This is a genomic window from Pseudoalteromonas sp. ATL1 (genome assembly GCF_058933015.1).
This window is the reverse complement of record NZ_JBZYXL010000001.1, coordinates 346,783-462,125: the sequence shown is the minus strand read 5'-3', so window position 1 is coordinate 462,125 and position 115,343 is coordinate 346,783. Positions and strand designations below refer to the sequence as shown.

Annotated in this window: 92 protein-coding genes, 4 tRNA genes and 3 rRNA genes (2 of these 99 only partly in view); 55 read left to right on the top strand and 44 right to left on the bottom strand. The window is 44.7% G+C overall.

Translation table 11 applies throughout. From position 1 onward, the window contains the following. Positions 1 to 732, top strand: the 3' portion of a protein-coding gene (locus AC5FX4_RS02110) for a heme biosynthesis HemY N-terminal domain-containing protein (RefSeq protein ID WP_493604880.1). It extends 378 nt beyond the left edge of the window; the window shows 732 of its 1,110 coding nt (coding positions 379–1,110); its start codon lies off the left edge, out of view; the stop codon is at positions 730 to 732. A 139-nt stretch (positions 733 to 871) separates the two neighbouring features. Beyond that, positions 872 to 1,867 carry an adenosine deaminase gene (add, locus tag AC5FX4_RS02105; RefSeq protein WP_493604879.1) on the top strand — a complete coding sequence of 332 codons (996 nt, stop codon included), beginning with the start codon at positions 872 to 874 and terminating at the stop codon, positions 1,865 to 1,867. Positions 1,868 to 1,924: 57 nt separating this feature from the next. Here the strand turns inward: add and fre are convergent, their stop codons facing one another. Next, entirely contained in the window at positions 1,925 to 2,638 is a 714-nt protein-coding gene (gene fre / locus AC5FX4_RS02100; RefSeq protein ID WP_493604878.1) for an NAD(P)H-flavin reductase, read from the bottom strand. Positions 2,639 to 2,714: 76 nt separating this feature from the next. Further along, positions 2,715 to 4,190, bottom strand: coding sequence for a 4-hydroxy-3-polyprenylbenzoate decarboxylase (gene ubiD, locus AC5FX4_RS02095; protein ID WP_493604877.1), 1,476 nt, complete (start codon positions 4,188 to 4,190; stop codon positions 2,715 to 2,717). Positions 4,191 to 4,407: 217 nt separating this feature from the next. Here ubiD and AC5FX4_RS02090 point away from each other — a divergent pair, with 217 nt between their 5' ends. After that, complete coding sequence (locus AC5FX4_RS02090; RefSeq protein WP_493604876.1) at positions 4,408 to 6,993, top strand: sensor domain-containing protein; 2,586 nt, start codon at positions 4,408 to 4,410, stop codon at positions 6,991 to 6,993. Here the strand turns inward: AC5FX4_RS02090 and AC5FX4_RS02085 are convergent. The 3 genes from AC5FX4_RS02085 to AC5FX4_RS02075 form a co-directional block, all read right to left on the bottom strand. Next, complete coding sequence (locus AC5FX4_RS02085; protein ID WP_493604875.1) at positions 6,961 to 7,794, bottom strand: tetratricopeptide repeat protein; 834 nt, start codon at positions 7,792 to 7,794, stop codon at positions 6,961 to 6,963. The genes AC5FX4_RS02090 and AC5FX4_RS02085 overlap by 33 nt on opposite strands. A gap of 80 nt (positions 7,795 to 7,874) precedes the next feature. Further along, the gene (locus AC5FX4_RS02080) at positions 7,875 to 9,206 is read right to left on the bottom strand and encodes a sensor histidine kinase (RefSeq protein WP_493604874.1); all 1,332 of its coding nucleotides are present in this window, start codon (positions 9,204 to 9,206) and stop codon (positions 7,875 to 7,877) included. Further along, positions 9,203 to 10,621 (bottom strand): sigma-54-dependent transcriptional regulator, encoded by a 1,419-nt coding sequence (locus tag AC5FX4_RS02075; protein WP_493604873.1) that lies wholly within the window; start codon positions 10,619 to 10,621, stop codon positions 9,203 to 9,205. The genes AC5FX4_RS02080 and AC5FX4_RS02075 overlap by 4 nt, the downstream gene beginning before the upstream one ends. A 237-nt stretch (positions 10,622 to 10,858) precedes the next feature. Here AC5FX4_RS02075 and AC5FX4_RS02070 point away from each other — a divergent pair, with 237 nt between their 5' ends. The 3 genes from AC5FX4_RS02070 to AC5FX4_RS02060 all read left to right on the top strand — a co-directional run bounded on the left by AC5FX4_RS02070 (position 10,859) and on the right by AC5FX4_RS02060 (position 15,289). Beyond that, entirely contained in the window at positions 10,859 to 12,115 is a 1,257-nt protein-coding gene (locus tag AC5FX4_RS02070; protein ID WP_493604872.1) for an efflux RND transporter periplasmic adaptor subunit, read from the top strand. Positions 12,116 to 12,186: 71 nt separating this feature from the next. Continuing rightward, positions 12,187 to 12,888 (top strand): ABC transporter ATP-binding protein, encoded by a 702-nt coding sequence (locus AC5FX4_RS02065; protein WP_493604871.1) that lies wholly within the window; start codon positions 12,187 to 12,189, stop codon positions 12,886 to 12,888. 1 nt (position 12,889) lies between these two features. Next, on the top strand, positions 12,890 to 15,289 hold the full coding sequence (locus AC5FX4_RS02060) for an ABC transporter permease (RefSeq protein ID WP_493604870.1): 2,400 nt from the start codon (positions 12,890 to 12,892) through the stop codon (positions 15,287 to 15,289). A 71-nt stretch (positions 15,290 to 15,360) separates the two neighbouring features. Here AC5FX4_RS02060 and AC5FX4_RS02055 read toward each other — a convergent pair whose 3' ends face one another. After that, complete coding sequence (locus AC5FX4_RS02055; RefSeq protein ID WP_493604869.1) at positions 15,361 to 16,749, bottom strand: M20/M25/M40 family metallo-hydrolase; 1,389 nt, start codon at positions 16,747 to 16,749, stop codon at positions 15,361 to 15,363. Between the two features lie 155 nt (positions 16,750 to 16,904). Here AC5FX4_RS02055 and dbpA point away from each other — a divergent pair, with 155 nt between their 5' ends. Next, the gene (gene dbpA, locus AC5FX4_RS02050) at positions 16,905 to 18,290 is read left to right on the top strand and encodes an ATP-dependent RNA helicase DbpA (RefSeq protein ID WP_493604868.1); all 1,386 of its coding nucleotides are present in this window, start codon (positions 16,905 to 16,907) and stop codon (positions 18,288 to 18,290) included. On the opposite strand, the gene AC5FX4_RS02045 is transcribed toward dbpA, so the two are convergent. Continuing rightward, complete coding sequence (locus AC5FX4_RS02045; protein WP_493604867.1) at positions 18,283 to 18,867, bottom strand: DNA-J related domain-containing protein; 585 nt, start codon at positions 18,865 to 18,867, stop codon at positions 18,283 to 18,285. The two genes, dbpA and AC5FX4_RS02045, sit on opposite strands and share 8 nt — an antisense overlap. Before the next feature lie 68 nt (positions 18,868 to 18,935). On the opposite strand from AC5FX4_RS02045, the gene AC5FX4_RS02040 reads away from it, so the two are divergent. Further along, positions 18,936 to 21,767 (top strand): ATP-binding protein, encoded by a 2,832-nt coding sequence (locus AC5FX4_RS02040; RefSeq protein ID WP_493604866.1) that lies wholly within the window; start codon positions 18,936 to 18,938, stop codon positions 21,765 to 21,767. On the opposite strand, the gene AC5FX4_RS02035 is transcribed toward AC5FX4_RS02040, so the two are convergent. From AC5FX4_RS02035 to trxA, 3 genes are all read right to left on the bottom strand, one after another. Beyond that, positions 21,744 to 23,000, bottom strand: a complete 1,257-nt coding sequence (locus AC5FX4_RS02035) for a methyl-accepting chemotaxis protein (RefSeq protein ID WP_493604865.1) — start codon at positions 22,998 to 23,000, stop codon at positions 21,744 to 21,746. The genes AC5FX4_RS02040 and AC5FX4_RS02035 overlap by 24 nt on opposite strands. Positions 23,001 to 23,122: 122 nt before the next feature. After that, entirely contained in the window at positions 23,123 to 24,382 is a 1,260-nt protein-coding gene (gene rho / locus AC5FX4_RS02030; RefSeq protein WP_493604864.1) for a transcription termination factor Rho, read from the bottom strand. Positions 24,383 to 24,592: 210 nt separating this feature from the next. Next, entirely contained in the window at positions 24,593 to 24,919 is a 327-nt protein-coding gene (trxA, locus tag AC5FX4_RS02025; RefSeq protein WP_493604863.1) for a thioredoxin TrxA, read from the bottom strand. Positions 24,920 to 25,010: 91 nt separating this feature from the next. Between trxA and rhlB the strand changes: the two genes are divergently transcribed. From rhlB to rrf, 5 genes are all read left to right on the top strand, one after another. Further along, entirely contained in the window at positions 25,011 to 26,282 is a 1,272-nt protein-coding gene (rhlB, locus tag AC5FX4_RS02020; RefSeq protein ID WP_493604862.1) for an ATP-dependent RNA helicase RhlB, read from the top strand. 45 nt (positions 26,283 to 26,327) lie between these two features. Then, positions 26,328 to 27,830 (top strand): guanosine-5'-triphosphate,3'-diphosphate diphosphatase, encoded by a 1,503-nt coding sequence (gene gppA / locus AC5FX4_RS02015; RefSeq protein ID WP_493604861.1) that lies wholly within the window; start codon positions 26,328 to 26,330, stop codon positions 27,828 to 27,830. 523 nt (positions 27,831 to 28,353) lie between these two features. Then, positions 28,354 to 29,892, top strand: a 16S ribosomal RNA gene (locus AC5FX4_RS02010). A 255-nt stretch (positions 29,893 to 30,147) separates the two neighbouring features. Beyond that, positions 30,148 to 33,030 (top strand): 23S ribosomal RNA (locus AC5FX4_RS02005). Between the two features lie 186 nt (positions 33,031 to 33,216). After that, positions 33,217 to 33,331, top strand: a 5S ribosomal RNA gene (gene rrf / locus AC5FX4_RS02000). The 16S, 23S and 5S rRNA genes sit together here, the layout of an rRNA operon. A 985-nt stretch (positions 33,332 to 34,316) precedes the next feature. On the opposite strand, the gene AC5FX4_RS01995 is transcribed toward rrf, so the two are convergent. From AC5FX4_RS01995 to AC5FX4_RS01985, 3 genes are all read right to left on the bottom strand, one after another. Continuing rightward, a complete protein-coding gene (locus AC5FX4_RS01995; protein ID WP_493604860.1) occupies positions 34,317 to 34,547 on the bottom strand; it encodes a hypothetical protein in 231 nt (76 codons plus the stop codon). A gap of 87 nt (positions 34,548 to 34,634) precedes the next feature. Next, entirely contained in the window at positions 34,635 to 35,396 is a 762-nt protein-coding gene (locus tag AC5FX4_RS01990; protein ID WP_493604859.1) for a substrate-binding periplasmic protein, read from the bottom strand. A gap of 176 nt (positions 35,397 to 35,572) precedes the next feature. Further along, positions 35,573 to 36,103 (bottom strand): RNA polymerase sigma factor, encoded by a 531-nt coding sequence (locus tag AC5FX4_RS01985; protein WP_493604858.1) that lies wholly within the window; start codon positions 36,101 to 36,103, stop codon positions 35,573 to 35,575. 359 nt (positions 36,104 to 36,462) lie between these two features. On the opposite strand from AC5FX4_RS01985, the gene AC5FX4_RS01980 reads away from it, so the two are divergent. The 8 genes from AC5FX4_RS01980 to AC5FX4_RS01945 are packed head-to-tail and all read left to right on the top strand — an operon-like array spanning position 36,463 to position 48,931. Continuing rightward, a complete protein-coding gene (locus AC5FX4_RS01980; protein WP_493604857.1) occupies positions 36,463 to 38,115 on the top strand; it encodes a (2,3-dihydroxybenzoyl)adenylate synthase in 1,653 nt (550 codons plus the stop codon). 18 nt (positions 38,116 to 38,133) lie between these two features. Beyond that, positions 38,134 to 39,033, top strand: a complete 900-nt coding sequence (locus tag AC5FX4_RS01975; RefSeq protein ID WP_493604856.1) for an isochorismatase — start codon at positions 38,134 to 38,136, stop codon at positions 39,031 to 39,033. Further along, a complete protein-coding gene (locus tag AC5FX4_RS01970) occupies positions 39,030 to 43,364 on the top strand; it encodes an amino acid adenylation domain-containing protein (protein WP_493604855.1) in 4,335 nt (1,444 codons plus the stop codon). Before AC5FX4_RS01975 ends, AC5FX4_RS01970 begins: the two co-directional genes overlap by 4 nt. After that, positions 43,361 to 44,182: a siderophore-interacting protein gene (locus AC5FX4_RS01965; protein ID WP_493604854.1), complete on the top strand. Its 822-nt coding sequence runs from the start codon at positions 43,361 to 43,363 to the stop codon at positions 44,180 to 44,182. Before AC5FX4_RS01970 ends, AC5FX4_RS01965 begins: the two co-directional genes overlap by 4 nt. Continuing rightward, positions 44,182 to 44,955 (top strand): 2,3-dihydro-2,3-dihydroxybenzoate dehydrogenase, encoded by a 774-nt coding sequence (gene dhbA, locus AC5FX4_RS01960; protein WP_493604853.1) that lies wholly within the window; start codon positions 44,182 to 44,184, stop codon positions 44,953 to 44,955. Before AC5FX4_RS01965 ends, dhbA begins: the two co-directional genes overlap by 1 nt. 15 nt (positions 44,956 to 44,970) lie before the next feature. Continuing rightward, positions 44,971 to 46,224 carry an aminotransferase class III-fold pyridoxal phosphate-dependent enzyme gene (locus AC5FX4_RS01955; RefSeq protein WP_493604852.1) on the top strand — a complete coding sequence of 418 codons (1,254 nt, stop codon included), beginning with the start codon at positions 44,971 to 44,973 and terminating at the stop codon, positions 46,222 to 46,224. Further along, entirely contained in the window at positions 46,224 to 47,756 is a 1,533-nt protein-coding gene (locus AC5FX4_RS01950; RefSeq protein WP_493604851.1) for an amidohydrolase family protein, read from the top strand. The genes AC5FX4_RS01955 and AC5FX4_RS01950 overlap by 1 nt, the downstream gene beginning before the upstream one ends. Continuing rightward, entirely contained in the window at positions 47,753 to 48,931 is a 1,179-nt protein-coding gene (locus AC5FX4_RS01945; protein ID WP_493604850.1) for an MFS transporter, read from the top strand. Before AC5FX4_RS01950 ends, AC5FX4_RS01945 begins: the two co-directional genes overlap by 4 nt. Here AC5FX4_RS01945 and AC5FX4_RS01940 read toward each other — a convergent pair. Next, positions 48,928 to 49,893 carry a helix-turn-helix domain-containing protein gene (locus tag AC5FX4_RS01940; protein WP_493604849.1) on the bottom strand — a complete coding sequence of 322 codons (966 nt, stop codon included), beginning with the start codon at positions 49,891 to 49,893 and terminating at the stop codon, positions 48,928 to 48,930. The two genes, AC5FX4_RS01945 and AC5FX4_RS01940, sit on opposite strands and share 4 nt — an antisense overlap. A 133-nt stretch (positions 49,894 to 50,026) precedes the next feature. Between AC5FX4_RS01940 and AC5FX4_RS01935 the strand changes: the two genes are divergently transcribed. Then, the gene (locus AC5FX4_RS01935; protein ID WP_493604848.1) at positions 50,027 to 52,162 is read left to right on the top strand and encodes a TonB-dependent receptor domain-containing protein; all 2,136 of its coding nucleotides are present in this window, start codon (positions 50,027 to 50,029) and stop codon (positions 52,160 to 52,162) included. A gap of 110 nt (positions 52,163 to 52,272) precedes the next feature. Here AC5FX4_RS01935 and AC5FX4_RS01930 read toward each other — a convergent pair whose 3' ends face one another. Continuing rightward, positions 52,273 to 53,493 carry an isochorismate synthase gene (locus AC5FX4_RS01930; RefSeq protein WP_493604847.1) on the bottom strand — a complete coding sequence of 407 codons (1,221 nt, stop codon included), beginning with the start codon at positions 53,491 to 53,493 and terminating at the stop codon, positions 52,273 to 52,275. A gap of 199 nt (positions 53,494 to 53,692) precedes the next feature. Between AC5FX4_RS01930 and AC5FX4_RS01925 the strand changes: the two genes are divergently transcribed. The 4 genes from AC5FX4_RS01925 (at position 53,693) to AC5FX4_RS01910 (ending at position 58,786) form a co-directional block, all read left to right on the top strand. Beyond that, positions 53,693 to 54,388 (top strand): DNA-3-methyladenine glycosylase I, encoded by a 696-nt coding sequence (locus tag AC5FX4_RS01925; protein ID WP_493604846.1) that lies wholly within the window; start codon positions 53,693 to 53,695, stop codon positions 54,386 to 54,388. Further along, entirely contained in the window at positions 54,388 to 55,836 is a 1,449-nt protein-coding gene (locus tag AC5FX4_RS01920; RefSeq protein WP_493604845.1) for a protein adenylyltransferase SelO, read from the top strand. Before AC5FX4_RS01925 ends, AC5FX4_RS01920 begins: the two co-directional genes overlap by 1 nt. Before the next feature lie 14 nt (positions 55,837 to 55,850). Next, the gene (locus tag AC5FX4_RS01915) at positions 55,851 to 57,629 is read left to right on the top strand and encodes an ABC transporter ATP-binding protein (protein ID WP_493604844.1); all 1,779 of its coding nucleotides are present in this window, start codon (positions 55,851 to 55,853) and stop codon (positions 57,627 to 57,629) included. Between the two features lie 107 nt (positions 57,630 to 57,736). Further along, the gene (locus tag AC5FX4_RS01910) at positions 57,737 to 58,786 is read left to right on the top strand and encodes an OmpA family protein (protein WP_493604843.1); all 1,050 of its coding nucleotides are present in this window, start codon (positions 57,737 to 57,739) and stop codon (positions 58,784 to 58,786) included. A 57-nt stretch (positions 58,787 to 58,843) separates the two neighbouring features. On the opposite strand, the gene AC5FX4_RS01905 is transcribed toward AC5FX4_RS01910, so the two are convergent. Genes AC5FX4_RS01905 through AC5FX4_RS01895 form a run of 3 tightly spaced genes read right to left on the bottom strand, consistent with a single transcriptional unit; the run spans position 58,844 to position 61,636 of the window. Then, complete coding sequence (locus tag AC5FX4_RS01905; RefSeq protein WP_493604842.1) at positions 58,844 to 59,533, bottom strand: 4'-phosphopantetheinyl transferase family protein; 690 nt, start codon at positions 59,531 to 59,533, stop codon at positions 58,844 to 58,846. Between the two features lie 49 nt (positions 59,534 to 59,582). Then, complete coding sequence (locus tag AC5FX4_RS01900) at positions 59,583 to 59,984, bottom strand: hypothetical protein (RefSeq protein ID WP_493604841.1); 402 nt, start codon at positions 59,982 to 59,984, stop codon at positions 59,583 to 59,585. After that, the gene (locus tag AC5FX4_RS01895) at positions 59,984 to 61,636 is read right to left on the bottom strand and encodes a S41 family peptidase (protein ID WP_493604840.1); all 1,653 of its coding nucleotides are present in this window, start codon (positions 61,634 to 61,636) and stop codon (positions 59,984 to 59,986) included. Before AC5FX4_RS01895 ends, AC5FX4_RS01900 begins: the two co-directional genes overlap by 1 nt. Before the next feature lie 231 nt (positions 61,637 to 61,867). On the opposite strand from AC5FX4_RS01895, the gene AC5FX4_RS01890 reads away from it, so the two are divergent. Next, positions 61,868 to 62,245 carry a hypothetical protein gene (locus tag AC5FX4_RS01890; protein WP_476294062.1) on the top strand — a complete coding sequence of 126 codons (378 nt, stop codon included), beginning with the start codon at positions 61,868 to 61,870 and terminating at the stop codon, positions 62,243 to 62,245. A gap of 236 nt (positions 62,246 to 62,481) precedes the next feature. Then, positions 62,482 to 63,645, top strand: coding sequence for a DUF3103 family protein (locus tag AC5FX4_RS01885; protein WP_493604839.1), 1,164 nt, complete (start codon positions 62,482 to 62,484; stop codon positions 63,643 to 63,645). Between the two features lie 112 nt (positions 63,646 to 63,757). On the opposite strand, the gene AC5FX4_RS01880 is transcribed toward AC5FX4_RS01885, so the two are convergent. Then, a complete protein-coding gene (locus tag AC5FX4_RS01880) occupies positions 63,758 to 65,419 on the bottom strand; it encodes an endonuclease (protein WP_493604838.1) in 1,662 nt (553 codons plus the stop codon). Positions 65,420 to 65,723: 304 nt separating this feature from the next. Here AC5FX4_RS01880 and AC5FX4_RS01875 point away from each other — a divergent pair, with 304 nt between their 5' ends. The 4 genes from AC5FX4_RS01875 (at position 65,724) to AC5FX4_RS01860 (ending at position 70,721) form a co-directional block, all read left to right on the top strand. Continuing rightward, a complete protein-coding gene (locus tag AC5FX4_RS01875) occupies positions 65,724 to 67,544 on the top strand; it encodes an assimilatory sulfite reductase (NADPH) flavoprotein subunit (RefSeq protein WP_493604837.1) in 1,821 nt (606 codons plus the stop codon). 39 nt (positions 67,545 to 67,583) lie between these two features. Next, on the top strand, positions 67,584 to 69,305 hold the full coding sequence (gene cysI, locus AC5FX4_RS01870; protein ID WP_493604836.1) for an assimilatory sulfite reductase (NADPH) hemoprotein subunit: 1,722 nt from the start codon (positions 67,584 to 67,586) through the stop codon (positions 69,303 to 69,305). A gap of 45 nt (positions 69,306 to 69,350) precedes the next feature. Further along, entirely contained in the window at positions 69,351 to 70,091 is a 741-nt protein-coding gene (gene cysH / locus AC5FX4_RS01865) for a phosphoadenosine phosphosulfate reductase (RefSeq protein ID WP_493604835.1), read from the top strand. A 102-nt stretch (positions 70,092 to 70,193) separates the two neighbouring features. After that, positions 70,194 to 70,721, top strand: coding sequence for a DUF4124 domain-containing protein (locus AC5FX4_RS01860; RefSeq protein WP_493604834.1), 528 nt, complete (start codon positions 70,194 to 70,196; stop codon positions 70,719 to 70,721). A gap of 42 nt (positions 70,722 to 70,763) precedes the next feature. Here the strand turns inward: AC5FX4_RS01860 and AC5FX4_RS01855 are convergent, their stop codons facing one another. Next, positions 70,764 to 72,329 (bottom strand): Ig-like domain-containing protein, encoded by a 1,566-nt coding sequence (locus AC5FX4_RS01855; RefSeq protein ID WP_493604833.1) that lies wholly within the window; start codon positions 72,327 to 72,329, stop codon positions 70,764 to 70,766. Positions 72,330 to 72,409: 80 nt separating this feature from the next. Continuing rightward, positions 72,410 to 73,507 (bottom strand): NAD(P)/FAD-dependent oxidoreductase, encoded by a 1,098-nt coding sequence (locus AC5FX4_RS01850; RefSeq protein WP_493604832.1) that lies wholly within the window; start codon positions 73,505 to 73,507, stop codon positions 72,410 to 72,412. 296 nt (positions 73,508 to 73,803) lie between these two features. Between AC5FX4_RS01850 and AC5FX4_RS01845 the strand changes: the two genes are divergently transcribed. Continuing rightward, positions 73,804 to 74,388 (top strand): substrate-binding periplasmic protein, encoded by a 585-nt coding sequence (locus AC5FX4_RS01845; RefSeq protein ID WP_493604831.1) that lies wholly within the window; start codon positions 73,804 to 73,806, stop codon positions 74,386 to 74,388. On the opposite strand, the gene AC5FX4_RS01840 is transcribed toward AC5FX4_RS01845, so the two are convergent. Together AC5FX4_RS01840 and AC5FX4_RS01835 are read right to left on the bottom strand one after the other, a co-directional pair. Further along, complete coding sequence (locus AC5FX4_RS01840; RefSeq protein WP_493604830.1) at positions 74,372 to 74,824, bottom strand: PaaI family thioesterase; 453 nt, start codon at positions 74,822 to 74,824, stop codon at positions 74,372 to 74,374. The two genes, AC5FX4_RS01845 and AC5FX4_RS01840, sit on opposite strands and share 17 nt — an antisense overlap. 167 nt (positions 74,825 to 74,991) lie before the next feature. Further along, the gene (locus AC5FX4_RS01835) at positions 74,992 to 75,357 is read right to left on the bottom strand and encodes an RNA-binding S4 domain-containing protein (RefSeq protein ID WP_493604829.1); all 366 of its coding nucleotides are present in this window, start codon (positions 75,355 to 75,357) and stop codon (positions 74,992 to 74,994) included. A gap of 111 nt (positions 75,358 to 75,468) precedes the next feature. On the opposite strand from AC5FX4_RS01835, the gene AC5FX4_RS01830 reads away from it, so the two are divergent. Next, positions 75,469 to 75,807, top strand: a complete 339-nt coding sequence (locus AC5FX4_RS01830) for a hypothetical protein (protein WP_493604828.1) — start codon at positions 75,469 to 75,471, stop codon at positions 75,805 to 75,807. A gap of 69 nt (positions 75,808 to 75,876) precedes the next feature. On the opposite strand, the gene AC5FX4_RS01825 is transcribed toward AC5FX4_RS01830, so the two are convergent. The 3 genes from AC5FX4_RS01825 to AC5FX4_RS01815 are packed head-to-tail and all read right to left on the bottom strand — an operon-like array spanning position 75,877 to position 77,336. Then, the gene (locus tag AC5FX4_RS01825; RefSeq protein WP_493604827.1) at positions 75,877 to 76,599 is read right to left on the bottom strand and encodes a hypothetical protein; all 723 of its coding nucleotides are present in this window, start codon (positions 76,597 to 76,599) and stop codon (positions 75,877 to 75,879) included. 60 nt (positions 76,600 to 76,659) lie between these two features. Then, positions 76,660 to 77,094, bottom strand: coding sequence for a hypothetical protein (locus tag AC5FX4_RS01820; RefSeq protein ID WP_493604826.1), 435 nt, complete (start codon positions 77,092 to 77,094; stop codon positions 76,660 to 76,662). Next, on the bottom strand, positions 77,049 to 77,336 hold the full coding sequence (locus AC5FX4_RS01815; protein ID WP_493604825.1) for a hypothetical protein: 288 nt from the start codon (positions 77,334 to 77,336) through the stop codon (positions 77,049 to 77,051). Before AC5FX4_RS01815 ends, AC5FX4_RS01820 begins: the two co-directional genes overlap by 46 nt. Before the next feature lie 211 nt (positions 77,337 to 77,547). Here AC5FX4_RS01815 and AC5FX4_RS01810 point away from each other — a divergent pair, with 211 nt between their 5' ends. From AC5FX4_RS01810 to AC5FX4_RS01795, 4 genes are all read left to right on the top strand, one after another. Continuing rightward, entirely contained in the window at positions 77,548 to 78,213 is a 666-nt protein-coding gene (locus AC5FX4_RS01810) for an SDR family oxidoreductase (protein WP_493604824.1), read from the top strand. A 113-nt stretch (positions 78,214 to 78,326) separates the two neighbouring features. Next, positions 78,327 to 78,692: a hypothetical protein gene (locus tag AC5FX4_RS01805; RefSeq protein WP_493604823.1), complete on the top strand. Its 366-nt coding sequence runs from the start codon at positions 78,327 to 78,329 to the stop codon at positions 78,690 to 78,692. After that, on the top strand, positions 78,693 to 81,038 hold the full coding sequence (locus AC5FX4_RS01800; protein WP_493604822.1) for a fatty acid cis/trans isomerase: 2,346 nt from the start codon (positions 78,693 to 78,695) through the stop codon (positions 81,036 to 81,038). A 102-nt stretch (positions 81,039 to 81,140) separates the two neighbouring features. Further along, positions 81,141 to 81,761: a dUTP diphosphatase gene (locus tag AC5FX4_RS01795; RefSeq protein WP_493604821.1), complete on the top strand. Its 621-nt coding sequence runs from the start codon at positions 81,141 to 81,143 to the stop codon at positions 81,759 to 81,761. A gap of 2 nt (positions 81,762 to 81,763) precedes the next feature. Here the strand turns inward: AC5FX4_RS01795 and yrfG are convergent, their stop codons facing one another. Next, complete coding sequence (yrfG, locus tag AC5FX4_RS01790) at positions 81,764 to 82,420, bottom strand: GMP/IMP nucleotidase (protein WP_493604820.1); 657 nt, start codon at positions 82,418 to 82,420, stop codon at positions 81,764 to 81,766. A gap of 61 nt (positions 82,421 to 82,481) precedes the next feature. Between yrfG and nudE the strand changes: the two genes are divergently transcribed. The 6 genes from nudE (at position 82,482) to AC5FX4_RS01760 (ending at position 84,494) form a co-directional block, all read left to right on the top strand. After that, the gene (gene nudE / locus AC5FX4_RS01785) at positions 82,482 to 83,045 is read left to right on the top strand and encodes an ADP compounds hydrolase NudE (protein ID WP_493604819.1); all 564 of its coding nucleotides are present in this window, start codon (positions 82,482 to 82,484) and stop codon (positions 83,043 to 83,045) included. A gap of 1 nt (position 83,046) precedes the next feature. Further along, positions 83,047 to 83,841, top strand: a complete 795-nt coding sequence (gene cysQ, locus AC5FX4_RS01780) for a 3'(2'),5'-bisphosphate nucleotidase CysQ (RefSeq protein ID WP_493604818.1) — start codon at positions 83,047 to 83,049, stop codon at positions 83,839 to 83,841. Positions 83,842 to 84,003: 162 nt separating this feature from the next. Continuing rightward, positions 84,004 to 84,080 (top strand) — tRNA-Met (locus AC5FX4_RS01775). A gap of 61 nt (positions 84,081 to 84,141) precedes the next feature. Continuing rightward, positions 84,142 to 84,218: transfer RNA gene (locus AC5FX4_RS01770), tRNA-Met, on the top strand. A gap of 61 nt (positions 84,219 to 84,279) precedes the next feature. Next, positions 84,280 to 84,356, top strand: a tRNA-Met gene (locus AC5FX4_RS01765). 61 nt (positions 84,357 to 84,417) lie between these two features. Continuing rightward, positions 84,418 to 84,494: transfer RNA gene (locus AC5FX4_RS01760), tRNA-Met, on the top strand. Positions 84,495 to 84,864: 370 nt separating this feature from the next. Here the strand turns inward: AC5FX4_RS01760 and AC5FX4_RS01755 are convergent. From AC5FX4_RS01755 to AC5FX4_RS01730, 6 genes are all read right to left on the bottom strand, one after another. After that, positions 84,865 to 87,987 (bottom strand): hypothetical protein, encoded by a 3,123-nt coding sequence (locus tag AC5FX4_RS01755; RefSeq protein WP_493604817.1) that lies wholly within the window; start codon positions 87,985 to 87,987, stop codon positions 84,865 to 84,867. Positions 87,988 to 88,199: 212 nt separating this feature from the next. Then, the gene (locus tag AC5FX4_RS01750) at positions 88,200 to 89,348 is read right to left on the bottom strand and encodes a dipeptidase (protein WP_493604816.1); all 1,149 of its coding nucleotides are present in this window, start codon (positions 89,346 to 89,348) and stop codon (positions 88,200 to 88,202) included. A gap of 74 nt (positions 89,349 to 89,422) precedes the next feature. Then, the gene (locus AC5FX4_RS01745; RefSeq protein ID WP_493604815.1) at positions 89,423 to 89,671 is read right to left on the bottom strand and encodes a YheU family protein; all 249 of its coding nucleotides are present in this window, start codon (positions 89,669 to 89,671) and stop codon (positions 89,423 to 89,425) included. A 3-nt stretch (positions 89,672 to 89,674) separates the two neighbouring features. Further along, positions 89,675 to 90,649, bottom strand: coding sequence for a hydrolase (locus AC5FX4_RS01740; RefSeq protein ID WP_493604814.1), 975 nt, complete (start codon positions 90,647 to 90,649; stop codon positions 89,675 to 89,677). A gap of 470 nt (positions 90,650 to 91,119) precedes the next feature. Beyond that, positions 91,120 to 91,557 carry a TIGR02444 family protein gene (locus AC5FX4_RS01735; RefSeq protein ID WP_493607755.1) on the bottom strand — a complete coding sequence of 146 codons (438 nt, stop codon included), beginning with the start codon at positions 91,555 to 91,557 and terminating at the stop codon, positions 91,120 to 91,122. Further along, a complete protein-coding gene (locus tag AC5FX4_RS01730) occupies positions 91,557 to 93,476 on the bottom strand; it encodes an ATP-binding cassette domain-containing protein (RefSeq protein WP_493604813.1) in 1,920 nt (639 codons plus the stop codon). Before AC5FX4_RS01730 ends, AC5FX4_RS01735 begins: the two co-directional genes overlap by 1 nt. Before the next feature lie 139 nt (positions 93,477 to 93,615). Here AC5FX4_RS01730 and AC5FX4_RS01725 point away from each other — a divergent pair, with 139 nt between their 5' ends. Continuing rightward, the gene (locus AC5FX4_RS01725; protein ID WP_493604812.1) at positions 93,616 to 93,816 is read left to right on the top strand and encodes a YheV family putative zinc ribbon protein; all 201 of its coding nucleotides are present in this window, start codon (positions 93,616 to 93,618) and stop codon (positions 93,814 to 93,816) included. A 28-nt stretch (positions 93,817 to 93,844) separates the two neighbouring features. Here the strand turns inward: AC5FX4_RS01725 and AC5FX4_RS01720 are convergent, their stop codons facing one another. Both AC5FX4_RS01720 and AC5FX4_RS01715 read right to left on the bottom strand, forming a co-directional pair. Continuing rightward, the gene (locus AC5FX4_RS01720; protein ID WP_493604811.1) at positions 93,845 to 94,057 is read right to left on the bottom strand and encodes a SlyX family protein; all 213 of its coding nucleotides are present in this window, start codon (positions 94,055 to 94,057) and stop codon (positions 93,845 to 93,847) included. Beyond that, a complete protein-coding gene (locus AC5FX4_RS01715) occupies positions 94,054 to 95,043 on the bottom strand; it encodes a WD40 repeat domain-containing protein (protein WP_493604810.1) in 990 nt (329 codons plus the stop codon). The genes AC5FX4_RS01720 and AC5FX4_RS01715 overlap by 4 nt, the downstream gene beginning before the upstream one ends. Positions 95,044 to 95,294: 251 nt before the next feature. Here AC5FX4_RS01715 and fkpA point away from each other — a divergent pair, with 251 nt between their 5' ends. After that, a complete protein-coding gene (gene fkpA / locus AC5FX4_RS01710) occupies positions 95,295 to 96,068 on the top strand; it encodes an FKBP-type peptidyl-prolyl cis-trans isomerase (protein ID WP_493604809.1) in 774 nt (257 codons plus the stop codon). Between the two features lie 64 nt (positions 96,069 to 96,132). On the opposite strand, the gene rsd is transcribed toward fkpA, so the two are convergent. Then, positions 96,133 to 96,603: a sigma D regulator gene (rsd, locus tag AC5FX4_RS01705; RefSeq protein WP_493604808.1), complete on the bottom strand. Its 471-nt coding sequence runs from the start codon at positions 96,601 to 96,603 to the stop codon at positions 96,133 to 96,135. Positions 96,604 to 97,052: 449 nt separating this feature from the next. Here rsd and hemE point away from each other — a divergent pair, with 449 nt between their 5' ends. Next, positions 97,053 to 98,117: a uroporphyrinogen decarboxylase gene (gene hemE, locus AC5FX4_RS01700; RefSeq protein ID WP_493604807.1), complete on the top strand. Its 1,065-nt coding sequence runs from the start codon at positions 97,053 to 97,055 to the stop codon at positions 98,115 to 98,117. Positions 98,118 to 98,188: 71 nt separating this feature from the next. On the opposite strand, the gene speE is transcribed toward hemE, so the two are convergent. Continuing rightward, positions 98,189 to 99,049 carry a polyamine aminopropyltransferase gene (gene speE / locus AC5FX4_RS01695; protein WP_493607754.1) on the bottom strand — a complete coding sequence of 287 codons (861 nt, stop codon included), beginning with the start codon at positions 99,047 to 99,049 and terminating at the stop codon, positions 98,189 to 98,191. 398 nt (positions 99,050 to 99,447) lie between these two features. On the opposite strand from speE, the gene speA reads away from it, so the two are divergent. The 4 genes from speA (at position 99,448) to AC5FX4_RS01675 (ending at position 104,457) form a co-directional block, all read left to right on the top strand. Continuing rightward, a complete protein-coding gene (gene speA, locus AC5FX4_RS01690) occupies positions 99,448 to 101,328 on the top strand; it encodes a biosynthetic arginine decarboxylase (protein ID WP_493604806.1) in 1,881 nt (626 codons plus the stop codon). 121 nt (positions 101,329 to 101,449) lie between these two features. Next, positions 101,450 to 102,325 carry a 1-acylglycerol-3-phosphate O-acyltransferase, YihG family gene (gene yihG, locus AC5FX4_RS01685; RefSeq protein WP_493604805.1) on the top strand — a complete coding sequence of 292 codons (876 nt, stop codon included), beginning with the start codon at positions 101,450 to 101,452 and terminating at the stop codon, positions 102,323 to 102,325. An 18-nt stretch (positions 102,326 to 102,343) separates the two neighbouring features. Further along, positions 102,344 to 103,264, top strand: coding sequence for a 1-acylglycerol-3-phosphate O-acyltransferase, YihG family (gene yihG, locus AC5FX4_RS01680; protein ID WP_493604804.1), 921 nt, complete (start codon positions 102,344 to 102,346; stop codon positions 103,262 to 103,264). Continuing rightward, positions 103,261 to 104,457 carry a mechanosensitive ion channel family protein gene (locus tag AC5FX4_RS01675; RefSeq protein ID WP_493604803.1) on the top strand — a complete coding sequence of 399 codons (1,197 nt, stop codon included), beginning with the start codon at positions 103,261 to 103,263 and terminating at the stop codon, positions 104,455 to 104,457. Before yihG (AC5FX4_RS01680) ends, AC5FX4_RS01675 begins: the two co-directional genes overlap by 4 nt. Here the strand turns inward: AC5FX4_RS01675 and chrA are convergent. Further along, on the bottom strand, positions 104,422 to 105,555 hold the full coding sequence (gene chrA, locus AC5FX4_RS01670) for a chromate efflux transporter (RefSeq protein WP_493604802.1): 1,134 nt from the start codon (positions 105,553 to 105,555) through the stop codon (positions 104,422 to 104,424). The genes AC5FX4_RS01675 and chrA overlap by 36 nt on opposite strands. A gap of 130 nt (positions 105,556 to 105,685) precedes the next feature. On the opposite strand from chrA, the gene AC5FX4_RS01665 reads away from it, so the two are divergent. Further along, complete coding sequence (locus tag AC5FX4_RS01665; RefSeq protein WP_493604801.1) at positions 105,686 to 106,483, top strand: substrate-binding periplasmic protein; 798 nt, start codon at positions 105,686 to 105,688, stop codon at positions 106,481 to 106,483. Positions 106,484 to 106,552: 69 nt separating this feature from the next. Then, on the top strand, positions 106,553 to 107,185 hold the full coding sequence (locus AC5FX4_RS01660; protein ID WP_493607753.1) for a YiaD family glycine zipper/OmpA-like lipoprotein: 633 nt from the start codon (positions 106,553 to 106,555) through the stop codon (positions 107,183 to 107,185). Between the two features lie 34 nt (positions 107,186 to 107,219). On the opposite strand, the gene AC5FX4_RS01655 is transcribed toward AC5FX4_RS01660, so the two are convergent. The 6 genes from AC5FX4_RS01655 to AC5FX4_RS01630 form a co-directional block, all read right to left on the bottom strand. Further along, a complete protein-coding gene (locus AC5FX4_RS01655; RefSeq protein WP_493604800.1) occupies positions 107,220 to 109,769 on the bottom strand; it encodes a serine hydrolase in 2,550 nt (849 codons plus the stop codon). A 212-nt stretch (positions 109,770 to 109,981) separates the two neighbouring features. Continuing rightward, a complete protein-coding gene (locus tag AC5FX4_RS01650) occupies positions 109,982 to 111,070 on the bottom strand; it encodes a TonB-dependent receptor plug domain-containing protein (RefSeq protein ID WP_493604799.1) in 1,089 nt (362 codons plus the stop codon). Continuing rightward, positions 111,070 to 112,257: a TonB-dependent receptor plug domain-containing protein gene (locus AC5FX4_RS01645; RefSeq protein WP_493604798.1), complete on the bottom strand. Its 1,188-nt coding sequence runs from the start codon at positions 112,255 to 112,257 to the stop codon at positions 111,070 to 111,072. The genes AC5FX4_RS01650 and AC5FX4_RS01645 overlap by 1 nt, the downstream gene beginning before the upstream one ends. Next, positions 112,254 to 113,126 (bottom strand): amidohydrolase family protein, encoded by an 873-nt coding sequence (locus AC5FX4_RS01640; protein WP_493604797.1) that lies wholly within the window; start codon positions 113,124 to 113,126, stop codon positions 112,254 to 112,256. The genes AC5FX4_RS01645 and AC5FX4_RS01640 overlap by 4 nt, the downstream gene beginning before the upstream one ends. After that, positions 113,107 to 113,451 (bottom strand): rhodanese-like domain-containing protein, encoded by a 345-nt coding sequence (locus AC5FX4_RS01635; RefSeq protein ID WP_493604796.1) that lies wholly within the window; start codon positions 113,449 to 113,451, stop codon positions 113,107 to 113,109. Before AC5FX4_RS01635 ends, AC5FX4_RS01640 begins: the two co-directional genes overlap by 20 nt. 4 nt (positions 113,452 to 113,455) lie before the next feature. Continuing rightward, complete coding sequence (locus tag AC5FX4_RS01630) at positions 113,456 to 113,644, bottom strand: YgaP family membrane protein (RefSeq protein WP_493604795.1); 189 nt, start codon at positions 113,642 to 113,644, stop codon at positions 113,456 to 113,458. 94 nt (positions 113,645 to 113,738) lie between these two features. On the opposite strand from AC5FX4_RS01630, the gene AC5FX4_RS01625 reads away from it, so the two are divergent. Next, positions 113,739 to 114,035: an ArsR/SmtB family transcription factor gene (locus AC5FX4_RS01625; RefSeq protein ID WP_493604794.1), complete on the top strand. Its 297-nt coding sequence runs from the start codon at positions 113,739 to 113,741 to the stop codon at positions 114,033 to 114,035. 12 nt (positions 114,036 to 114,047) lie between these two features. Beyond that, positions 114,048 to 115,343: the 5' portion of an efflux RND transporter permease subunit gene (locus AC5FX4_RS01620; protein ID WP_493604793.1), read on the top strand. The gene runs 2,004 nt beyond the window's last position; only the first 1,296 of its 3,300 coding nucleotides appear in the window; it begins with the start codon at positions 114,048 to 114,050; its stop codon lies beyond the right edge, outside the window.

Below are 115,343 nucleotides of genomic sequence, written 5' to 3'. Positions count from 1 at the left end.
GCCGCGTTGCTAGACAACGATCAAACGCAGGCTTTGACTCACTTACAAATGATGTCTGATGAGGCGCAAGGGCAAGTGCCCAAGTTATGGCTTAACGCCAATCAGTCAGAACAAGCATTGGCCTTGCTGGCACTGCCGATGGAGCAAAAGAAACCCAGTGCTGCGGCGATTAGCAGTTACTTAGAGGGCTTACTACAAGAACAAAAGCTTGATGAAGTGATGGAAACACTGAAAAGCAAATACAAACATATGGACTTAGCGCATGGGCAATGGCAGAGCTTTTTTAAACGTTTCTTCAGCGCCGCTGGCTCTAACGCCTCTAATTTCTTTTCAGCTTTACCAAAAGCGATACAAAGCCATGCGCAAACAGCCTACCTGAAGGCGATGGCCTCACAAGGTTTGATGGTCGATATTCATGATGTACTAGTGAAGTTTGCAAAAAAAGGACAGTACCACCAACTTGCGCAAGTATTAGCACATGCTAAAGGAAAAGATGTAAAGCTGATGCAGGTTATTCAAGCACAATTGAAAAAGCAACCTGAGCATAGCGAACTACTGGTTTGTTTAGCGTGTATGGCCAATGCCGAGGGCGACTTTGAGTTAGCTGCGAAAATATTTGCCAGTTTACCGGAGGCCGATTGGCAAAGCATTTGGATAGAGCCTGCTTTATATGCTTTTGAACAAACAGGCCAATATCAGCGGGCCTACCAGCTTGCTCGTCACTCTTGGTAAACACCTTATTAAGCCAGCACATTGCTGGCTTTTTTATACTTGCATAAATAGGGTACTGGGTTAAAAATGGACATGTGTTCTTGATCTTGTTTTAAAGGCGCGTATGATCCCAAAAATTTTATCTGCAGCCGAGTGACCTATGATCAATAAAACCCTCCCTTTGCTTGATTTACACCGCCACCTTGATGGAAACGTTCGAGCCAACACGATTTTAGAACTTGGCCAGCAGTTCAATTTACCGCTGCCAGCACAAGACTTAGAAGGCTTGAGGGAGCATGTGCAGGTGATCGACAGTGCGCCTGACTTGATGGCGTTCCTCTCTAAGCTTGATTGGGGGGTGAAAGTACTGGGTGATTATGATGCGTGTCGTCGTATTGCGATGGAAAATGTGGCCGACGCGATCGCACAGAACCTAGATTATACCGAGTTAAGATTTAGTCCGTATTATATGGCACAAAGCCATAACCTGCATCCACAAGGGGTAACGGAAGCAATCGTAGATGGCATAAAAACCGCAACGCAAGGTAAAGACATCAAAGTGAACTTAATTGGCATTATGTCGCGTACCTTTGGGGTGGAAAAATGCCAATATGAACTCGATGCTTTATTGGCGTGCAAAAATGATTTAGTTGCTGTTGATTTAGCGGGTGATGAAATTGGTTATCCGGGTGAATTATTCGTCGATCATTTTAAGCAAGTGCGTGATGCCTATTTGGGCGTGACCATTCACGCAGGTGAAGCGCGTGGTGCGCAGAGCATGTGGCAAGCCATAAACGAACTGGGTGCAACTCGAATTGGCCATGGTGTAAAAGCCATTGAAGATCCCAAATTGATGGACCATTTACGTGATAATCGTATAGGGATTGAGTCATGCCTAACTAGTAATATCTTAACCAGCACGGTTGCAAGCTTAGAAACGCACCCGCTTAAACAGTTTTTAGCCCATGGTATTTTAGCCACGTTGAATACCGATGATCCGGCGGTGCAGGGAATTGAGCTGGAATATGAATACCAAAAGGCCGCGCCGCAGGCTGGGTTGACGCAAGCTGACATTGAACAAGCACAGCGTAATGCCGTTGAAATCGCGTTTTTAAGCGACAGTGACAAGCAAGCCTTACTGGCCAAATATAGCTGATGTGAATTGCAATAAAAAACGCGCTAATCAGCGCGTTTTTTATTTATATTGATACATTTACTTTATAAATGCAAAGGCATCGGCGTACATGTGCTCGCGTTCAGCACCATGATTGATAAAGTCATCTCGCACGATACCTATCATGTCAAAGCGACCCGCCATGTAGATGCTATACGGCTCAAGTGACACGATGTCTTTCATAACTGCTTTGTGAACATAACCAGTATGGCCTTGCCATGTGTCAGATGGGTTTTCTACCACAGGGATAAATTGGAAATTTTTACGGCTATTTGCCCACGCTTCCATTTCTACTTTAGCATACAGTGCAGATTCGTCTTTAACACCCCAGTAAAACAAAACAGGCTGTGTACAACCGATTTCAGCAAGGTGATCGGCCATAGACTTCACGTATGAAAAACCAGTACCTCCGGCTAATAACAAGATAGGACGAGGGTCATCAGCACGTAGTTGTGAGATCCCAAGACCTACTTCAAGATTAACCTGAGCATTGTTTTGGTGCGCTTCACGTAAGTGCTCAAGCGCTTGCATGGCATAAGAATCGGCACCTGATGCGCCAATATGTAGCTCTAATTCATTTTTTAACGATGGGCGGCTGGCAATTGAAAAAGCGCGTTTGTCTTTTTCACCTAATACCAGTTGTAAGTAATGACCGGCCTCAAACTCCACATCTACTTCTGGCTTGAGCGTCACCTTATGAATAAATTCTGTAAGTGGCGTGATAGCAGCCACTTCAGCTTTAACTAATTGCATAATTTACCTTTCGCACGGCGATTAAATATGTATTTGTATAAAGTATGGGCACTCTATCACAGCACCCAGCGTTATCCTATTGCTGAGTGGGGATCCCTAAGCTATCCCAAATCTCATCAACGCGTTGTTTTGTTGCGTCATCCATAACGATGGGCTCTCCCCATTCTCTGTCTGTTTCACCTGGCCACTTGTTGGTGGCATCTAAGCCCATTTTTGAACCCAAACCCGATACCGGAGAGGCAAAATCCAAGTAGTCGATGGGGGTGTTATCGATGAGCGTGGTATCTCGTGTTGGGTCCATCCGTGTGGTGATGGCCCAGATCACATCATTCCAATCTCGCGCGTTGACGTCGTCGTCACACACAATCACAAATTTAGTGTACATAAATTGTCTTAGGAACGACCAAACCCCCATCATTACGCGCTTAGCGTGTCCCGGGTATTGTTTCTTCATAGTCACCACGGCCATGCGGTATGAGCAGCCTTCCGGCGGTAAATAAAAATCTACAATTTCAGGAAACTGTTTTTGCAGAATAGGTACAAAGACCTCGTTTAATGCCACGCCTAGAATTGCCGGTTCATCCGGTGGACGGCCGGTGTAGGTACTATGATAAATTGGGTTTTCACGATGGGTGATATGGGTGACTGTCATGACTGGAAAGTCATCCACTTCGTTATAGTAACCAGTGTGGTCACCGTATGGGCCTTCTGGGGCCATTTCGCCTGGCATGATATAACCTTCAAGCACAATTTCAGCACTTGCTGGCACTTGTAAGTCATTAGAAATAGACTTGACCACTTCGGTTTTTGCACCGCGCAATAAGCCTGCAAAGGCGTATTCGCTTAAGGTGTCAGGGACAGGCGTTACGGCACCTAAAATGGTGGCCGGATCCGCACCCAACGCCACAGAAACCGGGTAAGGTTCTCCGGGGTTTTCTTTACACCACTCCTGAAAATCAAGCGCGCCGCCACGATGTGATAACCAACGCATAATGATTTTATTTTTACCCAATAGTTGTTGGCGATAAATGCCCAGGTTTTGGCGTTTTTTGTAAGGGCCTTTGGTGATCGTTAATCCCCATGTAATAAGTGGTGCGGCATCACCCGGCCAACAGTGTTGAATGGGGAGTTTGGTTAAATCAACGTCATCGCCACTTTTTACAACCTGCTGGCAAGGGGCTTTTTTCACTTCCTTGGCGGGCATGTTGAGTACTTGTTTGTAGGCGGGCAGCTGACCAAGCGCTTCTTTTATGCCTTTTGGTGGCTCAGGTTCTTTCAAAAATGCGAGTAACTTACCGACTTCACGCAGTGCGTTAACGTCTGATTGGCCCATTCCCATCGCAACGCGTTTTGGGGTACCAAATAAATTGGCCAACACGGGAATATCAAAGCCAACCGGGTTTTCAAACAATAGCGCTGGACCGCCGGCCCGCAGTGTTCTGTCCGCAATCTCTGTCATTTCCAATTTAGTGGAAATAGGCTGACGGATACGAACTAATTCACCCTGCGCTTCCAAGCGGTCAATAAAATCTCGCAAATCTTTATATTTCATTTCGTTACTGAGCATGTGAGTTTGGCGTCAGTATATCAAGCTCATTTTAAAATGGGCAGTGATTCGAGCGCGGCGGGAAGCACCATTAAGTTAGTTATTTGATATTGTGCAATACTTAGTGATTTAGTCTGTTTTCAAAGAGGACGCTTTGCTCTATAGTCGTTGCTACGCCTTTAAATCAGTGGTGGTAGTGGGTTTGCAGATAATAAAAATAATAATGCTATGTATATCAATTATCAGCGGTACATCGTTTGCTTTTTCTAAAGACGATATTGCGTTTGCTGAACATAGCGCTGTGATGATGATCATCAATCCGCAATCTGGAGAAATCATCGCTGCGAACAAGGCTGCGGTGCAGTTTTATGGTTACTCCCATGATGCTTTGCATACTATGCGTATTCAAGATATTAATCAGCTCGATCCCGAACAGGTGGCACAAGAGCGCGCTTTAGCGATGGAAGAGGGGCGCAATTATTTTATTTTTAGGCATAAACTGGCCGACGATTCATTGCGCACAGTGAGCGTGTATTCAACTCCTTTTGTTGATGACGCGGGTGAAACACAGTTACTTTCTGTGATCCATGACATTAGCGCACAACGCACATTGCAAGATTCCCTGTGGTATTACCAAAATAACTTAGAAGAGCAAGTCGCGCTGCAAACCAAAGAAATACAAGCGGTGAATGACATTCGGCAGTTACTGTTGGTGTTGGTGATAGTCACTTTGTTGATTTTTAGTGTTGCCTTGAGTGTGTTATTGGTACGCTTGCGTAACGCAAAACGCCGTACGGAAGCCCAGGGCGCACGCTTAAACGCCATTTTTAATGGCATTGAAGACTTACTGATATTTACCGACGAACACGGCAAGATCCGCTCAGCTAACCAGGGTGTGTCAAAGACATTTGCGGATTTTGCTAAGTTGATGGGAGCACCCATCTCTGCTTTGTTGGGGGATGCGCCTTGCGTCACGCAGTCTAGTTGTCATCATGAGCATATAGCCATTGAGCGTATGGAAATGAGACGCACCTTCAGTGTGACTAAAAACCCTGTGCTTGATGCGAATAAACAACAGCTTGGCTATGTGTATGTGCTACAAGATGTGAGCGAACGTTTAGAGGTTGAAAAACAGCAACGTTTGGCCGCCAAGGTATTTGAAACAACCAGTGAAGGGGTGTTGGTATCAGATAGAGATAACTGCATTCAAATGGTCAATCGTGCATTTACTGAAATCACAGGTTTTAGCATTGATGAAGTGCTTGGTCAGTCGCCTTCCATGTTTAATTCCGGTCACCATAATAACGCATTTTTTGGCACGCTTTATCAGGCATTGAATGAGCGAGGTCACTGGGAAGGTGAAATATGGAATCGACGCAAAAATGGTGAGGTGTATCCGAGTTGGTTACAAGTATCGGCAGTTTTTGACTTGCAAGGTGAGATTGAAATGTATGTTGCCTTGTTCAATGACATTACGTCACGCAAACATCATGAACAACTGATGTGGCAGCAAGCTAACTTTGATACTTTGACCGGCCTAGCAAATCGTCACCACTATCACGAAAAATTTGATGTGGCCCTTGAGAGTGCAAAAGAGCAAGGCACCCGTTTGGCCATTTGTTTTATCGATTTAGACCGATTTAAAGCGGTGAATGATACCTTGGGTCACCATATTGGCGATTTGCTGCTTATTGAAGCCGCACAACGTATCCAAGATTGCACACGCAGTAGTGATACCGTCGCGAGATTGGGCGGCGATGAGTTTGCGATTTTGCTACATGATATTAAGCAGATCAGTGATGTTGAGAAAATTGCCAATAAGATTTTACACCAGTTAAGCAGCCAGTTTGTGCTAGAAGGGCATGAAGCATTTGTTTCTGGCAGCATGGGGATCACCTTTTACCCTGATGATGGCAATAGCCGAAAGGTGCTGCTGCGAAATGCGGATAGTGCTATGTACAAAGCCAAAGAGCATGGTCGTAACTGCTTTCAATTTTATACTTCAGCAATGCATGAAAATGCCAAAGCACGCAGTCAGCTAGAAGGCGCGCTGCACAAGGCCTTAATCAATAAAGAGCTATCACTTGCCTACCAGCCACTGCATGATAAAGCTGGACAGGTAGTGGGCGCGGAAGCCTTGCTGCGTTGGCACAGTGAATCTTTGGGGTTGGTGCCACCTTCTGAGTTTATTCCTGTCAGTGAGGAGCTTGGTCTCATTTTGGCGATGGGGGAATGGGTGTTGTATCAGGCTTGTTCACAGGCAAAAAGTTGGTGCGATAGGCTGGAAGCGCCGTTTTTCATCAGTGTGAATGTGTCTAGCACGCAGTTTAAACGCCAAGATATTTCGGCCTTGGTGGGGGCGGTGTTACGCGAAACAGGCCTTGCCAGCCAATGTTTAACCATAGAGATCACGGAAAATGTGCTCGCCGATAACTCCGATCATATTTTAAGGCAGTTACGCGCGCTCCGAGACATGGGGGTGGAATTGGCCATAGATGATTTTGGTACGGGTTATTCATCTTTGAGTTACTTAAAACGCTTCCCGCTGTCCAAGCTTAAGATAGACAAAGAGTTTATTAAAGACTTGCCTGAAGATGCGGAAGACAGGGCGATGGTGAGTGCGATTATTTCCATGGCGACTAATTTGCACCTGAGTGTTGTTGCCGAGGGTGTTGAAACACAAGCACAATTAGCCCTGCTCAAAGAACTAGATTGCGACTACACCCAAGGCTATTTACATAGCAAGCCAGTTAATGCCGATGCATTTGAGCAGTATTTAGTGGCTGCGCATGGGGCTGACTTCACATAGCTGAATGTGTATTTGGCACAATTGCTGTAGTGCAAGTTGTGCTTTGGGGTTTTGCTGTTGTGCTGATTGCTCTAACCAATGGATAGCTTGTGGTAAGTCTTGTTCGCCACCTTGGCCATTTTCCAACATGCCCGCTAAGTTATATTGACCCCAGCTATCGCCTTGTTGTGCCGCTAATAAAAACTGCGCCCGAGCGGCTGGCAAATCACCTTGTCTAAAAAGTGCAATAGCGTCGTTGTTGTGTGGGTTCAGTGCTACCTTGGCATGAATATTTGAATTGATGGCACTGGGTATAGCGCGTCTTTTGACGATTCCACCGAGTACATAAATATCATTTGGACGGTATACATCCACAATTGCTTGTTGCGCAAAGTGATCGGCGAGTTCGCTTCGTTGTAACTTTAAGGTTTGCGTTCTGAAATAGCTGTCTAACATCAGTGAATCGAGTTTGATAGCACGCTCGGCACCACGCAGTTTTCGGTAAGTAAAGCTGCCTTGTAGTAACTCAACGTGCTCTTCGCTTACGCTCAATACTTGTACTACACGGTATTGTGCTTGGTATTTTCGTTGTGCTTGAAAATGGCCCATGTTTAATATCCACACATCGTGCTGAAGTGGTGCATTGAGTATGGCTTGTTGTTGCTTGTGGGTTTGATATTGTTGCTGAGCAATGTACACCACGCATAGTAAGATGCTGGCAATGATAGTTTGGGTTTTAAACTTGATCAGCACTGTTTCTATGAAATGATGTATTAAAAACATGAAGCGCATCAGTGGTGACATATTATCGGCTTGTGGCATGTTCAAAACTCCTTGTATAGACAACTTAAGTTATAGTTATATTTGGTCCTTGACGGAGGGCCGATAGGTCGCATCATATCTCAGCCAAAAATGCAGCGAAAACAAGCGCCTGTCGCACGCTTTACATACACCAGATCACCACCATGGTTAATCATTATTTGTCGGCTTAAGCTTAGGCCGATACCCGAACCATGTTGTTTGGTGGTGAAAAAAGGAACGAATATCATATCAATAACATGATCGGGAATACTAGGTCCAGTGTTGGCTATTTCTATAAATACCTGCTGTGTCTCGTTTTGTCCCAAAGTGAGGGTGATCATGGGGGAGGTAAGCGCGTTGTCGTGGGGTAATGACTTGACCGCTTCAATGGCATTTTTCAGCAAGTTAATGAGCACCTGCTCAACCTGGCCCTTATCAATCAAGGCGCTCTGAGCGGTTTTGATATGCAACTCGAATTGAATTTGAGCAAGATTAAATTGACTTTGATGTAATGTAACCGTTTGTTTAAGCACGACGGCCAGATCGTTTAACTCTAAACTAGGCTGAGGCAACGCGCTGACTTGTCTAAAGCGATTTATAAACTCACCTAAATGCTTGGTACGAGAGGCAAGAGTATTGAGTGCCAAACGAAGATCATCTTTATCTTCTTCGTCGTTAAACGTGAGTGAATCGGGCAACAAGCTCGTGCAAGTGTTGGCAATCGAGGCCAGTGGTGTAATTGAATTAGCCACTTCATGTGTCAGTACTCGAGTAAGGCGTTTATAAGCTTGTTGTTCTTTGCTCAGTAATGCCTCGTGGATAGATTGTAGCGTTACAATACGCGTCAACTGCCCTTGGATCTGAGCGACACTCACTTGTATAGACAAGGTGTCTTGTTGTTCTCCTCGCTGCCATTGCGCGCAACTTCTCACATGTGTGTCGGTTGCAAGTATCAAGGCACCAATATGCTCAATGTCAGAGAGGTGACGTACAGGTGCCCCCAGTAATTTTGCAACGGCTGGATTAGATTCAATGACTTTACCTTGGGCATCACACACCAATACAGCCAGATCGATATGCACTAATAACGTTTGTAAAAACTGAGCTTGTTGCTGTGCGTTATAACGTGCGCTTTGCACTTGTGCTTTTACGCGTTCGATTTGTTGTCGCAATGGGTGTTCATGACTCAGGCCAAGTGTGCTATCACCGTTTGCTAATGCATTGATGACCGAGCTGAGTTGTTTTTGTTGTTGTTTGAATAAGTTAAATATGGCACGGATGATTGCGGCCAATATCAAGGACAGTAGTAACCAAAAAGCGCTAAAACTTGCTTGTATATACAAATAAAAAATCGTAAAAATACAGATGATTAAGCAACTTAGTAAGGCACTTAATTTAACCGCTGGCGCACTTATTTTTTGTGTAAATGTCATAGACCATACTTCTCTAAGCGACGATACATCGCACCACGTGTTAAACCCAACGCTTTAGCTGCATGGCTGACGTTGCCTTGGTAATGAGTGAGTGCTGCGCGCACCGCCCGTTGCTCTATGATTTCAAGGTCAAACGTATCGAAATCGCCGCTTACATGATTGCTAGATACTAGCGAAATTGTGTCATGGGCGTTGGAATTCTGCTTCCCCACAACCGTGCCAATATCCAAAATTGATCCATCACTTAAAATGACCGCTCGTTCAATGGCATGAGCGAGTTCTCTCACGTTACCAGGCCATGGATAGTGACACAGTGCTTGCATATCTTGGGGGCGAATAGTCAGTGTGCGTTTATATTTTTGGCAAAAATGCTTGAGGTAATAGTCCGTTAGCAAGGGAATATCTTCTACTCTGTCTCGCAGTGCGGGAAGGCGTATTTCCACCGTATTTATTCTAAACAACAAATCTTGGCGAAACCGCCCTTCGTTGACGGCGTCGTGTAAATTGTCGTTAGTGGCACAGATCAAACGAATATCGACATGGATTGGTTTTGTGCCGCCGACTGGGGTTATTTGGCGGTTTTGCAAAGCGGCCAACAGTGACGTCTGGTGGTTTAGCGGTAAGTTAGCTAGTTCATCTAAAAATAAACTGCCACCATTGGCCAGCTCAAAACGTCCCATTTTGTCCGCTTTGGCGTCGGTAAAAGCCCCTTTTTTATGACCAAATAGCTCGCTCTCAAACAAGGTGTTGGTCATTGCGCCCATGTCTAAACTGATCAGTGGGCAGTCCCTTCTTAAGCTAGCTTGGTGGATGGCGTGTGCAGCGAGTTCTTTGCCTGTGCCGCTTTCTCCAGTGATCAAGATATTGGCATCGGTTTGTGCTGCTTTTTGGATGGTTGCAAATACTGCCTGCATTGCCGGGCTTTGACCTAAAAAGTCGAATGATGGCCCTGTAGAGGATTGTTTGAGCGCTTGATTGAGACCTTGAGTTTGTCGAGTGAGTTGACTGACTTGCTGCTTGTCTTTGGCGTGTGCAAACGCAGCCGTGATCGCGCCGAGTAATTGGCCATTTTGCCAAGGTTTGGCAATGAAATCGGCTGCACCCGCTTTGATGGCTTCCACCGCTAATTGAATATCGCTATATGCCGTCATAAGTAACACAACGATGCTGGCGTCTTGCGCGAGGATTTTTTTAAGCCAGTAAAAGCCTTCTTGGCCGCTAATGGCATCAAGGCTAAAGTTCATATCAAGTAGGATCACATCGATGCTGTTAGCCTTGATAATCTCTTCAATATCAAAGGGGTTATCTGTGGTTTTGACCGTTTGGTAGTACTGCTTAAGCAGTAGTTTGGCGGCGATTAAAATATCTGGATTGTCATCAACGACTAAAATTGCACCCTGCTGTTTTGTGGCCACACTTTATCCCTTTTTTCTTTTAGCTTAACGCACTTTGTTGTTTGGCGTCTATTGCGTGAATGTCCATTAATGGGCACTTTGAGTGTTGAGAAGTGTTCTATTAGCGGACACCTCGGTTTACAGATGTTTTATAACTTATTGAAAGTGGGTGTTTTTTAAGTTTGGCACGAGAGTTGATATTCCTTTCCTATCAATCGTATTACAACGGTTAGCTAATCATGACTGGGAGTGGTGAATATGGATAAAAAAATAGCCAAATCAAATAAATTTAGGCAGTTAAAAACGGTGGCTATCGTCGCTGTTGCGCTGGGAGCAACCGCGTTGGCATATGGCTTTAGTCAAAGCCAATCTCAAGGTCGCACACAGAACTTAGATAAAACGAGTGTGACCATCAGTACGGTGCATCAAGGTACATTTGTGGACGCACTGCGACTGCGAGGACAAATTGTGCCCAAAACAACCATTTATCTTGATACCATCGCTGGTGGGCAAGTTGAGGAACGCTTGGTTGAGCAAGGGGAGTATGTGGAAAAAGGGCAACCTCTCGTACGCTTGAGTAATACTAGTTTGCAACTGGATGTAATGAGCCGTGAAGCACAAGTGACAGAACAACTTAACTTCTTGCGCAATACCCAAATGAACATGGAAACGAACCGCTTGAATCTGCGCCGAGATTTACTGGAAATAGAATTGCAGATCAAACATCTAGAACGTCGTTTCAAACAGTCTAGCGCACTGGTTGCTAAAAACATGATGGCACAAGATACGCTCACCGAAATCGAAAACGACTTAGCGTATTACAAAGCGAGAAAAGAACTGACTGTTGAGCGTCAGGCGCAAGAAGGTAGTATTCGCAAAGTACAAATTGCACAGCTGGAAGACAGCGCGGCAATGTTACAAAAAAACCTCCAGTTTGCGCGCAGTAATTTAGACAACCTACTCGTAAAAGCGCCGGTCTCAGGCTATTTAAGTGAGCTTGATGTGGAGATGGGCGAGTCGAAGGCTCGGGGAGCCAGATTAGGCCAGATTGATATTCCTGATGAATACAAATTAGTGGTGCGTTTAGATGAGTTTTATCTTAACCAAATACAGCTTGAGATGCCTGTGAAGCTAGAGCTGGCGGGTACATCCTACCATGCATCAGTCAGTAAGGTCGACAGTCGGGTATCACAGTCACAGTTTCGCATTGAGGTCGACTTACCGAATGAGGTGAGTGATATAAAGCGTGGTCAAAGTGTTGATATTGAGCTGATGTTGGGTGGTGATAAAGCGCAGGCTTTGCTTCTAGAGCGTGGTGCATTTTTTAGTAGCAGTGGTGGTAATTGGGTGTATGTGTTGAGCCAAGACGGACAAAGTGCGCTGCGTAAAGACATTACATTGGGTAAGAAAAACCAAAGCTATTTTGAGGTCGTTAATGGCTTACAAACAGGTGATCGCGTGATCACGTCAAGCTACGCCAGTTTTGATAAAGCACAGAGAGTGAGTTTCAACTAGTTAACCTCAGCTGAGGTTATTCAATACTGGTAATAGCCGATTTAAAAACAAGAATTAAAAGGAAGAACAAGATGATCAACTTAACCGATTTATGCCGCGTATTTCGTACCACAGATGTTGAAACCACAGCACTTAATCACATCAACTTGAAAGTCAATGAAGGTGAATTTCTCGCCATTATGGGACCATCTGGCTGCGGTAAGTCGACCTTATTGTCGATTTTGGGGATGTTGGACTCACCCACATCCGGTGGCTACGAATTTGCGGGTACCGATATTGCTGGTTATAGCGAAAAGCAGCTTGCTCAGCTAAGAAAGTCATCCATCGGGTTTGTATTCCAAAGCTTCAATTTAATTGACGAGTTAACTGTGTATGAAAATGTGGAGTTGCCCCTACAGTACCTCAATATTTCTAAATCTGAACGCAAGCTGCGAGTAGACAGCATGCTTAAGCGGGTTGCCATTGACCATAGAGCGGACCATCTCCCGCAGCAATTGTCAGGGGGTCAGCAACAACGGGTAGCCGTTGCGCGTGCTCTGGTGATCAGTCCAAAGCTGATCCTTGCGGATGAACCAACGGGTAACTTGGATTCAAAAAATGGCGATGAAGTGATGGCCATGCTCAGAGAGTTAAATCGCGAGGGCACAACGGTGATCATGGTGACGCACTCGGAAAAAGAAGGTGCTTATGCTGATCGTCTCGTGCGCTTACTAGATGGAAAAGTGCTGATCGATAAAGCGAATTTAGTTCAGCACATGAGCGGGGTAGCCTAGTATGTTTGGGAGTTATTTGGTCACCGCGTTGCGCGCCTTTAAAACGCAAAAGCAGCATTTTATTTTAAATTTACTGGGGCTCAGTGTTGGGCTGGCGGCAGCCGTGTTGGTAGCACTATTTGCAAAAAATGAATTGTCATACGATAGCCAGCATCCAGATGCTGAAAATATTTACCGTATTGCGCAAGATTACAGAAAAATAGGGCTTTCAGTTATTCCTATTTTTAATTATGCAAGGGGACTACAGGCGCTAGAGCTGAATCAAGTCGATGATATATTTGCTCTCACCATGATTTCGCATGACCCAAATTCTGAGATAGCCACTGATGTACAGCATCGTGGCCAAGGTTATAAATTAGAGGGGCTTTATGGTGCGTCGGCGAATATTCAAGATTTTATGTCAATCACGACACTGTACGGTGATTTAGCACAAGCGTTAAGTACGCCAGGAGGCATTGCACTGAATCAGTCTGAAGCGCAACGTATTTTCGGTAAATTGAGCGTGGTAGGCGAAACCTTAAACCATGCCAATGGTAACTATACTGTTTATGCCGTGTTTGCTGATTTACCCGATAATACGCATTTCGCTTTTAAAAGTTTGGCTTATCTAAAACAAGATTTGAATAACTTTGACATGCAGAATCACTATGTTTATCTCAAATTAGTGGATGGTGCGGATGTCAGTGTGATTGAGCAACATTTAACCGAGCGTAATTACACAGGTGAATTTAAAGGGTTGCTTCGAGTTGAGTTACATCCGCTACTCGACTTGCACTTAAATGCAAAATCTGCGTTTGAAATGAAGGCGGGTGGTACCAAGCAAGCGGTGAATATATGCATTGGCTTAAGCGTGTTATTAGTATTGGTCGCGGCATTTAACTTTATAAATATGTCGGTGGCGCAATCGAGCAAGCGTGCAAAAGAGGTGGGGGTGCGTAAGGCGCTAGGGGCGAGTAAACGCCAGTTAGTGACTCAATTCTTGTCTGAATCGGTGATGGTCTCTCTACTAGCGATGCTAATTGCCAGCTGTATTGTTGAATTGGCATTGCCCAGTTTTAATATGTTGGTTGACCGTGAACTAACGATCAATTACGCCTCGTCATATAGCGTGATACTCGTTGCCGTCGCGCTCATTGTCGGGTTGGTATCGGGTCTATATCCAGCTTTATTCATCTCCGCGTTTAGCGCTAAAAGAGTACTCAGTGGTGACTTACAGCGCGGTAGTACAGCTATTTTTGTACGTAAGAGCTTACTTACGCTGCAGGCTTCACTTTCTATCGCATTGATCATTGCATCAGTGACGTTACAGCAACAATTAGCGCATTTACAAAGCTTGCCACTGGGCTATGACAAAACCCATAAGTTGATGGTCTCGCAGCTTCCCATTGATTTGGTGCTGAGCAAACAACCGAGTGCTTTAGTGAATAAGTTGCAGGCAATTGACGGCGTAAGAGGCGTAACGGTGGTGGATACCAAGCTCACTTCATCCATTAACGCCTCGGTTAAGCCGACTTGGCCAAATGGTGAAACAAGCGAAGGGGTCGTGCCGTTCGTTGGCACAGGATTTGGTGTTGTTAAAGGACTCGGGTTACAGCTATTGGCCGGTCGTGATTTTAGTGAAACCTATGCGGCTGATTGGGTATCGCGTGAACAGGGTTTAGTGCACATGGGCGCCATCGTGACTGAATCGGTGGTACGCCAAGCTGGCTTTGAAAATAACGCACAGATCATCGGTAAGATTATTACTGATCAAGGCCGCGGAATGCGCATGAAGGTTGTAGGTGTTGTGGCAGATGTGAAAATAGGTAATATGAAAGAAGAGTATTCAAACATCTTTTTCCTTTGTGGTATGACATTCATGCCGACGGCTGAGGTGATATTGAAGATTGATCAGCAAAACTTGCCTTACATTAAATCACAGTTGGGCCGTATTCTAGCCGCGGACCATGGGGTATATGAGCCACAAATTGAGCTTTTAACTGAGAGTTTCAGTGCATTGCTCAAAGGTGATCAAAGGGTGTCTGATGTGGTGCTTTTATTCTCTAGTTTGGCCATATTTCTAACCATATTAGGTACATTTGGTTTGGCTTCTTTTTCTGCATTACGTAGACAAAAAGAAGTGGCTGTGCGTAAGGTGTTAGGGGCATCTCGTACCAGTTTGATAAACCTGCTGGCTAAGGAATTTTTATTGCTGGTGGCGCTTAGTGTGATTATTGCCTACCCATTAACCTATTGGTTTTTAGAACAATGGTTGGCTAACTTTAATGACCGAATTATTCAACCTTGGTGGATATACGCGGTTGCTGCTTTGGTTGTGGCCGGGATCACTTGGTTAACGGTAGCGATCTTGGCATATAAAACCGCCAGCACGCGTCCTTCGCTTATTTTACGCTATGAATAATATCTGCACTTCATAAAAACAGCGTATTGAGCAGCAATAGGGTCACCATGTAGTGACCCTATTTATCGTCGTTATTTGCCAGTCATGGTTGTTCTGGCATTCGCGGCCATCATTGCGAAGACTGCATACGCGGCGGTATTTTGCTTGAGTTTCTCAGGTGCAACCTTATCGAGCGTATCGTCGGCAGTATGGTGATAATCGAAATAATCTCTGCCATCTTGATGGAGCGCGAAAATTGGAGCACTGGTTGCGTTACGCAATGGGATAAGATCGGGTCCGCCATGTGCTTCATTCGCACCAATATAAGATATGTCTAAAGGTGCCAGCTCTTTTGCTATTGCTCGCACAACGGGCAATGCATCAGCACTCACGTGAGACTCAAAAGCATAAACAACATCGGCACCAAAGTCAGATTCTGCTGCGGCTACAATGCGATCTAGCTCTGTTGCGTGTTGTTTAAAATACGCCTTTGCGCCCCAAAGCCCTTGCTCTTCCGCGGCAAATAATACCACGCGAATACTGCGTTTAGGACGGGCAATGTCGCTAATATGTTTTACTGCAGCCATGGTAAGTGCTACACCTGCACCATCATCAAGTGCGCCAGTACCAAGATCCCAAGAATCCAAGTGGCCACCAATTAACACATACTGCTCTGGAAACTCAGAGCCTTTTATTTCCCCAATCACGTTGTAGCTTGTACCCTCGCCAAGATCTTCCGTTTGTACGTTGATGTTCACTGAAACGGTTTCTCCTAAGCGTATTAGGCGTGCAATTTGATCTGCATCTGGGTTTGCAATCGCAGTGTTAGGAATTTTGCTGATCCCCTCTTGGTAGCGGCTGTTACCCGTGTGCGCGAAACGGTGATGGCTGGTACTAACCGAGCGCATCATGTAGGCTACCGCTCCTTTTTTAGCTGCTTCTACAGCGCCCGTGCCACGCGCGCGTACTGCTGGACCATAACCGTTACCGTCTATGTGGCGATTCATACGATAATTAACGAAAGCAATTTTTCCTGTCAGGCTTTGTTCCGGAGCGGCAATAAGCTCATCTAACGTTTCAAACATCACGACCTCAGCGGTAATGCCAGATTTTGCAGTGCTCACACTGTTGCCTAGTGCAGTAATGTGTAGCGGTTGTTCGCTCGGCGTCATGATTTTGCCCGATTCATGATAGCGACGCCAATGGGGAAATGTTGCAGGCTCCGCCCACACTTTGTCAAAACCTAACTGTTTGAATTGTTGTTTTGCCCATTCGACCGCCTTTTTATCATTCGCGCTGCCAGGCAAACGTGGCCCAACTTGGGTGGTTAATGACTCCAGTATTTGCCAACTTAAATCACTATTGAGTGCAGTTTCTCTGACTTGTTGAACTTGCTGTAACTGTGTTTGGGTAAATTCTGGGGATTGCGCCATGCTTGATAAAGGCATGAGTGCGCATAACGCTATCAGTAGTTTTTTCATAATGTCCTTGGCTGTCGGAAATTAAAATTGAGCGATAGTGTTGCATTTATTTTTCAGTTGACCAAGTAAATGGGACAAAATCTATACGCTTTTACATACTCGGCGGACGCTAATTCTGCTAAAATGCCGATTAATTTAGTTCTTTGAGATGACACATGAGTACAACGGCTTTTAACTCCTTACCTTTAGCCCAGGAATTTTTAGAAACACTAAACGATTTAGGCTTTAAGAGCATGACACCGATACAGGCACAGAGTTTGCCCGTGGTGTTATCTGGCAAAGACGTGATCGCCCAAGCAAAAACCGGTTCGGGCAAAACCGTTGCTTTTAGCTTAGGGGTTTTATCTCGATTAAATGTTACGCGTTATCGCGTACAAGGTTTGGTGCTGTGTCCAACTCGAGAGTTGGCTGAACAAGTTGCCACTGAAATGCGCAAGCTGGCTCGCGGCATTCATAATATCAAAATTCTGACGCTGTGTGGTGGGGTGCCAATTGGCCCACAGATAGGGTCTCTTGAACATGGTGCGCACATCATTGTTGGCACGCCGGGTCGTATTGAAGATCACCTATTTAAAGGTACTTTGGATTTAACAGAAGTCTCTAGTTTGGTACTCGATGAAGCGGATCAAATGCTAGACATGGGCTTTGCTGATGCGCTAGATAACATTGTGTCGTACCTGCCGGCTCAAAGACAGACTCTGCTATTCAGTGCCACTTATCAAAAGCGCATTGAAGACATCGCAAAACGTGTTATGCGTGATCCCCAAATGGTGAAGGTTGAAGAGCAAACGCTCAACACCAGTATCAAGCAGTTATTTTTTAAACTAGACAATAACAAACTGCGTTTCAATACATTACGTTTGTTACTGCTACAGCATAAACCACAAAGCTGTGTGGTGTTTTGTAATACCAAAGTGGAGACGCAAAAAGTATGCGATGAACTTATCGCAGCTGGATTCAATACGGTTGCCTTGCACGGTGATCTGGAACAGCGTGAACGAGAGCAGACGCTGATCCGCTTTGCAAATAAGAGTGCGTCAATTCTAGTCGCGACTGATGTGGCCGCCCGAGGTCTTGATATCGACGATATGGATATGGTGATCAACTATCATCTTGCACATGATGCACAAACCCATGTTCACCGAGTAGGCCGAACTGGTCGTGGTGGTAAAAAGGGTCTAGCATGCTCAATTTATGGTGAAAGTGAAGCGTTCAAACTGGCTCAGATCGGCGATGTGTATGACCGTGACTTTACACCTTCACCAACACCTTCTTTAAGTCTGCTTGATAAGCCACCTTACAAGCCTGAAATGGTCACTCTGCAAATTGACGGTGGTAAAAAGCAAAAAGTGCGTCCTGGTGACATCGTTGGCGGTCTAACGGGAGAGCAAGGTATCGCTTTTGCACAAATTGGTAAAATTAATGTGCTTGATAACTGCGCTTATGTTGCTGTTGCCCGCGACGCGTCTAAACCCGCATTTAGAAAACTCAGTGAAGGCAAACTTAAAGGCCGTAAATTCAGAGTTCGCAGGGTTAACTAGTCATTTGTAAGTGCGCTTTGAGCAATTCATAGTCTTGTTTGAGTTGCACGAAGCGCACAGCACAGCCGCCTTGCTTATCAGGATGTTGCGCCAGAGCTTGGTGACGCCACTGTTTTTTCAATTGCTGAGCATGATATGGGTAACTTAACTGCCAACGTTGACAGATGTGTTTAATTTGCACTTCTGATATTGGCTTAACAGGTTTCGTTTTTGTGAATGCGTGCCAAAAGCTATCTAACAGTGCTTGTATTTCATCTTCGTTGGTATCGTAGTTTTGCCAATCTAAATAATAGTCACGCAATGGGCTATCAAGAGACAGCATGTTGTTGGCTGTATCTTGTAACTGAATATGCATGGATGACACGGTTAAAAACAGGCCATCTTCGAGTAAGTCACCTTGTAACTGAAACAGTGCATTCATTAACAAAAAGTTACGTTTAAACAAGTTTTTATTCGGGTTGCTATCAAGCTGTGGCAGCTGGCTTTGTCTTTCTAACTTGGTGGCAAGGCTGTGGATTTTATGCTGCTGATTATCAGATATGGCAATGAAAATGGCGTCTAGAAGCGGGTTGAGCATTGTTCCACCAGTTGAGTTAGTGTATCTTCAGCATAGCATTATTTTGTTTTACGTGGCGAGCTACAGGGATGAACAAGAGAATATTCTCTATTGTATTAATATACTTCTTAATTTACATAAATTTAGCACTTTGTGTATCTGCCAGCGAGCCAGCTTCTGACTTATCTGAACAAATATCGCAGTTGGACGACGGAGGAAGTTGGGAACATGTTTCTACAAAAGGGGAAAAGTTACTCGGACACCCTGAACTGACGGCAAAGTTACGTTTTGACTTACTCTCCGCTCTAGCTAACGCCGCTTCTCTTCGAGATGACTTTGTTTCGTCAGAACATTATCTGCAAATCATCAAACACGAAAATGTGGACAGTCCTTTGAGTGATGAATACTTTTTTGCGGCAAAGTTTCTGGCTACCACCACCTTTTATCAAGGCCGAAATGCCGCTGCAATCGGTCAATATTTAGATGTATTGCAGCTCGCTTCACAGCGTAATAAACCATTAGAGCAGGCAAACATACATAACAACTTAGGCCTTGTTTATATAACGACTAACGAGCTTGAAAGTGCGATTTATCACTACAGTGAGGCGCAGAATTTATTTCAAAAATATGGCCGGCAGCAGGATCAAGCCGATATCTTACTCAATATGTCCGGATTGTATATTAAACAATACCGCTATGATATTGCCGAGGAAATGCTCACTTCTGTGCTTAAAATGTTCGCCGACTTAAATGATGAAAATGGCACGGCTATCGCTCACGCATTTATGGGGGAACTATTAAGCAACAAAGGCGAAAATGACAAAGCAAGGCATCACCACCAAACAGCACTTGAATACTATCAATCTAAAAATGATACCGACAGATTAATGGCGCAATATGCCTATTTAGCCAACATTAGTATCGCGCAAGGTAACTTTGAACAAGCACAAAAAGAAGCGAATTTTGCATTTTATTATGCTGAAAAAATTTCCAATTTATCGGGGAAAATGCAGGCGTTACTCCCTTTAGCCAAGGCCTATTTTGTCAAAGGTGATTTAGTGCGCGCAAAACAAATGGTTGATGAATCGCTGTCACTTGCGCAAACACTGGGAGCTGGAGAAGTCGAGCCCGATGAACTGGCAACTTTGGCGTTGATACAAGCGGGGTTGGGCGACTATGAGGAGTCGATAAGAAATTTTAACCGTTTTAAAATCCAGCAATACGAATTCCTGAATGAGAATGTATTGGCGAAAATGGTTGATTACCAAAACCGTATTGAAGCGGCTGAACTAAACCGAGAGATCACTGAGTTAAAGCAAAAGCAGGCATTTCAAGCGTTGCAAATTGATAAAAGAGAGCAAGTGATTTGGCTGAGTGCCATGGTGGTGTTGTCGCTGTTTATTGCGGTAGTGAGCTTGTATTTCAAGCAGGCCGAAAAAAATGCCAAAGTGGAATTGAAGGTAAAAGTCGCGGAGCGCACAGCTGAATTACAACGTGTGGCAGATGAACTTAGAGAAGCAAGCCAAGTAAAGAACCAATTTTTAGCGAATATAAGCCATGAGATCCGCACGCCCCTAACGTCCATCATTGGCCAGGCTGAAGCCATGCTCAATGAACATGGTACTAATCGGGAATTAAAAGATTCATTAGGGGTTATCCAACGCCAAGGTAAACATTTAAAAGAACTGGTTAGTGACGTACTCGATTTAAGTCGCATTGAAGCACAGCGTTTTGATTTGGAATACAGTGACTTTACTTTGCAAACCTTATTAGACGATATCAATGGCATGTTTAATAACGCATGCATGAGTAAAGGGCTTAACTTCAACATACAAGGCGACTTCGCCCCCGCGTTCACGATTAATTTAGACTATATGCGTTTGAAACAAATACTGATTAATTTGCTGGGCAATGCGGTCAAATTTACCGAACGTGGTCGTGTGACTTTGCATATCGATAGTCAGCCTGCTGGGATTGTTTTTAAAGTCATAGACACTGGTATCGGCATGAACCAAGAGCAGCTCGGACGTGTTTTTGAAAGCTTCCAGCAAGGTGATAACAGCATTACGCGTCGATTTGGCGGTTCGGGTCTTGGGCTGTGTTTGTCTCAGCAATTGACGGAGATGATGGGCGGCAGCATTAGCGTCAATAGTGAACTTGACGTGGGCAGTGAGTTCACCGTTTTTGTGCCTTGCTCTCCAAGGCTTGTGGAAAACACGGTGCCGTTAGAAGCAGCCGCACCCGTTGCTTTGGCACATGGCAAAGTGCTCGTTGCTGAAGACCATGATGATAATAGAGCGTTATTTGAACGTATTTTAGGCCGGCTAGGACTAGAAGTCGTGGCTGTGAGTAATGGGGAAGAGGCCGTGGAAAGGTGCCTTGTGGAGTATCCGGATGTGGTACTCATGGATATTCAAATGCCCATTATGGATGGCGTTGAGGCGCTGAATCTACTTCGTCAGTCTGGCTTTGAGCAACCAGTCTATGCGTTGACTGCTAACGTCATGGAGCATGAGATCCAGTCATATTTAGATGCTGGGTTTTATGGGCATTTAGGCAAACCACTGGATACTAAGGTTCTACAAGAAATATTGCATCAGCATTTAGGGAGTGCGACGCAAGCAAAACATCATGCGATTGATATGAGCGATTTAGTAGCTAGCTTTGCATCGTCATTACCGAGTGAGCGTGATGAGCTTATTGACTTGTGGGAACGTAAAGATTGGTTACAAGTACAAAAAGTGTGTCACCGCCTGTCTGGGGCGGCGAGTACCTTTGAGTTTTCTTCATTGGCCAATACGTCACGGCAACTGGAAAGAATGCTCATTAAAAAACAATTTAAACAGGCTGAACACCTGTATCTTATTTTATGCGACGAGCTGAATTATATCAGCCTGTCAGAAGAGCTCGACGCTAGCTGAACCATCTTTACCCTTCTCATCATACTGTTCAAAGTCTGTCTGAATCGGCTTGGGATCTCGCTGCGAAACATCGAGTGGTGGTTGGTCTACTTTGAAAAGCGAAAGTTTTTCGTGAATAGTCAGGGCCAAGTTCAGTAAATCACTGCTGGATACCGCTTGGATTTTCGAACTAGATAGCGCATCAGAATTTAATTCAACCATAGACTCTATGCAATTTTGTGCCTCATCTGATACGAGTTTTTGTTGTTCGACTTGTCCTTGAATACTATGAGACATGTCATTGACTTCAATCATCGCTTTCTCAATTTGGTCCATTTCATTGGTCGATGCCTCTGACAAAGAAACTGTTTGCTCAGTTTTAGTCAGTGCATCCTGCATTAAATTATGTGTGCTATCTGTGCCCGCTTGGATTTTTGCAACCATATCGCGTACTTGTTGCGTTGATTGACTTGTTCTAGCAGCTAGGCTTCTCACTTCATCTGCAACAACTGCAAATCCTCGTCCTTGCTCTCCAGCTCTAGCTGCTTCTATTGCCGCGTTAAGGGCAAGTAAATTAGTTTGCTCAGCAATGGAATTGATCACTTCAATTACTGAACTTATCGCGTCACTGTCGGCTTTTAAACTTTCTATTTGGGTGCTAGTTTGCTCTATATTTTTAACAAGGCCTAATAAACTATCCTGACTGCGGTCGGTGTCCTGTCTTGTTTTCTTGACTGCATGCGTTGCATTTTCGACTGAGTGATATATTTTTTCTAAGTTTTCGTCTAATTCCTTAGAGACGTCCAACATGCGATTAATCGACGTGGCAAGGTCCTGTCCATGATTGTATTGAATTGAGGCTTTTTGCGTCATAGACGCATAGGTATCCCTGAGGTTATCGGCCATGGGGGATAGTCTGGCGGATGACGCGTGAATTTCGCCAATGATGTGCTCTATGGTGGCCAGGCTGGCGTTTAAAGCAAGGCAGGTTGCGGGGGGGCTTTTATCTAACTCATCAAAACGGAAGGTAAGATCTATGTTGTTTTCTTGTACTAATGCATGTAATAACTCATCAAGATAAGGTGCCTTAGCATCACGGCGTTGACAGTAAAGCGCGAGAGCAAGAATGACGATGTTGGAAGCGACCGCGATTACAGAGGTGACCAAGACGCTCAGCGAAAATGAAAAGGCGATTCCTAAAATAATAACCGTGTTAGCGACGCATGCGAGTAAAAAAGGTTGCCAGTGTTTCATTGTATAAAATGATACTTTTGTTGAAGATTAGACCTTCTATGTATAGTGTATAAATGACACATCGCCAAATTTGGGACAATAAAAAAGCCTGCAGAAGCAGGCTTTTTTCATCAATTAAATAATTACTTACGACGCATTAAGTCGAAAAATTCATCGTTAGTTTTACTCATTGAAAGCTTGTCAATGAGGAATTCCATCGCATCGATTTCTGACATTTCATGTACAATCTTGCGTAAAATCCACATCTTTTGAAGCTCATCCGGTTTAGTGAGTAACTCTTCGCGGCGAGTACCTGAACGGTTAAAGTCGATAGCAGGGAATACACGCTTTTCAGCAATCTTACGATTCAGGTGTAGCTCCATGTTACCCGTACCTTTAAACTCTTCGTAGATAACTTCATCCATTTTAGAGCCCGTGTCGATAAGTGCCGTGGCGATGATAGTTAAGCTACCACCTTCTTCTACATTACGTGCAGCACCAAAGAAACGTTTTGGTTTATGCAGTGCGTTGGCGTCAACACCACCCGTTAATACTTTGCCTGACGAAGGGATCACCGTGTTGTATGCACGTGCTAAACGGGTGATTGAGTCCAGTAGAATGACCACATCTTTTTTGTGTTCTACTAAGCGCTTGGCTTTTTCAATCACCATCTCAGCAACTTGTACGTGACGGTTTGCTGGCTCATCGAAGGTAGATGCAATGACTTCACCCTTAACTAGGCGTTGCATCTCGGTTACCTCTTCAGGACGTTCGTCGATAAGCAATACCATTAAAGTTGCATCAGGATTGTTGTAGGTAATTGACTGCGCAATGTTTTGCAATAACATCGTTTTACCCGCTTTTGGTGGTGCAACGATAAGTGCACGTTGTCCTCTACCAATCGGTGATGCTAAGTCTAATACTCGTGCAGTAATATCTTCCGTACTGCCGTTACCGCGCTCCATCACAAAGCGTTCGTTGGCGTGAATTGGCGTTAAGTTTTCGAATAAAATCTTTGTACGAGAGTTTTCAGGTTTATCGAAATTAACCTCGTTGACTTTCAATAACGCAAAATAGCGCTCGCCATCTTTAGGTGGACGAATAAGGCCACTGATGGTGTCGCCGGTGCGCATGCTGAAGCGTCGAATCTGGCTTGGTGAAACGTAAATATCGTCTGGGCCAGCTAAGTAAGAAGCTTCTGATGAGCGCAAAAAGCCGAAGCCATCTTGTAGAATTTCTAAAACACCGCCGCCGAAAATGTTTTCACCACTTTTAGAGTGGGCTTTCAAAATGGCAAAAATAATGTCTTGTTTTCTTAGACGAGCTACGTTTTCGAGTCCCATAGACTCGGCTAGTTTTACAAGTTCGTTGATTGACTTGTCTTTCAGTTCGCGTAAATGCATATTGGTGGGTTCTTTATTACAATTGTCATTCCCGTTTATACGAGAGAGGCTGATTTGATAAAACTAAAGGTTAGTGGTGATATAAGTTAGCAGGTAGGCCGCTGGCCGTCCAGTCTTTATACAAATTTTGTGTCAAAAATCTAAATTTACTGGAATATCGTGTTACACACACCCGCCAGTTTTGCCTGACGGATGTGCATAAAAACACAATTAGATGTTGTTTTCTAGGAACTCAACCAGTTGAGTTTTAGACAACGCACCTACTTTAGTTGCTGCAACTGCACCATCTTTGAATAGTAGTAATGTTGGAATACCACGAATACCAAACTTAGGTGGAGTACCTGCGTTTTGGTCGATGTTCAGCTTACCAATAGTTACACGACCAGCAAACTCGTCAGCAACTTCGTTAAGAATTGGGGCAATCATCTTACAAGGACCACACCACTCAGCCCAGAAATCTACGAGTACTGGCTGTTCAGATTTTAGTACGTCTGCTTCAAAGCTGTCGTCGGTAAGTTGAATAATTTTGTCGCTCATTGCGCTCTCCATTAGAATTAGGCTAATTATTTAATGCGTATTTAAACACTCTTGTTTCTTATTGCAAGTTTAAACGTTATGCTTTATCGCTATGACTAAGACACATTTGACCAATAAAAAATTTTCTGACTTTGCTTTAGCACCGGAAGTGGTCGCCGGTTTAACTGCGAATGGCTTTGAATATTGCACGCCAATCCAAGCAAAGTGTTTACCTTTTGTTGTTGATGGCCGCGACATTGCGGGCCAAGCACAAACGGGGACAGGTAAAACATTGGCTTTTTTAACAGCCACTTGCCACCGTTTGTTACAATCAGAGGGGGCGTCCAGAAAGCAACCAAGGGCACTGATCATGGCTCCTACAAGGGAGCTTGCGATTCAGATACATAAAGATGCAAAAATTATCGCGCCACACTGTGATCTCAAACTAGGTTTGTTATATGGTGGCGAAGAGTACGAAAAACAACGTGCGCAACTGGAAAATGGCGTAGATATTTTAATTGGCACGACCGGACGATTAATCGATTTCTATAAACAAGGCGCGTATAGCCTCAATGAAATTGAAGTCGTGGTACTCGATGAAGCGGATCGCATGTTCGATCTTGGCTTTATAAAAGACATTCGTTATTTATTCAATCGAATGCCAGATACTTCGGAACGTTTGAACTTATTGTTCTCGGCAACGTTGTCGTATCGAGTGCAAGAGTTGGCATTTGAACATATGACTAACCCGGAGCATGTGCAGATTGAACCGGATGTAAAAACGGGTAAACGTATTCAAGAAGAGTTATTTCACCCATCTCATGATGACAAAATACCGCTTCTACTGACGTTGATCGAAGAAGAATGGCCTGAAAAAGCCATTATTTTCGCAAACACTAAACAAAGTTGTGAAAATGTATACGCGTGGATGAAGGCGGATGGGCACCGAGTCGGATTACTGACTGGTGATGTAAATCAGAAAAAACGTCAAAGTATTCTAGCGCAGTTCACTAAAGGCGAGGTGGACTTTCTGGTTGCCACAGACGTTGCAGCTCGAGGCTTACATATTCCAGAAGTGAGCCATGTGTTTAATTTTGATTTGCCAGATGACTGCGAAGATTATGTTCACCGTATTGGTCGTACAGGTCGAGCGGGGGCTTCGGGTCATGCAATTAGCTTCGCTTGTGAGCAATATGCATATAATTTACATGAAATAGAATCATATATAGAGCATGCAATACCTTTGTCTCATTATGATAAGTCTGCATTGCTAGAAGACTTAACTAAGCCTAATATGCAAAGAAAAAGGAACTACTCGTCTGGACCACGCAACCGTAACAACGGACGTCGTCAAGGTAGTTACCAAAAACAACGTTCTAATTAATTGAAGAACGAGTACATTGGTAGTTGTTACTAGAGGTTTAATGTAGTGGGGCAAAAAATTCCACAAAGCGATGTGTTTGCTGTTATTGATCTGGGCTCTAACAGCTTCCACATGTTAATCGCAAGACATGTGGCGGGCGGTGTTCATACTATCGGTCGGGTAAAACGTAAGGTACGTTTAGCGGCTGGCTTAGATCAAAACAACGTTTTATCACAAGAAGCGATGCAAAGAGGCTGGGAATGCTTGGCATTGTTTGCAGAACGTTTACAAGATATTCCAAAGCAAAATATTAGCATTGTTGCCACAGCTACACTTCGCTTGGCTATAAATGCCGAAGAGTTTAAGGAGCGAGCAGAGCAGATCTTGCATCACAAAATTAATGTGATCAGTGGAGAGCTGGAAGCGAAAACGATTTATAAAGGGGTTGCCCATACCTCAGCCTGCCAAGGACGCCAACTTGTGATTGATATTGGTGGCGCCAGTACCGAGGTGGTTATCGGTAAAGGGTTTGACGCACTGCTTTATAAAAGCCTCAATATGGGCTGTGTTACTTTTCTGGAAACGTACTTTAGTGACGGACTATTGAGCAAAGCCAATTTTGCACATGCCGTGTCTGCCGCAAAAGTTATTATCAAGCCTATCCAAAAAGACTTTATTGATATGGGCTGGGAGCTAGCCATTGGCGCTTCAGGCACTGTGCAAGCAATTCAAGAGATCCTCTCAGCAGATGGTCAAAGCGATATGCTTACTCTTGCAAAGCTCAAAGAGATCCAAAGTCAAGCAATTGCATGTCATACCATCGCTGAACTTGCTCTACCTGGATTAAGTGAAGAGCGTCGATTAGTTTTTGTTTCGGGATTGGCTATCTTAATCGCGCTTTTTGAGTCGCTACATATTTCGCAAATGGGGTTGGCTGGTGGCGCACTAAGAGAAGGTGTGCTCTATAGCATGATCCCAGAGTTACATAACTCTGATATTTGTAAGCGAACACTGGATAGTTTTTCAGACAGATATCACGTAGATAAACTACAGGCGAGTTATGTGTCTGAACAAAGCTTATTATTAGTGAACCAGCTTAGTGATGTTTGGCAACTTGATATCGATGCAGCAAAGAAGATACTCAATGCGGTTTCTTATGTGCATGAAATAGGTTTGATCGTCGATTACAAACTGTACCACAAGCACAGTGCCTACATTTTAAGTCATACGGGTATGCCGGGGTATTCTAAGACTGAAAAACAGTTGATTGTTTTGCTTACAGCTTCTCATCGTTCTGATCTGAGTTTAAAGCAGTATGCTAGCTTAGGATCTAACAGTGTGATAGCGCAGCGTTTGACACGTATAATCCGTCTAGCGGTGATTTTATCAATGCGCCGCCAAGATGATGTTGCACCGCCGGTAACAATTGCATCGGATAAACACGATAAAGTGACATTGGGTTTTGAAGATGAGTGGCTAACTAATCATCCTTTAATGGAAAGTGAGATAGAGCAAGAAGCGCAATATCAACGCAAAATCGGCTGGGATATACAAATAGAGCGCTTTTAAGCGCTCTATTTGTATATAAAACTACCAAAAATAGCCGTTTCGCTCGAAAATCAGCCGAACAATCTATTTTTATCAATTTTCTTAAAAAAGCACTTGCGCTTTTAATTCGCCGCCCTATAATGCGACCCCACTGACACGGAGCGCTACGCTGAATAAGCAAGGCAACAACGAGTCAGCGTCAAGTAAAACTTAAACTTGAAACTCCTTAAAAAGAAACTTCAAATTAAGTGTTGACAAAAAATCGGGAATGCTTAGAATGCACATCCCTCGAGGCGCGAAAGTAACTCGAAACGTTCTTTAAAAATATGAAGCAATCATCTGTGTGGGCACTCGTACAGATTGAGTTCTAACAGCAAAATCTAGCCTAGCTAGAGGATGCAAACAAATTTAGAGTCTCAATTGAACTGAGTGACCAACGGAAACAAGTTTACTTGTTTCAGCACAGTCAATTCGATTTTTCTTTTATAAAGGGAAATCAAAATCAGAATTCAATGAGCACGAAACTTAGGTTTCAAAAAACTTTTAATTGAAGAGTTTGATCATGGCTCAGATTGAACGCTGGCGGCAGGCCTAACACATGCAAGTCGAGCGGTAACATTTCTAGCTTGCTAGAAGATGACGAGCGGCGGACGGGTGAGTAATGCTTGGGAACATGCCTTTAGGTGGGGGACAACAGTTGGAAACGACTGCTAATACCGCATGATGTCTACGGACCAAAGTGGGGGACCTTCGGGCCTCACGCCTAAAGATTGGCCCAAGTGGGATTAGCTAGTTGGTGAGGTAATGGCTCACCAAGGCGACGATCCCTAGCTGGTTTGAGAGGATGATCAGCCACACTGGGACTGAGACACGGCCCAGACTCCTACGGGAGGCAGCAGTGGGGAATATTGCACAATGGGCGCAAGCCTGATGCAGCCATGCCGCGTGTGTGAAGAAGGCCTTCGGGTTGTAAAGCACTTTCAGTAAGGAGGAAAGGTTGGATGTTAATAGCATTCAGCTGTGACGTTACTTACAGAAGAAGCACCGGCTAACTCCGTGCCAGCAGCCGCGGTAATACGGAGGGTGCGAGCGTTAATCGGAATTACTGGGCGTAAAGCGTACGCAGGCGGTTTGTTAAGCGAGATGTGAAAGCCCCGGGCTTAACCTGGGAACTGCATTTCGAACTGGCAAACTAGAGTGTGATAGAGGGTGGTAGAATTTCAGGTGTAGCGGTGAAATGCGTAGAGATCTGAAGGAATACCGATGGCGAAGGCAGCCACCTGGGTCAACACTGACGCTCATGTACGAAAGCGTGGGGAGCAAACAGGATTAGATACCCTGGTAGTCCACGCCGTAAACGATGTCTACTAGAAGCTGGACTCTTCGGAGGACTTTTTCAAAGCTAACGCATTAAGTAGACCGCCTGGGGAGTACGGCCGCAAGGTTAAAACTCAAATGAATTGACGGGGGCCCGCACAAGCGGTGGAGCATGTGGTTTAATTCGATGCAACGCGAAGAACCTTACCTACACTTGACATACAGAGAACTTTCTAGAGATAGATTGGTGCCTTCGGGAACTCTGATACAGGTGCTGCATGGCTGTCGTCAGCTCGTGTTGTGAGATGTTGGGTTAAGTCCCGCAACGAGCGCAACCCCTATCCTTAGTTGCCAGCGATTCGGTCGGGAACTCTAAGGAGACTGCCGGTGATAAACCGGAGGAAGGTGGGGACGACGTCAAGTCATCATGGCCCTTACGTGTAGGGCTACACACGTGCTACAATGGCGCATACAGAGTGCTGCGAGCTCGCGAGAGTCAGCGAATCACTTAAAGTGCGTCGTAGTCCGGATTGGAGTCTGCAACTCGACTCCATGAAGTCGGAATCGCTAGTAATCGCGGATCAGAATGCCGCGGTGAATACGTTCCCGGGCCTTGTACACACCGCCCGTCACACCATGGGAGTGGGTTGCTCCAGAAGTGGTTAGCCTAACCTTCGGGAGGGCGATCACCACGGAGTGATTCATGACTGGGGTGAAGTCGTAACAAGGTAGCCCTAGGGGAACCTGGGGCTGGATCACCTCCTTATACGATTTAGAACTTATTTGTTCGTAGTGTCCACACAGATGATTGTTGCTTGGTCTTATGACTGAGTGATATTGCTCTTTAAAAATTTGGAAAAGCTGATAATTAATTCTTGTAGATATTTATATCTATAAAGAGTTTTCAAAAGTAAAACATGCCGATAAATCTTAAGATTTATTAGCGTCTACTTTAGTATTCAATATTAACTTCTGGCGAAGTTAAACTGTCTTTGACGATACAAACCATTTTGGGTTGTATGGTTAAGTGACTAAGCGTACACGGTGGATGCCTTGGCAGTTGGAGGCGATGAAGGACGTACTAACTTGCGATAAGCCTAGTTGAGCCAGTAAGAGGCGCTTGAGACTAGGATTTCCGAATGGGGAAACCCGGCCCTTTGGGTCATCATGCAGTGAATACATAGCTGTATGAAGCGAACGCGGAGAACTGAAACATCTAAGTACCCGTAGGAAAAGAAATCAACCGAGATTCCGAAAGTAGCGGCGAGCGAAATCGGACTAGCCCTTAAGCTTTAGTGTAGTTAGTGGAACATTCTGGAAAGTATGACGACACAGGGTGATAGTCCCGTACACAAAAACTTATCTAAAGTGAAATCGAGTAGGTCGGAGCACGTGAAACTTTGACTGAATATGGGGGGACCATCCTCCAAGGCTAAATACTCCCAACTGACCGATAGTGAACCAGTACCGTGAGGGAAAGGCGAAAAGAACCCCTGTGAGGGGAGTGAAATAGAACCTGAAACCGTGTACGTACAAGCAGTAGGAGCACCTTCGTGGTGTGACTGCGTACCTTTTGTATAATGGGTCAGCGACTTATATTTTGTAGCGAGGTTAACCGAATAGGGTAGCCGTAGCGAAAGCGAGTCTTAACTGGGCGCTTAGTTGCAAGGTATAGACCCGAAACCCGGTGATCTAGCCATGGGCAGGTTGAAGGTTGAGTAACATCAACTGGAGGACCGAACCCACTAACGTTGAAAAGTTAGGGGATGACCTGTGGCTAGGAGTGAAAGGCTAATCAAACCGGGAGATAGCTGGTTCTCCCCGAAATCTATTTAGGTAGAGCCTCGGACGAATACTTACGGGGGTAGAGCACTGTTAAGGCTAGGGGGTCATCCCGACTTACCAACCCTTTGCAAACTCCGAATACCGTAAAGTAATATCCGGGAGACACACGGCGGGTGCTAACGTCCGTCGTGAAGAGGGAAACAACCCAGACCGCCAGCTAAGGTCCCAAAGTGTATGTTAAGTGGGAAACGATGTGGGAAGGCTAAAACAGCTAGGAGGTTGGCTTAGAAGCAGCCACCCTTTAAAGAAAGCGTAATAGCTCACTAGTCGAGTCGGCCTGCGCGGAAGATGTAACGGGGCTAAACATACCACCGAAGCTGCGGCTGCGAATTTATTCGCGGGGTAGGGGAGCGTTCTGTAAGCCGTTGAAGGTGTACCGGGAGGTATGCTGGAGGTATCAGAAGTGCGAATGCTGACATGAGTAACGACAATGCGGGTGAAAAACCCGCACGCCGGAAGACCAAGGGTTCCTATCCCATGTTAATCAGGGTAGGGTAAGTCGACCCCTAAGGCGAGGCTGAAGAGCGTAGTCGATGGGAAACGGGTTAATATTCCCGTACTTGGAATAATTGCGATGGGGGGACGGAGCAGGCTAAGTAAGCATGGCGTTGGTTGTCCATGTGAAAGTGCGTAGGCTGAGAACTTAGGAAAATCCGGGTTCTTAAGGCTGAGACACGAGACGAGCACCTACGGGTGTGAAGTTACTGATGCCCTACTTCCAGGAAAAGCCTCTAAGCTTCAGATTATTTCGAATCGTACCCCAAACCGACACAGGTGGTCAGGTAGAGAATACTAAGGCGCTTGAGAGAACTCGGGTGAAGGAACTAGGCAAAATTGTACCGTAACTTCGGGAGAAGGTACGCTGTTGTTGGTGATGGGATTTACTCCTTAAGCTGACGACAGCCGCAGTGACCAGGTGGCTGGGACTGTTTATTAAAAACACAGCACTGTGCAAAATCGTAAGATGACGTATACGGTGTGACACCTGCCCGGTGCCGGAAGGTTAATTGATGGGGTTAGACGTAAGTCGAAGCTCTTGATCGAAGCCCCGGTAAACGGCGGCCGTAACTATAACGGTCCTAAGGTAGCGAAATTCCTTGTCGGGTAAGTTCCGACCTGCACGAATGGTGTAACCATGGCCACGCTGTCTCCACCCGAGACTCAGTGAAATTGAAATCGCAGTGAAGATGCTGTGTACCCGCGGCTAGACGGAAAGACCCCGTGAACCTTTACTACAGCTTGGCACTGAACATTGAGCCTACATGTGTAGGATAGGTGGGAGGCTTTGAAGCGGTGACGCCAGTCATCGTGGAGCCGACCTTGAAATACCACCCTTGTATGTTTGATGTTCTAACTTAGGTCCCTTATCGGGATTGAGGACAGTGCCTGGTGGGTAGTTTGACTGGGGCGGTCTCCTCCCAAAGAGTAACGGAGGAGCACGAAGGTTGGCTAAGTACGGTCGGACATCGTACGGTTAGTGTAATGGTAGAAGCCAGCTTAACTGCGAGACAGACACGTCGAGCAGGTACGAAAGTAGGTCATAGTGATCCGGTGGTTCTGAATGGAAGGGCCATCGCTCAACGGATAAAAGGTACTCCGGGGATAACAGGCTGATACCGCCCAAGAGTTCATATCGACGGCGGTGTTTGGCACCTCGATGTCGGCTCATCACATCCTGGGGCTGAAGTCGGTCCCAAGGGTATGGCTGTTCGCCATTTAAAGTGGTACGCGAGCTGGGTTTAGAACGTCGTGAGACAGTTCGGTCCCTATCTGCCGTGGGCGTTTGAGAATTGAGAGGGGCTGCTCCTAGTACGAGAGGACCGGAGTGGACGAACCGCTGGTGTTCGGGTTGTGATGCCAATTGCATTGCCCGGTAGCTACGTTCGGGATCGATAACCGCTGAAAGCATCTAAGCGGGAAGCGAGCCTCGAGATGAGTTCTCACTTTAACTTTAAGTTAACTGAAGGGCCGTTGGAGACTACAACGTTGATAGGCTGGGTGTGGAAGCGTAGTGATACGTTAAGCTAACCAGTACTAATTACCCGTGAGGCTTAACCATACAACGCCAAAGTGGTTTAAGCGACAGAAGTTAGTATTAACTAAAGTAGATTTTTACGAATTATCAGAATTTTTCCAGATTTAAGCAAAGTGAAGGTCGCGACAGCAGTGTTGCTTGATATTCACCTTGCGCAAATGAAATGCTCAAGCAAAGCTTGAAGTCATTAACCATTTGCACTCCAGTTTTCCTGGTGACTATAGCGTTTTGGAACCACCTGACCCCATGCCGAACTCAGAAGTGAAACGAAACAGCGTCGATGATAGTGTGGCAGCTGCCATGTGAAAGTAGAACATCGCCAGGTCCTAATAAGAGAAACCCCGATACGAAAGTATCGGGGTTTTTTGCGTCTGGTACAAAATTGTCTCTTGGGTTCTTGCAGAAGAAACTCGCTGATAAAGAGACATGTTTGCGCAAGGTGAAGCCAGCAACCTTCACAGCAACAAAGCAACGCTCCCTCAGTTTGGTAGGTGAGTCCCTCAGCAGCAGCTAAACAGGCTCACTTCACCTTGCGCAAAAAGAGCGTTTCGCTTCGCTCAAGTCGCTAACCTTTTGCACTGTAGCGTCGATGATAGTGTGGCAGCTGCCATGTGAAAGTAGAACATCGCAAGGTCCTAATAAAAGAAAGCCCGATTCGAAAGAGTCGGGCTTTTTTGCGTTATGTGCAAAATTGTCTCTGGGTTCTTGCAGAAGAAACTCGCTGATAAAGAGACATGTTTGCGCAAGGTGAAGCCAGCAACCTTCACAGCAACAAAGCAACGCTCCCTCAGTTTGGTAGGCGAGTCCCTCAGCAGCAGCTAAACAGGCTCACTTCACCTTGCGCAAAAAGAGCGTTTCGCTTCGCTCAAGTCGCTAACCTTTTGCACTGTAGCGTCGATGATAGTGTGGCAGCTGCCATGTGAAAGTAGAACATCGCCAGGTCCTAATAAAAGAAAGCCCGATTCGAAAGAGTCGGGCTTTTTTGCGTTTGGTGCAAAAGTGCTAAATCGTCTCAGGGGAAGCTGAGATTATGTACTTTGATGAAGAGACGAATTAGCGCAAGGTGAAGTAATCAACCTTCGCTGTTGTTGAGGGGAGAGAGTACCTTAGCAGCAGTTAAACTTACTCATTTCACCTTGCGCAAAGGAAACGTCCTCACTGCGTTCGTTATCGTTAACCCTTTGCACCCTGCTTGCGCAAAAAGAGCGTTTCGCTTCGCTCAAGTCGCTAACCTTTTGCACTGTCGCTGCCATGTGGAGGTAGCCGCTACGGAGTAGAACATCCTACTTCGTAGCGAACCAAGGCCTCTATTAAGAGAAACTCCGAAACGAAAGTGTCGGTTTTTTTGCGTTATGTGCAAAATTGTCTCTGGGTTCTTGCAGAAGAAACTCGCTGATAAAGAGACATGTTTGCGCAAGGTGAAATGAGTCACCTTCACTGCCGCTAAGCAATGCTCCCTCAGTTTGGTAGGCGAGTCCCTCAGCAACAGCTAAACGGCTCACTTCTCCTTGCGCAAAAGGAAACGCCCTCACTACATTCATTGTCGTTAACCCTTTGCACGAAAGAGCGTTTCGCTTCGTTCAAGTCGCTAACCTTTTGCACTAGCGCACCTACAACGTTCACTGTCGTTAATCCTGCGTACTTTTAAATAAGCAGTTCTGTTCGTACTGCTCTCTATACGAATTATCTTGCCATAATGTTTCCATGCCTTTGTCAAAGGTGGCTACGTACTCTGGGTGGTGCTTATTGATTAGTAGGTATCCTTGTTGGATAAAAGCGGGTTTAGTCTGTGAGACTATCTGTGATCTTTGTAGCTCAGTTAGTTTCTTTGCATACACTGCTTTGGTTTGCTCAGTCAAAATAACGATATCAGCCCTTTTCTTGAGTAAGTAGGGTAAGTTTTTAGTCGTGTAAGTGGCATTTACGATGGATATTTCATACTTCTTGACGGCGTCCATAAGTGCATCAGGATATGTGAGTCCCTGATTTAGAACGAGCCTAAAAGGCTCTAAGTCTTTATATTCATTATATTCGAAGTTGAGTTCTTTAAGATGGTAGAAGCGACTCACTTCTTCCGTTAACGGGTAGGATGTATAGATATAGTGGCGTGCCCGAGCGGTACTTTTGTACCAATATGCACTACCTATGAAGTTTATTTTCATGCCTTCATGAAAGGCCCTATCCCAAGGCATAAACTCGAATTCTACCGTTAAGTTGGATACAGCAAAGGCATCACGGATAAGTTTTGCAACACAACCTTGATCAGGGCTTGTTTGGTCGATGTAAGGAGGCCATTGGCCTGTGCTAATACGAAGCGTTTTGCTGATAGCGCTTGAGAACGATGGCCAGCTTGCCAATAGAAAAGAAAAAAGCAGAGCGAGTTTCAGCACATGGTCTCTCAGAGGATGATTTAACTACATTAAATATAGCCATATTCCGTCTATTATGCACCGAGCATGTGGGTGCTCTTTTCAATTACCAGTGATTGTTATTTATTGTCATTATCACAATCAATCTATGCAGTTTAGCTTGTGTAGCGGCAAATTACTTCTTACATATTCAATGTCTAGTAAGCTACCACTGTTTGGCAAGTGGATACGACTTCTTGCAGAGTGAAGTTAACCAAGGTGGGTGAAATTGCACATATTTTGGCGATGTCTTTTTGTTTGTAACCACCACGTTTGTACAAACTTAGAATATTTTGGTGGCGCTTTGATAACGAGCTTACTGCTTGCATTATACGGCCATTAAGGCTCTGCTCAATCAGTGTTTCTTCAATGTTAATTTGAGTATCAACACACTGAGCAGGCTCTGCATTTTCAATACTGATCCAGCTTTCTTTTGCCTTTTTTCTGAGCATGTCGATGGCAATATTTTTTGCAGTTTGATAACAGTATGCACTTTGGTTTGAGACCGCATCTAAAGGCTCCGACATTTTCGACAAGCGAATAAATGTTTCCTGTAGCGCGTCTTCGGCCAAGTATTGGCAGTGTAAAATTGAAGTTAGGTAAACAATGAGTTTATTCCTTTGCATTTCAATTACGTCAGACCAACAGTGTTCGCCTCGTACTGGATTAGCACTTTGACCCACAGTCATTTTCTCTCCCTCCTTTGTTGAATAAATCGAAATGAAAATAATTATCAGTTAGATCCTAGTTCCATTCTTGGCTTTTTGTCAATACAAAAAAAGTTTTTGTTTATTACTTAATTGTAACGTTTGTGTCTTTTTTAGGTTTTTAGGGCGTTGATTGGTGAGATCGAAAAAATATGAAGATTTTCCTAAATTTTGCCCAAATAAACTCGTCATAGGGTAGTTGTGAGCAAATTGAATTGTTCCATATTTTTTAATTTATTGATTTTAAGTCTCTTTAGTCATTTCTTGGTGTTGGGAATAAAGTGCAGGGAAAGTGACGTTGAATAGAGCGCCTTTATAATTAATTTCATAAGGTTTTATTTATGTTAAATAGTTGTGTCGAGTGGCCCGCTGAAGACGTTGAGCGATATCGTGAGCTTGGATATTGGATTGATGAGGAATTGTGCCAAATTTTAGAGCGACAAGTGCAGAGTAATCCATCTGCTATTGCTGTTATCGATAGCGGTAATGAGAAGACATATCGCTGTTTAGATAAAGAAGCAACTCGGCTGGCAGGCTACTTAGCGAAACAAGGCTTAAGTGCAGGAGATACGGCGATTGTCCAATTGCCAAACTGTTATGAATTTTATGTGGTGTTTTTCGCGTTACAAAAACTAGCTGTATTACCCGTCAATGCCTTGATGAACCACAATCAGCTTGAACTCACGCATTATGCGCAAGCATTAAATCCAAAACTAATCATTGCCGATGCGAAGCACCCATTATTTATTGACGGTGCTTTCACTGAACAACTAAAAATGAGCGCACCGCAACTGGCACACGTACTTCTCCGTGGACAAACCAATTGGACTCGCAGTCTTACTGAAAAGCTCTACGCGTCAGCCAGTTTTGAGCACTTTGACTCTTTGCCATTTCGTAAACACCAAGCTGACAATGTGGCATTTTTCCAGCTCTCTGGTGGTAGTACAGGTACGCCGAAGCTGATCCCGCGTACGCACAACGATTATTACTATAGTGTTCGACAAAGCGTCGAGGTTTGCCAGTGGAATGAACAAACGCGTTATTTGTGTGCGCTACCAGCGGCACATAATTTTCCATTAAGCTCACCCGGTGCGCTAGGCGTATTTTTCGCGGGTGGAACGGTGATCTGCGCCCCTGATCCTTCTCCCAGTAGTTGCTTTTCGCTTATCCAAAAACATCAGATTAATTGGACTGCATTGGTTCCTCCAGCGGTTACCCTATGGCTCGATTCACAAGAGCGTGCACGCTATGACTTAAGTTCATTGGCTGTGATCCAAGTTGGTGGTGCAAAGCTCAGTGCCACGCTCGCAGCTCGACTTGAAAATGATTTACAAGTGACCTTACAGCAGGTGTTTGGCATGGCAGAAGGTCTAGTGAATTACACCCGACTAGATGACGACCAATGGACTCGACATAACACTCAGGGTCGACCTATGAGTGAGGCGGATCAGATCCGCATTGTCGATGAAAACAATCAACCTGTGCCTGAAGGTGCGGCGGGTTTGTTGACCACAAAAGGGCCTTATACATTTCGAGGTTATCTCAACGCTCAGTTGCATAATTTAACGGCTTTCACCGAACAAGGGTTCTACTGTAGTGGTGATGTGGTCAAACTCAGTCCTTGTGGAAATATCATCGTTGAAGGACGTGACAAAGATCAGATCAACAAGGGGGGTGAAAAGGTCGCTGCAGAAGAAGTTGAAAACCAACTACTTGCGCACCCGAGCGTGCACGATTGTGCCGTAGTAGCAATGCCAGACTCGCTACTTGGTGAGCGAATTTGTGCCTTTGTTGTTGCACGTGAACATGCTGAGCAGCCATTAACCAAGGTTACTTTAAATCGTTTCATTCGTGGTCGAGGTCTTGCCGATTACAAATATCCAGACCGATTTGAATTCATTGCTACTTTGCCAAAAACCAAAGTGGGCAAAGTAGACAAACGCGCATTGCGCGAACATATCGCAAACTTACTCGCTTCAGTGCAAAACGTTTAACAAGGAACAGGAAATACCATGGCGATCCCACGCATTAATTCATACACATTACCAACCAGCCGCCCTGAAAACCGCACAAAATGGCAGCTAGATGCCGATAAAGCGGTACTCCTTGTACATGATATGCAGTCGTATTTTGTCAATTTTTATGATGTTGATAGTGCGCCAATGAAACAGCTTGTACAACACGTAGAGCGTTTAATTGCGGCAGCAAAAGAGGCGGGTATTCCCGTTGTGTACACGGCACAGCCAGCCAATCAAGATCCCAAAGACAGAGCGCTGCTGACGGACTTTTGGGGCACAGGTTTGACCGAGCAAGACACCAGCATATTGCCGGCACTCGCACCGAGCGATGACGATAAGGTCTATACAAAATGGCGTTACAGTGCGTTTAAACGCAGTACGTTGTTAGAGGATATGCGTTCACAAGGGCGTGATCAGTTATTGATTTGCGGTATTTACGCGCACATCGGTATCTTATCAACTGCCTTGGATGCGTTTATGTATGATGTAAAAGCATTTGTCGTGGCTGATGCCATTGCTGACTTTAGCGACAGTGATCATCTTCAAGCCTTAGAGTATATTTCATCACGTTGTGGGCAAGTTCAGTTATTAGAGGAAGTGATATCAAGCCTAGCGCTGACAGTTCAGTCTATTGGAAAAGCACACGGCACGCTATCGGTTGCGGCGTTACAGCAAGCGGTAGCAAGCGTGCTGAACATCGATGTGGAAGAAGTCGATCCAGAAGAGAATCTCCTTTATCTCGGCTTAGATTCTATTCGTGTTATGACTTTGCTGGACCAATGGCGTGCGCAAGGTATGGATATTACCTTAGCGCAATTGGCTGAAGGGACCAGCATCAATGATTGGTATGAGATCATAAGTCAGTGCGTGCAGCCAGAGGCGTTATTGGCATGATTGAACAGCCTTTGAGTGCAGCGCAGTTGGGCATTTGGCTTGGACAGGAAAAGCTGCCACGCAGTACCCGTTACAACACTGCTGAGTATCTTGAACTTAATACAGTGATCGACGTAGAAGCATTTTTGCTCGCAGGTGCGCAAGTATTGCAAAACACCACGGCGGTCAATGTGTGTTTTACCTCGCAACAAGGTGAGCCAGTACAAACGCTGCTGAGTGAGTCGGAGCGCGTTGCTAAATTGGGCGAGTATGTTGATGTGTCTCGCCAAGCTGATCCTGATTCTGCGGCGCTGCAGTGTATCGCGCAATGGCAAGCGATGCCATACGATTTGGTGCGCGGAGACTTATATCGTCATGCGTTGGTTCGCCTAGCAACCAATCGCTACTTTTGGGTGTTAGGGGCGCACCATATCGCCTTAGATGGCTTTAGTTTCGCGCTTATCTCAAATCGTGTTTTGCAGGCTTATGAAGGTCATCATGTCACTTCTGATGAAGCACAATATCAGGCTGTGATTGACGAAGACGCTCATTACCGCACCAGTAAATGGTACCAACAAGATAGAACATATTGGCTGGCACAGTTACGTGGCTTTGGCGATGCTGTCACTTTGACCCCGCACACGCTCGATACCAATACAGATAAATGCAAGGTCTCGGCGCTGATCACAGCTGCGCAACTGGCGCAATTAGAGTTCCAAGCTCAGTCGCAAAATAGTAATTGGTCAGAACTGCTTTTCACCGCGGTGAGTTACCTTGTGTACCAGCGCAGTGGCGTTGAAAAAACGATTATCGGTATGCCAGTTGCTAATCGCATTGCTTCAAAAGCGGCTAATACGCCATGCATGCATATGAATATTGTGCCTGTGACGGTGCACTTTGCCGGCGTAGCGCACTTTGCGCAGTTATTACAGCAAGTGAGTCAGCAGCTACAACAAAGCAGGCGTCATTTTCGTTATCGCTATGAGAACCTTAAAGCTGAGGCCACTGCGCAGCAATTACCACAGCGTTTATTTGGCCCTGTGGTAAATATTTTGCCCTTTGAACGCTTTGCAATCTGCGAAGGAGAGACCGTTACCAGTCATCCGGTTTCGGCAGGGCCAGTTGAAGACATTGCATTTATATTCATCAAACAAATGGATGGTGGTATTCGCTTTGACATTGAAGGCAATCAAAGTGGCTACAGTCTGGTTGAACTGACGCAGCTACAACATGACTTTTTGGCATTGCTTAATTACCTTTGCGAGCAGCTCGCGTTTCCTTTACAAGCAACGGCCGCCGATTTGGCATTATACGCAACGCCTGCACCGACAAAGCAAACGGATGTTTTGCAAAGTTTATTTACGCAAGCTCAAAATACGCCCAATCGTATCGCTTTGCAGACGATAGGTGGCGATTCCCTCAGCTATCAGCAATTGGTACAACAAGTAACAAGGCTAGCAGAGAGCTTGAGTAGCATGACCGAGTGCACAGGTGGGTGTGTATTGCTGGCATTGCCACGTAGCCAGCACACGGTGGTGGCAATGTGGGCTGTACTGCTAGCTGGGCACCGGTTTGTGTTTATTGATATTGATGCACCAGCAAGTCGAAACCGCATCATCATCGAAGATGCTCAGCCGTTTGTGGCTTTGGTGGATGAAGACAGCGCTGATTTGGCGCTGTTCAACGACGTTGGTATTACGACCTTCAATGTTGCCACGGCGCAGCGTGAGCAAGTCAATGAAAGTCTTGTGGCCCCAATGTTGCCAGTGGCTGATGCGCAAGCGTATTTAATTTATACCTCGGGCTCGACTGGCAAACCTAAAGGTGTGCAGATCAGCCATGGTGCTTTAGCTGGGTTTGTGAACGGCGCTAAAGCGGCTTATAACATCACCGCAAGTGATCGTGTGTTGCAGTTTGCCCCTTTTCATTTTGATACCTGCATCGAAGAGGTGTTTGTCACGCAAACGGTAGGGGGCACCTTGGTGATGCGTAACGACGCGATGCTCGAATCTTTTGAGTGCTTTCTAGAGGAAGTCGAAAAACAACGCATCACGGTGTTAGATTTACCAACGGCTTATTGGCATGAACTATGTCACTACTTATGCGGGTCGAGCAGGGCACTACCGGCGACGGTGCATACCATTATTATTGGCGGTGAAGCGGTCAATAGGCAACGGGTCGAAGCTTGGCGTAACAAGTTTGCACAAACGGTGCGCGTGCTAAATACCTACGGGCCAACCGAAGGCACTGTGGTGGCAACGTACTCGGATCTGAGTATTAACAGTAACACGAGCTTGATTGGCCAGCCTTTGCCTGGTCGAGGCGTTGTTGTAATGCGTGACACTGGGCAGATCGCCAAATTTGGTGAGCGTGGAGAGCTGTGGTTGAGTGGCTGTGGATTAGCCAGTGGTTATTTGGGCTTGCTAGAGCAAAGCGCGAAAGCGTTTGTGCAGTTTTGGCACCCAGTTCGCCATAAATATGTTGATGCGTATCGTACAGGTGATGTGGTTAGGATGTTACCCGATGGCCAACTCGAATATTTAGGGCGCACTGACTCACAGTTAAAGATCAGCGGTTATCGTATCGAAATTGGCGAGATAGAAGCTGTGTTGCTAGGCCTTAATGGTGTACAAGAAGCTGCGGTGACGATTATCAAAGATACACAAGGTAAGCCCAAGGCACTCTCGGCGCACATCGTGAGCGAGCGAAACTGGACCTTAGCGTCACTACGCGGAGCGCTCGCAGAACACTTACCCAGTGCGATGTTACCAGCGCAGTTGCATATGCATGACGCATTACCAAAAACGCCGGCCAATAAAATTGATCGTAAACGATTAACTGCGCAACAAGCTGACTCATCCCTACCCTCAACACTCAGTGATTTTGAAGCGAAAATTGCTTCAGTCTGGCAAGAGGTACTCGGGATCAATGACTTTAGTCCAGAAGATAACTTTTTCGATATTGGTGGGCAATCGCTGCAATGCATACAGGTTGCAGGGCGTTTAACGCAGTTGCTTGAGCAGCCAATCAGTGTGGCGTTTTTGTTTGCCCATCCAATCTTGCAAGATTTAAGTGCAGCTTTACAGGCGGGTGAAGCACATGTGGCAAATACAGGGGCGATTGCTGAACAGCTTAAAAGTGAGTTAGCGCAGTTCAAGGTCCAACTTCAATCCGTTGTGCCAACCGCTTGTGCTAAGCCCAATGACAAAACGGTGTTGCTGACAGGAGCGACCGGATTTGTTGGCGCACAGTTGCTTAAATATTTACTACTGCAACCGCAATTGCAGGTGGTGTGTGCGGTGAGAGCTGATGATGTCGCCCATGGCAAAGTGAGATTGCAAAAGGCTTTTGATGCGCAAAATCTCGGTCAGCTTGATTTATCACGCATTGATATTTTACTCACTGATATCGCCAAGCCGAAGCTGGGCTTAGATGCACAAGCATACCAAGCGCTCGGACAACGTGTTTCACATATACTGCACAATGCGGCGCACACTTCTGTGCTGCGTGATTACAACAGTTTAAAAACTGCCAATGTGAATACTACGGCGCAATTGCTGATGTTTGCTAAACACTTTAGTGTGCCATTTAATCATGTTTCGACTATCGCGGTTGCACCAGCCAATGGTGCGCCACTGGTTGAGTCATTTGTTTCTCTACATGATGGCTTAAGCGATGGCTACCAACAATCCAAGTGGGTGGCAGAAGCCATGGTGGAACAAGCCATAAAGCAAGGCGTACAAGGACAAGTATACCGATTAGCGCGTGTAATTGGCGCGAAGCAAAGTGGCTATATTAATCGTAACGATTTGGTGTGGCGCATTTTGCGCACCGGCTTAAAGCACCATAGTTTGCCGCACTTAGATGTGTTGGAGCCTTGGACTCCAGTGGATGTGATTGCCAAATTTGTGGCAGCGCAAACGCTGTGTACAAGTGATCATGCGGTTTTTAATGTCACACCACAAAGTCTTGTGTCTTTATCACAACTGTATCTTTGGCTGCGCGAATATGGCTTTAACTTTAATACCGTTTCGTTGCCTCAATGGCTGGGCGTTGTCGAGCAGTCGAGCGATGAAGAAGATTTGGCGATTGCCAGTTTTTTTACTTCGCAAGGTCAAAAATCATCGCAATCTTCACATCAACCCATGGCGCTTGAAGCACAGAATGGCGGCTTTAAACGAGCGAGCCAGCAACATAGCGCGACACTACAGGCGTTTAGCAAAGCCGATTTAGCCAATTATCTTGGTTACGCATTTGCCAGTGGGCTACTTGATAAGGCACATCACTCTGCCGCTTATCAACAGATAAAACAGCAGGGTGCACCGACAAAAATTGCAGAGGAGTTGTTATGAGTCAGCGACAACCAGTCAAACCGAGCGGACCTCGCCGCGTATTTTGTGTAGCTAAGCGCTACATCACACCGCACCTTTTGCGTATTACCGTATCGGGTGAGCAGTTACTCGGATTCCCAGTAGGATATGGCGGCGCACATATCAAATTGTTCTTTGCCAATCGTGACACCGGCACGCTTGAGCTGCCAATGCGTGATGAAAGCGGCAAAATTCAATGGCCAGAAAATAGACCCGTCACCCGCGCTTATACCGTTCGAGCATTTCGCCCACACAGTAACGAACTTGATATCGATTTTGTGGTGCATGGTGATAGTAGCCCTGCATCGGGTTGGGCGGTGAATGCCAAGGTTGGGTCTGAACTGGGCGTGGCGGGGCCGGGTGGCCCAGATCCATTACTGGCTGATGCGGATTGGCATATTTTAGCGGGAGATCTAACCGCGGTGCCTGCGATCAGTGCACTGGTGGAAGGTTTTAGCACAGAGATAAAAGCGCAGGTGTTTATTGAACTGGACAGCCTTGAAGATAAACATCACATCGCTGCCCCTAAGGGCGTCGATATTCACTGGTTGGTACGTCAAGTCGGAAACCCCACACAACTGGCTAGTGAAATTGCAAAAGTGTCCATCCCCAATGATGTCGCTTCCGTAAGTGCCTTTATCGCGGGTGAAAATAGCGCTGTATTGGCTTGCAGAAAACAGTTAATTCAAGATTTTGGGCTGAGCAAAAAGCAGTTGTACGCCATCCCGTACTGGCGTCGAGGACAGGACGAAGAAACGTATCATGAGCGACGTCACGAGATCATGGATGAGGTGTACTAATGTCAGAAGCCAATGAATTTAATGGCCGAATTGCGTTTGTTACTGGTGCGCATCAAGGCATTGGTCAAGCGCTGGTGGCATTGTTACTCAGCAGGGGCGCCGTGGTAGTCGCTGCGGATATCGCTTTCGACACACAAACACTTACAGAAGTCTCAGCCAATTGCTTCCAAATAAAGCTCGATGTGACTGAGCAGGACAATGTGCGCAATGTGGTTAACGCCGTCGAAGCACAACTGGGCGGTATCGACTACTTGGCCAGTGTCGCTGGTATTTTGCATATGGGATCGCTACTCGAACAAAGTGAAACACACTGGCACGACACCTTTGCGGTGAACTGCCATGGCGCCTTTTATCTTTGCCAAGCGGTGGCCAAAAAGATGCAAACTAGACGACGTGGTGCCATCGTTGCGGTGGGCAGCAACGCGGCGCAAACGCCGAGAATGAACATGGGCAGTTATTGTGCTTCAAAGGCGGCATTAGAGGCGCTAATCAAAAACTTAGCGCTGGAACTGGCCGCTTACAACATTCGCTGCAATCTAGTTGCCCCAGGGTCGACCGACACCCAAATGCAGCAGCAATTATGGCGCGATGAGCATGGTGCAGCCAAAACCATTGCGGGCGATCTGGCACACTTTAAGGTGGGTATTCCCCTTAGTCGCATCGCCTCACCAACCGACATCGCCAACAGTATTTTATTTTTACTCAGTGAACAAGCCAAACACATCACCATGACCAGTTTGTTGGTTGATGGTGGTGCCACTCTGGGACACTAATTTTTCGAGGATATTATGAATAATCAGCCACTTTCTTTTACGCAATCACAGCAACTTCAGGCGCAAGGCGAGCAAGTTATCGCTGGTTTTACGCAGTCGATGATGAAAAAACCGGAGCAGTTTTCACCGGGGGCATTTCCCGTTTATTTAGCCAAAGGTGAAGGTGCCATGGTGACTGATGTGGATGGCAACCAATACATCGATTTTATCTGTGGTTTAGCGGCCAATACATTAGGTCATAATCACCCTGTAGTGGTGAATGCCATTACCGAGAATCTAAGCAAGGGGTTAATTCACTCGCTGCCCACACCGATTGAAGTGCAAACAGCGCAAACTCTTGTGGATGTGATCCCGGGTGCGCAAATGGCGCGTTTTTTCAAAACCGGTGCGGATGCGAACTCGGCAGCCGTTCGACTTGCACGCCATGTGACGGGTCGAGATGAGATCATGACAGTTGGCTACAATGGCTGGCACGATCAATACATGTTCGACACTCCGGGGGTGCCTGCGGTTATTGCACAGCTAACCCATCGCATGCCACTGTTTACGCCAGCAGACGAGCCAAAAATTATCGAGAAAATCGTTGAAAGAAAAGATGAATTGGCGGTGGTGTTGTTGTCGGTGCCTTACAACCGTGTGCTAGAAAAAGCATTCTTACAGCAATTGAGAGAAACTTGTACCGAGCACGGTGTTATCTTGGTATTTGATGAAGTGGTTACGGGCTTTAGATTAGCACCGGGCGGTGCACAAGAGTTCTTTGGTGTGACTGCCGATTTAGTTACGCTGTCAAAAGGCATTGCCGCGGGAATGCCTTTATCCGCGGTAGCAGGAAAAAGCGACTTAATGTCGAGAATTAACGAGCTACAAGTGTCTACTACTTTCGGTGGGGAAATGCTGTCTCTTGAAGTGTGTGATGCCGTTTTAAAAGAGTATCAACGTACTGAGTTTACCAAGTACATCGCCAAGCTAGGGGCGATTTTAAAGGCCGAAGTAAACCAGATCTCTGAGCAGTTGGGAACGCCACTGCGTGTGGTGGGTTACGATCCCATTCCAATGTTCTTGTTTGCGAAAAACCCAGAAGAACACGTTAAATTTGCGGTCCCATTTTTAGCTCAGATGGCCAAACGTGGCATCTTGATGCGCCGTGAGGTGAACTTCATCTGTGGTGTGCATACGCAGGAGCACATCAATGAAACCATTGCAGCGGTGAAAGCGTCATTGCTTGAAATGAAAGAAGCAGGTCTGTTTGATGCGCAGGATGACGCATAATGGCCTGTTCATGTTTATCGACGCAGCGTTTTGCTGCGCTCGCCAAAGCAATGAGCGAACAGCCATTTGGTAGCGGTCAGGTGAATGAACTGGATAGCCTCAAGGCGGTATGCAGAAAACCTCATAATGATGCTCAGCGTACGCTGATCGACAACGTGTTCATTTACACTGCGGATTTAAACAATACCGTGATCCCAAATGGTTGGGTATTAGTGCACGGCAAACAAATCGTTGCTCTGGGTGAAGACGGTGCGCAGCCGCACACGTTCGATAAAAAAATCGATGGTCAAGGCAAGTTGATGTTACCGGGGTTGATCAACCCTCATTGGCATGAGAGCTTTGTCGCCCCCAATACTGAATCGCCAGATGACAGCCATGTGGAGCCTACGGCTTATTCTAATGGTGGTAACATTCATGCCCTTGGTTCGATGTTTGGGTTTATTTCTACGGTGGGCGATAAGCTGAGCTTAGAGGAAGGATTGGCCATCGCAAGATGGAGCATGTGGACCCAGTTGCGCTCGGGCACCACCGCACTCGGTGATGTAGGCTCTGCAAACAAAGCCGATGCGATGGCATTGGCCGCGATTGATTTAGGCATGCGCCTGCGAGTGAGTCGCTGGGGCTCGGATGTGATGCTGGAGGCACATAAATCAACGCCAACTATTATTGCCGACACCGAAGTGCAAACCGCCGATTGGCTCTCTTTGATTGAAACATGGGACAACCATAGTTCGGGGCTGGTTGGTGCGATGCCATCGGTGATGGGCGCATTTGGCAGCTCCGATAAGCAGCTTGAAGCACTTGCCAGTATCGTACAGCAATACAAGGTGCCTTATGCAACCCATCTTGCGCCGTTGAAAAACGAGCGTCAAGAAGTGGAGCGGGTGTTTGGTTTATCGCCTATTGCGCGCTTTGATGCGATGGGGCTACTCACCGACAGATTATTAGCGGTGCATACTGCGTATGCCAGTGAAAATGAGTACCAGCGACTGATCGAAACCGGCGTGAATATCTGCCACTCTCCAGCGCATTACGGCATGTTGGGTGAAGCAACGGTGAGTGAAACTGGGCAAATTGGTCGCTTTTTAAAAGATGGCGTTTGGGTTTCCAGTAGTACGGATGGCGACATTTCGTTTATTGGTGGCATGTGTGAAGCAATGCGTGGTGCGCATCTTGGTCACAATGAGGCGCAAAATTGCAATACCGCTTGCCCGCCCACGCTGGCATTGAAAACGGCGACTCTGTATGGCGCTAAAGCGCTTGGTTGGGAGCAGCAAATTGGCTCAATCGAGGTTGGTAAGCAGGCCGACTTAGTACTGGTGAACAATGATGATTACCGTTATAAATTGTCAGGCCATCCGCTGCGCACCTTTATTGTCACAGGTTCCAGCAAGGATGTGGATACCGTGATGGTGGCAGGTGACCTTGTTGTGGAAGCGGGGCGCAGCACGCGTTTTGATGAAAATGAGTTATATCAGGATTATCAAAAGGCGGTGGCCAGCGCGCGTAAGCGCATTGGAGGTCCAAAATGAGTCAAACGCGCTTAGCGACTTGGTTCTTGTTACTAGCGAGCACTATGACGGTGCTTGCCAGTGCCACGCTTGCTCCCGCATTACCTGCCATGACAGCGGCATTTTCCCACATTGATAATGCCGCGTTTTGGACCAAAATGACCTTGGCTTTACCCGGCTTGGTCATCGCCTTGTGCGCACCTTTGGCGGGCAGTTTAGTTGACAAGTTGAATAGTCAAAAGTTGTTGGTCAGCGCTTTGGGCCTTTTCTTACTTAGTGGCGGACTGGGCTACTACTGGCAAGCTTCACTGTGGTTGATTTTATTCAGCCGTGCGCTCATGGGCGTGGCAGTGGCCTTTATTATGGTCAGCGGCACCACCATCGCAGCTCGATACTTTGAAGGGCCTCGGTTTTCAGGATTTATGGGCTTGCAAGCCGCATTTGGCGGATTTGGTGGGGTGCTATTTTTAACCCTAGCGGGCTTTTTAGCCGAGCAGCATTGGACTTGGGTGTTCGCGATTTACGCATTGGCGTTACTGGTGTTACCTGGCGTGTGGTTATGGGTCAAAGTGCCTGAATCAAAAGCGCCACAAGGTCATCAGGTTGCCATACCAGCACATTGGATGAACCGTACATTTGTAGTGTGTTGTACGCTAGCGCTGGTGGAAATCGTGGTGCTATATGGTTTAACCATACATTTGCCATTTCATTTAACTGAATTGGGTCATTCTGCCAGTACCATAGGTTTGGTGATCGCGGCCTTTTTATTGGCGATGGCGAGTGTGTCAGTGGGTTATGGTCGAGTACGTCAACGCTTGAGTATTAAACAAACGCACTTGGTTGGCTGGTTGATCACGGCCTGTGGTTTTGCGCTATTGGGGTGGGTGGCGTCACTGCTTGCTATCGTCGGTGCGAGTGTGGTGATTGGTGCAGGGCTTGGACTCATTCGGCCGAACTTGGTGGTTTGGTTATTTGAGTTTGTGCCACCAGCTATGCGCGGTAAGGCGATGGGGATTATGACGACCTGTTACTTTACTGGCCAGTTTATCAGCCCTGTGCTGTTTGAGCCTGCCATCGCCAGTTTGACGTTTAGCAATTTCTGTATCGCTTTGGCTTTGGTCATTCTAGTTGTGAGCTGCGTGGTGGGCGTGCTTTATACACGCTTGGCAAAACCCACTGAGCAACAACTAGGTTAAGTCACTTGGGTGTCATGTTGATGCGTTTTGACAAATTGCATCGGGGTGACACCAAACTGCTTTTTAAATGCGGCAATAAAATTTGCGGTGTGATTATAATTGGCCAGATAGGCCGCTTCACCAATTGATAACCCTTCGACTAATAAGGCATGGCGTGCTTTATTGAGTTTGTTTTGTTTCACGTATTGCTTGGGAGTGGTGTTAAACCAGCGTTTAAAGAAGCGTTGTAAACTGCTCATGCTCATCGCAAGCTCTTGTGATACTTGCTCGACACTCTTGTCATGATTCAATAAATCGATGATTCTGTTTTTTCGCAGTTCAATATCACTGTGTGGGGGCAGACGATAGAGCGCATGTGTGGTCTGATTGTTTGCAACGAGATAAGGAAAAAAGCAGCTTAACCACTGTGTTGCGCTGCCTTCACACTCTAATTGTTGACCAAGAGAGGGTTTACTCGGAGTATGCATGAGCTGTTGCGTAAGCTCTATTGCCCTATCAGACAGCGGAAGTTCAACCACTTTGGTGCAGGCAAAGAGTGCGTTAGTTTGTTGCTGCAGACGGGCTTTGACCCACGCTTTTGGCACACTCACAGTGAGTTTCTCCACTTCTTGGTTGCTGTGTAAGTAGCGTGTAAAAGGCTCTGGCTGTGCCACAATATTGGCAAAAGCGATAGGTTGGTCGATGACTTGAAAGCGGTAGTATTTATTGGCGACTCTAAACTTAAGTTTTCCCTTTAATAATACGGTGATGTTGACACTTTCTTGCAACTCGGCGCAGTTACTGGTTTGCTGTTGTTCAATACATTGGCTGATATGCAGCTGCATATGTTCACTTAAAGGCAAAAATGATAAGCGACCAATGGCTATCAGCTTGTTCCTATCACAAACGGCAGTCCGACAGTTTAAGCCACTGGCGAAGAGTAGCTGATTGTTGAGTTGCGCGCTGGAAATATTCCCTTCCATAGTAAGTGCCAATTAATTCTAATAATCATAATAGATTGACGATTTTGCATAACTAATATTTAGAAAGCAACAAAAGTAAAAGTGTACAATATTGCGAGTGATTCGTATTAACATTAAAAATTAAAGGATATTTATGTTGGTTTCTCGCACAAAGCAGTTAGGTTTTCGCCCTTCCACCCTTGCTTTAGCATTAGCGGGGGTTATATCAGCACCGGCTTTAGCAGATGCAGGTAACATAGAAAAAATTGAAGTTTGGTCTACCGCAGTAAAAACATCCGCTCTGTACTTAAAAGAGCAAGAAATTGCCGATAAACAAGCCGATCATATCTCAGACCTACTGCGTTCCATTCCTGGTATTGATGTCGGTGGTGCGCACACGTTAAACCAACGTATTACTATCCGTAGTATGGATGACAAAGATCTGAAGATTTCTATTGATGGTGCGGCGCAAAATACCTATATGTACCACCACATGGGCAATTTACAGATCCACGCAGATATTTTGAAGTCAGTAGATATTGAAACCGGTACTAACTCGGTGATCAACGGTGGCTTAGGTGGCGCTGTGCGCTTTGAAACCAAGCAAGCGCGTGAGTTACTAAGCGATGATGAGCGATTTGCCATGCGTGTTTCGGCTGGTGTCGCTGATAACGCGGGCCAGAACTACTCTGTAACGGGGTTTGGTTTGTTGACTGATGACTTAGATTTTCTAGCCTACTACAACCATGTAGAGCGTGATAACTATGACGTGGGTGGTGGTAAAATTCTCGATCAGGATGACAAAGTGGTTGTAGGCACGGATGGCGAAGTTAAAGGCTTAGAAGGCGAAGTGAGCGACGCGCTTGTTAAACTGGGATGGAATATTGATAACAACCAACGCATCGCATTGAGCTATGAAACGTATAAGGATGAAGGTGATTATAGCTACCGTCCAGATATGGGTTTAGCGACTGACATGGCGATCACTAATAGCTTGCAGATCCCACTGCTATGGCCAACAGAATTTACTCGGGACACAGTGACTTTAAGCTATGACTTAACTTGGGGTGATAGTTCTTCATTAAAAGCAAGCTTGTATTCAAACACCAGTGAGCTTTATCGAGATGAATCTGGCTGGTCGATGTCTCCAAGCCCAAGATTCAAAGCGTATGCAGGTCAGGTGACTGGTGAAGCGAAAAACAGCGGCTTGAATGTACTTGCAGAAACGCTGGTGAGTAACTTAATTGGCAATGAAGAACATACCTTTACTTACGGTATCGATTACGTAAAACACGATACGCAATATGACTTGGCCATCGCGGCAGGTGGCACAAAGCACTCAGAAGAAACAGCAAAAAATCTAGCCTTCTTTGTACAGGATAAAATCGACTTTGGGAATGGCTTTGCGTTGATCCCGGGTGTAAGACATGACAGCTACGATATTGATGCGGCGACGGTTGATAACGACTTCTCTGAATTTTCATTCTCTTTAGCGGCGCAATATCAGGTTAACGATAACCTGATGGTGAAGTTAAGTTCGACCGAGTTATTTAAAGGCCCTGAGATCAGTGAAGTGTTTGTTGGAGCCGGTTTAGGTGAAACTTTAAATTCAGGTATTGAAGCTGAAACTGGTTTAAATAATGAGTTGTCAGTGGCATTTGAAAATGCCTTATCAAGCGATAAAGTGCTGCGTTTAGGCGCGACTGTGTTTAACACTCAAATTGACGACTATATCTTCGATAGTGCTGCTTTACCGGGTGGTGGCCCTCGTGAAACATGGAAAGACAATGTTGGTGACATGACCGTCAAAGGTTTTGAAACGTACGTTGGATTTTCGGTTGATGCATTCTCTTTCCAAATCTCTTACTCTAAATCAGAGAGTGATTTGGATGCGTTTGCCCAGTACAGTTCGCTACAAGGTGCTCGTTTAGAGCGTGAACAGGGCGACACCCTTGCTGCTGATTTTACCTATCAACTGAGTGCATACAATCTAACTTTGAACTGGGATTTCATGGCGGTAGGTGACGTAGCCAAAGGAACAGATTTGTATGGTGCTGATTTAGATAACAGCAAAGATGGTTTTACCGTGCATAATATCAGCGCCCACTGGCAGCCTGAAGCGGTTGCGAACCTGCATGTTCGTGTCGGTATAGATAACTTATTTGATGAATTCTATTCTTCTCAGTCTTCTAAAAATGGTGTGTCATTCCACCCAGTGTTTGGGAAATTATTCCTAATGGATTACGAACCGGGAAGAAACATCAAAGCAAGCATCTCTTATCAGTTCTGATATGCCAATTTTCTTGCTGTAAAAGAATGCCCAGCATATCGCTGGGCATTTTATTATCTGCGCTAGAGCTAGGCGAATATTTATACCTAGCTCAGATCCATTATTGACTCTTAGGCACTTTCTAACAGCTCAGTTTGACTTAGCTGGTGGTAACGCTCGCTCGCGTTAAGCGCGTTTAACATAGTCGACATTTTCGCTTCTGTTTCTAGCCATTCTGAAGTGGGGTCGGATGCGGCAACAATGCCAGCGCCAGCAAACAGTTTGGCGTGATTGTCGTTCAGTTCGCCACAGCGGATCACCACAACCCATTCGCCATTACCCTGTTTGTCGCACCAGCCGACGATGCCAGAGAAAAAGTCGCGACTTTCTCCTTCTAACGTTTCAATCCACGGGTAGGCCGCTGCAGTGGGCTTGCCACAAAGCGCTGGAGTTGGGTGTAGTCGATTTGCGAGCGATAAAACGTGGGTATTGGGATTTTTTAATTGCCCTTCAATCTCTGTTGATAAGTGCCACATGGTAGCGGTGCTTAACAATGACGGGCTGATAGGAATTGAGAGTTTTTCACACCATGGCTGGAGCACTTGCGACATTTCGGCCAGCACGACTGCGTGTTCGTAACGATCTTTTTTGGAGGCCATCAATGCTTGTTTGCGTTTGAACTCAAGAGCCATGTCTGAGACACGTTTAGTTGAACCTGCCAATGGGTTACTCATAATCGATTGGCCCTGCTTGCGCAGTAGTAACTCTGGGCTGACACCCATTAAAGTGGTGCTTTGTTCAGTTGGAAAAGAAAAATGAAAGCCACTGCTGCTTTGTGTTAGCAGATTCGCCAGCACCACATCGGGTTGTAGTACATCGTCAAAATAGAGGTCGGACTGTTTTGCCAATACGATTTTTTCTAATAGACCGCTGGCAAAACAGCCTTTGGCTCTATTTATGGCGTGTTCGTAATGCTGTTGAGATTGGCGATGTGCAACGCGCTCTAAGTTTGGAGTGTTTGGGTGATGTAATGAGTTTTTGGCGCTTAACCATCTAGTAAAGGTTTCTTTATCATACTTCCTCACTTGATCAGCGATAATAAATTGCGCTTGTTGCGATTTGCAAAATGGTAATACTCCAAATGCAATTGCGTTGTCGTTTTCATTTTGCGAGAGCGCTTGCGTGACTCGTTGAGCGAGCGCTTCATGGTCTTCTATTCCTGCAGTGAAGCGGTGTTGTGGGTGGTGGGTGATATAACAGTGTGATCCTGCTGCAAACAGCGCATGTTTTGATGCATCAAATTCCCCAATAGATGTATCAATAGATTGTAAAGCGGTTAATTCACTCAACATAGTTAGTCCTCATTCTCCAGCGCCAAGGGCGCGACTTTAGGTACTTTGTTGACGAAATTGCGTGGTAAATATTTAGTAAGATTGGCAAGGTAAGTGCACTTTTTTTGCTAAAAATAACCATTTCCTTAACCTAAAAAGCTCACATCAAAAACGCAGATCAGTTACCCTTAGTCACCACGAAAAAATTGCTGGCAAAAGCATGAACGAATTCAAAAAAATCTATCAATGCGCAATCGAGCGCAAAGGTTCCGAGGCTGCATTACAGGCGCTATTGAGCCAGCCGAGCAGTACGGACGAATTATTATCTCTGAGTGACGACCAATGGTTGGAAGAGTTTACCCGTAAGATTTTTCAAAGTGGCTTTTACTGGTCTGTAATAGATGCGAAGTGGGCTGGGTTTAGAGAGGTATTTTGGAATTTTGAAGTTGAAAAGCTACTGATGATGTCGCCTGATATGCTCGAACAACGCGCCAGCGATGAACGTATTATTCGCAACTATAAAAAGGTCATGACCATTCCCGAAAACTGCCTCATGATCCACGAAACGGCGCAGCAACATGGCTCATTTTCCCAGTTTATTGCAAAGTGGCCAACCGATAATATTGTAGGGTTGTGGCTTTATTTAAAGCAGCATGGGGCTCGATTGGGTGGCAACACTGGCCCATATGCACTAAGAGTGTTAGGGAAAGATACGTTTTTATTATCAAAAGATGTCGAGACGTATTTGCGCGCGCATAAGATTATTGATGGCGGCTTACAATCCAAAAAGTCGTTGCTGGCGATTCAATCATTTTTCAATGACTTGGTGGAGCAAAGTGGCTGGTCATTGCAAGCATTGAGTCAACTTATTGCGTTCAGTGTGGGCGATAACCGACCCGTGGAGGAACTTGCATAATGGCTTTTTACGACCGCTATTCGCTAATGGGGACTTCTTTTTGTGTGCCTTCGACACCCCATCTTGCCAATCAAGGCAGTGATGAACCCCATTTGTTACTTTGGAATGAGCGGCTTGCGGCGCGTCTCAATATCCCGCTAGAAAAACAAGATGCAGGTCAATTACTCAGTGGTCAAACAGTACTTGAGGGGGCTTCACCGGTCGCACTGGCTTATTCAGGCCACCAGTTTGGTCACTTCAACCCGACTTTGGGTGATGGTCGTGCGCATTTGATTGGTAGCTTCGATGATGCATTTGGGAATAGTTTTGACCTGCAGTTAAAAGGGTCTGGCGCTACGGCTTTTTCGCGCGGTGGTGATGGTTTATGTGCGTTAGGGCCAGCGGTAAGAGAATTTGTGATGAGTCAAGCAATGCGGGCGCTGGGTGTTCCTACCACAGATTGCTTGGCGGTTGTGGCAACTGGGCAGCAAGTTTATCGCAATACTATGTTACCCGGTGCGATTGTGTGTCGTGTAGCGAGTAGCCATATTCGTGTTGGCTCGTTTCAATATTTGGCGCTGCATCAAGATACTGACGGCCTGAATAAACTGATGGAAATGGCCATTGCACGCTATTACCCACACATCACCGAACAAGGGGATGAGCGCGTACTCGCATTCTTAAAAGCCGTTTGTGAGCAACAAATAACCCTGATGATCCATTGGTTACGCGTTGGTTTTATCCATGGGGTGATGAATACGGATAACACGTTAGTTGGCGGTGAGACTATCGACTACGGACCTTGTGCTATGTTGGAATCATTTTCCTTTGAGCAGGTATTTAGTTCGATTGATAAGCAGGGGCGCTATGCCTTTGGCCAGCAGCCACAAATTGCCAGTTGGAATTGCGCGCGTTTAGCTGAAAGCTTAATCGGCTTAATGGACGCAGAAGAAAACCAAGCTGTAGCGCAGTTAAGTGATGTACTAACTGTGTTTTCACACAGCTTCAATAAACAGTATCAAGCGATGTGGGCGAGCAAGCTAGGGATATTAGCGTGGTGTGATGAAGACAATGCACTATTGTCTGAGTTGCTAAGCACGATGAAAGCAAACCAGCTTGATTACACCAATACATTTGCCGCACTTACTAACTCGTTACTCGAGCATCCCATGGCGTGTTTTTCAATCCCTGCAACGTTGAGTGCTTGGTATCAAAAGTGGTTGCAGCGTATTGCAGTATTTGAGCGTAATTTGGTACTGGCAACAATGCAAAGCGCTAACCCTACTCTTATTCCCCGTAATGGCCTTATGGAGCAGGTCATTGCCGACTATTATAAAGAAGGTAAGAGTGATTTGTTAACTCACTGGTTACCGTTATTAAATGACCCATATTGCTATCAAGAGCATGCGTCAGTTTACATCACTCCCAGTGATAACGAAGACAGTTATCAGACCTTTTGTGGCACCTAAGTATTGGATTTTTCATGAAACAATCACTGTCCTGGCAGGATATTAAAAATCAGGTTTTGGCACATAAAAAACCTTTAGTGATAGCGCACATCATCGCGTTTTTGGCAGCCTTAGTCAGTGTGCCTATTCCTTTAATGATGCCATTGCTGGTTGATGAAGTGTTACTCAATCAACCTGGCCCTGCAATTGCGTTTCTAAATGACTTTCTGCCCAGTGAATGGCAGCAAAGTGTGGGATACATCGTTGCTATTTTGTGTGCCGTGGTGTGTATGCGATTAGGTGCTTTGGTGTTGGGGGTGATCCAGTCGCGGCAATTTACCATCATAGGCAAGGATATTAGCCTCAATATTCGCGAACGCTTATTAACACATTTACCGCAAGTTCAGCTGAAAGAGTATGAAACACAAGGTGCGGGTGCTATCAGTTCGCGGTGTATTACCGATGTAGAAACGCTAGACGGGTTTATCAGTCAAACTTTATCGCGTTTTTTAATTGGACTGCTGACCATAGCTGGCACTGCGGTGGTGCTTTTGTGGATTGATCTGACCTTAGGGTTGGTGATTTTGTTACTTAATCCGGCCGTGATCTATTTCTCGCGACAGTTTGGTAAACGCGTGAAACATCTTAAAAAAGAAGAAAATGCCGCGTTTGAAGCGTTTCAATCATCGTTGGTGGAAACGCTGGACGCCATTTCACAGCTTAAAGCAGTACGCAGAGAAGCAACTTACTTTGAGCACGTGAAATCGACAGCAAAAGATTTAAAGCACTTTGCGGTGCAATCTCAGTGGAAAACCGATGCGGTAAACCGCTTGAGCTTTACAGTTTTTTTGCTTGGTTTTGAAGTGTTCAGGGCTGTTGCCATGTTTATGGTGGTGTTTTCAGATCTCACTGTCGGGCAAATTTTCGCGGTGTTTGGTTACCTGTGGTTCATGATGGGGCCTGTACAGGAATTACTCGGTATTCAATATGCGTATTATGGCGCTTCTGCGGCATTACAGCGTTTAAATCAGGTATTTGCATTTGCTACCGAAGTGCCGGCTCCTGAAAAAGTCAGTCATGTATTTAAACAATCTCAAATTGGTATTGAATTCAACCAAGTTGATTTCGCATATCAGCCTGAACAGCCCGTACTTAAAAAAGTGTCGATGCAGATCCCTGCGGGTAAAAAAGTGGCGGTTGTTGCCGTGTCAGGTGGTGGCAAATCAACCCTAGTTCAGCTGTTACTTGGACTTTATGAAAAACAATCGGGTACCATAAAAATTGCCGGTGAGGACGTTGAAAGTATTGGCTATCAATTGATTAGGGAAAATATCGCCACTGTATTGCAGCAACCTATTCTATTTAATAGTAATGTTCGCGATAATTTATCACTTGGCCATAACCATACTGACACACAGCTTTGGCATGCTTTGCGCGTCGCAGAATTGGATGAGACGGTACAACAAATAGACGGGCAGTTAGATGCTTTAGTTGGACGTAATGGTGTGCGTTTATCAGGTGGTCAAAAACAACGTTTAGCGATTGCAAGAATGGTGCTTGCAGATCCGAAAGTGGTGATTTTAGATGAAGCAACGTCAGCGTTAGATATTGAAACAGAATCAAAAATACACAATAATTTAAAGAATTTTTTACATGACAGAACAACATTGATAATCGCACACAGGTTGAGCGCGATTAAGCAGGCTGATTTAATTTATGTACTGGATGATGGGAAGATTTCTCAAGCGGGCGATCATCAGAGTTTGCTGCAAGAAGAAGGGTTGTATCAAACTTTATTTGGTCATCAACATTAAGCCGGTAGTGTCCTGTTAAGTAAAAATTAATTTATGTCCTACTATTATAGGGCTAAATTCATGAGCTATCTGTGCTCACATTGGAAATGAAAGGACGGGACGAAATAATGAAATTAAGATCGATAAGTTTAGCAATTGCAGCAGTGATGGCTGCAACATCAGCCAACGCCGATGATCACAACACCGGTGTTTATTTGGGTGTTTTCGGTGATTACTATGATGCCAACTGGAATAATATCCGCGACGCTGCAAGTGTAGATGTTGATGATTCCATGGGTTGGGGCGCGGAAATCGGCTATCGCTTTAGCGACAGCTGGAGTGCGCGCTTTGAATACGCAGACATGGACTTTGACCTATCAGGTGCTGGTACGGGCTCACGTGATGCAGACCGCTTTGGTATTGATGCGCTTTATCACTTTGATGACAGCCCTTTTTACGGCATTGTTGGTTTGAAGACGATTGATTTGTATGACAACCTAACGTTTGCAAATATCGGTGCGGGTTACAGACACTATTTTAACAATAACTTCTTTGTGAATGCGGAAGCGGCAATTTACCAAGGCTTAGACCGTGGTTATACCGACGCAGCTGCAAAAATTGGCCTGAACTACTCATTTGGCTCAAGCGCACCGATGAAAAAGGTGGAACCTGCGCCAGCACCAACGCCTGTTGAGCAGCCAGTGGCTAAAGACAGCGATAAAGATGGTGTGATGGATGGTGATGACCGTTGTGCCGACACACCAATGACTGATGCAGTAGATGCGTCTGGTTGTTCGAAATACGAAGAACGCCAAACATCCGTGACTTTATTGGTACGCTTCCCTCATGATGTTGCTATGGTGAAACAGCAGTATTTTGATGACATCAATGAAGTGGCGGCGTTCATGAAAGCACATAGCGATGCAACGGTCGTATTGGAAGGTCATGCTTCGTCTATTGGAGACGCAAAATACAACCAAATGTTGTCAGAAAAACGCGCTCAAGCAGTCGCAAAACAGCTGATCAAAGATGGTATTGATGCAAGCCGTATTTCGACCATTGGTTATGGTGAAGAGCGTTTGAAAAACACCGCTAAGACGAAAGAAGCGCATGCGCAAAACCGTCGTGTAGAAGCGAATATTACTTCAACAGAACGCGTGAAAGTAAAGCGTCAGTAATAGTTATGATTGAAGTTTAAAGGGTCTGCCGATGCAGGCCCTTTTTCGTTTTTATGATTAACGCTCGATCGTAAAGGCGCACTCAGTAAGCACATAGTGATCACTGATTTGGTAAAGCACCGTTACTTGGGTATTTATGGGCACCTCAGAACTCAGTGTTTCGGTGATTTTAAAGAACAGTTGATTGTCGTTAAAATCGATAAGCTGTGCGACATCAAAACCAAAAAATCGTTTAACGTTGGTATAAAGCGCCTTATAGATACTTTCTTTGGCTGAAAACATGACGGTGAGAGGGCAGCTTACTCGTTCACTCAGGGCTGTAAATTGCGCAATTTCTAACGGGTGTAAAATCTGTTTTTGCAACTCATCCTCTTGTTTGGCCGACATGTGTCGTTCAATATCAAGTCCAAGCCCTTTTAGCTGCTGTGAAGGCGCAACCATCGCTATGGCAATGTCTTGTGTATGACTGATACTACCAATGACCCCGTTTGGCCATTCAGGTGCTCTATCATCTCCACTATTAATTTGTGCGTTGAGGACTCCGAGTTGCTGCAATGCTTGGCGCGCGCATATTCTACCCGCTAAATATTCTGCTTTTCGTTTATCAACGGCCTTATTGAGTTTTTCAGGAAATAAAACGCCATGTACTGCAAAATCATTCGGTTGAAATACTGATTTGTCAAAAGTACAGCAAAAGTAAGGGAAGTCTAATTGTGGTGTAAGATCAAAGGACTGTTGATAATTCATATTCGGTGTTAAGCCTAGTTATCTGCTTAGTTATTATTCGTATTGCAGGCTAATCGCCACGGTCTAGTGCTTGTGCTGCGATGCAGTTTACATCGCTTAACGCCACATATGAATCGGTTTTTGCATAATACAGTACACAGTCTTTGCCACGAAGTTGCAGCTCAAAGCGCTTTACCGGTAAGTTATGTGCGCCCAGAATGGGCTTACCATAACTTGACTCACTGCTGCCATGCTCTAAAAGCAGAGTGCTGCGCAAAGTAAATACGTTATCAGCGATACGCGGGGCGACACCGCCTTTTAAAGCAATAATGGCTTGCTGTACTTTCGCTTTGTTGGTTGGGTTTTGATCAGCAAATAAGGCAGGAATAGGCAACACTGGCTGGCTGTGCTGACAGCCAACCAGTGTTGTGAACAATATCGCAACTGCAAAAGCAATAGGACGATAAGTCATTAGTTCTGCTCTTTAACTTGCAGCAACACCGATCCATTTCTGAGCGGATGGAAAGGCAAATCTAATGCTGGACCCTGAACATTCAAAGTAGCCCCTTTAGCCGCGACTCCTCGCTGACTTGCTACAGGCTCAGGACACTGACCTGTTTGAATGTGCGTTAACGCAGCTGCGTACATGGCTTCATTTTCTGAACCTAGCGGGTGAGAAAAATCATCAGCCACTTGGCAACCAGACACGCGAGTCGACAAACCAACTTCAGTATTGTTTTCACTGGCAGGGACTGGCACAAAGCCATCCGCGTAATCACCAAATTGTTTGGCATTTTCGCTTCTAAATTGCACGGTATAAAAAACCTCTCCACAATTTGGTGTTGGGTAGAAACCGTAAGGCTTGCCACAAGTTTGTGACCCAATCAGCACAACATTCACGTCAATGCCGCGCAAGCCGTTTATCACCAATTCACTTGCCGAACATGTATCGTCTGTAGCAAGTACATAAACCGTATTTAGGTTAACACTAGGTAGCGCTTCATCTAAGTAGACTTGTGCGTCCCAATCTATCGCTCTATAACCAAAACTAAGGTATTTGTTTTGTGCGCTGAGCTTATCGTTATAAGTGGTCGCGCTGAATACCTTGCCACTGCTATTAGGACCGGCTTGAGTAAGATTGGGACCTGCTAGCATATAGCCTAGTTGCGCCGCCATATCGACGAGACCACCGCCGTTGTAACGCAAATCTAAAATCAGATCATCGATGCCATTGTTGGCAAAGTTTTTAAAGGCGTCAATCAGCGGTCGCTGGCCAACCGAGATGAATTGGTTAAATTGTACATAACCAACTTTTCGGTCACCGATATTGGTGATATGAGCATTTTGTACTGGGGTTGATTCAATATCACCAGCGACCATGGTTACGTCTAGTTGCTCCGCGACACCCGTTTCAGCATTGACTCGACTGATGGTAAATACATGTGACTCACCAGGTTTTGGTGATAAACCAGCTCGGAGTTTGTTGATATCACTCTCGCTTGTTGCATTAAAGTCGACGCCATCAATTGTAACAACCGTGTCACCCCGCTCAAGACCTGCAATAGCTGCAGGTGAGTTATCTTGAGTAAAGGCGACCTTTAATATTCTTGGTGGTTTACTGCTTAAAGATTTCCAACGCACACCATAACCTGCCACTACACCAGATTGAGATTCTTTCTGGAAATCTTCATAACTTTCAGAGTAGTGAAATTGATCTTTATCTTTACCCGATGGCGTTTTTGCGGTGGTGCGTAAAATATCAAAGTAATCTAAGGTAGAGCCGAAATCACTCGGATTTGGGTCGGGTAATTCGTCGTACCAAAGGTAAGTTTCATGACTAAATGAACGCGCCCACATCTTTTCCAGTTGCTGTGAGCCAGCTTTATCTGGATAGGAAGTATTTAAATAAGGGTCGATGCCTGCACGTGGGTTCTGGCAGTAATTCGCAAATGTAGATGCCGGCTTAAATACACCGGCTTGCCATGTTGCATCGGGTGGAGACTGTGTTTGCCCGTTATCCAAATTAGTTGTTGTTCCACCGCCACTGCCACCACCACAACCTGTCAATTGTGTACAAGCAAGCGCTGATACAAAGCAGAATGATATGAAATTAGTCTTTTTCATGTTGATCATTTGTTTATTTAGTTAGTCTCAAATTAGCAAGACGTACTGACAAAGGCAATATATGGGTGGTATTTTTGTATCAAATACTGGTACTTGCTTTTTGTGATGCCCTAAAATAGGTTCACTGAAGTTATGGCGAGAGCCTAGGTTGCTATAGCCAGTTGCTACTTAGTTGGTTACACTTGCAGTTTAGTCATAACTTCAAAGTCAACCGTAGGTAACACAGTCAACATGTCAGAGATCCAGTTTTTAAACGTCGATTTAGAGTTAGAGTCAAAACATGACATCAGCGCTTTGGTAAATGATCTGAAAAAAAATGCGATTGTTTTGCACTATGATCAAGACGAATACCGTCAATTAGCGCGAGTCGAGGCGGATGTTGAAGTGACTAGCCCTGATAAGGCAATTAACCATTTATGTGAGTTAATCGAGTCATGTTCGAAACCCGCTTTGAAACAGTGGTTATCATGCACAAAACGAACATTCGATATTGGCTTTAATTCTGGCACTTCGCCAAAGTGTTACTCCCAGGCGTTACACGTGGATACCTTGTTAAGGATTTCTGCTATTGGCGCTGGCATTGAAATTACCCTTTACCCTGTTGAGTAATCACTCTATCTGACATGTTGCTGGGCTAGAAGTGTTTTTGCTAGCCTAGTGATCACCTCCAAGCCTTCACAGACAATACTTTAACCTACCCAAACTAAAATTAATTAGTTCTTCTTATGGGGTAATAAGTACCTATAAAATTATTTTTGTTAATTTTAAATTAACAGGTTGATAAATTTTTAAATAAGTTTTATCTTCATCTACTCAAACACACGGATTATTGTCAGGAGTAGAATATGAAAAGAATAACAAAGTTAACATTATCAGCCCTGCCTGCACTTATGATGGCGATGTCTGCATCGAGTAATGCGAAGCAAGATGTATCAATTCAAAGCACATTCCCTGCATTGGATATGTACAACCCAGCTGGCGATCAGATTGCACAAATCAAGAAGCAGCTCGCACTGCAAGTTGCACAACAGTTACCGAAGCTATCGGTACAACTACAAGCGCAAATGAGTGAATATCGTGTGCAAGTACCACTTAGCTCGCAGTTGGCTTCAGGGTTACTGGCTACACAGGTGAACAGTGCGACTGAATATACTCGCGAATTGAAAGGTTTATCGCAGTCAACAGAGTCAATTTATCAATTGCGATTAGCAGATAAAAAGATGCTTAAAGCATGGCAGCAAGGTGAGCCAGCACTTGTTGCTTTCGCACCAAAAGGTGACGATAAGAGTTGGACATATATCGAAGCATTTGATGCGCAGGGGAATGTTCATCTATTAGACGCGCATACCATGCCATCACAACCGGTACTAGTTGTTGAAGTTGACGGCAAAAAAAGCCTTCAAGAAGGTTTAGTTGTTATGAAGCGTGAGTTTGCTAAGCGCTTAGGTCAACCACAGATGCAAACGCAAGCTTCGACGGCAGAAGAACCTATTTCAACCAGTGTGCTAAATCGCATTCGTTTGAATAACGATCAGGAGCCTTGGATCTCGGGCGCTGCGGAAGTGTATGCGGTGGTAACTGGCGTAAGTCCAAGTCGTGATGAGCCAGTGCTTGATATTGTTGATATGCCTTACCTCGATCATGACAAAACGGACTACACGCCTAATCAGATCTTGATCCATTGGGAACGCTATCGTTGGCAGGCGGCGGATGTACTACTGATGGAGCAAGATGACAATACTAACTATAAAACGTTGGCGACGACATTTTTAGATATTGTGACGCAAGTGATGCGTACTATTCCAGATCCGAATGTACAAGGCTATGCGATTATTCCACAGTTGACCAATCAGTTGATAAAAGCGATGCCAGACTCTTGGTTTACCAATGATGATGACTATGTGGATGTATTCTATACCCTGTTTGAAGGACAAAATTACACAGGCTATATGGGGGCCAGTGGCAATGCGAAGATCACGTTATCTCCCTTAACAATCAACCCTCGTTAACTCCCCGTTGAGTCGGTTCGCGACCTGATGGATTAGGTCGCTTTTTTTATTCATTTAATAACCCTAGTTAGAAGCGAAAGGTTAAAGCCACCCAAAGGGTGGCTTTTTTTATTTACCAAATTTGCTGAACAAATTCTGGGTGGTCAACAAATGGGTTGCGGTTGCCTTGGAACTGATGTGCCGATTGGTTGCGAGCACGTTCTAAATCATCCACTGGATCCATTTGGTGCCAGCGGAGCAACATAGTGACAACCCAAGGTTCGAATACTTGATCCGAAGTACCATTCAAAACGGCATCACTATAGGTTGTATTACTTTGCCAAGTGCTGATCACATCCTGATAGCGCGTTGCCATGTAGAAGTATGCGCGGGCAAAATCACCTTTAAACTGATCAATAGGCTCAAACACTGTGCCTGTATAGTTCAAAGTACTTGAAGCCGCGCCCAATTTACTGCCATTGCTAGAGGTATAAGTTGCGCTGCTTACTTCACCAAAAGGATAGTTACTACGCTTAGAATTAACGAAACCGTCAGTGGCAAAAATGTGGTGCACGTCAGAGTTCATCGGTTCAACTTTACCGCCAAACCAGCTTTTCGGGAATGAGTGCTCACGATTGTAACAGCCACCTTCCGTGGTGTAAGAACCACACTGATCAGTCACTGCAACATAAGTGATAGAATCTGCGCCATTTGGCTTTTCAGAGTAGCGGTCTAGAACAGAGTTATCCTTTTCAAAGTAATTGTCGCGCTCGTACTGATCAATAAATTGCCAAATAGCGCTATAACCTTGTGCATTGTGGCTACTAATAATCGTGTGAAGCTGTGTTTTTAATGCGTAACCGGTAAGACCTGCAGTAGAAGCATAGTACTCACTTGGATCGGTGGGTGTGGTATTGCCTCCGTCATCTGTGCCACCGCCAATGGTAAAGCTATGTTGCTGCTGATTGGTAAAAGTGCTACCAGAGGCAATTTCACCTTGTGGTCCGGTTAGCGTGTATGCGCCGTTACCGAAGTTACAACATAGGCCATCCCCATAGCTATCAAAAATGGTAAAGGTATAGTCACCATCGTTGACGCAAAGCGCTTCGTTATGCGTGGTGTTGCTTGCATAGTTATTACCAGCAGCAATTTGTTGATTTGTGGCATTAGTGAGTGTCCAGCTCGTTTCACTGCCATATCCATCGGTGGTGAGAGAGAGGTTTAAGGTCGTTGCTTGGCATGAAGAAGGGGGCGTGGTCGGTGGGGTTGTGGGCGGCGTCGTAGTGGTTGTTGGTTGGAAGTTATCAATATAAACGATTTCACTGCCATCAAAACCACTTACATCATAAAAGCGTAGGCCAACATTGATACTGGTATCGGTGGTGGCTGTGTATGTATAACTTATTTGCTGCCACTGATTTAACGTAAATGGGTCGGAATAGCCTTGATAATCGTTAACGATTAACCTTGCTTTTACACCGCCTTCAGTATGATAAACCCAAGTGCTGAAGTTATAAGTTTGTCCGGCTTCCACTGCCACTTGCTGTAGTAAGTCAGTATTACTTTGCGTGTCAGTGTTGACGATAATTTGCGCTGCGCTCTGACCTGATTTAACAATTGAGCTTGTTGCACTAATGCTAATGCCGCTGTCAATTGTTGTCCATTGTGCAGGTAAGTTTTGTTGCCAATTCTCAAAATCACCATTGGCGACTTGTGCATTCGCACTTTGGCTCATAGCAATGGCTGCAAGAGCTAACGCAACGTTTTGTTTATATACGTTTTTCCCGTGTTTCATTATTTAATCTCATTTAATAATAATTGTATTTTTTGATTTATTTAAACAAAGGCCGAGCTTACTGAACCTTTGTTGCGGCAATGTTAATATTAGAGCGTTCATTTTTAAAGCAAATCTTTTAATCTGTTTTTGTTGGTGTTTTTGGTTATTCATAACCAAATGGAATATAAAAGCAGATCTTTGTCTTTCTTGTTGCGGCCCGTGCGCAGTATCCTGCATACATCGAAAAACTTGCTTTCGGCTTTGTAGGCAAGTGAAACACCAATTTATGCTAAAGATGTTTTAGGGTTACGGGGATTAATCAATGTTGTTAGGTCAACTCAGTGCTGCGGCTAGCCCGCTTACGCAAGAGCAAGTGCAAAAATTACAGGGGCTGGTGGCTGAGCTCAATCCAATTCAACAAGCTTGGGTAAGTGGCTATTTAGCTGCGAATGCAAATACAGCGGCTTTATCTGGTGCAATGGGCGTAACCCCAGGCGCTGTAGCTTCTGAGTCTGCACCCTTAACGATTTTATTCGGCTCGCAAACAGGTAATGCTAAATCTGTGGCGAGTAAGCTAAAAGAGCAAGCTGAGTCTCGTGGCATTACGACGAAACTCGTGAACATGGCTGATTATAAAACCTCAGCGTTGAAAAAAGAGAAATTCCTGACGATTGTTGTATCAACTTATGGTGAAGGTGAGCCGCCAGAAGATGCAGAAGCATTGCATGCATTTTTAGCCAGTAAGAAAGCACCTAAACTAGATGGCGTAAAAGTGGCTGTGATTGGTTTAGGTGATACCAGCTATGAGTTTTTCTGCCAAACAGCTAAAGATTTTGAAGCGCGCTTGAGTGCGCTTGGTGCTGAAGTCGTATTTGCACGTGCGGATCTGGATGTGGATTACGAAGAGCAAGCACAGCAATGGATAGGCGGCGCACTGGATGTGTTTGAACCCCAGTTGAAGGCACAGCAAAGTGAGGCGGGTAATAATGTCGTGAATATGCCGTTTGCGTCCGCAGGTGCGGTGGCTAGCCAGTACACAAAACAAAACCCATTTGCAGCTGAACTGAGCGTAGTGCAAAAAATTACTGGCCGTGACTCGACCAAAGATGTGCGCCATATTGAGATCTCGTTAGAAGGCTCGGATATTACTTACGCACCGGGTGACTCATTAGGTATGTACTTCTTAAACGACGATGCGTTGGTTGACCAAGTACTCGATGCACTAAACATTGATGCAGCAAGCTCAGTTGAGCTGTCAGGTGAAAAACTAGATGTACGCACAGCGTTGATTGAAAAGTTAGAGCTTACTCAGTCGTACCCTGGCTTTGTTGAAAAGTACGCGCAAGCGACCAATAACGCAGAACTACTAAAATTAGTAGAAGATAAAGCGGCATTACGAGAGTACATTGAAGCGCGTCAGATCTTCGACATTATCAAACAAAACCCGGCAGATATCGACGCACAAGCGTTGGTAGATTGCTGCCGCAAGCTGCAAGCACGTTTATATTCAATTGCATCAAGTCAGTCTGAAGTGGAAGAAGAAGTACACCTGACAGTTGGTTTGGTTGAATTTGACGCATTTGGCGAGCAGCATTTCGGTGGTTGCTCGGGTTACTTAGCTAATCGCGCGGAAGAAGGCGTTAAAGTGAAAGTGTTCAGTGAACACAATGATAATTTCCGTCTACCTGCTGATGATAATACCCCCGTGATCATGGTTGGACCGGGCACAGGTATTGCGCCGTTTAGAGCGTTTTTGCAAGAGCGTGATGCACGTGATGCACAAGGGGACAATTGGTTGTTCTTTGGTAATCCACACTTTACACAGGATTTCTTATATCAAACTGAGATCCAAGGGTATGTGAAGTCTGGTTTATTGAACAAAGTTGATTTGGCTTTTAGCCGTGATCAAGCAGAAAAAATCTATGTTCAAGACCGTTTGCTTGAAAAAGGCGAAGAGGTGTTTGCGTGGTTAGAAAAGGGTGCCCACTTCTACGTATGTGGGGATGCAAACCGCATGGCAAAAGATGTACATCAAGCCTTGTTGGATATTGTTAAAGCTCATGGCGGCAAAGACGATGAGCAAGCAGAGCAATATTTAAAAGAGCTGCGAGCTGCACATCGTTATCAAAAAGACGTGTACTGATCACGTCACGGACCGTCGAGAGAAATTTTAGGAAACACCATGAGCAATTCAGATAACAAACCAAATAGCAAGTTAGACCCAAACGCAAAATTTGCAGATAACGAGCGTTTAAAAACGCAAAGTGACTTTTTGCGCGGCACCATACAAGAAGATTTGGGCGATCAGTTAACGGGTGGTTTTACTGCAGATAACTTCCAGCTGATCCGTTTCCACGGCATGTATCAGCAAGATGACCGTGATATACGTCCTGAGCGTGCCAAGCAAAAGCTAGAACCGCTTCATAACGTGATGCTGCGCGCTCGTATGCCAGGCGGTATTATCAAACCTAGCCAGTGGCTAGCGATTGATAAATTTGCTGAAGAAAAATCGATGTATGGCAGCATTCGTTTAACCACGCGTCAAACATTCCAGTTTCACGGTGTGTTGAAGCCAAACATCAAAGATATGCACCAAATGCTTAACAGTGTGGGTATTGACTCGATTGCGACGGCAGGGGATGTAAACCGTAACGTACTATGTACCACTAACCCGGTTGAATCAGAGTTACACCAAGAAGCGTATGAGTGGGCGGCAAAGATTTCTGAGCACTTACTCCCGCATACCAAAGCGTATGCTGAAATTTGGCTAAATGGTGAAAAGACAGAAACAACCGAAGAGCCTATTTTAGGTTCAACTTACCTACCGCGTAAGTTCAAAACCACAGTGACCATTCCACCAAACAACGAAGTGGATGTACACGCCAATGATTTGAACTTTGTGGCAATCGCTGAAAACGGCAAGCTCGTAGGCTTTAACGTGTTGGTGGGGGGTGGTTTGGCCATGACCCATGGTGATGTGGCCACTTACCCGCGTAAAGCGGATGATTTTGGCTTTATTCCACTGGAACATACGCTAAAAATTGCGGAACACGTGGTGTCAGTACAGCGTGACTGGGGTAACCGTGTGAACCGTAAAAACGCGAAAACCAAATATACCTTAGATACATTTGGCAGTGATGCATTCAAAGCGGAAGTTGAAAAACGCGCTGGCGTAGAATTTGAACAAAGCCGCCCTTATGAATTCACGCATCGTGGCGATCGTTTCGGTTGGGTTGAAGGCATTGACGGCAAGCATCACCTCACTTTGTTCATCGAAAATGGCCGTATTTTAGACTTCCCGAATAAACCTTTGAAAACGGGCTGTCGCAAGATCGCCGAAATTCACCAAGGTGATTTCCGCATGACGGCAAACCAGAACTTGATCATTGCGGGTGTCCCTGCGGAGCAAAAGGCGCAAATTGAACAAATCGCCCGTGAACACGGCTTGATCAATGATGCACACAGCGAGCAACGTAAAAACTCTATGGCGTGTGTTGCATTACCAACTTGTCCTCTGGCGATGGCAGAAGCAGAGCGTTATTTGCCTGATTTAGTAACCAGCGTTGAAGGGTTACTTGCAAAACATGGTGTGAGTGAAGACAACATTATTCTACGTGTTGTTGGCTGCCCAAATGGTTGTGGTCGCGCGATGCTGGCTGAAGTTGGTTTAGTGGGTAAAGGCCTTGGTAAGTATAACGTTTACCTAGGTGGCAACCGAGAGGGTACCCGCGTTCCTAAGTTGTACTTAGAAAACGTAGGTGAAGATGTTTACCTACCAGCGCTAGATGAACTTATTGGCCAATGGGTGAGTGAGCGCCACGATAACGAATGCTTTGGTGACTTTGTGATCCGTCAAGGCATTGTGGCTGAAGTGAAAGTATCAAAAACCGACTTTCACGCGTAACGAATAGGCGATTTGGCAAGCTTAGCTTGCCAACTGGGAATGAGCATGAGTGAATATAAACAACTATTACAGTTAAGTGGTGAAGCGCAGCAATCACTGTTGGCAAAAGCCAACGAATTGCTGTTGCCAATGACGCCACAACAGCGTGTAGCATGGGCATTAGAAAATTTGCCCGATACGGCATTTTTGTCTTCCAGCTTTGGTATTCAAGCTGCTGTGATGTTACACCTCGTGACCTCAGAGCGTGCAGATATTCCAGTGGTGTTGACTGATACAGGCTACTTATTTCCAGAGACTTATCAGTTTGTTGATTATTTAACGGAACGCTTGAACCTCAACCTGCAAGTTTATCGTTCGCCTTTTAGCCCCGCATGGCAAGAAGCCAAATACGGCAAGCTCTGGGAGCAGGGCCAAGAGGGGATCAAGCACTACAACACATTAAACAAGGTAGAGCCGATGACACGCGCTTTAAAAGAGTTGGGTGCAGGCACTTGGTTTAGTGGTTTAAGACGCGACCAATCATCAACTCGCGCGGATAAGCAAATACTAGAAATTAGTCGCGGTACGGTGAAGGTTTACCCTATCATCGAATGGAACAACCGTGATGTGTATCAGTATCTAACCAAGCACGACTTGCCATATCATCCTTTGTGGGATGAGGGCTACGTGTCAATGGGTGATGTGCATACTACGCGCAAACTAGAACCTGGTATGACAGAAGAAGAAACTCGCTTCTTTGGATTAAATCGTGAATGTGGATTACACATTGACGGAGACGGTATTTAAACATTCTCCAGCCATGGAGGAGGCGCAAAAGCACAACTTCGGTTGTGCTTTTTTATTGCGACGGGTGTATGCTGTTGCTCTGGTTGAAGTAGGAGTAACCTTGTGAAGTATTTTAGTTATTTAATGATCATGGCCATGTTAGTGGGATTGGCATCGTTAACCGTGTTGAAGCGACCTGATGGTAAACCTTGGTTAGACATAGGTGATGTTGGCGAGCAGGTTCAGCGAAAGGCAACAGAGCAATACCGAGATGCGAAACAGGCCCTTAATAACACACTAGAAAAATCAACCAGCAGTGAAGCGACTTCCAATGCATCTTCAACGAGTGGCACAATTTATAAGTGGCAAGATAAAAACGGCAATTGGGTTTACTCCGATAAACCGAATAGCCAAGGAGAGAGCCAAACTCATACCCTAGATGCGAGCCGTATCACCGTCATGGCAGCAGAAGATACGTCCATTCTTAAAGAGCTGGCGGCGCGCAAAGCACAAATAGATTCACAACTTAAGAATCCATCCGCGTTGTCATCAACCGATGTAAAACAGTTAATGATGGATGCTAAAAACATTCAAAAGTTAATGGATGAGCGAACTCAAAAAATAGATCAAGCAATTGCAGGGAATAAGTAACACTCAGCTTCTGCAAAGCCGAGTGTTTTCAAACTTGAGAGGCTATTGTGCACTATCGAAGCGTTTATCGTATTGAAAGATAAGTCGCTCATACTGAGTAGTAAAAGCCCCGCCAACGGAATACAGCTTGCTACCATCATTTACTAACTGGAAATCACGCAGATAGTATGTAGTGCTATCCTGAACTTGCTGGGCATAAGGGTTAGCACTGAAGGACTGCCATTGAGCTGTATCAAGCGCATAACCAGACAGTTGTTTCGCGGTGAGTATGTAAAGTGTGTTATCTGAAATGGTCATATCGGCATAATTGCCAGATTCGCTCTGCGGGATCAGCTCTGAGGCTGCTGTAGCGTGTGTGTTGAGATCAAGCATCGTTAATCGCTGTTGTTCTGAAGTTGTGTCATCACTGAGCAAGTACGCGACCTGCCCATTAATCGCGCAACTGACCACGGGTTGTGTTGGCTCGGCTGAGTATGGCGTTTGTTGCCATTGCAAAGTGGCCGTGTCGAAAGTGAATAGCGAATTAACATCGTTGTTATGCGTAAAAGCATAAATGTGTTGCTCAGAACGACAAGTGGCAGTAATGGTTTGGCTTGATGGTGTGAAGCTTGGGCTATCCACGCTTTGCCATTGCTGACTCGCGAGGTCATAAATTTCCATTTGCGTGACAGGATCGGAGCCGCTACTACACGCTTGTGTGCCACCAAATAAGTAGATGTTCCCACCCACTTGTTGTGTTTGGTAATAAAAACGCGGCAACGTTGGCGTGGTGAGGCTTTGCCATTCTCCATTATTGATATCGAGAGTTGAAAAATAAGGTGCTTTGGCTGGCGCGCTATGACATATCATGGCAGAAGACCATGCATAGTTGTGGGCTAGAGTAAATAGTTGCCCATTGTGTGCTGTTGCTTGAATATGACTCCCTTCAAATCCAGGTAAATGAGCGAGCTGTTGCCACGGTTGTGCGTCCACAAAAATGCTAAATTCGGGGACTGTCACGTTGTATTCGCCATCGTGTAAGGTGATCACGATCCCATTAAACTGTCCCATATGTTCTGGCAATGTAGGTGTGCCAGATAATTGTCCTGTACTGGTATCAAAGTCCGCCCACGTTGGTTTATTTGTTATCTCAAAGCGATAGTCGTTTTCTGTATCCACATCAGAGATTGTAGGCTGAAAAGAATAGTGTTCACCGATGTTCGCTGATATCTCTGGCGTACTTGTAAACTGTGCTTTGTCGTTGACTGGTTGGATGTTAATGGTTACCGTGACAGATGCGCTTCGCTGTCCATCCTGCTGTAATGTGTAGCTAAACGAGTCGCTGCCATATTGGTCGCTATGAGGTGTAAAGGTCAGGGTGGGGTAATTACCCGAAACCGTGCCAAATACAGGAAGCAAGGCAAGGTCAAAGGTCGGAGTTTCATTTTCCTTTGGCAGTTTGATTGCACTGATATCGATGGTTGTGGCTGTATCTTCATTGGTATCTACAGTGAGTGTTGACTTGACAACAAAACTAGCCTGCTGCTGTGAATTATGATCATTAGAGGAACCGCCACAGCCGGCAAGTAGTAATGCTAACGAGCAGGAAAGTGCGTATGAGTAATGCATTTTATGTATCCTTACAAAATTTAAATGGGCACGCTATCTTATTGAAATACAGCTTAATGTAAAGTGAACTTAGACGACGACTAAAAAAGCTTTTCTGCGACACGATCGGCAATTGCAAGGCTTGCGGTCAATCCTGGAGATTCAATACCAAACAGATTGATAAGCCCCGGCAGTCCATGAGTTTGGCTGTCTTGGATCACAAAATCTTGTGCACCAGATAGCAGCAACTTGGGTCGGATACCGCTATAGCTGGCATGTAATTTCGATTCATCAATTGCTGGCCAGTAACGTGAAATTGCGTTTACAAAGTTTGCTTTGTTATGTTCACTGGGCGTGTAATCTAAGCTTTCAACAAATTCTGTATCGGGCCCAAACTTGAGTTGGCCCGCTAAATCAAGCGTTGCGTGTATACCGAGTCCATGTTGTTCAGGCATAGGGTAGATCAGATGCTTAAACGGGTGTTTTCCTTGATAATTGAAGTATTGACCCTTGCAATAATAAAGCTTAGGAACGTGTTCTGAGGCAAGCCCTGTTATTTTTTGCGCGCATGGCTGAGCGAATAGCCCTGCTGCGTTGATCAGGTGTTTACACTGGAGCGTGAATAGGTCTCCATCGCAGTCTAATGAGACGATAAAGTGACGGCCATCAAATTGCGCAGACAAAAACCGCGTATTACCCACATATTGCCCGCCGTTACTTTCTAACTGGTGAATATAAGACAGCATTAATTGGTGGCTATCTATGATCCCCGTTGAAGGGGACCATAGTGCTTCTTGCACTCTGATCTGAGGTGCTTTTTCCTCAAGTTCGCTGTGTTTCATAAAGTGCAGATCAGACACGCCATTCGCACCCGCTTGTTGATGGAGGGCGTGCAACTTTTCAATTTCTTGCTCGCCATTTGCGATCAATAACTTACCAATTTTACTAACGGGCACATTATATTTTTGGCAGTGTCGATAAAGGTGCGCTTTACCTTCAACACAGAGTTGTGCTTTGAGGCTGTTGGTCGGGTAATAGATCCCCGCATGGACCACTTCACTGTTTCGGCTGCTGGTGTGTTCGCCAAATTGAGCGTGTTGTTCAATGACTAACACATCGTTTTGGGCACTTAGTTTTGCGCCACAGGCTAAACCGATAACTCCTGCGCCAATCACTAAAGTATCTATTTGGTCCATCATTTAAGCTGCTTTGATTCTAATGAGTGCATGATAACAAAGTCATATTATCGCCTCTAGACTCTTTATACTTTGCACTGATACAGAGGTATTAATGTTGCAAATAGTTAAATTAATTCGACTACACTCATTGCATCAAGATCATTCTTTGTAGGTGCACAGTGAAATGGATAATCGCCTTTTTATGGCTGGTGACGCTGTATGCAAATGCCAGTATAGAGATCATGAAACTAACAGGGGGTCACAATCCATGACCCCCCTACATTAACGAAGATGGTAGTGGGCTAGTACCCGACATATTGGAAGCCGCATTCACATCGCAAGGTATCGAATTTGAAGTGAAAATTGCGCCATTTAGCAGAATGATGTTATTAGTCGAGAATCAAGAAATAGACTTAATTGTGGCGCTTTGGTGGACTGAGCAGCGTCATAAAACCATGCTATTTAGCAAGCCTTATTTCCACAATGAGTTAGCAATTGTTGGTCAGCGAGAGAGTAAAATGGTGTTTCGGGGCGCACAAAGCTTACGCTTTAGAAGTATTGCCATGATCAGAGGATATGCCTATCACGAGCTGTTACAAAATATTGAGCATTTGCGCGTGATTAATGTGCTGAGCCTACATGCCTGTTTAGAATTGGTCAGTAAAGGACGTGCAGACTTTGCCATTGCTGATGCATTGGCATTCAATTACGAAATGTCAATAACACCCACTTACTCAGAGTTAAAGCTCCATTACCCTATTTTGGTGAGTTGGCCATTGCATATTGGGGTGAGTCGCACACACCCCTATGCACAAGAGATCATTAGTCGCTTTAACCTCGGCTTAGACGCCATTCGAAGAAATGGCGTATACGATCAAATTCTCGCTAGGTACGTGAATTAGCACGCTCAACAACGGCCGCTGTCATGCGAGAAATGCAGCACAATTCCCCTTTGGCATTGGTGATCTGTATATCCCATACCGAGCTGCGTTTTCCTAGATGAAACGGTTTTGCGGTGGCAGTCAATATGCCATCTCTAGATGCCTTAAGATGGTTGGCATTGATCTCCTGACCCACACAATAGTAGCGTTCAAAGTCGACAACAAAGTTAGCGGCGTAGCTTGCCACGGTTTCGGCTAAGGCAACATTAGCACCACCATGTACCATCCCTAATGGGTTATGGTGATCGGGCGTTGCCGGCATGGTTGCGACCATGTAGTCGTCACCAATTTCAGTCACCTCAATACCCAGCTTTTTCATTAATGAGCCTTTGCCATGAATACCTTCATCTAGCGATTTACAAAATGCAAGATCAATAGGGCGGAACCAAATAGACATAATCTTCCTTTTATTCTGAACAGGTTAAAGGGGCATATTTTGCACCTAGCTAACGCTAGAAAGGTTGGCAACCTGTGTGAGTTGTGTTTGAAGGCCTTTCGAGCGCCATAAAAATACCAGTTTACAGGTGATATTCAAAGCGCCCAACACTAGGCGGATTAGACAGACTAGCCAAACGAAATTGGTTTACGTCCAGTATCTGCATCTTTTTTATTTTTACGACTTCTATTGCGTTTTTTGCGCTGAGTTGGTGCTTCTTGCACTGGTGTGGACACGGCGCGTGGAGTTGGTTCAACACCATCAGCTAGGGTGAGTTGGTAATGCTCGCCATCAAAATGTAGCGTGTCACCACTGTAAAGTTTTTTTCTTTTCACGGTGCATACTTCATTATTCACCGCAACGTAGCCTTCACCAATGAGCGCTTTTGCTTGCCCACCTGTTTCAGCTAAATCTAAAACTTTCAGTAAGTTACATAGTTCTATAGGCTCTTCTTCCAGCTCAATTTCAATATATTCTGGCTGTTCGTCAAACATCGTCTTATCTCCCAAATCTTTGCGTTAGTATACCGTGATGTTGCGATAAGCGACGAAACTTTTTAAGAGAATTTGGGGTCTTTAATGTGATTGAAGTATTTGGTGTGTATCTTGCAGCCGAATTTGAATGAGTTGATTGTTGCAATCTATGACGAGGAGCTAAGCAATATGGGTATTCGTTCAACATTAAAAAAAGAACTAATGAATTTAGATGCAATGGGCTTAATGACGGCAGACGATGTGAGGCATTATCTACAATCTCATTTGCAACGTGTGAAAAATAGCAGCGCGCAAAAGTTTAATCTTATCGCGCGATTTAACAGCCACCACAGTCAGATCCAATTGGGTTTACCGAGTCAGGAAAAAGCACTTGAATATGAGCGCCATCGATTGTTTAAAGACGTACTTTATCCCAAGTCAGCTGTCAAAAAATGGCTCGCCCAGCAATGATTGCGTGCGATGCCTGTCACTAACCAAAACAATAGTCATAATTATTATCTATCAATTAATTAGCAACGCTTAGCTATCGAGCGGTACTATCGCTATATCACATGTATTGACAGCATCGGGCAAAGCCTGAAATATCTCAGATAGCACATTGGTTTGTGTTAGGTGCATGACTGACTCAGTGAGCTTAGTAAGTAAATGCGCATGTTTGTTATGTATGTAGTGGTATACATAATGAACTTTGCTCACTGGTTTAAAGTAGATTTTTTGTATACCTGAGTTACATAGACTTCCTGTGGCGAATCTATCATTGGCGATGAGCGCGGGCGCATGCCCTTTTTGCAAGGCTTGAAATGCAGAAACATCATTCATAACCTTATTACAGTTTAGGTTATGTTGCCGACAGTACCGTTCGGCAAATAAAGCGCCTTGAATAATCAAAAAACCACTATTTTCAGAACATGCAGAGCGCTTAATGCAATACATAGCTAAGCTAAAACTTGATATGGGAATCGGGACTTTTAGCAAATTAGGGTACTGCTTTTCCATGCCATCGATTCGTCCTGCTTCGGCATCAAACACCCCGTTATTAACCTGTTTGAGTTCTCTGCGGCTAGGTAGGTAGACAACCTGAGGCGAGATGTTTAAGGGGGCGTAAATTGCTCGCATGACTTGTTCGACTTTTTCTTTTCCCAGTTCATATGCTACTCCTTCAGTGGCATTGATAACGTATTCGCTGGCATTTGCGATAGCACAACAAAGTAAGCTAATGAAGGCAAAGATAACTTTTAACATAAGAATGACCCTAATTCGTAGCAAGTAAATACCGGCAAAACCGTTTATTTAGCATGTCTGTCAATGCCCCGTGTTCATTGAAAAATCACTGGGAAGCTCGGTTACTGGCATGTCACATTCTTTGGCTGCGTCAACCAGATTTTTAAAAGCAAATTGTTTGAGTCGTTGCGTTGTTATTTTTTCAATAGCAGCAGAAAGTTGTGGGATCAAATCAGCATGTTTTTTATGAATGTAATGATAGGCGGTGAGTTCTTTAGTGAGCGCTTTTACATAAACATGCTCAATACCAGACGCACACAAGGTGCCCGCAGAGAATCGGTCATTGGCTATTAGTGCGGGCGCTTGATTTCGCTTTAATGCATGAAAAGCAGATACATCATTGGCAACAATATTGCACGTCAGTCCCTTGTTGCGACAAAACATATCGGCAAACAAGCTGCCTTGTAAAATTAAAAAACCGTCTTGTTGATCGAGGTTACAATCTTCTGGGTGCACACAGTAGCATATAGGCTAACAGCAGATAATGGGGGCGTTACTTTTACGATGTTTTTAAAGCCCTGCATGGCGACTTCCACTCTGCCTGCATCCGCATCAATTTCTCCATTTTCTAATAACTTTAGTTCTCTTTTGGTGGGAAGATAAACAATTGTTGGTTTAATGGACACACTTTGATAGATGGCATTTAAGGTATTGGCGGTTTTCTCCTTACCTATTTGGTAAGTTAAAGTTTCACTCACGTTAACTATATACTCTTCGGCTGATATTGGCGGGCAGAGCAATAGGCTAATCATGAAAACGAGTGGTTTTCGCATTGCAAATCGTAGCAGAGTAACTTGTTTATACTGAGCATAGCAGAGATGCTCTGTTCTGTTATAAATCCATGCTATGTTAGTCGTTTTCAGAAATCCTATACTTTCATTTTAAAAATCAATATTGAAGGAGTTGATCGTGAATAGACACGTTGTCATAACGGGCGCAAACAGAGGGATCGGGTTGGAGTTTTGCAAACAATACCAAGCACAAGGAGATCAAGTCACTGCAGTTGTGCGTAACTCTTCACCTGAGTTAGATGAGTTAGGTATTCGGGTTGTTTCTGGTGTAGATGTTGCAGAGCAACAACAGGTGAATATGTTAGCGGACAAGCTAGCGACAGGAAAAGTCGATATTTTGATCAACAATGCAGGTGTATTTAACAATGAAACATTGGCTAATATGGACTTTGATGCCATTGAGACGCAGCTACAAATTAATGCAATTGCTCCGCTTCGAGTGACCCATGCATTATTACCTTTGCTCCAAGCGAATAGTAAAGTAGCGATGATCACCAGTCGTATGGGATCGATTGAAGATAACGGTTCTGGTGGTTATATTGGCTATCGTATGTCGAAGGCAGCTTTAAACGCGGCGAGCGTGAGTTTGGCGCACGAACTTAAAGATAGGCAAATATCAGTGGGTTTGTTTCACCCAGGTTTTGTACAAACCCAAATGGTGAACTTTGCCGGTGATATCTCACCACAGCAAGCTGCAGAGCGCTTACGCGAAAGAATAGAAGCGCTAAACCTTGATAACACAGGTGGGTTTTGGCACTCCAACGGTGAAACATTGCCGTGGTAATGTGAGCTGGTCGAGCCTACGGGTTATGGTGGGCTCTTCGCTCAATAGGCGTATGAAAACTCAATGTGTGCTAGTATGTGAGCATTTATTGAATTTACTGCGTTGTATAAGTTATGGAATTATCTGAAAACACCCCGCTGAGTTTACCCCTTTTCTTTTTAGACGAACACATTGAGCAACGAGATATGGCACAGCCAGATCTTACAATGCAGGTTATTTTGAATGAGACGCTGATCGCACATTTGTGCCAAAACCCTAAGGCAGATGAAAGTATCAGTATTAATTTAGCGGACTACCAAATTACTGTAGAGCAAAGTCAACATGCGAGTGCCATAGAAGGTGAGCACCAAGCACAGCTCATTCTCAATCGAGGGCCCGTTCTCAGTGCGGTATTGAGTCTTGAGGACAATACTATGTTTATTTCTCCCCCTATGGAAATGATGCCGACGTTTGATTTAGGCGAAGAAGAGGAGATTTAAATGCAAAAGCGTGCTTTGTGGCTAATGTGTACGGCCTTGGTCTTGTCTGGGTGCATGGCATTAGGGTTTAGCCAATACGATGAGCATTACGGGCAGCAAAGTGTCCAAGTACGTGAAGTTGCTTTTGAACAATCTCACGGCAGTGATTACCTGAAGCTTGTCAAACCCATTATTGAGCAGCGTTGTGTTGTTTGCCATGGTTGTTACGATGCGCCGTGTCAATTGAAGCTTTCCTCACCTGAGGGGATTGATAGGGGGCTAAGCAAAGAGCGAGTATACGATGGCACACGTTTGCTTGCGCAAGCGCCTTCTCGTTTATTGTTTGACGCGACCTCCACCGCTCAGTGGCGTGACAAAGGTTTTACCCCGGTGCTTAATGAGCGTCAGCAGCATGAACAGGCAAACTTGGCTGGCAGCGTGCTTTACAATGCGTTGTTGTTGAAAATGAGTAAACCTTTTCCTGAGCAGGGTTTACTAGGCAATGAGTTCGACTTTTCACTCGATAGAGCACAGAGTTGCCCAAATATGGATGAATTTTCGCAGTATGCCAAAAGTCAGCCTCATGGCGGGATGCCGTATGGTCTGCCCGCTCTTGAGTCTAGCGAATTTAAACAAATTGAAAGTTGGCTTAAAGGCGGTGCCAAAATGGCGCAAACTCCCGAACCACTTACCAGTGAAAAACAGGCTGTGGATCGATGGGAGAAGTTCCTCAATCAAGATGCGCTTAAAGCGCAATTAGCGGCGCGGTATATTTATGAACACTGGTACTTAGCCAATATTTACTTTCCAGAGCAAAATAGCAGCGCTCGCCCAAGCTTTTTTAAACTCGTGCGTTCAAGCACACCGCCAGGTAGCCCTATCAAACTCATTGGCACACGACGTCCTTATGATGCCCCAAATGTAGCGCGTGTTTACTATCGCTTGATGCATGAGCGCAGTACTATCTTGTCAAAAACGCATATGCCGTTGGCATTGACCGAGCAGAAATTAACGCGTTTGGATAAACAATTTATTCAAGCAGATTATCAGATTGATAGCTTGCCAAGTTATGCGCCTAAGGAGGCGTCTAACCCATTTAAAACGTTTGCTGCGATCCCAGTGAAGTCTAAATATCAGTTTATGTTGGACGAGGCTCAGCTGATCATCAATGGCTTTATTAAAGGGCCAGTGTGTCGTGGGCAAATTGCACTTAACGTGATCAATGACCAATTTTGGGTGGCCTTTGTTGATCCGGATAAAAATAGCCTGCCAGCGGTCAGCGAGCTGTTGATGCGTCATGAAGAGGATTTAGCGCTCCCCGCTGCAGAGCAAAGTAATGTGTTGCCTTTAGCGAGCTGGGCAAAGTATGCCAATCGCCAGCATGAATACCTACAAGCTAAAACGAAACTCGCCAATGAGTTGCTCGCTGATGGTAAGCGATTGAATATGAATTTAATTTGGCAAGGCGAGGGATATAACGATAATGCTGCGTTAACCGTGTTCCGCCATTTTGATAGTGCAACTGTGGTGAAGGGGTTTGTTGGACAACCACCCAAGACCATGTGGTTACTGGATTATGCCTTATTTGAACGTATTCATTACTTGTTGGTGGCGGGCTTTGATGTGTATGGCAATATTGGTCATCAATTGGTGACTCGGTTATACATGGATTTTTTACGTCTGGAAGGTGAGCAGAACTTCATCAATATGTTACCGCAACAGGTTCGACAGCAGGTAAAAAATCATTGGTATCGTAAGTCGCATGTCAGCTTAAGCGAATTTATTAATCGTAAGAGTTTACTTGCAGCACCAACAGGTATTGAGTTCGTAACAGATGATCCTAAAACGGAACTGTATGAAAAAATGCAAGCGACGCTCAAGCCTGTGTTGAATAATCGCTACGATTATCAAGCTGTTGCAGGCGTTTTAGCGCGGCTTAATCATTTGCCCAGTGAAGCGATTAATGTGTTGCCACAAGTATCGTTTATTTTGCAAAGGCAATCGAATGGTGAACACCACGCCTTTACTTTGATACATCACAATGCGCACTACAATATTTCTAGTTTGCTTAATGAAGAAGGGCAGCGGGCTTATGATGAAGATACTGCAACTTTGGTACCTGGTTTCATTGGCGATTATCCAGAAGTGATCTGGTATTTAGCCAATGATAAAAACGCTAACGCATTTTCCGAAGGACTGAGCAAGGTGCGTAGTGAAGCTGATTATCAACAATTGACTGCACAATTTGCGATACGTCGCACGCATCCGCAATTTTGGCAGTATAGCGATTTACTGCATAACGTAGCGAAGCAATATCAAGGTATTGAATACGGTCTATTTGACTATAACCGTTTGGAGAATCGTTAGCGTTGGTCGCTAACAAGGACCACAAAACCGATTATGGACCTGTGAACACACCTTTGAGTGGGGTATGATACAGGTCTTTTCACACAATAAAGAGAGAGCGCAATGTCAGCCAATATCACTAAGCTAGTCGTGATGTTAGAAATGCAAAATGCCATGAACACTAAGGTGCATGAGCAGTGGTTTAACCAAGGTTTTGAATGGTATCGCGCAATTTGGGTTGAGTGTGCTGAGATGCTAGATCACTACGGTTGGAAGTGGTGGAAAAAACAAGTACCAGATACAGAGCAAGTCATTTTAGAGCTGGTGGATATTTTCCACTTTGGTCTATCGCTGCGTATCGATGGCACAACCAGCTATGAAGCGCTAGCTGAGCAGTTGGCAACAGAGCTTAGCCAGCCAGTAGCAGAAGCCGACTTCAAACAAACACTTGAAGTACTTGCTGCTAGCGCTGTTGCAGATAAACAATTTAATGCACAAGCGTTTGCGGGTTGTATGCAACAAATCGGTATGGATATCGATGATTTATATCGTGGTTATGTGGGTAAAAATACACTTAACTTCTTCCGTCAAGATAATGGTTATAAAGAAGGTAGCTACATCAAGGTATGGAATGGACAAGAAGATAATGAACACTTGGTTGAAGTGGTCAAAAGCCTAGATACAGAGCATCCAGACTTTGCAAAGAACGTATATGCGGGTTTGCAAGCGCGCTACCCAAGCTGAGCCTAACTGATAGGCAATAACGTTCTGTAATCAGTAATGGATAAGTAGTCTGTAATGGTATTTACAGGCTGCTTACTGTCTGGATTAGCGACAGCAAGTAGGTGGCCAATACCATATTCGCGGGCCGCACTAAGCACGCTTAAGCTGTCATCAACAAATAGCGTTCGCTGTTTATCAAACTTCAAGTCAGCCTGTACTTTGTGCCATAAGTCTTGGCTTTCCTTACTGACACCATATTCGTGGGTTGACACCAAACAATCAAAGTAATGCGCAAAATCAGCAAGTTCCACCTTTAGACTTAAACTATCAGGGTGCGCATTAGTGAGTACAATCAGCTCTTTACCTGCTGCTTTTAAGGCGTCTAAAAATTCAGGTACATCTTCACGCAGCGAGATCAGGTGCTGAATTTCTCTTTTGAGCGCCATAATCGGTAAGTCTAGCTGTGCTTGCCAGTAATCAAGGCAATACCACTGAATTTGTCCTTGCACGGCTTCATAGCGCTTAAGAATATCGGCTTTGGCTTCATCAAAAGAAATATTTTGTTTTTTGGCGTGCTCTTGCGGAATAACGTGCAGCCAAAAATGACTATCAAAGTGTAAATCGAGTAAGGTGCCGTCCATATCAAACAGAACGGTGTCAATTTCAGACCAATTTAGCATGGGCATTTGTCTTTAAAGGCTTTATGATAAGTTTAATAGCCATGATAACAAATAAAATCTTATGTCACAGAAAAAGCATCCAACACCACCGGAAATCATACACTGTGAAGTGGCAGCAAAAAGCCGATTATTCACCGTGGAGTCGTTGCAATTGGAATTTTCTAATGGCGAGCAGCGCCAATATGAACGCATTCGTGGTGGTGGCCGAGGTGCGGTCATGATTGTGCCTGTGACCGCTGAAAATGAGCTATTATTAGTCAGAGAATATTGTGCAGGAACGCATAATTATCAGCTGGGGTTTCCTAAAGGCTTAATTGACCCGGGGGAAACACCTATCGAAGCTGGTAATCGAGAGTTGAAAGAAGAAGTTGGTTTTGGTGCAGCGCATTTCTGCGACTTAAAGACGTTGTCGTTAGCGCCTAGTTATTTCAATGCAAAAATGCATATTTTGGTGGCAAAAGGGCTTTACCCAGAACAACTTGAAGGAGATGAACCGGAACCTTTAGTAACCGTAAAATGGCCGTTAGATGATTGGCAATCGTTACTAACACAAAGTGATTTTACGGAAGCACGCAGTGTTGCAGCACTTTTATTGTTGCAACAGCATTTAGCCCAGGAGGTTTAATATGCACACACTGCTAGAGCCTTGCATTTCACTTGCGCAACGAGCGGGTGATGTGATCATGGAAATTTATCAGAATGATGACATTGGTGAGCGGGAAAAATCAGACCACACGCCAGTTACAGCAGCTGATTTAGCAGCTAATGAAGTACTCGTCGCGGGCCTTAGAGAGATTGCGCCCGATATTCCCATTATGTCCGAAGAAACCCCGATACCTGAATTATCACAACGACAGCAATGGCAGCGTTATTGGTTGCTCGACCCTATGGATGGCACCGGTGAATTTATTCTACAAAGTGGTGACTTTGCGGTGAATATCGCCTTGGTCGAGAACAATCAGCCCGTGCTTGGGGTGATCTATTGGCCTGCAAAGAATATTACCTATTATGCAACGAGAGGCAATGGTGCTTTCAAGCGCACGGGTGAGGAGCAGCATCAGATCTACGTTGCACCCCCGCAAAGTTTAACGTTAGCCGTTAGCAGACGACAAAAAATAGAAGCAGTAAGCCAATATTTAAATAGCCACTTTGACACCATCGCATTGGGTTCTTGTTCATTGAAAGCCTGTATTGTTGCCGAGGGCAAGGCTGATTGTTTTATGCGAGTTGGCCCAACTGGCGAGTGGGATACGGGTGCCTCTCAAGTGATTGTGGAAGAAGCTGGTGGTTGTATCACGGATGCAGAATTTAATCCGCTTACGTACAATCAGCGAGAGATAACGGAAAACCCAGACTTTATTGTGATGGGCCACCCCGATTGGCAATGGCAGAAGTTGATCACGCCGCATCATCGTAGCTAAATATTGCGCTTTGGTTGATATTTGAACGCTTGAGTTTCTTTTTGCAAGCAAAAGCTTGCATTTATCATTTAATCCTATATCATGGCGACCTCTTCGAAGAACTGGCTTGAAAATCTTGTTTTTCAAAGAGTAAATTTCAGAGCTTAAGTCTCTGATTACAGGCGCGGGATGGAGCAGCCTGGTAGCTCGTCGGGCTCATAACCCGAAGGTCGTCGGTTCAAATCCGGCTCCCGCAACCAATTTTTAATTGGTGCCACTTCTTTTAGTTAGGTTAGAAGTAAAACACAACTTAATAACAGGCGCGGGATGGAGCAGCCTGGTAGCTCGTCGGGCTCATAACCCGAAGGTCGTCGGTTCAAATCCGGCTCCCGCAACCAATTTTTAATTGGTGCCACTTCTTTTAGTTAGGTTAGAAGTAAAACACAACTTAATAACAGGCGCGGGATGGAGCAGCCTGGTAGCTCGTCGGGCTCATAACCCGAAGGTCGTCGGTTCAAATCCGGCTCCCGCAACCAATTCTTAATTGGTGCCACTTCTTTTAGTTAGGTTAGAAGTAAAATACAACTTAATAACAGGCGCGGGATGGAGCAGCCTGGTAGCTCGTCGGGCTCATAACCCGAAGGTCGTCGGTTCAAATCCGGCTCCCGCAACCACTTCACTTTGGTTATTCATTCAATTACTTTGTATATAGCTTTCCATTAAAACTCAGCCTTTAAGCCTCCAATAATATAGTTCTAGTTGAAAATATCCTTTCGTTGCGTATCTGCGATACATGACGGTTGACTTATAACAACGCCTTTAAATGATAGAGTCAGTCAAAGGTATATAAAATCACAAATCAAATAATAATGAGCACGGAAATGTCGAAATGCAGCTAGGCTTGGAGCTCGCTAATGTTCATTCAAAGCTGGCAAAATAAAATGTGCTGTTTGCAGTTAAATCTTCATAAAACAGGCTTTAGGTTGACGATAAACCGTAAAAGTTTCAGATTTATCGTCTTGTAACCTCATGATACTCAGGAAACTATTGGCTTTCCGAGATAGGATTACCTAATAAATCAGTGTGGACAAAAATAATTCCTTTGGGTGGTTTATGGGAAATAGTATTGCTCCAGTTAGTACATAATACATTTGTGAAACAGGCCCTCACTCGATAGATCGTTGTTCCAACACTTTTACTATCGACTTTGTAATATTTGTTTATGAGATTTTCTGAAATATTGATCCATTCTGAAAGTTGTGCATGTTTCTGAACATCATATGAAGCATTTTGCAGAATATAGTGCTTGGCATTTTCAATCGCTGACCATTCAAGCTGTTTAGCACTTCGATTAAAAGATAAGCTGGGAGCCTGAGCTAAATCGTAAAGCTCTGATTGCTGTACATTACTCCAGGAAAAGCATTGGTTATAGGTTGTGCAACCTCTTACTTTAAATAAATAATTTCCCACGAGAGGTGAAAATTCTTTAAAAGGAATACTTGAGGCCTCGCGGGTATCAAACCACGTCCACTCTCTAGATGGGCTGTTACTGCAACTAGCTTTGCATTGTGAAATGAAAATTTCATACTTTTTAATATCATTATAAGTCAATCGGCACCAACTTAGTGACGAAGTTTCGCTGTCTACTGTCAATGTTGGAGTATAGCTGCACTCTGGTAGCTGGAAATCAATGATGTTAGATAGAGTGTAACCGCCGGAACAACTAGGCTTACCATTAAGCGTTTCACATGCTGTAATACTATATTGAAACTTTCCTGAGGTATGAGGGGAGTGGGAAAAAGAGATCTCATTTTGTGTTGCCATTGAAGGTTGATCCACTTCTGTCACATCATCCCAAAGTTGATCATCAACACTTAAACTCAGTTTATAAAAATCGGCTGCGTTAACTTTTTCCCAGCTCAAAATAATTTGATTACCCTGCTTACTTGCCAGTAATTTAGTTGGATTTGTATAATCAAACGGAACGGTATGGTTAATTTTTTCTGAATATTGATACTCATTTGTACACCATTCTCCCGAGCTTAATCGTATACACGTAGATACTCTGTACTCAAAATCACCACCTATGCGTGGAGCATGGTTAAAAGAGATTTTCCCTTCGGTATTATTAGCCGATTGTCCTACTGTAGTAACATGCTGCCAATCATTATCGTTTGCCTTCAAGTCAAGTTTATAATGGGTGGCACCAACCACTTTTTCCCAGTCTATTGTTATTTCTTTACGGCTGGGTGTGACGAGTATAGCACGAGGCGGGTAAATGTTATTTTGGTCGTAAGTCGTAACATATTGGGTGCTAGGTGAGAAGTCTGAACAATTGCCAGACTCACACGCAGCTACTCTATATGCATATAAACCAGCCGGGCGAATGACTGAAAAGTGTGTTGAGCTAAGGCTGAGTTCATTGGTGATGTTAATCCAATTTATGCCATTGGAGCTTTCCTCTACAACAAATTCATTCGAATCAGAATTGTCTTCCCACGCAACTTCAATACTATCTGCATACGAGCGTATCTTTGGTTGCATTGGAGTCATGGGTTTAGTGTAATTGCCTAGCCAAGAAGATGGAGAAGAGGGGGATGAACAGACAAATTGATTGCATGCAATAACCCTAAATCGTGTCCAACCACCAGAGTGTTGATGGCCAACAACGTTCGTTTTGGATTTGAAATTTAGATAGCTCGTATAGTTAATCCATTGTCCTTTAACTAACATCTCGACCGAGTAGTTTTGGGCGTCATCTATCTCTTCCCAGGAGATTGATAATCCACTTTGGGCGTTTAGAACAGTAGGTTGACTAGGGGGAGAAAGTATTTCATTGTACTCAATCCAGCTCGATGGGGTTGAAAAACGTGAGCACTTCTGAGGCGAACAGCTTGCAACCCTAAACTGTCTCTTGCCATGGTTTTGTGTTTTGAACTTGGCTTTGTTGAGATGAGTTAGGTCCCTATCTTCTATCAGAATATGGCGTGACTCGGTTGCATTGACCCATTCCCAATTATCTTCTCTGGTTTCTATTTCATAATGAGTAGCGTTATCAACTTTTTCCCATTCTAATATTACCTGTGTACCATTTTTAGTTGCGATTAAATTTTGAGGCTCTTTAAGGGCTAACACTTGAAGTGGCTCAGAGTAACGAGAATACTCGTTAGATGAACGGTTATATGCTTTTACTCTAACCCAAGCAGCTTTAGAAAGGTCATCTTCCAAATATAAATGGTGCTCTGAGGTCTGTTCTTTAGCATGCCAGTTAAGAGGAGGGTTTTGCTGTTCGCTATATTCTACAATATAGTGATCTGCGTATGGTACTTTGTGCCAAGAAAGCTTAGAGCGATAAGCATCGGCACGAAAAAGGCTAATTTCAGGTGCTTGTATAGCTCCAAATGACAATCGTTCACTTGGTATACTCATAGTGCTGCAAGATTGATGAGCAATGCACTCAGAGCTGCTAAAAGCTAAGCTAGCCGAGCTCATGTTTTCTTTGAGCTTGTATCTTGAAGTCCATTGATAGCTTCCCCATGGACCAGAGACTGTGAACGGAGATAGCTGTTCAATATAGTCGATGTCTTCCAGAAATTCGCCTTCTAAAAGAATATTTATCTTAGTATCCGTTAAACTATGTGCGGATGTTGAAAAGTGCGTTATTTCAAAGGTTCTATTGTCAATCGCCTGTAATCTTGGTGCAGGATTTGAGTACAGAGGGCCTGAGAAGTAAGCTGCTGCACTTCTTTGCGTATAATTATGGCCACCAGTGTACCCAGAACAACCACCTGTATTACATGCTTTAACCCTAAAAGTGAAATGCCCTGCGGACATATCGATAATTTGCGCGAAACCCGCTTCTTGTGGGCCATAGTAATTACCTGTAGGAATAAATCGGTTTACTTTGAGCCTCTCATGGGTAGAAGGATGATGTTCCAAAATATTAAACCAGCCACTGCCAGAAGGCATAAAAACTTCGACAACATAATTTGTTGCTTGTTCTGACGTTGGCCACCATATATTGACGGATTGAGTCGGATTGCTTTGATTTTTTTGTACATCAATCCATGCAGGAGCTTTAGGGACTAAACAATAAGCAAAGAATGATGTGCTTAATAAACAGCTAAAAAGGATGAGATGAAAAAAGACTCTAATTGGCCAAAACATAATTTTCCTTGTGTTTCGCTTAAATGGAAGAGTGGTTGACTCATCGTACGAAGTGAAAAAAGAGTATTATTTAGGAGAAGATTGTACCTTTTTTATGTTCTAGAGTGTATTGCTTCGTTTGCCTTCTTATTTGTTGTAGCCGAGAGGCACGCTAGCGTACTTCCAAGGCTACAACGTGTGACATCTTTAAACGACGTATTGTGCGGGTTATATTAATACTTAGCTGCGTATTCTTCCGCTTGACGCCATACGCGCAGAGTGTTGCCACTTAATATCTTTTTAATTTGAACTTCGCTATAACCTCTATCCAATAGGCCTTGGACTAGGTTTGGATAGCTTGATACATCTTTTAAGCCAATGGGCAGTGAATCGCCAACCCCATCATAGTCGGAACCAATGCCAACATGGTCAATGCCAATGAGTTTTACAACGTAGTCGATGTGATCAAGTACTTGCTCTAAAGTGGCAAATGGAAAAGGGTTTTGTGAGATATAAGTGTCTCGTTGCTCAGCTTCATCGCGTTTTTTATACCAATTTTGTGCGCTTGCGGTGACAAAGCTCGAACCAAAGTTAATTTGGATCACGCCACCATTTTTCTTCAGCGCTTTGAGCATGTCATCATCCATATTACGCTCAAAACCCGGTGTGTACTTGCGCAGAGAAGAGTGAGAAGCGATCACCGGCGCTTTAGACAGTTCCATCACTTGATAAAAAGCGGCGTCAGAGATATGTGATACATCGATCAACATACCAATCTTATTCATTTCAACAACCAGTTCTTTACCAAATGGGCTTAAACCTTTCCACTTGCGACGAATATCGTACGATGAGTCGGAAATATGGTTACTTTGCGAATGGGCAAGCGTGATATACCTGATGCCTCTATCAAAAAAGTGATGGAGATTTTTAATGTCTCCCTCGATAGGTGAGCCATTTTCCATCCCCATCGCAATAGAGATTTTGCCCTGTTTAAAATGGGTATAAATGTCTTTGCTTGAATAAGCCACGGCAAACTTTTCCGGCGCTCTAAAAGCCAGTGCTTCCATGCTATCGATTAATTTATTGGCGAGCTGATAGCTCTTGCCTTTGCCTTCAAATTCCAAATTAGCAGGAATATAAATTGACATAAACGGCGCGTTTAGGCCGCCTTTGACCGCTCTCGGGTAATCAAAATCGCCGCCTGTGGTGGATTGACTGACATCCTCCCACTTTGATTGAAGTCGATAGGGAACGTCGATATGGGTATCAATCAAAATACTTTTTTGAGCAATGCTTTGCGCGCGATCGGACGCTTGATAGTCTTGTGCTTGTACAGCGAGTGTTGTTAACGCAAGGGCGCAAAGAGAAATACGGAAAGTCATATGCCTGCCTAAATTAGGTTAATGTCATATGACTATAACTGAAAAATATCAATCGCTAAATGATCTGCGCCCAGTTACTCCTCTATATGATACTCATCACTTTGCATTGCTTGAAACTGTGCTTTTGAGACGATATTGACCGACTCATGTAGCTCAGAAAATACAATCAATGCTTCGCCAGATTTGAGCTGGGCTTTCACATGTTCAACCTTAGCTGCCGTGGAAAACTCTTGTTCACCGTAGTCAGTTCCCTCTCTGAGCACATAGTGCTCAATCAGGTTTTCCAGTGTGCTTGGGTCAAGTTGTTGATAAGGAATGATCATCCATTAGCCCTTTGTATGTAACGTGTTAAAGTAATGAGGAATGGCTTGTTCTAACCAAAACTGTGGCTTAAATGGATTATTGCCCGCAATAAAACCAACATGGCCGCCAGTTTGAGAGACCGCAAGCGTTACGCTACTACTGACCTGTTCAGGCCGAGGAACTGATTGCGCAGAAAGCATGGGGTCATCTTGCGCATGCACGATTAGCGTTGGTGTTTGGATCTTGTTGAGATAATTTTGTGCGCTGGCCTTGGCATAGTAATCTTCTGCGCCATCAAAACCGTGTAATGGTGCGGTGATCTCATTATCAAATTGCCATAAATCATCGGTGGCATTGAGTTGCTGCGCATTGATGTTCAGCACATCACCAATGGTATCTAACTTTCTTGAGAAGGAATGCTTCATTCTATCGAGCAAATATTTTTGATACAGCCCATAACAACTTTTACGGATCACTTGGCATGACGATGATAGGTGATGAGGTGCTGAGATCACGGCGGCGCCTTGCAAGTCACTATGACGACCTTGTTCACCTAAGTATTTTGCTAGCACATTGCCACCAAGAGAAAAGCCAACGGCATAAAGCGGCTTACCCACATAGCGTTGTTTTAAAGTGTGGATCAAAAAGCCAAGGTCGGCGGTTTCACCACTGTGATAAGCACGAGGTAGACGATTGGCGGCACGCGAGCAGTTTCTAAAATGCATTAACACGGCATTAAAGCCTTTTTGCGATAGGGCCTTGAGCATGCCCTTGGCGTAAAAGCTATTAATATTTCCTTCAAGGCCATGTAGTACGATCGCCAGTGGTGCATTGGGGTAAGTCTGTTGAGCCCACGCGAGTTCAAGAAAGTCGCCATCTGGGGTCGTCAGTTCTTCAAATTTAACAGCCACTTTTTGCCACGGCCTGAAAAAACGGGGCAATATGGTTTGTACATGTCGGTTGCGCATCCACCATGCGCTTTGAAATGAGTAGTCCATAACGTGTCTTACAATCAAACGGACAGGCAGTGTAACAAAGTTCATCAGCGCTGTTGAGCGCAAAATAAAAAGCACCCGACTAACTAGGTTAGTAAGGTGCTTTGTGCGTCGTGCTTAATTCTTTCGTCTGTGGGAACAGGTGTACCGATAGGGCTTATTCTGCCAAGCTCGGTATGGGCTTATTAGTATCAATTTGGTGCTTCAGCTTCGTTCACTTTTTTAACGAAGTAGTATACGTAGAACAGACACAGCGCAATCACTACTCCTAAGATCCCGAATGAGAGAAATAACACTGGGTCAGTAAAAAAATCTCTGAAGAATACGTTCATGGCGATGCCTCCTAACTTGTCGATGAAGTCATCTTAGCCCTAGGCGAGTAGGTGAGATATGATCAAGATCAAGTTTTAAATCGCGTACTTTTACAGCGCGATGGAAGATTGATCTCGATCATGCTTTTTAGCTAATTACCGCTACTTTAATGTGTTGATCTGCGTTTGCGTGAGATATAGAGCGAGGTTTTTGGTGGGTGTTTGTGGTGTAGATCCAAGCTGATTTACTAACCTAACAAGCTCTGCCTGCTGCAGTTTTTCGAGCTCAAGCTCACTGTGGAGCAATTGTTTTCTCAGTTGTGAATAATTGGGGTGTTTTTGGTAGTTTTGTTTTAAGGTGCTACGGATCTGGCGATGCGGTTTCAGTAACTGTACATCCAGTGATTGGCATAGCGAAGTGAGCTGTGCAAAATCATTGCTTGTGAGTTGTAAGTTGAGGTGATCCAAGTACATCAATAACAAGCATAAGTTGATATTTTTATCGTACTCGTTTTGTAAATCGAGCAAGGCACTTTGCATTGTGCCTTGCTGATAAACCTGACAAGCGTATTGCCAAAAAGCGCGTTCGCACAGTGGCATCACGCCTCTAAGCTCTCTTCAAACGCGGCTTGTTTTTCTTCCAGTTCTTCAAGCGCTATCAGTAATGACTCTTCCACGTCATTAAGGAGCGGTGTGACCTTAGCTTGCTCTGCGAGTAACTCTGTTAGCTTGCCTTTGTTATCGTCACTATACAGGCTGTTATCGGCCAGTTGCGCTTCGATAGTTGCTAATTGCTCGGCATATTTATCCAGCGATTTTTCGAGCTTTTCGATGTTCTTTTTCAATGGTTGAACTGATTTTCTAAACTCTGCTTCTAAGCGCTTTTGCTCTTTTCGATTGCTGCTTGAGTGTGCCTTGCTGTCACTTTCTGGCTTTTTCGCGGCTTCTTTATTGGCGTTCAATAACCACTGGTAGTAGGCATCGAGATCATAACCAAATTGGCTAACTTCACCATTGTCTACCAAGTAATATTCATCGGCGGTATTTTTCAGCATGTGGCGATCGTGCGATACGGTCACCATCGCACCTTCGAAACCTTGCAATGCCATGACCAACGCATGACGCATTTCTAAATCAAGGTGGTTCGTAGGCTCATCCAGTAACAGTAAGTTTGGTTTTTGGTAAACCAGCATGGCCAAGACTAAACGGGCTTTTTCGCCGCCAGAAAAAGGCGCGACAGGCTCTAATGCGCGGTCGCCATGAAAGGCAAAGCCACCGATAAAATCACGAAGTGATTGTTCGCTGGCTTTTGGATCTAAGCGCTGTAAGTGTGTCACTGCGCTGGCATTCAAATCGAGAGATTCTAGTTGATGCTGGGCAAAGTAACCGATTTTGAGGCCTTGATGCATAAACACTTCACCTGCTTGAGGCGCGAGTTCACCTGCTAACAGTTTGATCAAGGTGGACTTACCTGCACCATTTCGGCCCAGTAATGCAATTCGGCTACCCGGAACCAAGTTAAGCTTTATTTTATTTAAGATAGTGACATCACCATAACCTGCTTGCGCGCCATCCAGTGTCATCAAGGGGTTAGGTAAAGCGCTGGGCATAGCAAATTCAAAATCAAAGGGTGAATCGGCATGGGCTGGTGCGAGCTTTTCCATGCGTTCAAGCGCTTTAACACGACTTTGTGCTTGTTTGGCCTTGCTGGCCTTTGCTTTAAAACGCGTGATGAACTTTTCTAAGTGCGCAATTTGCTCTTGCTGTTTTTCGAAAAGCGCCTGGTGCTGTGACATGCGTTCCGCTTTTTGGCGCTCAAACTGCGAGTAATGACCCTTGTAAACATTGATTTTTTGCTGGTCGATGTGCCAGATCTGATCAACAACGGCGTCTAAAAATTCTCTATCGTGAGAGATAAGCACCAACGTGCCAGTATAGGCGCGTAAAAAGCGCTCTAGCCAGTAAACCGCATCTAAATCTAAGTGGTTAGTTGGCTCATCCAGTAATAGTAAGTCGGCATCACGGATCAAGGCTTGCGCAAGGTTGAGTCGCATACGCCAACCACCCGAAAAAGCACTGACTGGATTATCAATTTGTTCGTTACTAAAGCCTAAACCATGCAACAACTCGCCCGCTTTGGCTTCAATGCTATAGCCTTTGATGTGCTCAAGTTGTTGATGCACTTGCGCTTGTTTCGCGCCATCTTGTTCACGTTCAGCTTCTTGCAAAGCGACTCGACAAGCATAGTATTCGGGGTGACCTTGTAGTACGTAATCTAATGCGCTGTTTTCTAGCGCGGGCGTTTCTTGTTTTACCGAGGCGATTGACCAATCTTTTGGAAATAACAACTCACCAGAATCAAGTGTGAGTTCTCCTTTTAACAGAGCAAATAGTGACGACTTACCACACCCGTTGGCACCAACTAGGCCCGCTTTGTGTTCTGGGAATAATGTGGCACTGGCATGTTTTAACAGGCTTTTTCCGCCACGAAGGAGTTCAATATCAGACAGCTGGATCATAATGTATCTATGTTTACCTCAATTGTGCCTATCATAGCACGAACCCTGATGCTTACGTCATCCAAGTTAGTCATATCCTGCACTTCGACTTTGGGTTAAAATAGCAACATCCGTTGTGAGCCGAGTAGTAGGGGAAACCATGAGGCAGAAAAAACGTTTTATTGCTGGTGCATCTTGTCCCGAGTGTCACGAGTTAGATGTGATGATGCTCTACAAAGAACACGATGTCGAAAAAGTGGAATGTGTAAAATGCGGTCATGTGATGACCCAACCAAAAGAGGCGGTACAAGCCTCAACACGTCAGTTTGAGCAAGTCATTGGGGTGTTTAAGCCAGAGTAAGACTCTGGCTTTATTTTGGCTAAGACGTTTAATAGTGAGGAGGCGGTGGCTCTTGGTGCTGAGGCATTAGGCCTTCTTCTCGACTTTCTTTAATTTTTTCACCCAATAATTGGATCTGACGCTGCATTTTAGCGAGTCGCTGCTGATGCGTGCGTAATTCGTCGTTGAGTGTTTCTATGGTGTCGTCTTGAAAGGCCACTTTGGCTTCAAGCTCTGTTACACGCTCTTCTAATTCGGTCATTGGGACTCCACTTGATTAAAACGCTCTAATAAGCCGCTTGAACTTTCACTCATTAAAGCACTGTCTTGTTCTAAAAATGTGACATCGAACACGACAGCTGATTTAGGTCGGCTACCCTCGCGAGGCTGTACTTTCCATAGTCCTAGTTTTTCTCCATCCTTTACTCGCCAGAGTGTGAGCTCTCGGTTAGGAGAACCTGTGGCCAGTAAAGTACCAGCATCGTTAAAGCGTACTGCACTGAATATTTTCTGCCGCGCAATATACTGCAATTGTGAGACAAGATCACCTGACGCTAGTTGCCAAATACTGGCTTTTTTTAAGCTATCGGCGGTGAAAGCGTACTGGCCCGACGCATCGAGCGCCACTTTGGTTACGCGACTAGGGTGGTTGAAACGGTGGATAACTTGCCCTGTTCGGGTATCCCAGAAGTAGGCGGTGTAGTCATTTGCACCAGTGAGTGCAAAGTGTCCATTAGGCGACATCGCAATTGAATTAATTTTTTCTTGATGTCCAAGGAACTCTAAGCGCCGTCCGCTCTCTAAGTCCAGATGTACAACCACGTTATCGCTGCGACCGTACAATATGTATCGACCCTGATTGCTGATAGTGATGTCTCTGATGGTGCCTGTTTGAATTTGATAATAGCCTCGGTTTTCACCCGAGCCGATATCCCAAACAGCAAACGTATTATTTTCGGCAGTGACGGCGAAGCTATTGTCGTAAGCAATTGCCAAAGAGTGGACTAAATTGCCATCGGGCTTGGATTGCTGCCATTGATATTTTAATCCGTGGACTTGATTGTCCCAAAGATTGACACCATGTTCTACGGATGACACTAAACTGTAACGCCCGTCGTGTGAAATAGCGGCCGCAAACGCGCCGCGAGCAGCATGCTCGACAGTGAGGTCGGCTTTTTTATCTGACGGGGTACAGCTCATGAGCGTAATCACCGTGGCAATAAATAAGGCGCGTTGAAGTTTGGGCATAATGTCGGTTTTCCCTTAACGCAGTGCGTTGTACAAGGTAGACTATGAATATCTATCCAATTGTTGAATAGTATTCTTTGATAGTAGCGTATCGTTACTGCAAAGTCGCTTCAAGTCACAGAAAACGTTAAAAATATGCCGATAACGTCATACAATTTGGCATCTCAGGCGATGAATGATAATGTGGCTAAACAATTTTAACCATTAATAATATATTAACAGACAGTCGAAAGGCATGTCGGAGAGAGAGAATGAAACAGACGATTAAATTGTCTTTGGTAGCGGCTGCAGTACTTGCACTGACAGCTTGTAACCAAAAAGCAGAAGAGCAAAAACCTGTAGAACTAAAACTAGAAACTGAAGTACAACAGCAAGCTTACGGTATCGGTGCTTCTGTAGGTAACTTCCTACAAAAAGATTTAGAAGAAAAAAATGGCTTCGGTATTCAATTAGACCAAGCGCTTCTTATGCGTGGTTTTGAAGATGCATTAGCGGGCAACGCACAGCTAGACGAAGCTAAAATTCGTGAAGTGTTAACTGCATTAGATGCGAGCGTGCGCGAGAAGCAAGCTGAAAAAGTAAAACTAGAAGCAGAGAAGAACAAAGCTGAAGGTGAAAAATACCTAGCTGAAAACGCGAAAAAAGAAGGCGTGACTGTGACTGAGTCAGGTCTTCAATACGAAGTTATCTCAGAAGGTGAAGGCGAGAAGCCTGCGGATACTGACCGCGTAAAAGTACACTACAAAGGTACTTTATTAGATGGTACTGAATTTGACAGTTCATATGCGCGTAATCAACCAGCAAGCTTTGGTTTACGTCAAGTAATTAAAGGCTGGACTGAAGGTCTACAATTAATGCCAGTTGGTTCAAAGTACAAGTTTACTATCCCTGCTGAACTTGGTTACGGTGAGCGCAACCTAGGTAAGATCCCTGCAAATTCAACGCTTGTTTTTGAAGTAGAATTACTTGAAATCGAAAGCGATGAAGGCCACGGCGAAGACGGTCACAAGCACGCGTCAGAATAATCTTTCGCGATAATAAAAAAGGGCCTCAGGGCCCTTTTTTATTTTTATGTTCCGCAACATAGAGTTAATCAGTGTGATTGGCGTATAAGTTATCGATCAGTTCATCTTCAAGCTCAAAGCGTAGCTCTAATACTTCACCAAGGTTTGATAAGTCACTATCAAAATCTTTCAGTACTTGCTCTTGAGAATGCTCTGCATACTTATCGTTGAAATCAAGTGCAACATCAGTGGTGTCAGCAATACGTGGATATAGAGACTTGGCTAACTTAGCACTTTCTGGGCCTTTTTCTTCACATGCTTCAACTAAATTGTCGTAAATCTCGAAGTGTCCAGCTGATAGATAATCCATCAGTATTTGGCAAAATGACTGGATCTGCACTTGATCTGGTAAGGCATGGTCCTTTTTGTCATATGGAGAAAATCCCGCAATTTTACAAAATTGAAGTAGTAATTCTTGCCTCTCTGCTAACCATGCATCAATAACACTATGGCTGCCCCCCCATTTTTCTTGGGCTTGTTCTAACCTCGAAAGCATAGTGAATTCCTCTTGCGGATTGTTTTCTTCTATAAAAAGGAAATCTGCTGCAAAGGTCAACCTATTTTTATTTTTATTCTAAAAAAACAAAATAAATTACTGATAAATAAGGTGTATCTTTTTTGGGGTTTTAGAAAAAGAAAAACCACCATAAAGGTGGTTTGAATGCAGTTTAGCTATTTGATAACTATTTTTATTCTTATTATAAAGGTGTTTTGTTGTTATTTTTGTAACGCGGCATTTTTATAACAAGTTTTTACCCTTGTTGTAAATACTTTGCCACGATGTAATTTGAATATTTTTTATATAAAAAAGCTAACAACCTGAGTTACTGGGGAATTTAATCTAGATCATGAATGGGTAAATTTGCGCTTGGGTTTCGATAGAGCACAAAGCAAGATAGTGATACAATCTGCGCAATTTTTACAGTATTGGAATAGAGACACGCTATGAGCGAATTGAAAAACGATCGTTATTTACGTGCGTTGATGAAGCAACCAGTGGACGTAACGCCAGTATGGATGATGCGTCAAGCAGGCCGTTATTTGCCAGAGTATCGTGCAACTCGCGCACAAGCTGGCGACTTTATGAGTTTGTGTAAAAACGCTGAGTTAGCTTGTGAAGTCACCTTGCAGCCGTTACGCCGTTATCCGTTAGACGCGGCCATTTTGTTCAGCGATATTCTTACTATTCCAGATGCAATGGGTCTCGGTCTTTACTTCGAAACGGGTGAAGGTCCTAAGTTTGAGCGCCCGATCAGTTCACTACAAGATGTAAAAAATATTCCAAACATCGACCCAACGGATGAACTTGGCTATGTCATGAATGCTGTCAGTACCATTCGTCGTGAGTTAAAAGGTGAAGTGCCATTAATCGGTTTTTCTGGTTCTCCTTGGACATTGGCAACTTACATGGTCGAAGGCGGTAGCAGCAAAACCTTTGGCAAAATTAAGAAAATGGCATTTGCTGAGCCACAAACATTGCACTTATTGCTCGATAAAGTTGCGGACTCCGTGATTGATTACTTAAATGCACAAGTTAAAGCGGGCGCGCAATCATTGATGATTTTTGACTCATGGGGAGGGGTATTAAGCCCGCGTGATTACAAAGAGTTTTCGCTTCAGTACATGCACAAAATTGTTGACGGTTTAATTCGTGAACATGACGGTCGTAAAGTACCGGTAACGCTCTTTACTAAAAATGGTGGTCAATGGATTGAAGCGATTGCGGCAACTGGGTGTGATGCAATTGGATTGGATTGGACTATCGACATTGCTGACGCAAAACGCCGTGTAGGTGATAAAGTGGCGCTTCAAGGTAATATGGACCCTGCTATGTTGCATGGCACGCCTGAGCGTATCCGCGAAGAAGTACAGTCTATTCTAGCTGGCTTTGGCGAAGGCTCAGGCCATGTGTTCAACCTAGGCCATGGTATTACGCCTGATGTTGACCCTGAAAATGCCGGTGTATTCATCAATGCCGTGCATGAACTTAGTGCGCAGTATCATAAATAATCGGTCCGAATGACGCCATAAAAAAACCCAAGCTGAGCTTGGGTTTTTTTGTATAAAACGCGTGGATTTAATTATTTATTAAATGCACGTTTCATAAAGTTAGGTGTTGCCAATGCACCTTTGTGAATACCGGTATTGTAGTATTCAGTATCAAATGCCGCGTTATCCGCATCCGCTTCTCTAAAGCCCGCAAACTTTTCATCTTTACGTGCAAGCGTTGCTGACCATAAACCGCTTGGATAAATAGGTTGTGGGAATGGCAGAGTTTGTAAATCAACAAATCCAACCTCTAACATTGCTTCACGCATTTCTAAAAGCAGTGGCATGTGCGTCAGTGGTGATTCACTTTGCTGCACCATAATGCCGCCAGGACGTAGTGCGTTCAAACAGCTAGTGTAAAATGCATGATTGAATAAACCTTCACCTGGACCAACAGGGTCGGTGCCATCAACAATCACAACATCAATAGAGCTTGGTGCTGCTTCGCGCATGTACTTGATGCCATCGTCAAACATCACGGTTGCACGAGGATCATTATTTGATTCACATAACTCAGGGAAGTACTTCAAAGACATTTGTGTGACAACTTCGTCGATGTCGATCTGAGTGACACTTTCTACGCCTGGGTGTTTTAGGACTTCACGTAAAGTACCGCAGTCACCACCACCAATGATCACCACATTTTTTGGTGCAGGGTGTGAAAATAGCGCAGGGTGGCTCATCATTTCGTGATAGAAAAAGTTCTCACGTGTGCTCACCATTGTACAACCATCAATGATCATTAGATTTCCGAAATTGGTGGTTTCGTACATCTCAACATTTTGAAATGGTGATTGGATCTCATCTAATTTTTTGTTGATGCGCAGTGAAAATGCACTACCATCGCGGTCGCTCACCTCAGTAAACCAACGGTTTGCTTCTAAATTCGACATATCTGTTATTACACTCACAATATTGTAAACGCTAATTTTGCCAGCGCAGATGCGATAGCTCAATGAAAATTTGCGTGGCTTTTCATCATATGCGGCCACGAAACCCAAATGTAATAATAGAGCAAGTTCACAGTGAAGGTAAAACTAACCCCACCTTGATACATTGATATTTACCGAACGAGTTGCATAACAAAGCGCATTAGCGGGATGTTGCGACGGCTAGCATTTTGATTATTAAATTCATTTTTAATGTACTTGGGTGTGAACGCCGATTTCTTGTGCTCGTCAAACATGGTCAAATTCATACTGTTAGTTGGCACTCACACTTTAAAATAGTGTCGCTTATCCATTGCGACCGTATTAAAATAGAGGTTTTCGATGATATAAAAGAGAAAGCCATGACTTGGGGTTTAGACACTGCGCGCGCGATTTACAATGTCGCTCATTGGAGTGAAGGTTATTTTGATATTAATGCACAAGGTGAGCTGGTTGCTTACCCTGATGGTGATCACGACAAATCGCCAGTGTCTTTAACAGAGTTAACGGAACAATTTAAAGCACAGGGTTTGACCTTGCCCGTACTCGTGCGTTTCACCGATATTTTAAAGCACCGTGTTGATACCATGACCGATGCCTTTGCTCAAGCTTGCCAGCAGCGAAGTTATCAAGGGCCGTATAACTGTGTTTACCCGATTAAAGTTAATCAGCAACGCTCGGTTGTCACTAAGCTACTTGCACACCCAAGTGGTCAAGTGGGCCTAGAAGCGGGCTCTAAACCTGAGTTAATGGCTATTTTGGGTGTGGCCACGTCGCCGATCACTATCGTGTGTAATGGCTATAAAGACAGTGAGTTTTTACGGTTAGCCTGTATTGGCCAAGCTATGGGCCACAAAGTGAATATTGTGGTTGAGAAGCTTTCTGAGCTGACAACCTTGATCAAAGAAATTGATGATTTAAAGATTGAGCCTGCGATTGGTATTCGTATTCGTTTGAACTCGGTAGGTAAAGGTAAGTGGCAAAACACTGGCGGCGAAAAAGGCAAATTTGGTCTGACTGCAGGTCAAGTACTTGAAGCTGTTGAGATGCTCAGAGCTGCGAATAAGCTGCACTTAATGAACTTAGTGCATTTTCATATTGGTTCTCAAATTGCCAATATTCGCGATATTCATCGTGCACTCAAAGAATGTGCGCGTCATTTCGCTGAGTTATCACAGCTGGGTGTACCACTGAAAACCGTTGATGTGGGCGGCGGCCTTGGTGTGGATTATGAAGGGTCGGGCTCGCGCAGTGCGTGCTCAATGAACTACACCGTCGCTGAGTATGCGCGCAATGTGGTAAATGCATTTGCCGAAGTGTGCGAACAGCATGAATTGCAGCATCCTGCCATTATTACCGAATCGGGGCGAGCATTGACTGCGCACCATGCGGTCTTGATCACCGATGTAATTGACGTCGAAAAAGCGCCAAAACAAAGCGAGCCAACAGCGCCGTCTGAAGAAGCGCATGCTATTTTGCAAGAGTTATGGCAAACCTACAGCCGTATCACGCCTCGTTTAGCGCTTGAAATGTACCATGATGCGATGCACTTATTCAGTGAAGCGCATGCGCAGTACGTACATGGACTTGTGAGCATGACAGAATGGGCGCAAATTGAGCATTTGTATTTCACCATTTTGCATCAAGTGCGAGATTTACTGAATGAGAACGCCAGAGCGCACCGAGAAGTGCTAGATGACCTGAACGAAAAACTTGCCGATAAGTTATTTGTGAATTTTTCATTGTTTCAGTCGCTTCCAGATGTTTGGGGGATCCAGCAATTATTCCCGGTTATGCCGATTGAAGCGCTGGACCAACCGTTGACGCAACGCGCTATTTTGCAGGACATTACCTGTGACTCAGATGGTCAAATTCGTGACTATGTTGAAGGCTCTGGCATTGAATCAAGCTTACCCATTCCACCTTATACGCCGGGACAACAATATCATATTGCCATGTTCATGGTTGGCGCGTATCAGGAGATCTTAGGCGATTTGCACAATCTTTTTGGTGATACTGACTCAGTGCATGTGGAGCTAAATGAGCAAGGCTATACACTCACCAATGCGATTAAAGGCGATAGCGTGCAAGATGTGCTGAAGTTTGTGCACTATGATCATGCTCAACTGTCAAAAACATTCGAAGCGCGTGTTAATGAGTCGGTTCAAGATGATGCCTTAAAAGGCCAATATTTAGATGAACTGAACGCAGGTCTTGCAGGTTATACCTATTTTGAGGACTAGACAAAAATACCCAGCTAGGTTTTTTGTCAGATAAAAACAAGGTATTATCAACGGCCATATTAAAGGCTGAGGGAGCGTACACTCTTTTAGCCGATTGGCTTAGTTGTAAAGGAAGCATTGCATGTCATTTTTGCGTCGTATTTTGGGTTTGATATTGTACACCGTGAACACGCTCGTCTGGTTTGTTCCTATCTTTATCTTCGGTTTAATTAAACTCCTGCCCATACCGCCATTGCAAAAAGCATGTAGTTGGCTGGCAAAAGAATGCGCGAGTTTATGGGTTGGTTGCAATACCCTCAATCAAAATTTGCTCGCGCCTTTTGCATTGAATGTCCATGGCCTTGAAGCCGTGAAACGCAAAGACTGGTATCTCGTTATCGCCAATCATCAAAGCTGGGTTGATATTCTCGTGATGCAGCGTGTTTTGCATCGTCAAATTCCATTTCTAAACTTCTTTTTGAAAAAAGAGCTTTTGTATGTGCCTTTCTTGGGCTTGGCTTGGTGGGCGCTCGACTTTCCATTTATGACCCGCAGCAGTAAAAGTCAGCTCAAGAAAAACCCAAAGCTCAAAGGCAAGGATGTAGAAACAACAAAAAAAGCCTGTGAAAAATTCAAAACAATGCCAGTTAGTATTGTGAACTTTGTTGAAGGCACGCGTTATACTCAGGCTAAACACCAGCGCCAAAAAAGTCCTTTCAAGCACCTTTTAAAACCAAAAGCAGGTGGTATTGCGTTTGTAATGCAAGCGATGGGTGAGCAGATCAGTAAGGTAGTGAATGTGACTATTCATTACCCTGAAGGTATTCCTACCTTTATCGATTTCGTCAGTGGTAAGGTTAAAGCCGTTGATGTTCATATTGAAGTCATGCCTGTCAGTGATAATCTGATTGGGGACTATAGCAATGACAATGAGTTTCGAGTTCGTTTTCAAAATGAACTAAATCAACTTTGGAGTCAAAAAGACGCGCAGTTACAGCAGTTTAGTGGTTCTGAATAAGTTAGAGTGAGGTTGGCAATGCTCAGAAATGATGTACCTAAATGGGTTTTCGGATTGCTAGCAACTTGGGTTCTGCTACTCAATACCTTAATTTGCGGCGTGATGGTATTTTTGCTTGGTCTAGTAAAACTGTGTTTACCAGTGCGGGCTGTGTCGGTGTTATTACATCAAGCCTATGGCCTCTGGTGTAAGGGCAATAAACTTGGTTTGCAAATAGGCTGTGGTCAACTCAACATACAAGTACCGGATGACGTGCAATCAAATGGTTGGTACTTGTTGGTCTCAAATCACATCAGTTGGTTAGATATCGTCGTACTCAGCGCCATAGATGCGTTACCCGCCCCGAAGTTTTTCCTAAAAGATGAATTAAAATACGTGCCTTTTATTGGAACTGGGGCGTGGGCCATGGGAATGCCGTTTATGAAACGGGCCAGCAAGGCACAAATCGCTAAAAATCCAAAGCTTAAGGGTATGGATGTGGCGAGAACAAAACACAGTTGCCGCAATTTCAAAGATCATCCAACAACGGTGATTAATTTTGCTGAAGGGACGCGCTTCACACCCGTTAAGCACGCCAAGCAGCACAGCCAATTTCAGTATCTATTAAAGCCCAAGGCCGGTGGTACGGCATTTGCGTTAGAAGTTTTGGCAGATCAACTCGATGGTTTACTGAATACCACGATCATTTATGAATCAAAAGGTAGCCATATTTGTCGAAGCTTCATGCTTGGACAGCTTTGTAGTGTTAATGTCGATGTAGAATTAGTGAAGATCAGCACACTGCCACTGGGTAATTATCAGCAAGATAAAGCGTATCGCGTTTGTTTTCAAAATTATCTTAATTCTCTTTGGCAAACGAAAGACCGTCAAATTGATTTGTTCTACTCAAATAACCATGCGAGTACACAGAACATTAATAAGGAAATTGCCCCGTTATGACTTTGGTTCATATTACTGATTTGTTGGATGCTTGGTTTGCCAAGGTACCTCAGGGAAACATGCTCAGTGCATTAACTGCCAACAGCATTGGTATTATTGCGCTGATATTTTTGTATCTATTTACCCGTCGCTTGGTTCTACCCAGCATTCAAAGAGTGCTCACCAAGGTATCTCCAACACGCATTGGTCATTTAGCGCCTGAATTAAACAAGCTCACTGGGCGCTTAGCCGCAATGCTGTGCTGTGTCGCATTTTTGGCATTTTATGAACGGGTACTTGTTGCGCCAACGTGGTTAATGGGAGTGTTTTTGTCACTCGGGCAAATCATTTTAGTGATCATTGCCGGCTTTTTGTTTAGTGGTTTTGTTAACCTAGCACATGCCATATACAACCAATTGCGCTTCGCCAAAGATGTGCCAATTCAAGGCATAGTGCAAGTAACCAAATTAATGGCCTTTATTGTCAGCAGCATTTTGGTGATCAGTATGCTGCTTGATAAATCACCGACTTACATTCTATCGGGCTTTGGTGCCATTGCTGCGGTCACCTTATTGGTTTTCAAAGATACGATTTTAGGTTTAGTCGCTAGCATCCAAATCGCGGCGAATCGACTTGTGAAAACAGGCGATTGGATCCAAGTTGATGCGTTTGGTGCAGATGGTGAGGTACTAGATTTAGGGTTAAATACGGTGAGAGTGAAGAACTGGGATAACACAGTCACGACCATTCCTACCTACATGTTGATCTCCGATTCGTTTAAAAACTGGCGAGCTATGCAAGAGTCAGCAGGGAGGCGTATTAAGCGTGCGTTGTTAGTCGATATGCACAGCATTCAATGTCTTAGTAGTAATGAAGTTGACGAGCTTAGACAAAAGTTTGGGGTACTTGAAGAAGAGCAGTCTCTGCCGAGTAACGTGACTAATTTGGGCTTATTTCGTCGTTATGCGGAGCTGTATCTAAAAACGCACCCAGATATCAATCAAGAATGTGTGTGTATGGTCAGAGAGTTACCACCAGCGAATTACGGATTACCCATTGAATTATATTGTTTTAGTCGTAACAAACAATGGGTTGCCTATGAACATATCCAAGCCGATATTTTAGATCATATGTTGGCAACGATGGGCGCATTTGGATTACGCCCGTATCAAAGCATTTCAGGTCAGTTGTTGCAACAGCAAGCCGATGCCTGAGAAAGCAAGTAACATCATCCATATTGGCGGCTTTGCCAGTTTTAGCACCGCAAAGCCGATTATAGCGACGCTGAGATGCCACAGGTTATGAACAGCCGAAACCAAGATTGGGTTATATAAGGCTGCTGCAAGTAAGCCAACCACGGCAGCGTTTAAAGCGGCCGTTATACTGGCAAACTTTGGATAAGCACTCAGCGTTTGCCAACCATTAATGCATGCCCACATGAGTAATAAGCCGGGCAAAAATATCGCCACAGTTGCGATTGCAGCACCTAGCCAAATATTGTCAGGTTGTGCATTGGCACCCAAAAAGGTTGCAATGCTAAACATTGGGCCTGGTACAGCTTGCGCAGCGGCATAGGCGGTCAAAAAGCTATCCTGTTCAAGTCCTGAAACCGTGCTTTGTAGCAAGGGAAGCACCACATGTCCGCCACCAAATACCAGAGCGCCAGCTTGGTAAAATTGTGCAAATAACGCACTTGGCAAATTCATAAAAGTGAGTAAAAACAAAAGAGCAAACAAGGCTAACACCGGCCAGTTCACAGATGCTGAATGTGCGACTGTTGAAACCGGTAAAGAAGTAAAGCGATACAACAGCCCTAATACTGCGGCGCCGCTAAGTACCCATAGTTGTCCGTGCAATGTGGGCAGCAGTAAAAGGATAAGTGTGCTAAAAAAGGTGACGACCTTTAGTGGCGTTGTTTTGCAGAAGCTTTTTGCCATGCTGAGCACCGCATCCAACACCACGACTACGGCAAATAACTTCAAGCCACTGATCACGCCAAGCGCGGTGTTGTTGAGTTGAGAAGCTGTCAATGAAAGCAGTAACATAATGAGAAATGATGGCAGGGTAAAACCCAAAAATGCAGCCATGCCGCCAATAATGCCCCCACGTTCTAAGCCAATTGCGAAACCCACTTGGCTCGAACCGGGGCCCGGTAATATTTGTGACAGGCTGATCATTGCACTATATCGATCATTGGAAAACCAACCGAGATTATCTACAAAGTGTTTTTTAAAAAAGCCTAAATGTGCAGCGGGACCACCAAAACTGGTGCAGCCAAGTACAAAAAATTGATAAAAAATACTCAGTGCCATAGCCTACCTTGTGATAAAGTTAACGTTATAAAGTCGCATAATATCATGACAATCTTATGATATTTATCTATCTAAGTATGCAGTTCATTATGCGGTGACTTCAGTAAGGTTCAGCGTAACTATGCTATAGGTGAATAAGGGGTATGACAATTTGCTGCGTTTAGTGATTGCTTTTAAAATATTTTTTACTGCTTTAATGGGGCAAGCACACGCTGAACACCAAACGATTCATGTTGCTATCGATCATGCGCCGCCATACAGTACGGTTACCAGTGATGGAGATGCGTCTGGCTTGATCTTAGATATTGTCAGAGCGGCCGTTGCAGATCACTATCTGGTGCGTCCAGTGCCATGCCCACTTTCTCGTTGTTTGCGACTGCTTGAGCAAGGTGAGGTAGATGTGATGGGCGGCTTAATTAAAACTCCGCAAAGACAATCATCAATGGTATTTGTTGAACCGCCCTATATGGCTTTACCCTCCTCATTTGTTTTTTACGCGAAAAAGGGGAGCAAAATGAGTGTGATGCGATTTGAGGATCTGTACGGTAAACGGATTGCAGTGATGCGTGGTGCGGCATTTTTTAAGCGTTTTGATGAAGACGAGAAATTGGATAAAATTGAGGTAACCTCAGAGCAAGTCGCGTTGGATCTGGTGCTAAAAGGGCGAGTTGATCTCGCTATTGCGATTGAGGATACCGCAGAAGTGGCGATGAAAGCGCTAAAGCAACCCATCTCGCAACTTGAAACCATGCATTATCGACACACGAAATTGATTTATGGCTATATGGCTTTGAGCAAGTCTTTTAACAAGTCTGATGGAGCGACACGTATCCACAAAGCAATGGAAGAGTTAGCGCGCACGCGTCAGCTGGATAAAATTATTGCACCTTACTCACTCCCCCCTATTCCTGAACGGCTGTTGCAATAAACGACATAAGTTAATCTACGATTCAGGCGCCTCCTTTTAGCCTTAAGCAAAACTATTTTGGAGGTGATGATGATCTTGAACAAGCAATGTGCAGTGGCTGTTGCGCTGAGTGTAACTCTAATTTCTGGTTGCCAAATGACCAATACCGGCAAAGGGGCATCCATCGGCGCTGCTGCCGGCGCTGTGTTGGGTAAAGCGACGGGTAATCATAAAGATAAGCGTATTTTTATTGGTGCCGCGATTGGTGCACTGGCTGGAGCTGCAATCGGCGATTATATGGATAAACAAGAAGCTGCATTTCGTAAGGAGCTTGAGGGTTCCGGTGTTGAGGTGATCCGAGAAGGGGACAATATGCGCCTTGTTATGCCAAGCAATATTACTTTTGCCTCCAGCCAAGCGAACATTTCTCCTAGCTTTTATCCCACTCTAGATGCCATTACTAAAGTGATGAATCAATACGAAAAAACGTTACTTAATATTGTGGGTCATACGGATAGCACGGGGAGTAACGAGTTAAATCAGCGCTTAAGTGAACAACGTGCCAACGGAGTTAAAAATTACTTACTTGGTCAAAATGTCTTGGCGGCAAGGCTGCAAACGCAAGGTATGGGTGCATCTGTGCCGGTAGCGAGTAATGGCACCGAGCAGGGACGAGCGCAAAATCGCCGGGTCGAAATTCAAATTGTGCCTAATCGGGCATAACAAAGCGGAGCGGTGCAAAGCACCGCTTCTTTCATTATTTGGTGTAAGCCAGTTGCAGAGCCAGTTGCTGAATAATAGCCATCGCCTCTTCGTGCGCTTCATGGTTATCGTCGCCATTACTGAGTAACACAATCCCGTTGTTGTGTCTGATATCACCTATCATTTGTGACATCACACCTGGATCCGAACCGTCGTGATGAATTAAATCGCCGTCAAGCTCCCAAAAATAACCAATGTCTCTGCTGGGCACGGGTGTATCCGTTTGTGGGCTTAGCATAGCCGACACCGCGTTGGCGGATAACGCTTGTTGTTGGTCAATTTTACCCCCGTTCAGACTGGCAATTAAAAAGCGCGCCACATCATTCACGGTTGAAATCGCTGCGCCATCGGGGTAGGTCACCGCACCGTAGTCAGGCATTGGCATCAATTTATTGTCTTCTGGTGAAAATACAAAGCGTGTCGCGACGTTATCAGGTGTAGGGCCTACTCCCCAGCGACTATTGTTCATCGCCAACGGTGAAAATAGGTAGTTTTGCACTAACTCAACGAATGGCGTCTCTGTTTTTTCTTGAAGCGCGAATGCTGCAAGTGCCGTGGCGATGTTTGAGTACACGTAAATGTCTCCAGTGTCATGGCCATATTGACTGGTAAAGTTCTTTTCTTGATAGCGAGTACCGTTTTCACTTAAATAATTTGCTAGATAGGTGCCAAGATCGGGGTTAATTTTCTCATCACAAATTTCGCTGCCCAGCAGCGCATCATTCATGTTTTGCATGGTGTCATGCAAAAAGTAAGAGCAAGTGTACGCAATGGTTTCATCGACAATACCACTGGTATGGGTCACTAGGTGTCTAAAGGTTATTGGTTGATCTTTTTCGGGGATTGCATCGAACGTAAAAGGCACAATTGAGGCTATGGAATCGTCAATGGAGATCTGCCCCGCGTCAACAGCATGCGCAAGTGTCGCGCCTACGAGTGTCTTGCTGACTGACGCGAGATAAAAAGGCGTATCGGCCTGTACTTGTGTTCCTTGAATGTCTGCCACACCAAAACCTTGGCTATATGTCAGTTGCCCATTTTGAATAACTGCCACGGCGAGGCCTGGTAATTCACTTTGTGCCATTAGCTCGTTTACTTGCGCTTCAAAGCTGGCCACACTGATGGCTGGGTAAGTTTGTTTACCGAGTTTTTCTAATGCGTAATCGTAAGTTGCAAAGCGGAGCAATTCGTCAGAGAAACCACTAAAGGCAGGGATCTGAACATCAGGTTGTAGGCCGCGGGCTTCAAAATTCTCACCTTTTAAATTACGATATTCTTCATTGGATAAGCCCACTTCCCAACCATTCGGTAAGGTTAGTCGCAGCACATCTGAAAACGCGCCTGATGTTTCTTCGCCAATATGGGTGACTTGCGGAAGCTGTTTCATCATCATGGCAAAGACTTCACCGGCACTCATGGTAATTTGGCTGGTAAGTAAGTACACAGGTTTAAGGTAAGGGTCAGATACTGCATTGAGTATATGATGTGATTGTGATCCCAAACCGGCTCGATTGTTGGCCCGCTTATGAAATGCAATGCCTTCTTTTTGGTTAAACTGTTTAGCGAACAATTTAGCTATCGCATCTTCTCCGCCAAGGTTATTGCGAATATCGATTATCATACCATCCGTGTCTTTGAGGTCGCTCATGATCTCGTCCACATACTTTAAGGCCGCTTCCATATGGACTCTTACGCTCGCTTCGGGGTCGCTCGAAAAATCAGCTAGATTGTTGATCACAAGAATGCCAACATTGTCAGCCGTTTTGCCCCAGATCAGTGTTTTTGGTCCTTCTTCCAACGGGACGGTTTTGAGCGTGCTTTCGGTGATGTAGCTGGCGGTGGTTTCTTCGTAATCTTCCAACATTGACGCGACCACATCCATGGTCTCGACATCGAAGCCAAAGCGCAAATACGATTTAGCTTCGCCTTCTGCACTGCGCATGATAGGGCTGGGTTTAAGCACATTGAATTCTTGTGTTTTGCTTTCGAGATAAACGTGCGCATCTTGCAAAGGTGCAACCATGTCTGCCATCACTGCAAACAATTCTTCGTCGCTCATCGCATCGTTAATACGCGGCGCATAGGTATCGTACTGCGCTTGCCAATCTACATGTCGAATATCAAAAAAGGCATAGTAATCATTAAAGGCATGCCAAAAGTACTCAAACACTTGGCTTGGTTTGGCATCCTCTTTTACGGTGATTGGCGCGTTACATGTTTCAGGCAGTTTATCCGTAGAGGTATAGGTTGATACATTCACATCGTTCATCACCAAAAGCGTACTTTTCTCTTGCGAGACTCTGGCAAAGTCACCATTTTTGGCCTGTTGGTGAGTTTGCTTGTTTACTTCAATACAACCTTGGTTGTTTAACTGGTAGTGAGTCACATGTGTTGAGTTTATTTTTATAACTTGCCCGTAGCTGGTTCTTTTCCATACACCTTGTGCTTTTTGCAGCTCAGTTCGGTTATCGTTACTGTCATTACAGGCAGTCAATAAAGCCGTAGTCGCCACGGCGATGGCTAAGGTATGTAATTTGAAGTTCATCGAGAGCAGTCCTTTAACAAGAGTGATTGTATGCTTGTTAGCTTATGCGGAATTGGCATCTAGAACTGTCAGCAAATGCTCAGAAATTGTTTAAATAACCAGAACAAACTTACACATTTCTACATTTTGGGAGCCATGTCTGAGGAAATAGGTTACCGACTTATTAGGGAAAGACGATAACCTAAGGGGAAATACAAATTGAACCGACTAGATCAGAAATCCCACTTCACGCCAAAACTTGGGATCATTGGCAGCCAGTAGCCATATTCCTGATTAACTATCACCTTCTCATCACTGCCAAGTCGATAGTTGGTCGCTTCAACACAACACTGATTTTTGCGATTAAGTAGGTTCGACACTTCAAAGAACACCTGTAGCTGGCTATCGGGCAGTAAATATTGTTTGGAAATCCGCAAATCTAAGCGCATGTAATTGGCTAGAGATTGCTGGTTTCTTTCTTTGAGATGTCGGACGATTTGTTTTTCACCATTGTCAGCGGTGCGCACGGTGCCATATTCTCCGGTGCTCGGCCAACCGGAGTGGTAGTGCGCGGCGACATTTAGGTTCCAACCGTTGTCGAAGAGATAGTTTACCCCGCCATTTAAGGTGTGGGTTTGATCCCAGCTACGATTAACCTTTTTCCCGTCGACGGTTTCTTTTGCATCTGACCATGTGTAGTTAGCATGCCAGCGCCATTTTTCGTTGATTTGCTTTTGCACAGACAACTCTACGCCTGAAATTGTCCCTTCGGTTGCCACTATGCGGCGTCTGTCGGCTTGCCCTTCGGGAAAGAAGTTAAGAGGGTCGAGTACACTTTCATAGCGCGTTGGAATGTCAGACAGACGCTTATGATACGCTTCAAGGCGATAATTAAGGTCATTTAATGTGCCGTTATAACCAAGTATGAAATGCTCTGCTTTTTGTGCCTTTTGGAATGTTGTTACGCCATCAGCTACTTGTAAGTCCAAAATGTCCTGAGCTTGATAAAAGTGGCCCCAGCTAAAGCTGACACTAGAATCCTCATTTAAATGATAAGACAGCGCCGCGCGAGGACTGATTTGACTATCACTAAATCCTTGATAATCTTGCTTATCATACCGAAGTCCAAGCTCTCCCGCCCACAATGGGCTAAAGCGATACTTTGCACTGGTATAAGCCCCAATGTCAGCGCCTTTTGCGGTTACTTTGGCATCGACTTGTTTGGCCTGAGGCTGATCGGCGTAGAGTCGGTGGTAACGGGCGTACATGCTGTAGTCATAGTTAGCATCCAGTTGTTTTGCATGCATGCCAAACTCAAGCATCAAATTGTCACTACTAAGCCAGCGCCAATCTTGTTTGACCTCAATGAAAGAGAAGGATTTATCATCTCTTTGGCATCGACTTGTTTGGCCTGAGGCTGATCGGCGTAGAGTCGGTGGTAACGGGCGTACATGCTGTAGTCATAGTTAGCATCCAGTTGTTTTGCATGCATGCCAAACTCAAGCATCAAATTGTCACTACTAAGCCAGCGCCAATCTTGTTTGACCTCAATGAAAGAGAAGGATTTATCATCTTTGAGTGTCAAGTCAATTTCGTAGGGGTCGTTTTGCCCACCGCGTCGTTGTTCTTCAACTTCGCCAGCAGAGAGCATCATGGTGGAGCTTAAATCATCACGCCAATTAGAGTGTAAGCGAGTCCAAAAGTACTGGCTTGCGTAGGCACCGCTGATTTTTTCTTTAACATAATATTTTTCAAACCCGTTCCACTCATCAAAATTATCGTCCAGTAATTCATCATCATAGGCATAGAGTAAGTTGGCGGACAGGGTGTGCGTGTCGTTTAACTCGTAACTGACCTTACTATACAGATCGGCGTAAACCGGCTCGAACTTACTGGTTTCGTCATCCATGGCTTTGAGCACCATGTCTAAATAACCCCGTCGAGCAGAAACAAGCCACTGGCCTTTACCTTCGTCAAAGCTACCTTGCCCGGCAGCGCGTGCATTGATAAAACTGGCTCCTAAGCTGTATTTGGCTTGCTCAGAGGGAATGAGGGAGTCGATTTCTAACACGCCGCTGAGTTTGTTACCAAAACGCGCTGCAAAACCGCCGGTATAAAGGTTTATTTGTTCGGCATTTTCAGTGTCTATGATACTAAAAGCACTGTTGAAGCTTTTCATGTGAAAAGGACGGTATAGCTGTTGACCATCCAACAGAACTAACACTTCATTGGCTTGCCCGCCACGTATATAAAAGTTTGCTGAGTAATCGCCCGCACTGACACCAGGTAAACTGGGCATCAGCCGAAATACATCGTCTGCGATATGCGGTGCTTGTGCAATGCCTTCTCTATCTAATTGTTGAATTGCTGAGCCATTGGTTTTCATCAACATATATCGACTCGCGCCAACTTCTATATGCTCTATTTCTTGTGCTGTCACTTGGTTTTGGGTGCCCGACAACGCAGCCACAATACAAAGTGTAAGTTTGCGCTTGTTATAATTTGTCATTGCGGGAGCTCCAAGTATTCAAGAGGGAGTTTAGAAAATGCGAGGGCCATCTCATCGAGTTCTGATTGTGCTAACCAATGACCATCAATCACGACGCCAAGGCGGCTTCTGAGGTTTTGAATATTTTCTAGCGGATTTTTGCTGAACAACACTAAGTCGGCTAAATAATCTGGTTTGATCAATCCTCTGTCTTGTGGTCGCTGCAAGATACGCGCTATCACGGTCGCAGGCACTTTTGTCGCAGCAACGAGCGCTTGCTTAGGCGATAAGCCTGCTTCAACCATCAGTTCCATATCTCTCAATAACAACGCGGGTACAGAGCCTGCGTCACTGGTATCCGAGCCAACTTGTACTTCAATACCCGCTTCGACCATTTGTTTGACAAGAGACAAGGCAAGATCGTGATGTTCTGGAGCGGCGTCTCCTACTTGTGGCTCTTGTTGCCAGATAGCCAGTATGGCATCGGGAATATAGTCATATATATTGCTTTGATAAATATCTTCACCGCTCGACCATTTCGCGACCACTTCATCGGTAGACCAATTGAAAATAAGCGAAATTTGATTCTCTAGCATGGTCTTGATGACCCATTCAAGATAGGCTTCATCATCCATATCGGGATCTACGTGATCTTTACCAACGATAATCTCAGATAAATGGGCAATTTCATTGTGATGGGCCAACACGTTTTCCATTGACGTATCGGGTATATGGCCTGATAGAAATAACCCCAGCGCTTTTGCGGTTTTGGCCACTTGTAGATAATTTTGCTCGGTGACACCTGAGTACACTTTTACAAAATCATAATTAAGCGCTTGTTGCTGATAAGTGCCAAGCGAATACGTTAAATCAGAACACTTGGCAAACATCACCGGCTTTGCAGGTGATCACACTGACATTTTGATAGCCTAGCCGGGTTAATTGCTCGGCGGCAAAGGTCGCTCGACCACCTGCGGCGCAGTGTAAATAAATAGGCCGTTGTGCATCTTTTTCGATTTCTGGCAATTTAAATTCTAGTAAACCGCGTGGAATATTAATGGCACCATTAGCTGCCATCGTTTGGTGTTCGTTCGGCTCGCGTACATCAATGAGTAGGCCTGCGTTTTGCTCAATTTCGGTTTTGGCTTGCTGTGCCGTAATACAACGCTGGTTAGGGCTGACTGTTTTTAAAACATCTTGAACTGCAGTTAACATGCAATTACTCCTTTACGCCTAATTTTTTAAGTAGGGTGATCATCGGGCACCATTGAGTGAATGCCGACTGGATCAAGTTAACACCGATAAACACACTAAACCAAACCCAGTTCTCATGTACAAAATGACTCAGTGCTAAAGACAGCAATAACATACATCCTGCTATTAACCTAAGCATAGCTTCTAATTTCATAACAACTGCCTTATACATTAGCTTTTACTAATATTAGACACTGCTAATGTGTTTGTCTATACTTTGCACAACTTTATTATTATATGTGGTGATCATGGACTTTGAGGCAATGGCGCATAACGCGCAACAAGCAGAGGCTTTGCTAAAACTCATGGCAAATAAAAATCGGTTAATGATTTTATGCAGTTTGCTAGAGCAGGAGATGAGCGTGAGCGCGTTGAACGAAAGCGTGCCGTTAGCACAATCTGCGTTATCACAGCATTTGGCCAGCTTACGAAAGGCAAATATCGTAGATACTCGTCGTGACGGGCAGACAATTTACTATCGTGTGGTCGATGAAAAGGTCAAAGCCATTTTGCAGCAGCTCTACCAACTCTTTTGTGCAGCATAAGGAACGCACATTATGAAAATTATCGACAAGGTGTTAGCGGCAAGTCTTGCTGGTCGACTACCTGTGGTCTTGTTGTTTTTATCTTTGCTGATGGGGTTGTTTGCTTTGCAGTTTACGCCACGCGAAGAAGAGCCACAAATCGTAGTCCCTATGCTGGATATTCGTGTGAATACGCCCAACTTGAGCGGCCCAGAAGTGGCGCGCTTGGTGACCGAACCACTGGAAAAGCTGCTGTCACAGCTCCCCGGTGTGGAGCATATTTACTCAACCACAGACACCGGTGGTACGGTGGTAACCTTGCGTTTTCATGTGGGGGAGAATCGCGAGCAAGCTATCTTAAATACCTACACTAAACTGTATGCAAATCAACATACCATGGCGCAAGTGGTGCAAAGTTGGCAGGTACAGCCTGTTGAGGTCGACGATGTAGCAATTTTGATGCTGGGCTTATACAGCAAAGACTCAGCGCGATATAGTGACTTTGAGCTGACCCGATTTGCGCAAGAACTCTCTACTCAATTACAAAAATTACCGAATACCAGCGAAGTGAAAGTGATCTCTGGGCGCAAACGGCAAATTCAGGTTTACCTTGATGCAACGGCGCTCGCGGCACATCAAACAACACCTTTGGATGTGCTGATGGCGCTCAATGTCAGTAACCAGCTGCAACGCGTCGGCAGTCGTGTTGAGGGCGAGCAGCTTATCGCTTTGGAAGCGGGTGATGTACTCAGAAATGTAGCGCAGGTATCACGATTAACGGTCAATGTGCTGAATGGCCAAGAGGTGTTGCTTAAAGATGTAGCAAGGGTAACGGATGAGCCAAGTGAGCCGGACGCCTATCAGTGGTTGGCGCTAGATGAGCAACAGCAAAACTTGCCTTTGGTGACAATATCGATTGCAAAACAACGAGGCAGTAATGCGGTCGTCGTTACTGAGCAAAGTTTGCAGTTGATGGCGCAGTTGAAAGAGCGCTTATTACCTAGTGACATTGACGTTAAGGTGTTGCGTAATTACGGCGATACAGCAAACGAAAAGGTAAACGACTTAACCGCAAGCTTGACGTTTGCCGTTTTGACTGTGGTGATATTTATCGGTGTGTTTTTAGGTTGGCGTCCAGCCATTGTGGTGGGTTTGGCTGTGCCTATTTGCTACGGCATTACCCTTGGGCTTGATTTTGCATTTGGCTATACCATTAATCGGGTGACGTTATTTGCGTTGATCCTCTCTCTGGGGTTGTTGGTTGATGACCCCATCACCGGGGTGGAAAATATCAGTCGTTTTTTGGCGAAGCGCAACACAACAGATAAA

Coding starts and splice junctions, on each gene's coding strand:
- AC5FX4_RS01655 (WP_493604800.1), bottom strand. CDS start 109,769: ATGAACTTCAAATTACATACCTTAGCCATCGCCGTGGCGACTACGGCT.
- AC5FX4_RS01875 (WP_493604837.1), top strand. CDS start 65,724: ATGTTGTTAGGTCAACTCAGTGCTGCGGCTAGCCCGCTTACGCAAGAG.
- AC5FX4_RS01850 (WP_493604832.1), bottom strand. CDS start 73,507: ATGATGGACCAAATAGATACTTTAGTGATTGGCGCAGGAGTTATCGGT.
- AC5FX4_RS01885 (WP_493604839.1), top strand. CDS start 62,482: ATGAAAAGAATAACAAAGTTAACATTATCAGCCCTGCCTGCACTTATG.
- AC5FX4_RS01805 (WP_493604823.1), top strand. CDS start 78,327: ATGGAATTATCTGAAAACACCCCGCTGAGTTTACCCCTTTTCTTTTTA.
- dhbA (WP_493604853.1), top strand. CDS start 44,182: ATGTCAGAAGCCAATGAATTTAATGGCCGAATTGCGTTTGTTACTGGT.
- rho (WP_493604864.1), bottom strand. CDS start 24,382: ATGCATTTACGCGAACTGAAAGACAAGTCAATCAACGAACTTGTAAAA.
- AC5FX4_RS01895 (WP_493604840.1), bottom strand. CDS start 61,636: ATGAAAAAGACTAATTTCATATCATTCTGCTTTGTATCAGCGCTTGCT.
- speE (WP_493607754.1), bottom strand. CDS start 99,049: ATGTCGAATTTAGAAGCAAACCGTTGGTTTACTGAGGTGAGCGACCGC.
- AC5FX4_RS01925 (WP_493604846.1), top strand. CDS start 53,693: ATGAACGAATTCAAAAAAATCTATCAATGCGCAATCGAGCGCAAAGGT.
- AC5FX4_RS01650 (WP_493604799.1), bottom strand. CDS start 111,070: ATGCTTGAGTTTGGCATGCATGCAAAACAACTGGATGCTAACTATGAC.
- AC5FX4_RS02070 (WP_493604872.1), top strand. CDS start 10,859: ATGGATAAAAAAATAGCCAAATCAAATAAATTTAGGCAGTTAAAAACG.
- AC5FX4_RS01755 (WP_493604817.1), bottom strand. CDS start 87,987: ATGTTTTGGCCAATTAGAGTCTTTTTTCATCTCATCCTTTTTAGCTGT.
- yihG (WP_493604805.1), top strand. CDS start 101,450: ATGTCATTTTTGCGTCGTATTTTGGGTTTGATATTGTACACCGTGAAC.
- chrA (WP_493604802.1), bottom strand. CDS start 105,555: ATGGCACTGAGTATTTTTTATCAATTTTTTGTACTTGGCTGCACCAGT.
- add (WP_493604879.1), top strand. CDS start 872: ATGATCAATAAAACCCTCCCTTTGCTTGATTTACACCGCCACCTTGAT.
- AC5FX4_RS01920 (WP_493604845.1), top strand. CDS start 54,388: ATGGCTTTTTACGACCGCTATTCGCTAATGGGGACTTCTTTTTGTGTG.
- AC5FX4_RS01730 (WP_493604813.1), bottom strand. CDS start 93,476: ATGATCCAGCTGTCTGATATTGAACTCCTTCGTGGCGGAAAAAGCCTG.
- AC5FX4_RS01915 (WP_493604844.1), top strand. CDS start 55,851: ATGAAACAATCACTGTCCTGGCAGGATATTAAAAATCAGGTTTTGGCA.
- ubiD (WP_493604877.1), bottom strand. CDS start 4,190: ATGAAATATAAAGATTTGCGAGATTTTATTGACCGCTTGGAAGCGCAG.
- cysQ (WP_493604818.1), top strand. CDS start 83,047: ATGCACACACTGCTAGAGCCTTGCATTTCACTTGCGCAACGAGCGGGT.
- AC5FX4_RS01995 (WP_493604860.1), bottom strand. CDS start 34,547: ATGAATGTAGTGAGGGCGTTTCCTTTTGCGCAAGGAGAAGTGAGCCGT.
- AC5FX4_RS01945 (WP_493604850.1), top strand. CDS start 47,753: ATGAGTCAAACGCGCTTAGCGACTTGGTTCTTGTTACTAGCGAGCACT.
- AC5FX4_RS01735 (WP_493607755.1), bottom strand. CDS start 91,557: ATGCCACTGTGCGAACGCGCTTTTTGGCAATACGCTTGTCAGGTTTAT.
- AC5FX4_RS02035 (WP_493604865.1), bottom strand. CDS start 23,000: ATGAAACACTGGCAACCTTTTTTACTCGCATGCGTCGCTAACACGGTT.
- fre (WP_493604878.1), bottom strand. CDS start 2,638: ATGCAATTAGTTAAAGCTGAAGTGGCTGCTATCACGCCACTTACAGAA.
- yrfG (WP_493604820.1), bottom strand. CDS start 82,420: ATGCTAAATTGGTCTGAAATTGACACCGTTCTGTTTGATATGGACGGC.
- AC5FX4_RS01645 (WP_493604798.1), bottom strand. CDS start 112,257: ATGACAAATTATAACAAGCGCAAACTTACACTTTGTATTGTGGCTGCG.
- AC5FX4_RS01715 (WP_493604810.1), bottom strand. CDS start 95,043: ATGCCCAAACTTCAACGCGCCTTATTTATTGCCACGGTGATTACGCTC.
- AC5FX4_RS02090 (WP_493604876.1), top strand. CDS start 4,408: ATGCTATGTATATCAATTATCAGCGGTACATCGTTTGCTTTTTCTAAA.
- AC5FX4_RS02080 (WP_493604874.1), bottom strand. CDS start 9,206: ATGACATTTACACAAAAAATAAGTGCGCCAGCGGTTAAATTAAGTGCC.
- AC5FX4_RS01955 (WP_493604852.1), top strand. CDS start 44,971: ATGAATAATCAGCCACTTTCTTTTACGCAATCACAGCAACTTCAGGCG.
- AC5FX4_RS01835 (WP_493604829.1), bottom strand. CDS start 75,357: ATGTTTGACGAACAGCCAGAATATATTGAAATTGAGCTGGAAGAAGAG.
- AC5FX4_RS01935 (WP_493604848.1), top strand. CDS start 50,027: ATGTTGGTTTCTCGCACAAAGCAGTTAGGTTTTCGCCCTTCCACCCTT.
- AC5FX4_RS01840 (WP_493604830.1), bottom strand. CDS start 74,824: ATGTCTATTTGGTTCCGCCCTATTGATCTTGCATTTTGTAAATCGCTA.
- AC5FX4_RS01635 (WP_493604796.1), bottom strand. CDS start 113,451: ATGTTAACTGCAGTTCAAGATGTTTTAAAAACAGTCAGCCCTAACCAG.
- AC5FX4_RS01965 (WP_493604854.1), top strand. CDS start 43,361: ATGAGTCAGCGACAACCAGTCAAACCGAGCGGACCTCGCCGCGTATTT.
- AC5FX4_RS01800 (WP_493604822.1), top strand. CDS start 78,693: ATGCAAAAGCGTGCTTTGTGGCTAATGTGTACGGCCTTGGTCTTGTCT.
- AC5FX4_RS01725 (WP_493604812.1), top strand. CDS start 93,616: ATGAGGCAGAAAAAACGTTTTATTGCTGGTGCATCTTGTCCCGAGTGT.
- AC5FX4_RS01905 (WP_493604842.1), bottom strand. CDS start 59,533: ATGAATTATCAACAGTCCTTTGATCTTACACCACAATTAGACTTCCCT.
- nudE (WP_493604819.1), top strand. CDS start 82,482: ATGTCACAGAAAAAGCATCCAACACCACCGGAAATCATACACTGTGAA.
- AC5FX4_RS01740 (WP_493604814.1), bottom strand. CDS start 90,649: ATGGACTACTCATTTCAAAGCGCATGGTGGATGCGCAACCGACATGTA.
- AC5FX4_RS01950 (WP_493604851.1), top strand. CDS start 46,224: ATGGCCTGTTCATGTTTATCGACGCAGCGTTTTGCTGCGCTCGCCAAA.
- rsd (WP_493604808.1), bottom strand. CDS start 96,603: ATGCTTTCGAGGTTAGAACAAGCCCAAGAAAAATGGGGGGGCAGCCAT.
- speA (WP_493604806.1), top strand. CDS start 99,448: ATGACTTGGGGTTTAGACACTGCGCGCGCGATTTACAATGTCGCTCAT.
- AC5FX4_RS02065 (WP_493604871.1), top strand. CDS start 12,187: ATGATCAACTTAACCGATTTATGCCGCGTATTTCGTACCACAGATGTT.
- AC5FX4_RS01625 (WP_493604794.1), top strand. CDS start 113,739: ATGGACTTTGAGGCAATGGCGCATAACGCGCAACAAGCAGAGGCTTTG.
- AC5FX4_RS02060 (WP_493604870.1), top strand. CDS start 12,890: ATGTTTGGGAGTTATTTGGTCACCGCGTTGCGCGCCTTTAAAACGCAA.
- AC5FX4_RS01900 (WP_493604841.1), bottom strand. CDS start 59,984: ATGACTTATCGTCCTATTGCTTTTGCAGTTGCGATATTGTTCACAACA.
- cysI (WP_493604836.1), top strand. CDS start 67,584: ATGAGCAATTCAGATAACAAACCAAATAGCAAGTTAGACCCAAACGCA.
- AC5FX4_RS01930 (WP_493604847.1), bottom strand. CDS start 53,493: ATGTTGAGTGAATTAACCGCTTTACAATCTATTGATACATCTATTGGG.
- AC5FX4_RS02085 (WP_493604875.1), bottom strand. CDS start 7,794: ATGCCACAAGCCGATAATATGTCACCACTGATGCGCTTCATGTTTTTA.
- AC5FX4_RS01970 (WP_493604855.1), top strand. CDS start 39,030: ATGATTGAACAGCCTTTGAGTGCAGCGCAGTTGGGCATTTGGCTTGGA.
- yihG (WP_493604804.1), top strand. CDS start 102,344: ATGCTCAGAAATGATGTACCTAAATGGGTTTTCGGATTGCTAGCAACT.
- AC5FX4_RS01745 (WP_493604815.1), bottom strand. CDS start 89,671: ATGATCATTCCTTATCAACAACTTGACCCAAGCACACTGGAAAACCTG.
- AC5FX4_RS01660 (WP_493607753.1), top strand. CDS start 106,553: ATGATCTTGAACAAGCAATGTGCAGTGGCTGTTGCGCTGAGTGTAACT.
- AC5FX4_RS01985 (WP_493604858.1), bottom strand. CDS start 36,103: ATGACTGTGGGTCAAAGTGCTAATCCAGTACGAGGCGAACACTGTTGG.
- AC5FX4_RS02040 (WP_493604866.1), top strand. CDS start 18,936: ATGAACAAGAGAATATTCTCTATTGTATTAATATACTTCTTAATTTAC.
- AC5FX4_RS01980 (WP_493604857.1), top strand. CDS start 36,463: ATGTTAAATAGTTGTGTCGAGTGGCCCGCTGAAGACGTTGAGCGATAT.
- cysH (WP_493604835.1), top strand. CDS start 69,351: ATGAGTGAATATAAACAACTATTACAGTTAAGTGGTGAAGCGCAGCAA.
- AC5FX4_RS01640 (WP_493604797.1), bottom strand. CDS start 113,126: ATGTTTGCCAAGTGTTCTGATTTAACGTATTCGCTTGGCACTTATCAG.
- AC5FX4_RS01890 (WP_476294062.1), top strand. CDS start 61,868: ATGTCAGAGATCCAGTTTTTAAACGTCGATTTAGAGTTAGAGTCAAAA.
- AC5FX4_RS02045 (WP_493604867.1), bottom strand. CDS start 18,867: ATGCTCAACCCGCTTCTAGACGCCATTTTCATTGCCATATCTGATAAT.
- AC5FX4_RS02055 (WP_493604869.1), bottom strand. CDS start 16,749: ATGAAAAAACTACTGATAGCGTTATGCGCACTCATGCCTTTATCAAGC.
- AC5FX4_RS01795 (WP_493604821.1), top strand. CDS start 81,141: ATGTCAGCCAATATCACTAAGCTAGTCGTGATGTTAGAAATGCAAAAT.
- AC5FX4_RS01975 (WP_493604856.1), top strand. CDS start 38,134: ATGGCGATCCCACGCATTAATTCATACACATTACCAACCAGCCGCCCT.
- trxA (WP_493604863.1), bottom strand. CDS start 24,919: ATGAGCGACAAAATTATTCAACTTACCGACGACAGCTTTGAAGCAGAC.
- AC5FX4_RS01675 (WP_493604803.1), top strand. CDS start 103,261: ATGACTTTGGTTCATATTACTGATTTGTTGGATGCTTGGTTTGCCAAG.
- AC5FX4_RS01855 (WP_493604833.1), bottom strand. CDS start 72,329: ATGCATTACTCATACGCACTTTCCTGCTCGTTAGCATTACTACTTGCC.
- hemE (WP_493604807.1), top strand. CDS start 97,053: ATGAGCGAATTGAAAAACGATCGTTATTTACGTGCGTTGATGAAGCAA.
- rhlB (WP_493604862.1), top strand. CDS start 25,011: ATGACTAAGACACATTTGACCAATAAAAAATTTTCTGACTTTGCTTTA.
- AC5FX4_RS01880 (WP_493604838.1), bottom strand. CDS start 65,419: ATGAAACACGGGAAAAACGTATATAAACAAAACGTTGCGTTAGCTCTT.
- AC5FX4_RS01720 (WP_493604811.1), bottom strand. CDS start 94,057: ATGACCGAATTAGAAGAGCGTGTAACAGAGCTTGAAGCCAAAGTGGCC.
- dbpA (WP_493604868.1), top strand. CDS start 16,905: ATGAGTACAACGGCTTTTAACTCCTTACCTTTAGCCCAGGAATTTTTA.
- AC5FX4_RS01910 (WP_493604843.1), top strand. CDS start 57,737: ATGAAATTAAGATCGATAAGTTTAGCAATTGCAGCAGTGATGGCTGCA.
- AC5FX4_RS01750 (WP_493604816.1), bottom strand. CDS start 89,348: ATGACTTTCCGTATTTCTCTTTGCGCCCTTGCGTTAACAACACTCGCT.
- AC5FX4_RS01825 (WP_493604827.1), bottom strand. CDS start 76,599: ATGTTAAAAGTTATCTTTGCCTTCATTAGCTTACTTTGTTGTGCTATC.
- fkpA (WP_493604809.1), top strand. CDS start 95,295: ATGAAACAGACGATTAAATTGTCTTTGGTAGCGGCTGCAGTACTTGCA.
- AC5FX4_RS01940 (WP_493604849.1), bottom strand. CDS start 49,893: ATGGAAGGGAATATTTCCAGCGCGCAACTCAACAATCAGCTACTCTTC.
- AC5FX4_RS01630 (WP_493604795.1), bottom strand. CDS start 113,644: ATGAAATTAGAAGCTATGCTTAGGTTAATAGCAGGATGTATGTTATTG.